This window comes from Pseudomonas veronii (assembly GCF_001439695.1).
Classification (GTDB): Bacteria; Pseudomonadota; Gammaproteobacteria; order Pseudomonadales; family Pseudomonadaceae; genus Aquipseudomonas; species Aquipseudomonas veronii.
On record NZ_JYLL01000022.1, the window covers coordinates 1 to 94,026 of the forward strand.

Genomic DNA, 94,026 nt, shown 5'->3' on the forward strand with positions numbered 1-94,026 from the left:
TATTGCATGACCTGCTCGCGCCTGGGGTAGTCGCGTTTCAGGCTGAACAGAAAGTCCTGGCCTTCAAAGTCGTGGCGGCTGCGCAGGATGCTTTCGACGATCTGCGGCACGGATTGATGCTGGTAGACGCGAAATTGTCTGCCTTGGCCGAGCAGGGCCAGGCGCGGCTGCAGAGTGAGTTCATAACGAGCCTGGTCGTTCGAGCCGGATTGGCGCTTGAAGCCGGTGACCACGCCGTGCAGGCTGCGCAGCGGTTTGACCGCGGGCGCGCTGAAGCCTGAGGTCGGTGGTTTTTGCGGGGCGGCGTGCAGGCTGAAACGGGCGTCCTGGCCAAGCAGAGTTTCGGCGGCGAGGTCACGTTCGGTGCTGGTGAATTCCACGCGATAGGTGAAGGGCTGGCTCAGGTGTTCGTGGCCTTCAAAGGCCAACACGTCGAGACGGGCTTCGATGTTGCGCACACTCAGGGTGTGCCGGCCATGATCGAAAAGAACCCTCGGCAGTACGCTGGAAGTCATTCCCTTTACTCCTGGACGCGAAAGCCCAGAGAGTAAAGATTTGTTATCGGTGATTAATGTCGGAAGATTCGACTTTACAAGAGCGACACTTCCCGATCTGGTTTTAGAGCCTAAAAACTATCGATATGTCGATAATCCAAGCACAGGCGCTGAGCCAGTTCTCGCGCCCTCCCCAACCGAATCGGCCCGCGCTCGATATCGACCAATAACCCCGGGCAATCCAGCGATGGCAACGCGGCAATCTCCTTGAGTCGTCCGTCAGTCAGCACCAGCAACCGCTGCTGTTCGGTGGGGAAACGCGTTCTGCGTGCCGCCAGCCATTGCGCCGCCTCGCCCAGCGCTGCCAACAGCGGCGTACCGCCACCCGCGCCGAGCTGATCGAGCCAGCCAGCCAGGCTTTTCGCGGCTTTCAGGCCCTGCACCTGCCACTTCGGCGACTGCCCGCTCGCCGTCAGCAATGCCATGCGCGCCCGCTGGCGGTAGGCGTCATCCAACAGTTGCGCCAATAACCCTTTGGCATCGGTCAATGCACGATGCCGCCGCGTCGACGCCGACGCGTCGACAATCACCAACCATAACTCCTGGGCCGAGCGGCTGCGCAGGTGGAAACGCAGGTCCTCACGAGACTGCGGCCGCCCGCCGAGCAAGGTGCCCGGCCAATTGATCGAGCCCTGCTGCGCGTCGCGCGACTTGCCGTGCCTGCCTTTATCCAGTCGCCCCGCCTTGGGCCGGGCATCCGCCCCCGCGTCAGGTCGGGGGCGGATGCCTAGGGCTTTTTTGGCCAGGCGGGCACGTCTCGGCGAGCGCCCGTGGGCAAGGCCGGTGCGGGCATATCACCCCACTGGCCTTGGCCGGGTGAAGTGTCGGACGCTTGAGGCGCCTGGCCCTCATGGTTGGGCGGGCTGGGCGGCGGGGACTGCGCCTGGCGACGATGGCGCAAGGCAAACTCGGCCACGGCTTCGATATCTTCCTCGGCGATGGCGGTCGCGCCGCGCCAGGCTGCATGCGCTCTTGCGCCACGCAACCAGACAAGGTCGGCGCGCAAACCATCCACGCCCGCGGCAAAGCAGCGTTGGGTGATCTGTGCCAGCGCCTCGTCATCCAATGCAATGGCCTCGAGGCAGGCCCGCGCCCGGGTGCAACGCTCGCGCAGGGCGGCCTGCGGTTCGGCCCACAACGCGCAGAAGGCCACGGGGTCGCTGTCGAAGTCGAGGCGCCGGCGGATGATCTGCCCACGCTCGGCCGGCACGGTTTGCCCGCTCAAGGCCACATTGAAGCCGAAGCGGTCGAGCAACTGCGGACGCAACTCACCCTCCTCCGGGTTCATCGTGCCGATCAGCACAAAACGCGCCGCATGCCGGTGGGAGATGCCGTCGCGCTCGATCAGGTTGGTGCCGCTGGCGGCCACGTCCAGCAGCAGGTCCACCAAATGATCGGGCAGTAAGTTGACCTCGTCGACATACAACACCCCACCATCCGCCTTGGCCAGCACGCCGGGTGAAAACTGCGCGCGGCCTTCGCCCAATGCTGCATCCAGATCCAAGGTGCCGACCAGGCGCTCTTCGGTGGCGCCCAACGGCAAGGTGACGAATTGACCGCTGGCCAACAGGTCCGCCAAGCCACGTGCCAGGGTGGACTTGGCCATGCCGCGCGGGCCTTCGATCAGCACGCCGCCGATCTTCGGGTCGATGGCGGTCAGGCACAGCGCGAGTTTCAGGTCGTCGGCACCGACCACGGCCGACAGCGGGAAATGGGGAATATCAGTCATCAGCTGTCTTCTTCTATATCCAGCAACAGGTTTTCCAACGCCTCGCGATACGCCCCCGGCGCTTGCCACATGCCACGCTGCTGGGCTTCGAGCAGGCGCTCGGTCATGTCCCGCAGGGCATCAGGGTTGTGCTGTTGCACAAAGGCGCGGGTGTCGGGGTCGAGTAGGTAGGCGTCGGCGAGCAAGGCGTATTGGTGATCGTCGATCAGCGCGGTGGTGGCGTCGAAGGCGAACAGATTGTCCACGGTTGCCGCCATCTCGAACGCACCTTTATAGCCATGACGCTTCACGCCTTCGATCCACTTGGGGTTGGCGGCGCGGGCACGGATCACCCGGTTCAGCTCTTCCTTCAAGGTGCGGATCTTCGGCACGTCCGGCTGGCTGTGGTCGCCATGGTAGCTGGCGGCCTTGTCGCCGCTCAGGGTTTCCACGGCGGCGAGCATGCCGCCCTGGAATTGGTAGTAATCGTTGGAATCGAGCAGGTCGTGCTCGCGATTGTCCTGGTTTTGCAGCACCGCCTGCACCTGGCTCAGGCGTTGGGCGAATTGCCCGCGGGCGGCGGTGCCCTCGTCGGCGCCACCATAGGCGTAGCCACCCCAATTCAGGTAGACCTCGGCCAAGTCCTCGCGGCTTTGCCACAAACGACCGTCGATCGCGCCCTGCACGCCCGCGCCATAGGCACCCGGCTTGGCCCCGAAAATACGCCAGCCCGCCTGTTTCGCCGCGGCGGCCTCGTCCAGGCCGGACTCAAGCAACGCCTGGCGCTCGCAACGGACCTTGGCGGCCAGCGGGTTCATATCGTCAGGCTCGTCCAGCGCCGCCACCGCTTGTACCGCCGCATCGAACAGGCGGATCAGGTTGGCGAAGGCATCCCGGAAGAACCCGGACACGCGCAAAGTCACGTCGACACGCGGGCGGTCCAGCAGGCTGATCGGCAGGATTTCGAAGTCGTCCACCCGCTGGCTGCCCGTGGCCCACACCGGGCGTACCCCCATCAGGGCCATGGCCTGGGCGATATCGTCGCCGCCGGTACGCATGGTCGCGGTGCCCCACACCGACAGGCCGAGCTGGCGCAGGTGGTCGCCGTGGTCTTGCAGGTGCCGCTCGAGAATCAGGTTGGCCGACTGGAAACCGATGCGCCAGGCAGTGGTGGTTGGCAGGTTGCGCACGTCGACGCTGAAAAAATTGCGCCCGGTGGGCAGCACATCCAGACGCCCCCGGCTCGGCGCGCCGCTCGGGCCCGCCGGCACGAAGCGGCCGCCCAGGGCATCGAGCAGGCCGCGCATTTCCGCCGGGCCGCACCCATCCAGGCGTGGCGCCACGACACTGCGCAGGCTTTCGATGACGGATTTGACGCCCTCCCAACCGGGCTCTTCCAGCTGTTCCAGCGGCCCCGCCAGCGCCTGTTCGATCAACCGTGCAGCGTACAGTTCCAGGCGCTCGCGGGTATCACCAGCGGTGCGCCATCGCTGTGGATCGATCCTTTGCAAAACCTCCGGGCGGCGTCCGGTCCAGGGTTCGGCCAGGGCGCAGTCCAGCGGGTCGAAACCCAGCTCGAAGGCCTTGGCCAACACCTGTAACAGGCTCGATTGCGCGCCTCGGCCGTCGCCACGCGGGATACGCAGCAACGCGAGCAAGGTGTCGATACGCAAGCGGCCCTGGGGCGACTCGCCGAAGATATGCAGGCCGTCGCGGATCTGCGATTCCTTCAGGTCACACAGGTAGGTATCCAGGCGCGGCAGCCAGATCGCCGCGTCGGCCTCGCTGTCCAGCTCAAGCTCCTGGTCGATACGGGTTTCGCGCACCAGCTTGAGGATGTCCTTTTGCAACTCGCGGGCGCGGCGCGGGTCGAGCAGTTGCGCTTCGTAGTATTCGTCCGCCAACAGCTCCAGGTCGCGCAGCGGCCCGTAGGTTTCGGCACGGGTCAGCGGCGGCATCAAGTGATCGATGATCACCGCCTGGGTGCGGCGCTTGGCCTGGGCGCCCTCACCCGGGTCGTTGACGATAAACGGATAGATATTCGGCAGCGGCCCGAGCAGCGCGTCGGGCCAGCAATTTTCCGACAGCCCGACGCCCTTGCCCGGCAGCCATTCCAGGTTGCCGTGCTTGCCGACGTGGATCACGCCGTGAGCGCCGTAGGTGTGGCGCAACCAGAAATAGAACGCCAGGTAAGCGTGAGGCGGCACTAGGTCCGGGTCGTGGTACACCGCGCTGGCGTCCACCTGATAACCGCGGGCCGGCTGGATGCCGATAAACGTCAAGCCCAGGCGCAGGCCGGCGATCATCAGGCGGCCATCGCGGCACATCGGGTCGTTGTGCGGCGTGCCCCAGCGTTCCAACACCGCCTGGCGGTTGGCTTCGGGCAGGCGCTTGAACATCGCCTCGTAGTCGTCCAGGCTCAGGCTTTGGTGGCACGGGCGCAGGTCGAGGTTGTCCAGGTCGTTGGTGACGCCACCGAGCAGTTCGTGGATCAGCGCGGTGCCGCTTTCCGGCAGGATTTCGGGCAGCGGATAACCCTCGGCCTGCAGGGCCCGCAGGATATTCAGCGCCGCCGCCGGCGTGTCCAGGCCGACGCCGTTGCCGATGCGGCCGTCGCGCGTCGGGTAATTGGCCAGGATCAGGGCGATGCGCTTGTCGGCATTCGGCACCCGCGCCAGTTCGACCCAACGGCGCGCCAGTTCAGCGACAAAGTCCATGCGTTCCGGCGCTGCGCGGTAGCACACCACGTCCGACTGGCTGCGCTCACTGCGCCAGGCCAGGTCCTTGAAGCTGATCGGTCGGCTGATGATGCGCCCGTCCAGTTCCGGCAAAGCGATGTGCATCGCCAGGTCGCGTGGGCCGAGGCCTTGTTCGCTGGCCTGCCAGGCGGGTTGGTTGTCCTGGGCGCAAATCGCCTGGATCACCGGGATATTGCGGCGAAACGGGCGCAAATGCGGCGCTTCGGGGCTGGACTGGGCAAAGCCGGTGGTGTTGAGAATCACCGCCGCCCCGACCTCATCCAGCCAGTCCTCGACCACCGCCAGGCAGCCGGGCTCCTTCAGACTGGCCACTGCCATCGGCAACGGACTCAGGCCCGCCGCCTGCAGACGCTGGCAGAACACATCGATAAAACCGGTATTGGCCGCTTGCAGATGGGAGCGGTAGAACAGCACCGCCGCCACCGGGAACTCAGGATTCCAATCCAACTGCCAGTCGTTGAGGCACGCATTGGCTTTACGCGGGTGATAAATCGCGCTGCGCGCCAGGGTTTGCGGCTCGGCCCAGGCATAGTCGCGGCCCAGGTAGGCGCTGGCCAGGCAGCGATAAAAATCCAGCGCATTACCCAGGCCGCCCTGGCGCAAGAACTGCCACAGGCGATCACGCGCTGCGGCATCCACGGTGCTGAGGCCGCTGAGTTCCGGGTCGGGGCGGTCATCCCCCGGCACCAGGATCAGCGTGACCCCGCGCTCGGCCAACGCCACCAGACGCTCGACGCCGTAACGCCAATAGCCGATGCCGCCGTGCAGGGAAATCAGGATGACCTTGGCGTGGCGCAGCACTTCATCGACGTACAGGTCCACCGATGCATGGTTCTGCACCTGCATCGGGTTGGCCAGGCGCAGGCTCGGGTAATCCTCGGGCAACTGCTGGGCCGCTTCGGCCAGCAGCGCCAGGCTGGAGTCGCCGCTGCACAGGATCACCAGCTCGGCGGGGGTTTGCCCAAGGTCGGCAATGTTGTCGTCCGCGACGAAACCGCCGGGCTGGGTCCTGAGCAGGTGCATGGGTTAAACGCTGAGGGCGGCGCGCAATTGCGCTTCGAGGCCCGCCGCGTCGAGGTCCTGGCCGATCAGCACTAGGCGCGTGATGCGCGCTTCATCGGCGCTCCAGGCGCGGTCGAAGTGTTTGTCGAAGCGTGTACCCACGCCCTGGATCAGCAGGCGCATCGGCTTGTTCGGGATCGCCGCGAAGCCTTTGACGCGCAGGATGCCGTGCTGCACCACCAATTGGCTCAGGGCGTCGAGCAGCAGGGCTTCGTCGGACTGGGGCAAGTCGATGGAAATGGAGTCGAACGCATCGTGATCATGATCATGATCGTCTTCACCTTCGTGATGATGATCGTGATGGCTATGGCGACCGTCGATGTGCTCTTCGGAGCCGGCGCCCAGGCCGATCAGCACGTCCAGCGGTACCCGACCGCTGCTGGCTTCGATGATCTTCACCGCCGGCGGCAACTCTTCGGCGACTTCCAGGCGCACGCGGGCCAGGTCGTCGGGGCTGATCAGGTCGCACTTGTTGAGGATCACCAGGTCGGCGCTGGCCAGTTGGTCGGCGAACAGTTCATGCAGCGGTGATTCGTGGTCCAGGTTCGGGTCGAGTTTGCGCTGGGCGTCGACCTGATCCGGGAAGGCGGCGAAGGTGCCGGCCGCCACGGCGGGGCTGTCGACCACGGTGATCACCGCATCGACCGTGCAGGCGTTGCGGATTTCCGGCCACTGGAACGCCTGGACCAAGGGTTTTGGCAGGGCCAGGCCGGAGGTTTCGATGAGGATATGGTCAAGGTCGCCGCGACGGGCAACCAGTTCGCGCATCACCGGGAAGAACTCTTCCTGCACGGTGCAGCACAGGCAGCCGTTGGCCAGTTCATACACGCGGCCGTTGGCTTCTTCCTCGGTGCAACCGATGGAGCACTGCTTGAGGATTTCACCGTCGATGCCCAGCTCGCCGAACTCGTTGACGATCACCGCGATGCGACGGCCCTGGGCGTTATCGAGCATATGGCGCAGCAAGGTGGTTTTGCCCGAGCCGAGAAAGCCGGTAACGATGGTGACGGGGAGTTTGGCCAGTGTTTTCATCGGATGCCCTTGGGGGCGGGCATACGGGACGATAGGCCCTGCGCGACGCGCAGCAGCAGATTTCGTCACCGGATCACCCCGCCCGGTTGAATTGAAAAATCAGTTGCGAGGCAGGTCTCCTGGCTTGGGGCTTGCGGGTCTTGCGACCGGCGCTGGCTGCGCCTTCCCGCCTTGATGGCAGTGGCGTGGCAGTCAGATAAACCCTTCACAGTTGCGGGGGCAGCCGCGGCTTGAACCGCGTTCCCTTCTTAGCTCCGGCCTGGGCCGAAGAACCTCGAGGGTGCAAGGCTACAGGGGCTCAGTCAATTTGACTACCGTCGCCCTGCATGCTTTCCTACACACCTTGTTTCGGGTGCCCTTCACAGGGTGAAACGGGAAACCGGTGCGTCATAGCGATATGACCAGTCCGGTGCTGCCCCCGCAACGGTAAGCGAGCGAAGCGTCACGGCCACTGTGCTTTGTGCATGGGAAGGCGATGCTTTCAGGACTCAGTTCAAGAGTCCCCTCGCAAGCCCGGAGACCGGCCCGAAAAAAATCATCTAACAAACCCGCGGTGGGCGGGCGCTGTTTGAACCCTGCGTGCCTGGCTCGCGGGTTTTGCATGCGCTCGTGTCACCCTGAACCCCTGAAGGGACGCGCCATGTCGATCATCAGCAGCACCTCGCCTAGCACCAGCAGCACCGCCACCCTGAGCCAACGTCTGGGCGCCGCCATCGGCGCGTCGATCCTCGGCGCGTGCCTGGTGTATTTCGCCGGGTTCTCGCATATCGAAGCGGTACACAACGCCGCCCACGATACCCGCCACAGCGCCGCGTTCCCGTGCCATTGAGACCTGCCGACATGATCAAGCGTATTGCGCAAACCGCAGGTTTCAGTGGGCTGCTGGCCGCCCTGTTGTTGACCCTGCTGCAAAGTTTCTGGGTCGCCCCGCTGATCATGCAGGCGGAAACCTTTGAAAAAGCCCCGGCGGCGACACAAGTGGCACACGAGCACGCTGCTGGCACCGCTGCACACACCCATGACGCCGAAGCCTGGGAGCCGGAAGACGGCTGGCAGCGCGTGCTGTCGACCACCGGCGGCAATCTGGTGGTGGCGGTCGGTTTCGCCTTGATGCTCGCCGGGCTCTACACCCTGCGCGCGCCGACTCGCACGGCTCAAGGCCTGCTGTGGGGCCTGGCCGGTTACGCGACCTTCGTGTTGGCGCCAACCCTGGGCCTGCCGCCGGAATTGCCGGGCACTGCCGCGGCCGACCTGGCACAACGGCAGATCTGGTGGATCGGCACGGCGGCCTCAACCGCGGCCGGTATCGCGCTGCTGGTATTCGGTGGCAACTGGCTGCTCAAAGCGCTGGGCGCGGCAATCCTCGTGGTGCCTCATGTGATTGGCGCTCCGCAACCTGAAGTGCATTCGATGCTGGCCCCTGAGGCTCTGGAAGCGCAGTTCAAAATCGCCTCGCAACTGACCAACGTCGCGTTCTGGCTGGCGTTGGGGCTGATCAGCGCCTGGTTGTTTCGCCGCAACCGCGACGATCGATACATCGCATGACCCTCGTGGTCGGCCTGGGCTGCCAGCGCGGCTGCGAGTTTCAAGCCCTGCTGGACCTGCTGAACGCCGCCCTCGCCGAGGGCGGTATCGAGCGCCATCGCATCACCGCCCTGGCCAGCCTTGATCGCAAGCAGGATGAACCGGGCTTGCTGGCCCTGGCCCAATGGCTGAACCTGCCGCTGCACTGCTTCAGCGCGGCGCACCTGGCGATGTATGACGACCGCCTGAGCCACAGGTCTGCCGTCGCCTTTGCCCATACCGGTTGTTACGGCATCGCCGAAAGCGCCGCCCTGGCCCTGGCCGAACAACTCGGCGGCGCCCCTGCGCGCCTGTTGGTCCCGCGCAAAAAATCCGCCCAGGCCACCTTGGCATTGGCCTGCGTCGACTGAAACCGCGATAATCTCCGCTTCCGATCATGAGCGTTCTTCATGCTCGCGCGTTTTTTCACAGGATTTGTCCATGACCGTCTACTTCATCGGCGCCGGCCCCGGCGACCCGGAATTGATCACCGTCAAAGGCCAGCGGCTGATCCGCAGTTGCCCGGTGATCATCTATGCAGGGTCGCTGGTGCCGGCGGCGGTACTGGAGGGGCATCAGGCCGAACAGGTGGTCAACAGCGCCGAACTGCACCTGGAACAGATCATCGAGCTGATCAAGGCCGCCGATGCCAAGGGCCAGGATGTGGCGCGGGTCCACTCCGGCGATCCAAGCCTATACGGCGCAATTGGCGAACAGATCCGCCTGTTGCGCGAGTTGGGCATTGCGTTCCAGATCATTCCCGGCGTCACCGCCGTGGCCGCCTGCGCGGCGCTGCTGGAGACTGAACTGACCCTGCCGGACATCGCCCAGAGCGTGATCCTCACCCGCTACGCCGATAAAACCCGCATGCCCGCCGGTGAAGACTTCGACAGCCTGGCCCGCCACGGCACGACCATGGCGATTCATCTGGGGGTCAATCACTTGGAGAAGATCGTCGCCGAATTGCTGCCGCACTATGGCGCGGATTGCCCGATTGCCGTGGTACACCGCGCGACCTGGCCGGATCAGGATTGGGCTGTCGGCACCTTGGCCGACATTGCCGAAAAAGTCGCGGCCAAAGGCTTCAGGCGCACGGCGCTGATTGTGGTGGGTCGGGTGCTGGCCAGTGACAGTTTCAGCGCGTCGTCGCTGTATCGGGCCGGGCATGCACACCTGTACCGCCCCTAATCAAAAACATCAAAAAACAAACATAAAACACTAATTTAACTAAACAAACACAAAATAAAATGTGGGAGGGAGCTTGCTCCCGATAGCGGCGGGTCAGTCGACTTATCAATCGACAGATACACCGCTATCGGGAGCAAGCTCCCTCCCACACTTAATTTTCAGCGTTAGGTAGGTCGCGTAAGCAGTTGAATTTTAAGCATAAAAAACGGCGCTCACGGGGCGCCGTTTTTTTGCTCGCAGCGAACACCTGACTCAGTAGTAGGCGTTTTCTTTCTGCGTATGGTCAGTCACATCGCGGACGCCCTTGAGCTCCGGAATGCGCTCCAGCAAGGTACGCTCGATGCCTTCACGCAGGGTCACATCCGCCTGGCCGCAGCCCTGGCAGCCGCCGCCGAACTTCAATACGGCGATACCGTCATCCACCACATCGATCAAGCTGACCTGCCCACCGTGGCTGGCCAGCCCAGGGTTGATCTCGGTTTGCAGGTAGTAATTGATGCGCTCGTTGACCGGGCTGTCGGCATTGACGTTCGGCACCTTGGCGTTCGGCGCCTTGATGGTCAATTGGCCGCCCATGCGGTCAGTGGCGTAGTCGACCACCGCGTCGTCGAGGAACGCTTCGCTGAAGGCATCGATATACGCGGTGAAGCTTTTCAGCCCCAGCGCGGTGTCTTCCGGCTTCTCTTCGCCCGGCTTGCAGTAGGCGATGCACGTCTCGGCGTACTGGGTGCCAGGCTGGGTGATAAAGACGCGGATGCCGATACCCGGGGTGTTCTGCTTGGACAGCAGGTCAGCCAGGTAATCGTGGGCGGCGTCGGTAATGGTTATGGCAGTCATGGAAACTCCTCACAGGCTTGCTGGCAGTTTACGCCAAAATATTACGCAGATACAAAGCCCCAGTAATTTTGTCGGAAAAGCCTCGCCATCGCCGTCAGAGGTTTTCATAGCGGTTCATATCCAGCACACCCTCTTCCAACGGCGTGGTTTCGCGGACGTAGGTCGACAGATCGTGGAAGTACTCCCAGAACTGCGGATGACTGCGACGCACACCCCAACGATCGACGATCTTCTCGAAGTGCTGGGCGTCGCGGGCACTTTCCATGGCCGCGACGAACGCCGGCACTTGCTCGGCCGGGATATTGAACATGAAGTTCGGATAACTGCTCAGCACGCCGGGGTAGACCGTCAACGTGTCCAGGCCCGGTTGATAGCGAGAAGCCTCACCCAGCATGAACGCGACATTACTGTGGGCACGGTTGCGCAGCAGGCTGTAGACCTCGCGATGACCGGTGCGGGTTTCGATGCGCAGCATGGTCGCTTCCGGCAATTGGTCGATGACCTTGAGCCCCGCCGCCGGGCGTGACGTCAGGCGACTCAGGGCCTGCTCGGCATCGCGCAGCACCGGTTCGAGGCCCGGCCGCGAGCAGTAGGCGCCGACACAGCGATTGATCGGGTCTGGGCTGGCATTGAGGTCGCCATAACGCGCCAGCAACTGGTTGACGAAATCGCGCTTCGGGTCTTTTTCATTCAGTTTCAGGCCGGTGGGTTTATCGTCGTCGATCGACTCATAGTCCATCCACAACTTGACCTTGCCGCCGTTCTGATACCAATCGTCGAGGAAATCGTCCCGCGAATTGGCCGGCATCAGGCGCAGGAAGTTCTGTTCGGCGCCATTGCGGATCAGGTCGAAGTACAAGCGGGTCTGGGCCTGATGGGAGACGTTGCCGAACACGTCGAAGTTGACCACCAATTGGTAGTAGGTGCGCTCCAGCAACGGATAATCGAACAACCACATTGTCTGCGGGACTTCACCGATCAGGCCTTTATTGACCGACGCGCTGTCGAAGTGACGGAAGATGCTCAACAACGCATTGTCGTTGCCGGCCCACAGCGTCGACCAACCGGGCGCCGGCAACTCGCCATAGCGGTAGCGACGCAGCGCTTCGTACTCGTTGCGCTTGTCACGGTACTTGAGCCACAGGCTGAGCACGCTGCCCACGTCGTCGTTCTGCCCGGGCATTGCCAGCAACGGCGTGGCCCGGCCGCGATAGAGCGGATCGGTGATGTACAGGTCGTGTTCGGGGGCCTGGAACAGCGCCCAGAAGTTGTCGCGGATCACGTCCGTGGCGATCTGGCCCCGGCACACCGGGCCGCGGATGAAGGTGCGGACAAAGTACTCGGCATTATCGAGCATGAACTGGTAGCGCGCCTGGGCCGGAATCGCCTCGAACGTCTCGAACGGGTTGGCACGACGGCCCGGACCGTAGCCTGGCAAGGCGCTGACCTGCCAGTCGCCGCTGTAGAACAAGGCTTTGACCCGTTCCATTTTCGCCGCGCTGAGCGGGTACGTGATGTGGGTCTTATGGACGATCACCCCTTGTATCGGCCACAGCCGGTAGTAGATCCGGGTACCGGGATCGTCGTTGGGGCGACGGGTATTGATCAGGTCGATCGGCTGCCCACTGGGGGTGCGCGAGCGGACCCACTGGAAGAAATGCCCCGGCTCACCGCCTTCGAAATACAGATGTGCGATAAACAGGTGTTCAAACAGCCAGCGGGCGACCAGGCTTTCGCGGGCGCCGGGGGCGTTGAGCAGGTTTTCCCACTGCAGCACTTGCGCGGCTTCCTGGGCACTTGGCGCCACGCCCTGCTGGTCAATCGGCGCACCGGAGGCCAGCCAGCGTCGCAGGGTCTGGTACTGCTGGTCGCTCAAGCCGGTCACGGCCAGCGGCATACCTTCATTGGGGTGCACGTCGGCGTAAGTGTCGAACTCCTCTGGCAGCGGGCACATGTTCTCGCGGTTCAGGCCCAGCACGATGTCGTCCGGCAGCTTGCCGTTGGGCTGCAACGGCGCGCGGCTGTGGCCCAGTTCGAGCATGCGCGCCATCAACGCAGCCTGGCTGCCTTGGGCGTCGAGCACGGAAGTGAAGCCTTCGTGCCGCCAGGCAGCCTTGCCGAACGCGTCGTAGAACAGACGCGTCGGCTTGGTCGCCTGACTGCGATCACCATCGTAGACCAGCACCTTGGTCGCCCCCCGCGCCGCGCCCTCGCCACTGCCCAGGTTCAACTGGCAGGCCGAGTCGTAGCAGGCATGGCACGCCACGCACTTCTCAGTGAAGATCGGTTGGATATCACGGGTGTAGGAAAGCGCCGGAGCGGGATCTTGGGCCTGTGTAGTGCTGCCAATCAGCAACAGAACGAAGCTGATGATGATGCGATACGGCATGAGCCTGGTCCCGATATGAAGCCAAAATGGAAAATCCCGCGGATTCTACCGATCTAACACGCGCACCAACATGAACGATATTCATGCAAAACCTGCACATGCTCCAAATCCACACAGGTTTGCTATGATCCACGCCCTCCGTAATGCCTGAACAGAGTAGTCCCATGTCCGATCGTAGCGCTCGTCTGCAAGCCCTTCACCAAGCCCTCAAGGAACGCATCCTGATCCTCGACGGCGGCATGGGCACGATGATCCAGAGCTATAAGCTGGAAGAACAGGACTACCGCGGCAAACGGTTTGCCGACTGGCCGAGCGACGTCAAGGGTAACAACGACCTGTTGCTGCTCAGCCGTCCGGACGTCATCGCCTCCATCGAGAAGGCGTACCTGGATGCCGGCGCCGACATCCTCGAAACCAACACCTTCAACGCCACCCAAGTGTCCCAGGCCGATTACGGCATGGAGTCGCTCGCCTACGAGTTGAACGTAGAAGGTGCCCGCGTCGCGCGCAAGGTGGCCGACGCCAAGACCCTGGAGACGCCGGACAAGCCACGCTTCGTCGCCGGCGTGCTCGGCCCGACCAGCCGTACCTGCTCGCTGTCGCCGGATGTGAACAACCCCGGCTACCGCAACGTGACCTTCGATGAACTGGTGGAGAACTACACCGAGGCCACCAAGGGCCTGATCGAAGGCGGCGCGGACCTGATCCTCATCGAAACCATTTTCGACACCCTCAACGCCAAGGCCGCGATCTTTGCCGTGCAGGGTGTATTCGAAGAGCTGGGCTTCGAATTGCCGATCATGATCTCCGGCACCATCACCGACGCCTCCGGCCGTACCCTGTCGGGCCAGACCACCGAAGCGTTCTGGAACTCGGTCAGCCACGCCAAGCCGATTTCCGTGGGCCTCAACTGCGCCCTGGGCGCCAGCGAGTTGCGTCCGTACCTCGAAGAGCTGTCGAACAAGGCCAACACTTATGTGTCCGCGCACCCTAACGCCGGCCTGCCCAACGAATTCGGCGAATACGACGAATTGCCGGCGCAAACCGCCAAAGTCATCGAGGAATTCGCCCAGAGCGGCTTCCTGAACATCGTCGGTGGCTGCTGCGGCACCACGCCGGGGCATATCGAAGCCATCGCCAAGGCCGTGGCCGGTTACGCGCCGCGCCAGATCCCGGACATCCCCAAGGCCTGCCGCCTGTCGGGCCTGGAGCCGTTCACCATTGATCGCCAGTCGTTGTTCGTCAACGTCGGCGAACGTACCAACATCACCGGCTCCGCCCGTTTCGCCCGGCTGATCCGCGAAGACAACTACACCGAAGCCCTCGAAGTCGCCCTGCAGCAGGTGGAAGCCGGCGCCCAGGTGATCGACATCAACATGGACGAAGGCATGCTCGATTCGAAGAAGGCCATGGTGACCTTCCTCAATCTGATTGCCGGCGAGCCGGACATCTCCCGCGTGCCGATCATGATCGACTCCTCCAAGTGGGAAGTGATCGAAGCCGGCCTCAAGTGCATCCAGGGCAAGGGCATCGTCAACTCCATCAGCATGAAGGAAGGCGTCGAGCAGTTCATCCATCACGCCAAGCTGTGCAAACGCTACGGCGCCGCCGTGGTGGTGATGGCCTTCGACGAAGCCGGCCAGGCCGACACCGAAGCGCGCAAGAAAGAGATCTGCAAACGCTCCTACGACATCCTGGTCAATGAAGTCGGCTTCCCGCCGGAAGACATCATCTTCGACCCGAACATCTTCGCGGTCGCCACCGGTATCGAAGAGCACAACAACTACGCCGTCGACTTCATCAACGCCTGCGCCTACATCCGCGACGAGCTGCCGTATGCGCTGACGTCCGGCGGCGTGTCCAACGTGTCGTTCTCGTTCCGTGGCAACAACCCGGTGCGCGAGGCGATCCACTCGGTGTTCCTGCTGTATGCGATCCGCAACGGCCTGACCATGGGCATCGTCAACGCCGGCCAGCTGGAGATCTACGACCAGATCCCCGCCGAACTGCGCGACGCGGTGGAAGACGTGGTGCTCAACCGCACCCCGGACGGCACCGACGCCCTGCTCGCCATCGCCGACAAGTACAAGGGCGACGGCAGCGTCAAGGAAGCCGAAACCGAGGAATGGCGCGGCTGGCCGGTCAACAAGCGCCTGGAACACGCACTGGTCAAGGGCATCACCACGCACATCGTCGAAGACACCGAAGAGTCCCGGCAGTCGTTCGCGCGCCCGATCGAAGTGATCGAAGGCCCGCTGATGTCCGGCATGAACATCGTCGGCGACCTGTTTGGCGCGGGCAAAATGTTCCTGCCGCAGGTGGTCAAGTCGGCGCGGGTGATGAAACAGGCCGTGGCCCATCTGATCCCGTTCATCGAACTGGAAAAAGGCGACAAGCCGGAAGCCAAGGGCAAGATCCTCATGGCCACGGTGAAAGGCGACGTGCATGACATCGGCAAGAACATCGTCGGCGTGGTGCTGGGATGCAACGGCTATGACATCGTCGACCTGGGCGTGATGGTGCCGGCGGAGAAGATCCTGCAGGTGGCCAAGGAACAGAAGTGCGACATCATCGGGCTGTCCGGCCTGATCACCCCGTCCCTCGATGAGATGGTCCACGTCGCCCGCGAAATGCAGCGCCAGGACTTCCACCTACCGCTGATGATCGGTGGCGCCACCACCTCCAAGGCGCACACGGCGGTGAAGATCGAACCCAAGTACAGCAATGATGCAGTGATCTACGTGACCGACGCCTCGCGCGCGGTGGGCGTAGCCACGCAGCTGCTGTCCAAGGAATTGAAGGCCGGCTTCGTCGAGAAGACCCGCCTGGAATACATCGAAGTGCGCGAGCGCACCTCGAACCGCAGCGCACGCACCGAACGCCTGAGCTACCCGGCGGCGATCGCCAAGAAGCCGCAGTTCGACTGGAGCACTTACACGCCGGTCACGCCGACCTTTACCGGCGCCAAGGTGCTGGACAACATCGACCTCAAGGTGCTCGCCGAATACATCGACTGGACCCCGTTCTTCATCTCCTGGGACCTCGCCGGCAAGTTCCCGCGCATCCTCACCGATGAAGTGGTGGGTGAAGCCGCCACGGCGCTGTATGCCGACGCCCAGGAAATGCTCGCCAAGCTGATCGACGAGAAGCTGATCAGCGCTCGCGCGGTGTTTGGCTTCTGGCCGGCCAACCAGGTGAACGATGACGACCTGGAAGTCTACGGCGACGACGGGCAGCCCCTGGCAACCTTGCACCACCTGCGCCAGCAGATCATCAAGACCGACGGCAAGCCGAACTTCTCCCTGGCCGACTTCGTCGCGCCCAAAGACAGCGGCATCACCGACTACGTGGGAGGGTTTATCACCACCGCGGGCATCGGCGCCGAGGAAGTGGCCAAGGCTTACCAGGACGCGGGCGACGACTACAACTCGATCATGGTCAAGGCCCTGGCCGACCGCCTGGCCGAAGCCTGCGCCGAATGGCTGCACCAACAGGTGCGCAAAGACTACTGGGGTTATGCCAAGGACGAGCAACTGGACAACGACGCGCTGATCAAGGAACAGTACAGCGGCATCCGCCCTGCCCCCGGCTACCCGGCGTGCCCCGACCACACCGAGAAAGGCACCCTGTTCCAACTGCTGGACCCCGAGGCCCGCGAGATGCATGCCGGCCGCAGCGGCGTGTTCCTTACCGAGCACTACGCGATGTTCCCGGCGGCTGCGGTCAGCGGCTGGTACTTCGCCCACCCGCAGGCGCAATACTTCGCCGTGGGCAAGGTCGACAAAGACCAGGTGGCGAGCTACACCGCGCGCAAAGGCCAGGACCTGGCCGTGACCGAGCGCTGGTTGGCACCGAACCTGGGTTACGACAACTAAGCACGCGCAGATTGTCTATGCTTGCCTCACACATCTTGTGTCGAGGCACGTATGGACGATCCAGCCAACAACAAACCGCCTACCCTGTGGCAGATGCTGCACAGCGTCGTCGCCGCCGCCTTTGGCGTGCAGAGCGGCAAGAACCGCGCCCGCGACTTTACCCATGGCAAGCCCAGCCACTTTGTGATCCTGGGCATTCTGTTCACAGTGGTGTTTGCCTTGACGCTGTTCGGCATCGTCAAGCTGGTGTTGCTGCTGGCCGGGGTCTAGTGCAGCAGCAGACGCATGCTGAAGGGGTAACCATAGGACGCAGGCTTGCCCAGGGCGGACAGTGCGCGGAAATTTACCGTCGGCATGGGCCCCAGCAAGCGCCGCGCCTGGGCGGAATCGATCAGTTGGAATAGCGCCTCCTGGCGATCGCGCCCGCCGTGAGCGCCGATGTCCACGCCCTTGGCATCATCATTGATCAGCACCATCGCCCACCCGCCCACGGTGAAATGCCCGGCGACCAGGGACGACAACTGCCCGTTCAGACGCGCCTGCAAGATCTCCGGCGAACTGTTGACCGCACTGAACAGCGCGTCCTTGCCAGGCACGCGCCCGCTGTCCCGAAACGCCTGCATGGCACCCAGCGCCATCTGATCGTTGGCCGACCACACCAGCGCCGTGTGCGGGTAACGCTTGAACAGCTGCGTCGCTTGCTCGAAGGCGCGCTCACGGCTCCACTCGCCATAAACCAACTGACGCAGGCGCACCTCGGGGTGTTCGGCCAGCGCCCGGCGCATGCCCTGCTCTCGCAACAGGGCAACGGGAGTAGTCTTGATGCCGGAGAAGGCCAGCAGGTCGAGGGATTCGCCGGGCGCAACACGGCCGTGCTGGCGCAACATGTCCTTGAGCATCAGGTAGCCGGCCTCTTCGTCGTCGGCGACCAGGCTGCCGATCAGATCGATGCCCGTGCGGGCGCCCAACAACTGCACCTGGTCGGCGGTCAGCGCGCTGTTCACCACCAGTAATTTGACCCCACTGCCCTGGGCCATGCGCAGAATCTGCGGGGCGACATACTGCTCATTGACCAGCACCAGATAATCCGGCCGCTCGCGGCCTTGCAGTTCCTCCCGGGCCTGGACCAATGTGGTGTGAAGATCGCGCTCGCCATAGCGCACGCGCAAATCCAGGCCGAGGTCCTTGGCCGCGGCCTGCATGAATTGCGCGTAACTGACCCAAAAGGTTTCCGTCGACATGCCCGGGTTGAGAAACACCACCGACGCCGCCTGAGCCACGCCACAAAATGCTGGCCCCAGCAACCACACACACGTAAACAGAACCTTCACCATGGTTATTCAAGCCTTGAACATTGACCGCCATGATACTGGCAATCGGACAGTCATTCGAGGCTCAGTCAACGCTGTTTACTGGTGGCCGACCCAGAACACCGCCGTCCCTACCACGAGAATGATCAGAAATAGAATGGCCCAGGCATCCACGGTACTGTCGGGTTTACGGGCTTTTGTCGGATGGCTCATCGCATCGCCTCTTGTCGGTTTTATAGGTGATTGCATTCAGACTCGCCCACAGTAAAGTCGATGATTGCCCGCATGACAAATGCGTGTATACCGACAATCGTTCCCATTAGTCGATTTGGTTCTTTGCATATATTCAAACATCACTTTTGCGCATAAACGCAAACTGGTATCGTGCCCCGGCTCCGTTGGGAGTGCGCGGCCGTGCGCGCAGATTTGCCGAGAACAGGACCTATATGTACGTATACGACGAATACGATCAGCGCATCATCGAGGACCGCGTCAAGCAGTTCCGTGATCAGACCCGACGCTACCTAGCAGGTGAACTGAGCGAAGAAGAGTTCCGCCCTCTGCGCCTGCAAAATGGCCTTTATGTTCAGCGCTTTGCGCCGATGCTGCGGGTGGCCGTGCCCTATGGCCAACTGACTTCGCGCCAGACGCGCATGATGGCCAAGATTGCCCGCGACTTCGACAAGGGCTACGCCCACATCAGTACCCGCCAGAACGTGCAGTTCAACTGGCCGGCGCTGGAAGACGTGCCGGACATCCTGGCTGAGCTGGCCACCGTGCAGATGCACGCCATTCAGACCAGCGGTAACTGCCTGCGCAACGTGACCACCGACCAATTCGCCGGGGTTGCCGCCGACGAACTGATCGACCCGCGCCCCTGGTGTGAAATCGTCCGCCAATGGACCACGTTCCACCCAGAATTCGCTTACCTGCCGCGCAAGTTCAAGATCGCCATCAATGGCTCGACATCGGACCGTGCGGCGATCGAAGTACACGACATCGGCCTGGAGCCGGTCTACAACGCCGCCGGCGAGTTGGGCTTCCGTGTACTGGTAGGCGGCGGCCTGGGGCGTACCCCGGTGGTCGGCGCGTTTATCAACGAGTTCCTGCCGTGGCAGGACCTGCTGAGCTACCTCGACGCGATCCTGCGGGTCTACAACCGCTATGGCCGTCGCGACAACAAATACAAGGCGCGGATCAAGATCCTGGTCAAGGCGCTGACCCCTGAGGTGTTCGCGCAGAAAGTCGACGCCGAGATGGAACACCTGCGCGGCGGCCAGACCACCCTGACCGACGCCGAAGTCCACCGCGTGGCCAAACACTTCGTCGACCCCGAGTACAAAGCCCTGGGCAATCAGGACGCCGAACTCGCCGCGCTCGACCAGCAGCACCCAGGTTTCGCCCGCTGGCGTGTGCGCAACACCCTGGCGCACAAAAAGCCGGGCTATGTCGCCGTGACCCTGTCGCTCAAGCCTACCGGCGTCGCCCCCGGCGATATCACCGACAAGCAGCTGGACGCCGTGGCCGACCTGGCCGAGCGCTACAGCTTCGGTCAACTGCGCACCTCCCACGAGCAGAACATCATTCTCGCGGACGTTGAGCAGAGCCAACTGTTCACCCTGTGGGGCGAACTGCGCGAAGGGGGTTTCGCCACGCCGAACATCGGCCTGCTGACCGACATCATCTGCTGCCCGGGCGGCGACTTCTGCTCCCTGGCCAACGCCAAGTCGATCCCGATTGCCGAATCGATCCAGCGCCGTTTCGACGACCTGGACTACCTGTTCGACATCGGCGAGCTGGACCTGAACATTTCCGGTTGCATGAACGCCTGTGGTCACCACCACGTCGGCCACATCGGCATCCTGGGCGTGGACAAGAAAGGCGAAGAATTCTACCAAGTGTCCCTGGGTGGCAGCGCCAGCCGCGATGCGAGCCTGGGCAAGATCCTCGGCCCATCCTTCGCCCAGGAAGCCATGCCCGAGGTGATCGGCAAACTGATCGATGTGTACATCGAGCAGCGCACCGAAGATGAGCGTTTCATCGACACCTACCAGCGCATCGGCATTGACCTGTTCAAGGAGCGCGTCTATGCAGCGAATCATTAAGAACAACGAAGTCGTCGACGAAACCTGGCACCTGCTGCCCAAGGACGCGACCTTCGACGGCATCTCCAACTGCGACGACCTGATCGTGCCGCTGGCGCTGTGGCGCGAGCACGGTCATGCGCTCAAGGCCCGTGACGGCGGCCTGGGCGTGTGGCTGGACGCCGATGAAGAAGCCGAAGAGATCGGTGACGACGTGGCTCACTTCCAGGTCATCGCCCTGAACTTCCCGGCCTTCACCGACGGGCGCAACTACTCCAATGCGCGCCTGCTGCGTGACCGCTACGGTTACAAAGGCGAATTGCGCGCGATTGGCGACGTGCTGCGCGACCAACTGTTCTACCTGCACCGCTGCGGGTTCGATGCCTTCGCCTTGCGCCCCGACAAAGACCCGTATGAAGCGCTGGAAAGCCTCAAGGACTTTTCCGTGACGTACCAGGCTGCAACGGACGAGCCGCTGCCGCTGTTCCGTCGCCGTTAAGCGTTAGCATCGTGAAAAGCCCTGGCATGCCAGGGCTTTTTTATACATCGATTTTGATCGACGCCAGCACCTGCTTCTGCTCCATGGAACACGGCACCCCCTCCGGCTGCGCGCGCACCGCCGCGATCACGCCCAGCAACTGCGCCTTGCTGTGCGCCAATTGCGCCTGCATCCCTTCGATCTGCTGCACCTTACGCTCCAACGCCTCAATCAGCGCCTCGCGCTTGTGCTCGCCCGGCGCCGGCATCAGCGCCTTGAGTTCCTGCAAGGTAAACCCGGCCTGTTGGGCGCTCTGGATCAGTTGCAGGGTTTGCAGGGCCTCAGGGGCATAACGCCGATAGCCGTTGGCCTGCCTGCCCACCTGGCTGATCAACCCTTCGGCCTCATAAAACCGAATACGCGACGCCGCCAGCCCGCTCTGTTTCGCCAGTTCACCAATATTCATCGCCATGCCCGCTTGACATTAAAGTTAACTTTAAGCTTAGCCTGAGGCCTCCCCCCTTCAGGAGTCAACCATGTCACCTTTCGAACCCTTGCAACTGCCCAACGGCCAAGTCCTTGTCAACCGTATCGCCAAGGCTGCGATGGAGGAGAACATGGCCGACGCCCAACAAGCGCCGTCCCGTGAATTGAAGCAGTTGTACCAGGCCTGGGCGGATGGCGAGCCCGGCTTGCTGCTGACCGGTAACGTGATGATCGACCGCCGCGCCATGACCGGCCCCGGCGGCGTTGCGCTGGAGGACGAGCGGTCACTGGACAGCTTTCGCGAATGGGCCGCCCTCGGACGCAACAACGGCGGGCACTTCTGGGTGCAGCTCAATCATCCGGGGCGCCAGACGCCGGCCAACCTGCGCCAGCAAGCCTTGGCGCCGTCCGCCGTGGCCCTCGACCTGGGTATTTTTTCGAAGATGTTCGCCAAGCCCAGGGCTATGTCCGAAGACGAGATCCAGAACGTGATCACGCGCTTTGCCACCAGCGCGCGCCTGGCCGAGAAAGCCGGGTTTACAGGCGTGCAGATCCACGCAGCGCATGGCTACTTGCTCAGCCAGTTTCTCTCGCCCTTGAGCAACCGGCGCACCGATCACTGGGGCGGCTCGCTGCAGAACCGCGCACGCTTGCTGATTGAAGTGATCAAGGCCGTTCGCGCCAGTGTCAGCCCCTCGTTTTGCGTGGGGGTGAAACTCAACTCGGCAGACTTCCAGCGCGGCGGCTTCGACGCGGACGATGCGCGTGCCGTGATTGAGCTGCTCAATGCCCTGCCCATCGACCTGCTGGAGCTGTCCGGCGGCAGCTACGAAGCACCGGCCATGCAGGGCGAAGCCCGGGACGGGCGGACCCTGGCCCGCGAAGCGTATTTCCTGGAAATGGCCCGCGAACTGGCGACCCTCGCAAACATGCCGGTGATGGTCACCGGTGGCATTCGCCGCTTGCCGGTGGTGCAGCAAGTCCTCGACAGCGGCATCGCCATGGCCGGTATCGCCACCGCCCTGACCCTGGAACCGCAACTGATCAAACACTGGCGCGAAGGTCGCGACCCCAACCCGCAACTCACATCGATCAGTTGGAAGCGCAAGCCCCTCGCCGCCCTCGCCGTGGTGCGTCACCAGATGCGTTGCCTGAGCCGCGGCCATCGCCCCAATCCCAAGGTTGCGCCGTGCATGGCACTGGTCCGCGATCAATGGTTTATCGCCCGGCGCACTCGCCAATACCGCGCAACCATGACGCAATCTTCACATTAAGCACGGAGCATTCGCCGTGATCGAACTGTCCTCTATTGATCAGCCACTTTTAACCTCACTGACGATTGGAGTTCTTCATGGCGAAAATCAACCTGGCCCAGCAATTGGCAACCACCCTTGAACAGGCGGGCATCAAGCGCATCTGGGGCCTGACCGGCGACAGCCTCAATGGCCTCACCGACGCACTGCGCACCATGGACAGCATCGAGTGGATGCATGTGCGCCACGAAGAGGTCGCCGCGTTCGCCGCCGGTGCCGAAGCCGCCGCCACCGGCGAGTTGGCGGTGTGCGCCGGCAGTTGCGGGCCGGGGAATCTGCATTTGATCAACGGCCTGTTCGACTGCCATCGCAACCATGTACCGGTGTTGGCCATCGCCGCACAAATCCCGTCTTCCGAAATCGGCTTGAACTACTTCCAGGAAACCCACCCCCAGGAACTGTTCAAAGAGTGCAGCCACTTCATCGAACTGGTGACCAACCCCGAGCAGATGCCCCAAGTGCTGCATCGCGCCATGCGCGCGGCAATCCTCAATCGCGGCGTGGCGGTGGTGGTGATCCCCGGGGATGTGTCGCTGCTGGAAGTGGAAGACACGCTCAAACCCTGGCCGGCCCTGCATGCGCCGCGCACCCTGCCGGCGGAACAGGACCTGCAACGCCTCAGCGAAATCCTCGACAGCAGCCAGAAAGTCACCTTGCTGTGCGGCAGCGGATGCGCTGGCGCCCATGCCCAAGTGGTGGCCCTGGCCGATGCCTTGGGCGCGCCGGTGGTACACGCCTTGCGCGGCAAAGAGCACGTGGAATGGGACAACCCGTTCGACGTGGGCATGACCGGCCTGATCGGTTTCAGCTCCGGTTACCACGCCATGCTCAATTGCGACACGCTGATCATGCTCGGCACCGACTTTCCGTACCGCCAGTTCTACCCCACCGACGCGAAGATCATCCAGATCGATCGCAACCCCCAGGCGCTGGGTCGACGTGCCACCCTGGACCTGGGCATCGCCGCTGACGTGAGCGAGACGATCGATGCACTGCTACCGCGCCTGACCCGCAAGGCCGACCGCAGCTTCCTCGAAACGTCCTTGAAACACTACGAGAAAGCCCGCCAGGGCCTCGATGACCTGGCGCAAGCGTCGAAGGCCAACCGGCCGATTCACCCGCAATACGTGGCGCGCCTGCTCAGCGAACTGGCCGACGACGATGCGATCTTCACCGCCGACGTCGGCTCGCCCACCGTGTGGGCGGCGCGCTACCTGAAAATGAACGGCAAACGGCGCCTGATCGGCTCGTTCAACCACGGCTCGATGGCCAACGCCCTGCCCCAGGCCATCGGTGCCCAGGCGGCTTTCCCCGGGCGACAGGTGATCTCAATGTCCGGCGACGGCGGTTTTACCATGTTGATGGGGGATTTCATTTCGTTGGCGCAGCTGAAACTGCCGGTGAAAGTCATCGTGTTCGATAACGCATCACTCGGTTTTGTCGCCATGGAAATGAAAGCCGCCGGCTACCTTGAGGCCGGCACCGAGCTGAAAAACCCGGACTTCGCCGCCATGTCCAACGCCATGGGCATCCTGGGCATTCGCGTGGAGCAATCCGAAGACCTCGAACCGGCCCTGCGCCGCGCCCTGGCCCATGACGGCCCGGTGCTGGTGGACGTGGTGACGGCGACCCAGGAGCTGGTGATGCCACCCAGTATCAAGCTGGAACAGGCCAAGGGTTTCAGTCTGTACATGCTCAAGGCAGTGATGAGCGGGCGCGGGGATGAAGTGATCGAGCTGGCGCGCACCAACTGGTTACGCTGATGTGAGCACAGGCTGACGGGCTTGCTCGCGATTGCGCGGCTTCAGTGCATGCATCTTCAACTGATACATCGCCATCGCGAGCCAGCCCGTTTCCACATCGGCGATCAGCCGTGCTGTTTTTCTACCCACTTGCCGTAGGCATCGATAAACGCCTGCAGGAACGGCTTGGTTTTCTCCGACAGCTTGCCCGCCTCGTCGAACACACTGCCCGCGCCGCCCAGGTAGGCTTCCGGCTGCTGCATGCACGGCACGTCGAGGAACACCAGGGACTGGCGCAGATGGTGGTTGGCGCCAAAGCCGCCGACAGCCCCCGGCGACACACTGATAATCGCCCCCGGCTTGCCGCTCCAGGCGCTTTGCCCGTAAGGGCGCGAGCCCACATCGATGGCATTCTTCAGCGGGGCGGGCACGGAGCGGTTGTATTCGGGGGTCACGAACAGCACTGCGTCGGATGAACGCACTTGTTGACGGAAAGTACTGTAGGCTGCGGGCGGTGATGCCCCGTCGATGTCCTCGTTGTAGAGCGGCAAATCGCCAATTTCGACAATGTTCAATGTGAGGTTGGCGGGGGCCAGTTCGGCCAATGCCAGGGCGACCTTGCGGTTGATCGACTCTTTTCTCAAGCTGCCCACCAGGACGGCAATCGTGTAGACCTTGCTCATTGAGGTTTCCCGACGTCTGACTAAAGGAGCTTGTAGTTATAGAGCCTTCGCGACGCGTTCACCAGAAGGTTTTGATAATTCCCCCGGCGTCTGCCTCGCGACCACCCGCGTAGGAAGCGTCTGAAAACATCAACGAATAGTATTTTTTTTCCATAGGTAAACTACCCCGCTCCATGACGGTCTACAGAACCGCAAATCGAGTGTTTATCTCCAGAGGTTCTAAACAGATGGCAGCAGTACTTGTCGGACAGTTCCATGCCAGAGACGCAGAAGGACGCGTGTATTCGGTGCATGAGTTCCAGGAATCCACCCCGCCGCTAGACGGCCTGGCTGGCTCGGCGCCCACCACAACCTACAAGCTGGCCATTGGCGACCGTGTAGAAAAACTGGAAGGCGATGAATTCAAATTGATTCAGTCCGGGACCATTATCGTCCGCGAATCGGAAACCGTCCGCGCGCAATAAGCTTGAGCCCCCGAGCGTACCTGCTCAGTCCTGGCCATTGACGGCATTGACTGGGCCGGGCGATCACGGGCGGCGAACCTCCGTCACTTCAATCCCCGGGTCTCCCTCAACCTGTTTGAGCGTGACCATCAGTCGCCCCTTCTCGCCCTCGACGTCATACATCAAGCGCTTGTAGCCCGGCGTACCATACGCGGGATACGCCACCACCTGCCTGACCAGCGTGATGCCCAACACCGCACCCACCTGCGCGCCCACCTGTTCCTGGGAACGGATGAACGCATCGAGTGCGAGGTTTTCGGACGTAGTGTCGTCGGGATTGCTCAAGAGATAAGCGGCCACGCCTCCCACGGTCACCAGGACCAGCAGTTGCCTGGCCGTTACCCCGAAGAAGTTCGCGGGCATCGGCATTTGAGACCAGACCTGTTTTTGTTGTAAGTACCGGGTAACCGGCATTGGTCGTTGATGATCAGACCAACCATTCTAAACAGGTCGATGGGTAATGCCAGATGAATCAGTTGTCGCCGTAGGTAATATCCTTGTTATCCCCGACACCGCCCAACGTCCGATCCTTGCCGAAGGAGAACAGGTCGAACGGAACCTGGGGTTGGCTCGGCGGAAAGTGATACTGATAAGCAACACCCCACGGATCGGTCAGCAGCTCCTCGTTGACATAGGGGCCTTTCCAATTCGCGTCGGCGGCAGGCGGCTTGATCAACCCCTCCAGGCCTTCCTCATCGGTCGGATAACGGCCAGTGTCTTGATGGAAGTGCTCGACGGCCTTGCCCAGCTCGGCGACCTGGGCCTTGGCCGTAGCGATTTCCGTCAGGGTCATCTCGCCAAACAGCCGCGGCCACAATGCCAGGGCCAACACGCCGATGACGACGAGTACCACCAGCACCGCCCACCGCGTAAAGCCGCCGTGGGTGCGCCGGTTGCCGACTATGACTGGTGCAGACATTCTGAGCTCCCTTGTCGCTCGGTTGATACGCTCGTTATATGCCCTGCTTGTTGCAGTTGCGCAAGGCTAACGTAAGTCGATGCGAATCAACGCTCCCGCTGTTTTTTTCCAGGCCATTGAATCCCGGCCCTGCTGACCCTAGACTCCGGCCATGCGTTTACGTCATATCGAAGTGATTCAGGCCATCTTGCAGACCGGACACCTCGGCACGGCCGCCGAATGGTTGCAGCTTTCTGTGGGCGATGTGGACGCGACGCTCAAGGACGCCGAGCAGCAATTGGGCTTTATGTTGTTCGCCAGCGTGCGCGGACGCCTGCAGCCAACACGGGAAACCCTGGAGTTACAGGCGCAAATCGCCCATGTGTATGAAGCGCTGGAGCCGGTACAACGCTTGGCCAGCCGCCTGAAGCACCATCACGCGCCAACCCTGCGTGCCCTGTGTACGCCGCCCCTGGCCAATCAACTGCTGCCGCAAAGCATCGCCGTGCTGCGCCGACGCTTCCAGGACACGCCGTGCAACCTGTCGAGCCAGCCGACCCGCGAGATTGTCAGGAGCCTGTTGCTGCACGAGGCCGACGTGGGCCTGAGCCTGCATGACCCAGAACATCCGCAAATCCAAAGCAGCGTATTGGCCCAGGGCAAACTGCAACTGCTCGCGCCCCATGGCTGGCTCAAACCCAAGCAGAAGTACATCGCCCTGCAGGACCTGGCCGGGCAGTCGATGATCGGGCTGGAGGGCCAGGACCCGCTCAGTCGCCTGCTCGACGCCAAACTGCAAGCCCTGCGCCCGCTGCCGGTGGTGCAGACGCGGGTGCAGACTTACCAGATGATGCGCAGCATGGTGGAGGCCGGTGAAGGCCTGGCGATCGTCGATCCGTTCACCGCGTTCGGCGCCCGGGAGGCCGGGCTGGACGCGTGCCCGGTATCGCCGCCGATCATGGTCAGCCTGTATGCGCTGACCCTCAGGGAGGGCGTGACCTCACCGGCACTGAATGCACTGCTGGAGATTGTCACGCAGAAAGCCGAAGGCCTGCTCGCGAGCTGAACGCGTCAGACCGCTTCGATTTCCGCCTTGAACAAGCGATACCAGAAAATCGCCACCTCACGGGTTTGCGGGTCGATCCCGCGATAGCGCAGGTGGTCGATCCCGCCCACCACATACCCACAACGCTCATACAGGCGGCAGGCGCCGAGGTTGTTGTTCTGGGTCTCCAACATCATGCCCGGCAGGTTTTTCTTGCGACTCCAGAACTGCGCCACGTCCAGCAGCGCCTTGGCCACGCCGTGACGGCGCGCGGGCAACGCCACGGCCAGCTCATCGACGTGCGCGAAGCCATTCCAATTGGTACTGACCACGACATGCCCGACCGGTCTGTCGTCCAGAAAGGCCATGAAGATCGCGCTGTCGGGCGCATCGCGAAAGCTGGCGAACTCCTCCGGGTCGATGCCGTAGCACTTGCGGTACGGCAGGATGCGCTCCACGAGCCACTGTTCGACCCGCTTGCCCAGCTCCGGCACGCCATAGGCGCTGACCTCAAAACTGAAATCATTGCCCCACACGTAGGCGTCGAAGCCCTCGTCGGCGACCCGCACACTGAGCCCTGGATACTTCGGGTTCATTACAGCTTGCATAAACATCCTTATCCCTTGATGCAATCGACGGTGTAACAACGACCACTGCCGTCGTCTTCGTGTTGCAACCCATGAACATCCGCGACAAAGCCGGGGAAACTGCTATCGAACGTGCGGGCAAAGGCCAGGTAGTCGATGATCGAACGCGTTGACTCGGTAAAGCGCTCACCCGGCATGATCAACGGAATGCCCGGCGGATAAGGCACCAGCATCACCGCGGCGATGCGCCCAGCCAAGGCATCGATGGACACCGCCTCGACGTCGCCCCTGACCAACTGGTCATAGGCGTCGGCCGGTTTCATCGCGATGTCGGGTAACACGGTGTACATCCGCTTGAGGTGTTTGGCGGTGGCGTTGCTACGGTAACAGCTATGTAATTGGTCGCACAGGTCGCGCAGCCCCAGGCCTTGATAACGCACCGGGCCCTGGGCAAATACCGAAGGCAGGCAACTGGCAAGGCTGACATTGGCGTCGTAGTTGCGTTTGAATTCCAGCAATTCGGTGAGCAAGGTACTCCATTTGCCCTTGGTGATGCCCATGGAAAACAGCACGAGGAACGAATACAGGCCGGTCTTCTCCACCACTAGACCACGCTCCCAGAGGAATTTGCTGACCACCGCAGCGGGAATCCCGCAGTCGCTCAACGCGCCGCCGGCAGTGAGCCCGGGCATCACCAACGTGACTTTGATGGGGTCCAGCAGCACGTAATCTTCGGCCACGTCGCCAAAGCCATGCCAGTCATCCTCGGGCTGCAACAGCCAATCCGCCGTGGCGACCCGGTCGATGCCGGCCACGGACGGCGGCTGCCAGATGGAAAACCACCAGTCTTCGGCGGCGATGTGCTGGCGCAGGTTGGCCAGGGCACGGCGGAAGCTCAAGGCTTCGTCGAACATTTCCTGCAGCAGCGAGCGCCCCGCCGGGCCTTCCATCATCGCCGACGCCACGTCCAGCGAGGCGATGATGCTGTATTGCGGCGAGGTGGAGATATGCATCATGAACGCTTCGTTGAACCGATCGCGGTCCAACTGCCGCGCGCCGCCGTCCTGCACATGGATCATCGAGGCCTGGCTGAATGCCGCCAGCAACTTGTGCGTGGAATGCGTGGTGAACACCAGCGGGCTGTCCGGCGTGCGCGACGTGCCCATGCCATAGCGCCCGGCAAAGAACTCGTGGAACGCCGCGTAGGCGTACCAGGCCTCGTCGAAGTGCAGCACCTCGACACTGTTGCCCAATTGCTGCTTGATCAGCTCGGCGTTGTAGCACAGGCCGTCGTAGGTGGAGTTGGTGACCACCGCCAGCTTCACTTTCGCCGGCCGCCCGCGGGTCAATGGGCTGGCCTCGATCTTGGCGCGGATCGACGCGGGGCTGAATTCACTGAGGGGAATCGGGCCGATAATGCCCAGTTCGTTGCGCTCCGGGCACAAGTACAGCGGGATCGCGCCGGTCATGATGATCGAGTGCAACACCGATTTGTGGCAGTTGCGGTCGACCAGCACCAGATCATCTCGAGCAACCATCGAGTGCCAGACGATCTTGTTGGCGGTCGAGGTGCCATTGATCACAAAGAAGGTGTGATCGGCACCGAAATTCCGCGCAGCACGCGCTTCGGCTTCGGCCAGCGGCCCGGTGTGATCGAGCAGCGAGCCCAGCTCCGGCACAGACACGGACAGGTCGGAGCGCAGCGTGTTTTCCCCGAAGAACTGATGAAACGCCTGCCCCACCGGGCTTTTGCGATAGGCCACGCCGCCACCGTGACCGGGGGTGTGCCAGGAATAATTGGAGTCGGCGGTGTGTTGCACCAGGGCTTTGAAGAAGGGCGGCAGCAGGCCATCGAGGTACGTGCGCGCGGCTCGGGCGACTTGCCTGGCGAGAAACGGCACGGTGTCTTCGAACAGGTAAAGAATGCCGCGCAGTTGGTTGAGTTCGCTCATCGCATCAGCCGGGGCGTTTTCCAGGGTGACTTGTTCACCCAGGGCGAAAATCGGCAGGTTGGGCGCCCTCAGTCGCGCCAGGCGGATCAGTTCGACCATGTTTTGCAGCAGATGGGTGTTTTCCCCAGCACCTTCGGCGGCGATCAGCATGCAGGCCAGGCCATGGTGGGTCGAGGCCACCAGCCGGCCTTCGGCGTAGTCCACCGCAGAAAAGATACTGAAGCCCTCTTGTTCCAACTCTTGAGCGATACCCCGAACCCGGTCGCCGGCAACGGTGTCGGCCTTGATGTCGCGATGCACGATAAGGATGGGGAACTTCAGGTCTTTGTACATGGGGGCTTTGAGTCCTGAGGATGATGCACTCAGGGTAGAAGCTGTGAGCGGATGTAGCGAATGAAGATTTTGAAAGCAGCGACTCACCAATGTGGGAGGGAGCAAGCTCCCTCCCACATTGTTGAATTGCGCTCAGCCAGATTATTGCTGGGTCAGTTGGGTCCACAACGCCGGCGCGCCCGCCGACTTGGCAATCGCTTCAAGCCGCGCCGCATGCTCGGCGAGGTCCTGCGCGCTGGCGCGGATGATCGGCGTCGGTTTGCGATCCGCCGGCAGGCGACGAATTTCCGAAGGGCGATTGCCCGAACCTTCCGCCGAACCGGCACCGTCGGAGGCATTGCCGGCCAGGGACAGGCTGGTCTGCCCGCCGGTCATGGTCAGGTAAACGTCGGCCAGGATCTCGGAGTCGAGCAACGCGCCGTGCAGCTCACGGCCGGAGTTGTCGACGCCATAGCGTTTGCACAAGGCATCCAGGCTGTTGCGCTGGCCCGGGTGACGCTCACGGGCCATCATCAGGGTGTCGAGGATCGAGCAGTGCCGGGAAATATCCGCGCGATCCGTCTGCCCCATCAGGGCAAATTCGTTATTGATGAAGCCGACGTCGAACGCCGCGTTATGGATGATCAACTGCGCGCCGTTGATGAACTCGAAGAACTCGTCGGCGACTTCCGCGAAGCGCGGCTTGCCTTTGAGGAATTCGTCGGTGATACCGTGGACGCCGATCGCGCCCTCGTCACTTTCGCGGTCCGGTTGCAGGTAGACGTGGAAGTGACGACCGGTGAGGCGACGGCCCATGAGTTCGACACAGCCGATTTCAATGATCCGGTGACCATCGGTCACCGGCATGCCGGTGGTTTCGGTATCGAGTACAACAGATCGGATGGCCATCAGGGTTCAGCTCTCAACGGTGTGGTGTATTTCAAGGGGCGCAATCTTAACACGTCAGCCGGCATCAGCCCTGCTTGTAGCCCCGCACTTCGTCGACGCCACGGTTGGCCAACTGGTCGGCACGCTCGTTGCCATGGTGGCCGATGTGCCCGCGCACCCATTTCCAGGTGATGTTATGGCGGTTGCATTGCTCATCGAGCAGTTGCCACAGGTCGGCGTTCTTGACCGGCTCTTTGGCCGCCGTCTTCCAGCCGCGCTTCTTCCAGTTGACCATCCACTCGTTGATGCCCTTCATCACATATTGCGAGTCGGTCACCAGCAGCACGTCGCAACGCCGCTTGAGCTCTTCGAGGCCGCGAATGGCGCCCATCAGCTCCATGCGGTTGTTGGTGGTGTTGGCTTCGCCGCCCCACAGTTCCTTCTCCACGCCCTTGCACACCAGCAAGGCGCCCCAGCCGCCGGGGCCAGGGTTGCCTTTACAGGCGCCATCGGTGAAGAGTTCAACGCTATCGGTCATCGGTTACATCCATCAAAACGGGTTGCCGGGCTTAGGCCGGCAGTATCCCGAGGCCGACTGATCCGGCCTGAAATCAAAAAGAGGGTTCTACGGTTGGCTTTGCTTGCGGTTGACCTTGGCCATCGGCATCGGCACCAGTTTGCCCATGGGTTGGCGTAGCACCTGACGCACCGGCCGCAGCCCGACCACGATCTTGCGTGCGACCAGTAAATAGAAGCCGCCACCCGACAGCTGCCAAGCCCCCGCCCGACGCTCCCAGCCGGCCAGACGGGCCTGCCACTTGGTCGACGCCAGCGGCGGACGATAGCACCCGAAGCGGCGTTTCTCCAGCGCGAAGCCCAGCAGGTTCAGCCAGTCCCCCACCCGCGACGGCGAAATGCAACGGGCCTGGCGCAGGCCGTCATGGGCGAACACATGGCGCAGGCCCCAGCTGCTCCAGGGGTTGATACCGACAATCAGCAAATGGCCACCTGGGCGCACGCTGCTGGCGGCTTCGCGCAACAAACCATGGGGTGACAGGCAGAAATCCAGGCCGTGCTGCAGCACCACCACATCGGCGGCGTGCTCGCTCAACGGCCAGGCCTGCTCTTCGCAGACGATCTCCACCCCCGGCAACGGCGCGCCCAGGCGCACATTGCGTTGCACCTGCGGCGCGGACGGCGGCGTCTGGGCCGACGGGCCGTAATGCACCAGGTAACCGCCAAAGAACCGGCCCAGCTCGTCTTCGAGCATGCGCCGTTCTTCATCCAGCAAAAATTGCCCGATCGGCCCGGACAGCCAGTCACGGGCCGCGCTGATCAGGGCCAGCCATTCAGGATCGGCCTGGGCGAACGCTTTATCAGTCATTGCATTCTCCAACTCGCCTAGACGTTCTAAGATGCACCAATGTGTTCAGCTTGGCGAATCGAAGAATGATACAGATCAGTGCCCTGCCCGCCTTCACCGATAACTACATCTGGTTGTTACAGGAACCCCAGTCCCGCCGTTGCGCCGTGGTCGACCCCGGCGATGCCGCCCCCGTGCTGGCCTGGCTCAAGCAGAACCCGGGGTGGACGCTCAGCGACATCCTCGTCACCCACCATCACCATGATCATGTGGGCGGCGTCGAAGCGCTGAAACGCGTGAGCGGCGCCACGGTCTACGGCCCGGCCCACGAAACGATCCCGGCGCGGGACGTTGCCCTGCAGGACAACCAGCGCATCAGCGTGCTGGGTTGGGACTTCGCTGTGTACGCCGTCCCCGGCCACACCCTCGGCCATATCGCCTTTTACCACCCAGGCGTGCTGTTTTGCGGCGACACGCTCTTCGCCGCCGGTTGCGGCCGCCTGTTCGAAGGCACGCCGGCGCAAATGCATGCCTCGCTGCAACGCCTGGCCGCCCTGCCCGCCGACACGCGGGTGTACTGCACCCATGAATATACACAGAGCAATCTCAGGTTTGCCCAGGCAGTGGAACCGGACAACGCCGATATCGCCGAACGGGTGGAAAACGTCAACCGACTGCGCGCCCGTGGCGAGATCACGCTGCCGTCCAACCTGGCCCTGGAAAAACGCACCAACCCGTTTCTGCGTACCGCTGAAACATCCGTTAAACAAAAAGCGGACGAACGGAACGGCCGCGACAACCGCTCTGGGGACGAGGTATTTGCTAGCTTGAGGGCTTGGAAAGATAAGTTCTAACGTGACGCAATCTGATACGTAATTTCTGAATGGTTGACCGGAACCAAAGCGCTTTCTAGAATCGCCCGACATTTTTGCCCGGAACTTACTTCCAGCCAATGTCGTCATCTACTCGTAAATCCAATCATTCAGACGCATTGACCCGCCTGGCTCAAGCCGTGGCGGTGGCTGTCTCCGCAACTCTGGCGGGCTGCCAATCGACAAATTTCGCTGCACAATCCACCGTGCAACCCAAACCGAATCTTGCTGCCAAGATCAAGCAAAAACCTATTTGGCTCTCAGAGAAGCCGAGCCCCGAAGCGCCCCAGGATGTCTGGGAACGCATGCGTCGGGGCTTTCAATTGCAGGACGGTCTCGGCGTCAACCCGCGTATCGAGCAACAACGCCTGTGGTTCGCCAGCAACCCGTCCTTCCTGGAGAACGCCGGCGAACGCGGCAGCCTCTACATTCATTACATCGTCGAACGCCTTGAAGAACGCAACATGCCCCTGGAGCTGGCGCTGCTGCCAGTGATTGAAAGTGCCTACAACCCAATGGCCTATTCGCGCAGCGATGCCGTCGGCTTGTGGCAGTTCATTCCCTCCACCGGGCGTTACTTCAACCTGCGCCAGACCCGCGCCTACGACGGTCGTCGTGATATCACCGCGTCCACCACCGCCGCCCTGGACTATCTGACACGTCTGCATGACATGTTCAACGGCGACTGGCTGCTGGCCCTGGCCGCGTATAACGCTGGCGAAGGCACGGTAAGCCGGGCGATCGAGCGCAACGAGAAGCTCGGCCTGCCGACCGACTACTGGAACCTGCCCCTGCCCCAGGAAACCAAGGACTACGTGCCCAAGTTCCTGGCGCTGTCCCAGGTGGTGCTGGCCCCGGATGCCTACGGCGTCAACCTGAACCCGATTGCCAACACGCCGTACTTCGAAGTGGTTGAAGTCAAGCAAAGCATGGACCTGTCACGGGTCGCCGCGCTGGCCGAGATCGACGAAGACGAACTGTTCCAGCTCAACCCGGCCCTGAAGCAACGCACCACCCTGGACGGCCCCCAGCATTTGCTGGTGCCCAGCTCCAAGGCGCAACTGCTGACCAGCAGCCTTTCGGCGATGAAGCCTGAAGAATTACTGGCATTACGCCCTAAAAAGCCGGTTTTCGACGAAGTCGAGAGCAAATCCGTGGCCGGCCGCAGCCGTAGCTACAAAGTGCGCAACGGCGACAACCTGACGCTGATCGCCAAGACCAACAAGGTCGACGTGCATGACCTGCAGCGCTGGAACAAGCTCAACGGCCAGGCACTCAAGGTCGGCCAGACCCTGGTGATGCAGGACACGCGCAAGCTGGTGGCCAAGGCCGACAGCAAGAAGCCAGTGCAGTACAAGGTCAAGAAAGGCGACTCGCTGTATATCGTCGCCAAGCGTTTCAACGTCGAGATGCAACATCTCAAGCGCTGGAACCCACGCACTGGCATGGCGCTCAAGCCTGGGCAGATGCTGGTGGTTTCCGGGCCAAGATAAACCGCAGGCAAGCGCGCTCCTGTGGGAGCTGGCTTGCCTGCGATGCAGACACCGAGGTGTATCAGTTACATCAGGGTGATGCCATCGCAGGCAAGCCAGCTCCCACATTTGATCTCTACGCCGCTCAATACCTCGCCAGCCTCCTGCCACCCTTCCCAACAGCCTTTTTCCAACCGGAACAAGCTGTTACTGTACCGATCATAAAGCCCAAGCTGCCTGGATCGGATCTCTGACTTGACGCGTCCCCTCCTTCTACTAATAAGTCTGGCCTTGAGCTTTGCTGCGCACGCGACGATTACCGAAAGCCACGGTTATGCGCAGTTCGGCACGCTCAAGTACCCGACCAAATTCACCCACTTCGATTGGGTAAACCCTGCAGCGCCGAAAGGCGGGACGTTGCGGGTCATGGCGTTTGGCACGTTCGACACCCTCAACCCTTATACCTTCAAGGGTTCGAGCCCGGTTTCCACACCGAACTTCCTGCAATACGGCGTCAATGAGCTGAACGAACCGTTGATGGTCGGTACCGGCCAGTACGCGCCGTCCGGCGATGAGCCGACCTCCAGCTACGGGCTGATTGCCCAATCGGTGGAGTACAGCGAGGACCGCAGCTGGGTGGTGTTCAACCTGCGCCCGGAAGCGCGCTTTCACGATGGCAAGCCGATCACCGCGTATGACGTGGCGTTTTCCTATCGCACCCTGCTGACCGAAGGTCATCCGCAGTACCGCACCAACCTGCAGGAAGTCGCGCGGGTCGACATCCTCAACCGCCACCGTATCCGTTTTGTGTTCAAGCGCGCCGGCAACCCGTTGCTGATCCTGCGCCTGGGCGAACTGCCAGTGCTGCCCCAGCATTACTGGAAAAACCGCGACTTCAAGGCCACCACCTTCGAACCACCGCTGGGCAGCGGGCCCTATCGCCTCAGCAAGGTCACCCCGGGCCGGCAACTGGTGTTCGAGCGGGTCAAGGATTATTGGGGCAAGGACCTGCCGGTCAACCAGGGTTTCTATAACTACGACAAGGTCGAAGTGGAGTTCTACCGCGACAGCGACGTCGCCTTCGAAGCCTTCAAGGCCGGCGAGTTCGATATCTATATCGAGCATCAGGCCAAAAACTGGGCGAATGGTTATGACTTCCCGGCGGTCAGCCGCGGCGACGTGATCAAGGCGCAGATCGCCCACCAGATCCCGACCCAAAGCCAGGGCCTGTTCATGAACACGCGGCGCCCGACGTTCAGCCAGGCCAAGGTGCGTGAAGCCCTGGGGCTGATGTTCGACTTTGAATGGACCAACCGCACCCTGTTCAGCAACGCCTATAAACGCACCTTGAGCTATTACCCCAACAGCGAATTCTCGGCGACCGGCGTCCCGGTCGGCCATGAATGGTTGATGCTCTCGCCCTACCGCGACCAACTGCCGGCCAATCTCTATACCCAACCGTTCAGCCTGCCCCAGACCGACGGGCACGGCATCCCCCGCGACACCTTGCGCCGTGCCCTGGCCCTGCTCGGCGAAGGCGGCTGGAAGCTGTCCGGGCAGCGCCTGCTCAACAAGGACGGGCAGCCGCTGCGCTTCGAGATCCTGCTGGTCAACCCGAACCTGGAGCGCATCTTGCAGCCCTACGTGGAAAACCTGAACAGTATCGGTATCGACGCGCACCTGCGCACGGTCGACCGGGCGCAGTACAAACAGCGCCTCGATCAGTTCGATTTCGACATGATCCTGATGACCCTCAACCAGACCCTCAGCCCCGGCCTTGAGCAGTGGCAGTACTTCCACTCCAGCCAGGCGGCGATCAAGGGCAGCAAGAACTACGCCGGCATCGCCAACCCGGTGGTCGACCGTCTGCTCGAACAACTGCTGGCGGCACAGACCCGCGACGAACAACTGGCCGCCGGCCGGGCCCTGGACCGGGTCCTGCTGTGGCAGCATTACAGCATTCCCAACTGGTACCTCAACTATCATCGCCTGGCCTACCGCAACCGGTTCGCCTTTGTCACCACGCCGCCCTACAGCCTGGGCCTGAGCGCGTGGTGGCTGAAAGCTTCGGAGAAAGCCCAATGATGTCTTTGCGTACAGCACTGCTCGGCAGTCTGTTGCTCTGCACGGCGGCCAACGCCGCCCCGCAACATGCGCTGACCCTCTACAACGAGCCGCCCAAGTACCCCGCCAGCTTCAAGCACTTCGACTACGTCAACCCCGACGCGCCCAAAGGCGGCACCTTTCGCGAGTCGAGCATGGGCGGTTTCGACAGCCTCAACCCCTACATCAGCAAGGGCGTGCCGGCGGACAATATCAGCCTGATCTACGACACCCTGGCCATGCAGAGCCTGGACGAACCCATCACCGAATACGGCCTGGTGGCCGGCAAGATCGAAAAAGCCCCGGACAACAGCTGGGTGCGCTTCTACCTGCGCCCCGAAGCACGCTTCCACGATGGCCACCCGATCCACGCCGAAGACGTGGTGTTCACCTTCCAGATGCTGATGAAGGAAGGCTCGCCGCTCTACCGCACTTACTACGCCGACGTCGACGAAGTGGTCGCCGAAGACCCGCTGCGGGTGCTGTTCAAGTTCAAGCGCACCAACAACCGCGAATTGCCGCTGATCCTCGGGCAACTGCCGGTATTGCCCAAGCATTGGTGGGCTACCCGCGACTTCACCAAGGGCAACCTGGAAATCCCGCTGGGCAGCGGGCCGTACAAGGTCGCCGAGGTCAAGGCCGGGCGCATGATCCGCTACGAGCGGGTCAAGGACTACTGGGCCAAGGACCTGCCGATCACCCAAGGTTTCTACAACTTCGATCAGCGCATCACCGACTATTACCGTGACAACACGGTAGCCCTGGAAGCCTTGAAGGCCGGGCAGTTCGACTACTGGCTGGAGTTCAGCGCGAAGAACTGGGCCAACGCCTACAACATTCCGGCGGTGGCCGAGGGGCGCCTGGTCAAGGAAGAGATCCCCAACGGCAACCCCACCGGCATGCAGGGTTTCGTGTTCAACACACGCAAGCCGATGTTCCAGGACGTGCGCGTGCGCAAGGCCATCAGCCTGTTGCTGGATTTCGAATGGAGCAACAAGCAGCTGTTCAACGGCGCCTACACCCGCACCCGCAGCTACTTCGAGAACTCGGAGATGGCCGCCACCGGCCTGCCCGGCCCGGACGAACTGGCGATCCTCGAACCGCTGCGCGATAAGATCCCCGCCGAAGTCTTCACCCAGGCCTTCGAACCGTCCAAGACCGACGGCAGCGGCATGATCCGCACCCAGCAGCGCGAGGCCTACCAGCTGTTGCAGGAAGCCGGCTGGCGCATCGTCGACGACAGGATGGTCGACGCCACCGGCAAACCGGTGAGCATTGAATTTTTGCTGGCGCAGACCGAGTTCGAACGCATCCTGCTGCCCTTCAAGCGCAACCTGGCAGACCTGGGCATCGACTTGGTGATTCGCCGGGTCGACGTCTCGCAATTCGTCAACCGCCTGCGCTCGCGGGATTTCGACATGCTGGTGGGCAGCTTCCCGCAGTCCACCTCGCCGGGTAATGAACAACGCGAGTTCTGGAAATCCTCCAGCGCCGACAAGCCCGGCAGCCGCAACTACATGGGCCTCAAGGACCCGGCCGTCGACCAACTGGTCGAAGAACTGATCGACGCCGACTCGCGCAAAAGCCTGATCGCCCATGCCAAGGCCCTGGATCGCGTGTTGCAATTTGGCTACTACGTGATCCCCAACTGGCACATCAAGACCTTCCGCGTGGCGTACTGGGACCATCTCGGTCATCCCAAAGTGCCACCGCGTTATGACGTCGGCACCGCCACCTGGTGGGCCAAACCCGACGTCAAACCTGCCATCACCCTGGACACGAGCGCCGACCCGGCGAGCGGAGGCGATTAAATGCTGGCCTATATCATTCGCCGCCTGTTGCTGATCATCCCCACGCTGTTCGGGATTCTGCTGATCAACTTCGTCATCATCCAGGCCGCCCCGGGTGGCCCGGTGGAGCAGATGATCGCCAAGCTCGAAGGCTTCGAAGGCGCCACCAGCCGCATTGCCGGCGGCGGCGCCGAAGTCGCGGTGGCCGGCTCCAGCTACCGTGGCGCCCAAGGCCTGGACCCGGCACTGATCAAGGAAATCGAAACCATGTACGGTTTCGACAAGTCGGCACCGGAACGCTTGTGGATCATGGTCAAGAACTACGCCCGGCTGGATTTCGGCGACAGCTTCTTTCGCGACGCCAAGGTCATCGACCTGATCAAGGAAAAGATGCCGGTGTCGATCTCCCTCGGGCTGTGGAGCACGCTGATCATGTACCTGGTCTCGATCCCGCTGGGGATCGCCAAGGCCACGCGACACGGCAGCCACTTCGACGTATGGACCAGCTCGGCGATCATCGTCGGCTACGCGATCCCGGCGTTCCTGTTCGCGATCCTGCTGATCGTGGTGTTTGCCGGTGGCAGTTACTTCGACTGGTTCCCCTTGCGCGGGCTGACTTCCAACAATTTCGATGAGCTGAGCTGGGGCGGCAAGATCCTCGACTACTTCTGGCACCTGGCCTTGCCCATCACCGCGCTGGTGATCGGCAACTTCGCGACCATGACGCTGCTGACCAAAAACAGCTTTCTCGACGAGATCAACAAACAGTACGTGGTTACCGCCAAGGCCAAGGGCCTGACCAACCACCGCGTGCTCTACGGCCATGTGTTCCGCAACGCCATGCTGCTGGTGATCGCCGGTTTCCCCTCGGCGTTCATCGGGATCTTCTTCACCGGCTCGCTGCTGGTGGAAGTGATCTTCTCCCTCGACGGCCTCGGCCTGATGAGCTTTGAAGCCGCGATCAATCGCGATTACCCGGTGGTGTTCGGCACGCTGTTTATCTTCACCCTGCTCGGGCTGGTGGTGAAACTGATCGGTGACCTCACCTACACCCTGGTCGATCCGCGTATCGACTTCGCCAGCCGGGAGCATTGAGATGAATCTGTCCCCCCTCAATCGCCGCCGGTTCGAGCGGTTCAAGGCAAACAAACGTGGCTGGTGGTCGCTGTGGCTGTTCCTGATCCTGTTCGGCCTGAGCCTGGGCGCCGAGCTGATCGCCAACGACAAACCGCTGGTGGTGCATTACGACGGCGACTGGTATTTCCCGGCGCTCAAACGCTACCCGGAAACCACCTTCGGCGGCGAGTTCCCCCTGGAGGCCAACTACAAGAGCCCGTATATCCAGGAGCTGCTCAAGGCCAAGGGCGCGTGGACGCTGTGGGCGCCGATCCCGTTCAGCTATCAGAGCATCAACTACGACCTGAAGGTGCCGGCCCCCGCGCCGCCGTCTTCGGTCAACCTGCTGGGCACCGACGACCAGGGCCGCGACGTCTTGGCGCGGGTGATCTATGGCTTTCGCGTGTCGGTGCTGTTTGCCCTGACCCTGACCGTGCTCAGCTCGATCATCGGCGTGATCGCCGGGGCCCTGCAGGGCTTCTATGGCGGCTGGGTCGACCTGGCCGGGCAACGCTTCCTGGAGATCTGGTCGGGCTTGCCGGTGCTGTACCTGCTGATCATCCTCGCCAGTTTCGTGCAGCCCAACTTCTGGTGGCTGCTGGGGATCATGCTGCTGTTCTCGTGGATGAGCCTGGTGGACGTGGTCCGCGCCGAGTTCCTGCGCGGGCGCAACTTGGAATACGTGCGCGCGGCCAGGGCGCTGGGCATGCAGAACGGCGCGATCATGTTCCGCCATATCCTGCCCAATGCCATGGTCTCGACCATGACCTTCATGCCGTTCATCCTCACCGGCGCCATCGGCACCCTGACCGCCCTGGACTTCCTCGGCTTCGGCCTGCCGGCGGGTTCGCCGTCGCTGGGGGAACTGGTGGCCCAGGGCAAATCCAACCTGCAAGCGCCGTGGCTGGGCATGAGTGCCTTTGCCGTGCTGGCGATCATGTTGAGTTTGCTGGTGTTTATCGGCGAGTCCGCTCGCGATGCCTTCGACCCGAGGAAATGAGATGAATCAGGACAATCTGATCGAAGTCCGCGACCTCTGCGTCGAGTTCGTCACCGGCGAGCATCACCACCGCGTGGTGAACCACGTCAGCTTCGACATCAAGCGCGGCGAAACCCTGGCGCTGGTCGGCGAAAGCGGCTCCGGCAAATCGGTGACCGCCCACTCGATCCTGCGCCTGCTGCCCTACCCCTTGGCGCGGCACCCCGCCGGCACCATCGAATACGTCGGCCAGGACCTGCTGACCCTCAACGAAAAAACCATCCGGCATATTCGCGGCAACCGCATTGCGATGATCTTCCAGGAGCCGATGACCTCGTTGAACCCGCTGCACTGCATCGAGAAGCAGATCAACGAAGTGCTCGGCCTGCACAAAGGGCTGACCGGCAAAGTCGCGACCCGGCGCACCCTCGAGTTGCTCGGACTGGTGGGCATTCCCGAGCCGCATAAACGCCTCAAGGCGCTGCCCCACGAACTGTCCGGCGGCCAGCGCCAACGGGTGATGATCGCCATGGCCCTGGCCAACGAGCCGGAGCTGTTGATTGCCGACGAACCGACCACCGCCCTCGACGTGACGGTGCAGTTGAAGATCCTCGAGCTGCTCAAGGAACTGCAGGCGCGCCTGGGCATGGCGTTGCTGCTGATCAGCCACGACTTGAACCTGGTGCGGCGCATTGCCCACCGTGTGTGCGTGATGCAACAGGGTTGCATCGTCGAGCAAGCCGATTGCGAAACCTTGTTCCAGTCGCCGCAGCACCCTTACACCCAGGAGCTGCTCGCCGCCGAACCCAGCGGCGGGCCGGCCGCCACCGCCGTCGGGCCACCGTTGCTGGAAGTGGACGACTTGAAAGTCTGGTTTGCGATCAAGAAAGGCTTTTTGCGCAACACCGTCGATTACGTCAAGGCGGTGGACGGCATCAACTTCAGCCTGCCCCAGGGGCAAACCCTGGGCATCGTCGGCGAAAGCGGCTCGGGCAAGTCCACCCTCGGCCTGGCGATCCTGCGCCTGATCGCGAGCAAAGGCGGGATTCGCTTCGAAGGCCAGCAACTCGACCGCCTGACCCAGCAACAGGTGCGCCCGTTGCGCCGGGAAATGCAGGTGGTGTTCCAGGACCCGTTCGGCAGCCTCAGCCCGCGCATGTGCGTCAGCGAGATCGTCGGCGAAGGCCTGCGCATTCACAAGATGGGCAGCCCGGCGGAGCAGGAAGCGGCGATTATCGCAGCGCTCAAGGAAGTCGGCCTCGACCCGCAGTCGCGGCATCGCTACCCCCACGAGTTCTCCGGCGGCCAGCGCCAACGCATCGCCATTGCCCGCGCTCTGGTGCTCAAGCCGCGCCTGATCCTGCTCGACGAACCGACCTCGGCGCTCGACCGCACGGTGCAGCGCCAAGTGGTGGAATTACTGCGCGGTTTGCAGGCCAAGTACAACCTGACCTATCTGTTCATCAGCCATGACCTGGCGGTGGTCAAAGCGTTGAGTCACCAGTTGATGGTGGTCAAGCATGGGCAGGTGGTGGAACAGGGCGACGCGCCGGCGATTTTCGCCAACCCACAGCATGCCTATACCCGGCAGTTGCTGGAGGCGGCGTTTCTGGTGCCGACGCCTTAGCCCAGGGCCGTGACCTATCCGTTCAGCGCGAAAGGATAGGTCGTTCGCCTCAGGCCGCCAGCCCGCGCCCGGCCCGCTCCAGGTTGCGCCACAACCAGCCCGGCAATACGTCCGGGTCCAGGCTGTCGATCAGGTTCTTTAAGCCCAGCCCCAACTCCGTGTCGCCTTCAATCACCAAGCGACGCCGGAAGAACAAGGTGTCCGGATCTTCCTGGCGACTGGCCAGCAACAAGAACTCGCGCCAGTTACCACTGATGGTTACCTGGGCCTCGGCTTTTTCAGCGATGCGCAAGCCATCCCGCGCCAGCGTCAGGTACCAGCACAGCCCAAGGTCGGGGATGCGCAGGCACATCCAGCGCCCGCGCAGCAGGTCGAAGCCACCGTCGCGCAACGGCTCGGCCAGGCAGCGGTTGAGGCCTTGCTGCAAGGCCAGGCGCTGCACCCGGAACGGCACGTGGCGCACCAGCGGCAACAAGCGATCGGCGCCCTTGAGCAGCCATTGTTTGCGACTCAACACAGGCCCACCTCCTCGACCCGCAGCATGCCGGCCTGGCCATGCCAGTAACCGTTGCAACCGTCGACGCACAACGGCGGCATCGCGCCCTGGCGCACCTGGTCAAACGCCTGGACCACGCCGACCATCCCTTCGGCGCGTGGGCTCAGGCGCAACAGGTCAGCGCCACACGCGACCAGGCCGGGGTAATCGGCGAGCAGGTTGGTGACATCGGCCGACATCGTCTGAATCCCGTTCAAGGTGAACAACGGTTGCCCTTCCTGGCTGGTCAGGGCCATGCCGTCGGGGTAGTTGATGCAACAGAACTGGCAATCGTCCTTGGGCCGGTTTTCCGCGCGGGCGGTGAAGCAACGGGCCGAGTACGCCAGGGGCAAATGCCCATAGGCGAAGATCTCCACTTCGGGCAGCGGCCGGCCGAGTTCGCGCACCTGTTCCAGCACATCGGCGATCAGGCTTTGCGAGCACTCCACCGGCGGCACCCAGCGCTGCATGCCCGCATCGAGCAATTGCGCCAGGGCGTGGCCGTTGTACAGGTTGAGCGCCGGGCCGCCGACAAAAGGCAACTTGCGCTCGATCAGCAACTGCACCGCGCCCATGTCGTTGGCCTCGACCAGCACCTCGCCGTTGTCGCACAGGCGGCGCAGGCTCGACAGTTCAGAGGCGGCTTCGATCAAGGTCAGGCTCGACAGCACGATCTGCGCCGAGCTGCACGACTGCAACTCGCGGCCCAGGCCCAACCATTGATCCAGGGAAAACGCGCGGCGTTTGGAGCACACGGTTTCCCCCAGGTAAATCACGTCCAGGGGCAAGCCGGCCATGTCTGAATAGAAGCGCCCCAAGTGTTCCTTATCCCAATAAAACAGCACCGGTCCCAGGCTGAGCTTCATCTGTGTTTCCTCATTGCCATGCGCGATGGTAAGCACCCAGGGTGGTCTGGCTGCCTTCGGAAAGTCCGGCCAGCACCTGGCGCCACTGGTCCTTGACCACAAAATTGGCCGGGGCGCTGCGGTGGGCGTCGAGGGCGGCGCGCCAGACTCGGGTGACTTGTTCCACATAGGCCGGGCTGCGTTGCCGGCCTTCGATCTTCACCGCCTCCACGCCGATGGCGCTGAGTTCGGGCAACAGGTCCAGGGTGTCGAGGCTGGTCGGTTCTTCGAGGGCATGGAAGCGCTTGCCGCCGACCAGGAAGCGGCCTTTGCACAAGGTCGGGTAGCCGGCCGGTTCCTCCGGGGTGTAGCGGTCGATCAGCACTTCACTGAGGCGCGCGCTGAGGCCATCGGCGTCGTCGCTCCAGCGCACCGCCTTGGCCGGCGAGCACACGCCGCACAGGTTGGGCGACTCACCGGTGATATACGACGACAAGTGGCAACGCCCTTCGGCCATGATGCACAGGCTGCCGAAGCCGAACACTTCGATCGGCACCACGCTGCTCGCCGCCACCTGTTTGACCTGGGCCAGCGACAGCACCCGCGGCAGCACCGCGCGGCGGATGCCATAACGTTCGACGTAGAACTTCAGCGCCGCCGCATGGGTGGCCGAGCCCTGCACCGACAAGTGCAACGCCATCTGCGGATGGTGCGCGGCAGCATAGCCGAGCACACCCGGGTCGCCGGCGATCAGCGCATCCACGCCATGATCGGCCGCACGGTCGACGGCGCGTTGCCAGCGTGACCAGATCTTCGGTTGCGGGTAGGTATTGACCGCCACATACAGCTTGCGCTGGTGCTGGCGGATATGGGCGACGGCGGCGTCGAACTGCTTGTCGTCCATGTTCAGCCCGGCGAAATGCCGGGCATTGGTGTCATCGCGAAAACCGACATACACCGCATCGGCGCCTTGGCGCACCGCGGCTTTCAGCGCAGGCAGGTTGCCTGCCGGGCAGACCAGTTGCATGGAGACTCCTCATTGAAACTCGGCGAAAGACAAGAAAGGCACCGGTGCATCCTTGAGCAGCAGTTGCTCGCGCTCGACAATCACCAGGCCATCGGCCCAGCAGGCGGCGGTGAGCATCGCCGAGCTTTGCTGGGGGTGCAGGACGGCGCGCAATTGCCCATCCGCGCCGGGGCTCAAGCGCGCGCGCAGGTACTGGCGGCGCTTGTTGGGGGTAGGCCATTCAAAACCGGCCGGCACCTGGACCGGCACCGGCAACACGCGCTCGACGCCCTGGGCGCGCAACAGGAACGGGCGCACCACCACCAACGCAGTGATCAGCGCGGCAGACGGGTTGCCGGGCAGGCCGATCCACGGTTTGCCCGCCACTTCGCCAAACGCCAGGGGCTTGCCGGGCTGGATCGCCAGGCGCCAGAAATCCACGCGACCGAGTTCCTGGATGGCTTGTTTGAGATGATCCTCCTCGCCCACCGACACGCCGCCGGTGGTCAGCAGCAGGTCGCATTCGGACGACGCGAGGATCAACGCGTCGCGGCTGGCGGCCAACGCGTCGGCCATCACCCCGTAGTCGAGCACCTCCACGCCCCAACCGCGCAATAACGCGGTCACCAGGTGGCGGTTGCTGTTGTAGATCTGCCCCGGCGCCAGCGACTCGCCCGGCTCGCGCAGTTCATCGCCGCTGCTCAGCAGGCACACGCGCAGGGGTCGATAGACCTTGACCCACGGAATGCCGGCCGACGCCAGCAGGCCGACTTCCTGGGCGCGCAGGCGCTGGCCGACACGCAACAGGCGTTGCCCGCGCTGCATTTCTTCACCGCGCTTGCGCACGTGTTCGCCCAGGCGCAGCGGCGGGCACCAGATACGCTGGCCGTAGACGCGGCAACGCTCCTGGGGCACCACGCTGTCGGCGCCGGGCGGCAGCGGCGCACCGGTGAAAATCCGTACTGTCTGCCCGGCCTGTAAAAGCTCATCGCTGCTGTGCCCGGCAGCAATCCGCCCGGCCAGCACCAAGTAGCCGCCCTGCTCCGGCACATCGGCGGCGCGCAGGGCGTAGCCGTCCATGGCGCTGTTGTCCCAGCACGGCAGGTCGAGAGGTGAAAACAGTTCTTCGGCGATCACCCGACCTGCGGCCTGGCCGAGGGGGATGACTTCGGTGGGCGGCGCAGGTGGCGCCTGCGCCAGCAGTTGCTCGATCGCCTCGTCCACCGGCATCAATTGCCCGCTGTCGCACACGCGGGTGTTCATGACCGCGCCTCGCAGGCGCTGAGCGCTTGTTCGAACTGAGGCTTGAGGTGCGCAACGAAGTTGCACGGGCCGGTGCGGCTGTCCAATTGACTGAGCAGAATCTGGTCCCAGGCGGTACGGCACGCGCCGGGCGAACCGGGCATGCAGCACACCAGCACGCCATTGCTCATGCCCGCCAGGGCGCGGGACTGCAAGGTGGACATGCCGATTTCCGCCAGGGACACCTGGCGGAACAGCTCGCCGAACCCGTCCACTTGTTTATCCAGCAGCGGCAACACCGCTTGCGGCGTGTTGTCGCGAGCGGTGAAGCCGGTGCCGCCGGTCATCAGGATCACTTGCACCTGAGGGTCGGCGATCCACTGCGAAACGCGGGCGCGGATCTGGTAGATATCGTCCATCACCAGGCCACGGTCGATCAGCACATGGCCGGCACCTTCTAGGCGCTCTACCAGGGTCTGCCCGGAGGTATCGGTGTCAAAGGTGCGGGTGTCGCTGATGGTCAGTACGGCAATGTTCAGGGAGACAAAACTGCGTTGGGTCAAATGGGCCATGATCAAGGCTCCAGGCAGGTAAAAAGATGCGCTCAGCCTGCGCCGCAACGGGCGCAGGGCCTATTCCTCGAAGGAGGTACCTCGTCAGGGCGCCAGCCGTGTGCGCTGCCAGGCGCCGTCTCGCAGGCGGTAGTCGAGGCGGTCATGCAGGCGGTCGGGGCGGCCTTGCCAGAACTCGATGCGGCGCGGTTGCAGGCAGTACCCGCCCCAGTGCTCGGGCCGTGGCGGTTGCTGGCCGGCGAACCGCTCGGTGACCTCACGCAGCAAACCTTCCAGCTCGCTGCGGTGGGTCAGCGGCTGACTCTGCGGTGAGGCCCAGGCACCGAGTTGGCTGGCGGCCGGGCGGTCGAGGAAATAGGCGTCCGACAGCGCCGGATCGAGGCGCTCGACCGCGCCTTCAATACGCACCTGGCGCTCCAGGCCGGGCCAGAAAAACGTCATCGCTGCATGGGGGTTGCTCGCCAGTTCCTCGCCCTTGGCGCTCTGGTAATTGCCAAAAAACACAAAACCTTCGGCGCTGAAGCCCTTGAGCAGCAGGATGCGGCAATGGGCGTATCCTTCGCTGTCGACCGTGGCCAGGGCCATGCTGTTGGCCTCGGCGGGAGGCGCTTCGGTCTTGCGCGCCTGGCTCAGCCACTGGCCGAACAACACCAGCGGATCGTCTTGCTCGCCGTCGTCCCGCAGGCCGTAGAGGGTGTAGTTGCGGCGCAGTTGCGCGAGGGACAGGGGCATGGGACGAACCTCCAGAGAATTCGCCACAGTGTGGGAACTGCGCAGGTTTTAGCCCTTGACCGCGATCAACAATCCGCCGCGTCATGGCGCCGCAGGCGGCTCACCACAATGACTTCGCCAGCACCACAATCACCACCATGTGCGCGAGAATGCTGCGCCGTATCCACAGCGCACGCTTGGGGCTCAGGCGCTCGCGGGTCAGCCAGTAGGCCAGCAGCAGGTAGTGCCCGATGATGCTCAGGGCGAGGAAGATTTTCAGGCTCAGGAACAGTCCGAAATGACTGTTCCATGGCAGGCCGCGGTAATGCCAGGCCAGGCCGATACCCGCGCCATACAGCAGCACCACCACGCCATGCAGCACCCGCCGCGAACGCCGGGCGATCGCGTGTTCCGCGGTGAAACGCGCCGACCAGGCCAGTTCCTCGCGGGCGCTGTGCCAGATCACCACTTCAAAGAACAGCGTGCCGATAAAGGCGATCGCCGCCAGCAGATGCACGATCAACAACCACGAATACAGCATGCAATGCTCCTAACCGGGGTGCCCGTCGACCCGCGCCCGCCACAACATCGGGCCATACCGCCACAGGTACAAGCCCAGGCCGACCGACCAGCACAGCCCCGCCAGCCACAAGGCCGCCACGGGCCAGATCAACACCAGTGCCACCCGGCACACAGCCGCCAGGTTCAACAGGGCGAACGCCAGGGTCATCCCGCCCGGCGGCTGCAACGGCCGACCGGTATGGCCCAGGCTGACCCGCGCCACCATCGCCAGGATCAGCCCGGCCATGGCGCCGATCGTCAGCGCATGCACGGCCAGGCTCGGGTTGAGCGGCGCACCGAAATGCCACAGCGCCATGCCCAGGCAGGCCACGGCCAACCATGCGTAGGCCAGGTGCAGCGACCACAGCAGCGGCACGCGCCACAGGCCACGGTCATGCCAGCGCGCCAGGCGCAGCAAGTGGCCCAGGCCGAGCACAGCGAACAGTGCGCCGCTCCACCGGCTGGGGAACACCGCCAGCCCGCTGGCGTAAAGCAACGCCACCAGGATCGAACCGCCCAGCAACACACGGTCCAGCCACGGCCACGGCTTGACCGCATCGACCCGGCCCAGGCCACGTTGGGTGAAAAATGGAATCACCCGACCGCCGATCAGCCCCATCATCGCCGCCACCAGCCATAACCCCGTGAGCACCGCCTGGCGCTCCACGCCCTCGTCATGGCGCAGCAACCCATACAACGCCAACGCGTCTGCCACGGCGAGCAAGCCCAGCACCAGTACAATCGGGTAGTTACGGGTTTGCCTGACCTTCCACAGCGTCCAGCCCATCACCCCGGCCACCGCCAGCGGAAAACTCAGTTCCAGCACCGCCAGCAGCGGCCACGGCAGGTTCAGCAACCAACCCAGGCGCGCCGCCAGCCATAACCCGGCGAGCAACGCCAGGGGCGCGCCGCTGAGGCCGGGGCGGCCGGTCCAGGTCTGCACCGCGGTCAGCAAAAAACCGGCGATGATCGCCACGCCAAAGCCGAACAGCAGCTCATGCCGGTGCCAGGCCAGCCAGCCGCCGGCCGGTTGCCAAGTACCGGTGGCGCCGCCCAGGGCGAACAACCACAGAGGAATGACCAGTACCGCCAACAGGCAGGCACCGAGGAAAAACGGGCGGAATGCCAGGCGAAACAATGGGGGAATGGCCATGGCCTTGCGTCGATCGAGCACTTGCATAGCACGGCTCCTAAACAGATGAATGCGACAATCTTGCGCTGCAGCCTGCGCTTTGCCCTTGTCGTAGATCAAGCACGCCCGCCACGGACAGGGGAACTTTGCCAGGAAATAACCGCCCGAATCCGGTACGCTCAGCGTTTTTACTCAAGGAGTTAATTCCCATGGCCAAAGCCACCGCCCGTCACATCCTCGTTGCCACCGAAGACAAGTGCAACGAACTCAAGGCCCAGATCGAAGGCGGCGCCGATTTCGCAGAAGTCGCCAAAGCCAATTCCAGCTGCCCATCCAGCCGTCAAGGCGGCGACCTGGGCTCGTTCGGTCCAGGCCAGATGGTTAAAGAATTCGACACCGTCGTGTTCAGCGCCCCGGTCAACACCGTGCAAGGCCCGGTGAAAACCCAGTTCGGTTATCACCTGCTGGAAGTCACCAGCCGTCAGGACTGATTCAGTCCACGCTGATGCTTGAAACAACGGCCCGCCTTTTGGTGGGCCGTTGTGCATGGGATGACTGGCGATGCTCAGGCCGTTAGCGTACAAATCCCTATTCTCCTTCACCCGGCGCTCAAGGCAGATAATGCGACTGGCTTTTTCGACTCTATTCAGCTCCACCCTGGCTCTGCTGCTGGCCAGCACCGCTGTGATCGCGGCCCCGCAAACCTACCTGACCGTGTATGGCGAACCGGCCAAATATGGCACCGGCTTCAGCCATTTCGACTATGCCAACCCCAACGCGCCCAAGGGCGGCAGCCTGCGGCGTTCGGCCATCGAGATCGGGCGCTTCGACCATGTGCTGCCCTATATCGACAAAGGCATCGGCGTGTCCCAGATCGACGGCTGGCTCTACTCGCCCCTGGCCCTGCGCTCCCTGGACGAGCCGTACACGGTCTACGGCCTGGTCGCCGAGAAGATGGAACGCGCGGACGACGGCCTGTCGCTGCGCTTCTACCTCAACCCCAAGGCCCGTTTTGCCGATGGCACACCGATCACCGCCGAAGACGTGCGCTACAGCTTCGATTTGCTGATGACCCAGGGCAGCCTGCGCTTTCGCACGCTGTTCGCCGACGTCAAACACGTCGAAGTCGAAGGCGAACGCCAGGTGCGCTTCGATTTTTCCAGCGATGAAAACCGCACCCTGGCGCTGGATATCGCCACCCTGCCGGTGTTCCCCGAGCACTGGTGGAAAACCCGCGACTTCGCCAACGGCGGCGGCTACGAAGCGCCGCTGGGCAGCGGCCCGTACAAAATCAGCAAGATCGACGCGGGCAGCACCATCACCTTTACCCGCAACCCTGATTGGTGGGGCAAGGACTTGCCGGTCAGCCGCGGTCTGTACAACTTCAATCACCTGAGCCTGGAATATTTCGGCGACACCGAAGTGGCGCGCCAGGTGCTGCGTGGCGGCGCGTATGACTTCAACCGCGAGTTCTCCGCCACCGGTTATTCCATCGGCTACAACGGCCCGGCGCTGGACGACGGGCGCCTGCAACGCGCGCACCTGGCCAAAGAGATGCCGCAACCGGCCCAAGGCTATGTGTTCAACGTGCAGAAACCGATGTTCCAGGACCGCCGCGTGCGCCAGGCCCTGGCGATGCTGTGGGATTTCGAATGGGCCAACCGGCAGATGATGCGCAACCTGTACATCCGCCAGCAGAGCTACTTCTCCAATAGCCCGCTGGCCGCGAGCGAATTGCCGACCCCGGAAGAGCTGGCGATCCTCGAACCCCTGCGCGGCCAGGTGCCCGACGAGGTGTTCAGCCAGGTCTTCAAAGCCCCCGTCACCGACGGCAGCGGCATGATCCGCGACAAGCAACTGCAAGCCTTGGCCCTGCTGGAAGAAGCCGGCTGGAACCCCGACGGCGACAAGCTGGTCAACGCCGAGGGCGAGCCGCTGGAGTTCACCTTCCTCTATGCCCAACCCGGCCTCGAGCGTCTGTTGCTGCCGTACAAGCGCAACCTGGCGCAGATCGGCATCACCCTGATCATCCGCCGCATCGACTCCTCGCAGTACGTCAACCGGCTGATGACGCGGGACTACGACATGATCGTCACCGGCTTCCCGGTCACCACCTCGCCGGGGATGGAGTTGTACAACTACTTCGGCTCCAGCGCCGCGTTCGACCCGGGCGCCAACAACTACATGGTGCTCAAGGACCCGGCCGTCGACAGCCTGATCAAGGGCCTGGTGAAAGCCAACACCCAGGCGCAGATGCTCACCTACGCCCACGCCCTGGACCGGGTGCTGCAATGGAACTACCTGTGGATCCCCAATTACTACCCGCCCGGCACGTCCGCCGCGTGGTGGAACCGCTTCGGCCGCCCGGCGATCGAGGCGAAGAATGACGAAGCCCTGGAAACCTGGTGGGAAATCAGCCCCACGCCACTGACGAACGCACAAATGAGCGCGGAGCTTAAAAAACGCGGAGGGATGCGCTGATGTTTGCCTATATCGTGCGACGCCTGCTGTTGATCATCCCGACGCTGGTGATCATCCTGCTGGTCAATTTCGTGATCGTGCAGGCCGCGCCCGGCGGGCCGGTGGAACAGGCGATCGCCCACCTGCAAGGGATCGGCGGCGGCGGCATCGGCGGTTCCGCCGGCGAAGGCCTCGGCAGCGGCTCGCGGGCCAGCCGTGGCCTGGACCCGAAACTGATCAAGGACATCGAAAAACAATACGGCTTCGACAAGCCGGCGCCGGAGCGCCTGTGGCTGATGCTCAAGAGCTACGCCCGGCTGGACTTCGGCAACAGCTTCTTTCGCGGCGCGACCGTCACCGACCTGATCCTGGAAAAGATGCCGGTGACCATCTCCCTCGGCCTGTGGGCCACGCTGATCACCTACCTGGTGTCCATCCCCCTGGGGATCCGCAAGGCGGTGCGCCATGGCAGCAACTTCGATGTGTGGAGCAGCACCGCCATCGTGATCGGCTATGCGATGCCGGCGTTCCTGTTTGCGATGTTCCTGATCGTGGTGTTCGCCGGCGGCACCTCGCTGAACTGGTTCCCGGTGCGCGGCCTGGTCTCGGAAAACTTCGACGAACTGAGCACGGTGGGCAAGGTCGCCGACTATTTCTGGCACCTGGTCTTGCCGGTCACGGCGCTGGTGATCGGCGGGTTCGCCACCCTGACCATCCTGACGAAAAACTCGTTCCTCAATGAGATCACGCGCCAATACGTGGTTACCGCCCGCGCCAAAGGCTTGAGCGAACGGCAGGTGCTGTACGGGCATGTGTTCCGCAATGCGATGCTGCTGGTGATCTCGGGGATTCCCCAGGCGTTTATCAGCGTGTTCTTTGCCGGCTCGTTGCTGATCGAGGTGATCTTTTCCCTCGACGGCCTCGGGCGCATGAGCTACGAAGCCGCGGTGTCCCGCGACTACCCGGTGGTGTTCGGTTCGCTGTTTATCTTCACCCTGTTCGGCCTCTTGATAAAACTGATCGGCGACCTCTGCTACACCCTGGTGGACCCGCGTATCGACTTCGCCGCGAGGAACGCCTGATGTTCAATCTATCTCCCGTGGCCCGTCGGCGTTTCGAGCGGTTCAAGAAGAACCGCCGCGGCTGGTGGTCACTGTGGCTGTTTATCGGCCTGTTCATCCTGACCCTGGGTGGCGAGTTGATCGCCAATGACAAGCCCTTGGTGTTGAGCTTCAAGAACGAGCTGTATTTTCCGGTGTTCAAGCGCTACACCGAGCAGCAGTTTGGCGGGCAATTACCGTTCCAGGCCGACTATCGCAGCGACTACGTACAGAAGCTGATCAAGCAGGACGGCGGCTGGATGCTGTTCCCGCCAGTGCCGTTCAACGACGACACGCCCAACTACGAACTGACCCGCCCTGCCCCCAGCCCGCCCTCGGCGGTGAACTGGCTGGGCACCGACGACCAGTCGCGCGACGTGGTGGCGCGGGTGATCTTCGGCGCGCGGGTGTCGATCCTGTTTGCCCTGGCGCTCACCGCGATCAGTGCGAGCATCGGCATCGCCGCGGGCGCGTTGCAGGGTTACTACGGCGGCTGGGTCGACCTGATCGGTCAGCGGGTGCTGGAAGTGTGGTCCGGGTTGCCGGTGCTGTACCTGCTGATCATCCTGTCCGGCTTTGTCGAACCGAACTTCTGGTGGCTGCTGGGGATCATGGCGCTGTTTTCCTGGCTGGCCCTGGTGGACGTGGTGCGCGCCGAGTTCCTGCGCGGGCGCAACCTGGAGTACGTCAAGGCGGCGCGGGCCCTGGGTTTGAGCGACGCCAAGATCATGCGCCGACACATCCTGCCCAATGCCATGACGGCCACCCTGAGCTACCTGCCGTTTATTTTGACCGGGGCGATTTCCACCTTGAGCGCCCTGGATTTCCTCGGTTTCGGCATGCCGGCGGGCAGCGCGTCGCTGGGTGAGTTGATCGCCCAGGGCAAGCAGAACCTGCAAGCGCCATGGCTGGGCCTGACGGCGTTTTTCACCTTGGCGCTGATTCTGTCGCTGCTGGTATTTATCGGCGAGGCGTTGCGCGATGCCTTCGACCCCCGTGCATGAGTGAGTCTGTATGAGCGACAACCTGATCGAGATCCGCGACCTCTGCGTCGCCTTCAGCGGCCAGACCGTGGTGCGCAACCTTAGCCTGGATGTGCGCCCCGGCGAGTGCCTGGCGCTGGTCGGCGAGTCGGGCTCGGGCAAGTCGGTGACGGCCCTTTCGATTCTGCAACTGCTGCCCGAAGCCGGCACGCAAACCAGCGGCTCCGTGCGCTATCGCGGCCAAGAGTTGATCGGCGCATCGGCGGCCACCCTGCAAAAGCTGCGTGGCGACCGCATCGCCATGATCTTCCAGGAGCCGATGACCTCCCTCAACCCGCTGCACAGCATCGAAAAGCAGATCGGCGAAACCCTGCTGTTGCACAAAGGTGTGGGCGGCAAAGCAGCACAGGCGCGCATCATTGAACTGCTCGAACTGGTCGGCCTCCAGAACCCCCAGGAACGGCTCAAGGCCTATCCGCACCAACTCTCCGGCGGCCAGCGCCAACGCGTGATGATCGCCATGGCCCTGGCCTGCGAGCCGGAACTGCTGATCGCCGACGAGCCCACCACCGCGTTGGATGTGACCGTGCAGCGCAAGATCCTGCTGCTGCTCAAGTCCTTGCAGCAACGCCTGGGCATGTCGCTGCTGCTGATCAGCCACGACCTCAACCTGGTGCGCAGCATGGCGCAGCGCGTGTGTGTGATGCATACCGGCGAGATCGTCGAACAGGCCGACTGCGAAACCTTGTTCAACGCGCCACAACACCCCTACAGCCGCTTGCTGCTCGACGCTGAACCGGCGGGCGAGGTGCTGTGCGGCGAAACGCGCGAAACGGTGTTGCAGGTCGACGACCTGAGCGTGCAATTCCCCCTCGGCGGCGGCCTGTTTCAGCGCAAGACCTACCTGCGCGCGGTGGACGGCATCAGCCTCAGCGTGCAGCGCGGCAAGACGCTGGGCATCGTCGGCGAGTCGGGCTCGGGCAAATCCACCCTGGGCCAGGCGATCCTGCGCCTGCTGGACTCCACCGGCAGCATCCGCTTCCAGGGCGTCGCCCTCGACGCGCTCAACCACAAACAGATGCGCCCGTGGCGCAAGCAGATGCAGGTGGTGTTCCAGGACCCCTACGGCAGCCTCAGCCCGCGCATGTCGGTGCAGCAGATCATCAGCGAAGGCCTGGAAGTCCACGCACCGTGCAGCCTCGCCGAGTGTGACGCGCAGGTGATCCAGGTGCTCAAGGACGTCGGCCTCGACCCGGCCAGCCGGTATCGTTACCCCCACGAGTTTTCCGGTGGCCAGCGCCAGCGCATCGCCATCGCCCGCGCGCTGGTGCTCAAGCCGGCGCTGATGCTGCTCGACGAACCCACCTCGGCCCTCGACCGCACAGTGCAGAAGCAAGTGGTGGCGTTGCTGCGCGAGCTGCAGGACAAGTACGGCCTGACCTACCTGTTCATCAGCCATGACCTGGCCGTGGTGCGCGCCATGGCCCACGACATGATCGTGATCAAGGACGGCAAGGTGGTGGAGCGCGGCGCCAGCCATGATGTGTTTGAATCGCCGCAACACCCGTACACCCAGGAACTGCTGGCCGCCGCACACATCCCCTTGTAGGAGCGAGCTTGCTCGCGAAAAGCGCAAGGACACCGCGTTCAACCAGCAGGCCGCGTCATCGTTAACGTTTTTCGCGAGCAAGCTCGCTCCTACAGGATTCTGCACGCATGAGTACCAGCCTCAAGGACTACCAACAGGTTCGCGGCCTGGCCATCCAGTCGCTGTTCGAGATCATCGAGCAGTCCAGCGAAGGCACGGTGATTGTCGACCGCGACGCGAACATCGTGTGGATGAACGAGCGCTACGCCAAGCGCTTCGGCCTCAAGAGCGCCGACGAAGCCATCGGCCAACCCTGCGAACAGGTCATCGCCAACAGCCTGTTGCGCCAGGTGGTGCGCAACGACCAGCCGATCCTGCTGGATATCCAGGACACGCCCAAAGGCCCGTTGGTGGTGATGCGCCTGCCGATCCACAACGACGCCGGCGCGGTGATCGGCGCCATCGGCTTTGCGCTGTTCGATGAGCTGCGCAACCTGTCGCCGCTGATCGAGCGTTACCTGAGCATGCAGCAAGAACTGGCGTCCACCCGCTCGCTGCTGCGTTCACGCCAGAGCAAGTACACCTTTGCGCACTTTATCGGCACCAGCGCCACCAGCCTCGAAGTCAAACGCCGCGCACGGCGCAGTGCGAGTGCCGAGTCGCCGGTGTTGCTGCTCGGCGAGACCGGCACCGGCAAGGAGTTGCTGGCCCAGGCGATCCACGGCGCCTCGACGCGGGCGCACAAGGCATTTGTCAGCATCAACAGCGCGGCCATTCCCCATGACCTGCTCGAAGCCGAGTTCTTCGGCACCGCGCCCGGCGCGTTTACCGGCGCCGACCGCAAAGGCCGCCCCGGCAAGTTGCAGATCGCCCAGGGCGGCACGCTGTTTCTCGATGAAATCGGCGACATGCCCCTGCCGCTGCAAAGCAAGCTGTTACGGGTGTTGCAGGAGAAGGAATACGAACCGGTCGGCTCCAACGAGATGCGGCACAGCGACGTGCGGGTGATCGCCGCCACGTCCATGGACCTGGAAGCGGCGATCAAACGCGGCGAGTTTCGCGCCGACCTGTATTACCGGCTGAATGTGCTGCCGATCCAGGTGCCGCCGTTGCGCGAACGCCTGGAAGATATTCCGGCGCTGAGCGAAGCGATCCTCGAAGACCTGCGCAGCCACCACGAACTGGACCGCGAGGCCCTGGCGTTGTTGGCGCGGCATGCATGGCCGGGGAATATCCGCGAACTGCGCAACGTGCTGGAACGCGCGGCGTTGTTGAGCGATGACCGGGTGTTGGGCGCGGCTGAGATTCGCGCCGCGATCGGCACGTTCAGCCCGGTGGCGCGCGAGGCGATGGAAACGCTCGAAGGCGAGACGTTCGAAGGCGAGACGTTCGCAGCGGCGCGGGAGCGCTTCGATCGGCAGTTGATCACTGCGGCGCTCAAGGCCTGCGGCGGGAACGTGGTGGCCGCGGCCCAGCGCTTGGGGCTGGGCCGGTCGACCTTGTACAAGAAAATGGTCGCGCTGGGCCTGGCCATATCTCAATAAAGAGACAAAATTCTCAAAACAAAGACAATCCTTGTGGGAGGGGGCTTGCCCCCGATGGCAGTGCCTCAGTCAGCCTATTCTTTACAGACCCACCGCTATCGGGGGCAAGCCCCCTCCCACCTTTGATGTGTTTTTGTCTCTGAATTGAGACCAGATCTGAAAAGCTTGTTCGTGGATACAATAATATCCATGTATTTCAATAGGTTATGAACATGGCACGCATCTCGCTATAGCCCTCCTCCAACGCATCACCCCACAAAAATAACAATCTGATGGAGACACACCATGAGTGTGATCATTGCCTTGGCAGCCCTCGCGCTGCTGATGCTGGCTGCCTACCGTGGCTACAGCGTCATCTTGTTTGCCCCCATCGCCGCCCTCGGCGCTGTCCTGCTCACCGACCCGTCCGCGGTCGCCCCGGCGTTTACCGGGGTGTTCATGGAGAAAATGGTCGGTTTCATCAAACTGTATTTTCCGGTGTTCCTGCTCGGTGCCGTGTTCGGCAAGCTGATCGAGCTGTCGGGTTTCTCGCGCTCGATCGTGGCGGCCGCAATCCGCTTGCTCGGCACGCGCCAGGCGATGCTGGTGATCGTGCTGGTCTGCGCCCTGCTCACCTACGGCGGCGTGTCGCTGTTCGTGGTGGTGTTTGCGGTGTACCCGTTCGCGGCGGAGATGTTCCGCCAGAGCGACATCCCCAAGCGCCTGATCCCGGCGACCATCGCCCTCGGCGCGTTCTCGTTCACCATGGACGCGCTGCCCGGCACGCCGCAGATCCAGAACATCATCCCCAGCACGTTCTTCAACACCACCGCCTGGGCTGCGCCGTGGCTGGGGCTGATCGGCACGATCTTCGTGTTCTGCAGCGGCATGCTCTACCTGGCGCGCCAGCGCAACAAGGCGCAACGGGCCGGTGAAGGCTACGGCACCGAACTGCGCAACGAGCCGGAAACCGCCGAGAACCTGAGCCTGCCCAACCCCTGGATCGCGCTGTCGCCGCTGCTCCTGGTGGGCGTGATGAACCTGCTGTTCACCCACTGGATCCCGCAGTGGTACGGCAAGACCCACAGCCTCAGCCTGCCGGGCATGAGCGCGCCGGTGACCACCGAAATCGCCAAACTCACCGCGATCTGGGCGGTGCAGGCGGCGTTGCTGGTGGGCATCGTCATGGTGCTGGTGTTCGGCTGGTCGGCGATCAAAAGCAAGCTCGCCGAAGGCAGTAAGAGCGCGGTCAGCGGTGCGCTGCTGGCGGCGATGAACACCGCCTCGGAATACGGCTTCGGTGCGGTGATCGCCTCGCTGCCGGGCTTTCTGGTGCTGGCGGACTGGCTCAAGGGCATCCCCAACCCGCTGGTCAACGAAGCGATTACCGTGACGCTGCTGGCCGGTATCACCGGCTCGGCGTCCGGCGGCATGAGCATCGCCCTGGCGGCGATGTCCGAGAGTTTCATTGCGGCGGCCCATGCGGCGAATATTCCCCTTGAAGTGCTGCACCGGGTCGCGGCCATGGCCAGCGGCGGCATGGACACCCTGCCCCACAACGGCGCGGTGATCACCTTGCTGGCGGTCACCGGGCTGACCCACCGCGAAGCCTACAAGGACATCTTCGGCATCACGATCATCAAGACCCTCGCGGTGTTCGTGGTGATCGGTACTTTCTACGCCACCGGCATTGTGTGAGGTTTTCATGACGAATTTGAACGGCAAGACAGCCCTGGTCACCGGCTCCACCAGCGGTATCGGCCTGGGCATAGCGCTGAGCCTGGCCGAGGCCGGCGCCAACCTGATCCTCAACGGCTTCGGCGACGCCAGCGCGGTGATCGCCCAGGTACAGGCGTTCGGCGGCAAGGTCGGGCATCACCCGGCGGACGTCAGCGACCCGGCGCAGATCGCCGACATGCTCGCCTACGCCGAGCGCGAATTCGGCGGCGTGGATATTCTGGTCAACAACGCCGGCATCCAGCATGTGGCGGCGGTGGACGAGTTTCCGGTGGAGCGCTGGGATGCGATCATCGCGATCAACCTGTCGTCGGTGTTCCACAGCACGCGCCTGAGCCTGCCGGGCATGAAGGCCAAGGGCTGGGGGCGCATCGTCAATATCGCCTCGGTGCATGGCCTGGTGGGTTCGGTGGGCAAGGCCGCCTACGTCGCGGCCAAGCATGGCGTGATCGGCCTGACCAAGGTAGTCGGCCTGGAAACCGCCACCAGCAACGTGACCTGCAACGCGATCTGCCCCGGCTGGGTGCTGACGCCGCTGGTGCAGAAGCAGATCGATGATCGCGCGGCCAACGGCGTCGACCCGCAGCAGGCGCAACATGATTTACTGGCAGAGAAGCAGCCGTCGCTGGAGTTCGTCACCCCGCCGCAACTGGGTGAGCTGGTATTGTTTTTGTGCAGCGAGGCCGGTGCCCAAGTGCGCGGCGCGGCATGGAACATCGATGGTGGTTGGCTGGCTCAATAGACCAAACACAGAAAATCCAATGTGGGAGGGGCGGTGCGACGATTCGACTTGCCCCCGATGGCAGTGGGTCAGTACCGCATGTGCTAGCTGATACTCCGCCATCGGGGGCAAGAGAGACGTGCTTATGTCCGAGATCCTCTGGCAACCCTCCGCCGAACGCATCCGCCACACCCGGATGGACCAGTTCCGGCGCTTTATCAATCAGCGCTACAGCGTGCAGCTCGACGACTACCCGGCGTTGCACCAGTGGAGCATCGACCAGCGCGCCGACTTCTGGCAGGCGATCGTGGCGTTTTTCGACGTGCAGTTTCGCAGCCCGCCCAGCGCGGTATTGATCGAAGGCGCCGCGATGCCCAGCGCCGAGTGGTTCCCCGACGCAACCCTGAACTTTGCCGAGCACCTGCTGCGCCGTCGCGACGCTCACCCCGCCGTGGTCGCCATCAGCGAAGACGGCCAGCGCGAGCAACTGAGCTACGCCGAACTGGCCGCCCACGTCGCCGGCCTGCAACGCAGCCTGCGGGCGGCCGGGGTCGGGCTGGGCGATCGGGTTGCCGCGTGCATGCCCAACACCTGGCAAACCCTGGTCGGCATGCTGGCCACCACCAGCCTGGGCGCGATCTGGTCGTGCTCATCGCCGGACTTCGGCACCCAAGGCGTGATCGACCGTTTCGGCCAGATCGAGCCCAAGGTGCTGATCGCCTGCGCCGGTTACCGCTACGCCGGCAAAACCATCGATCAGAGCGCCAAGCTCAACGAGATCCTCGAACGCCTGCCCTCCCTGCAGCACCTGATCGTCGTGCCGTATGCCCGGCCCCAGGCGCGGGTCGAGGACTATCGGAGCGACGCCAATGTCGCGCTGTGGAGTGACTTCTACCAACCCGGCGGCACGCCTGAGTTCGTCGCGGTGCCGTTCGACCATCCGCTGTATATCCTCTATTCCAGCGGCACCACCGGCGTGCCCAAATGCATCATCCACGGCACCGGCGGCGTGCTGCTCACCCACCTCAAGGAGCACGGCCTGCATGCGGACCTGTCCCGCGAGGATTGCCTGTTCTACTACACCACCTGCGGCTGGATGATGTGGAACTGGCTGGTTTCGGTACTCGCGCTCGGCGCCACCGCCGTGCTGTACGACGGTTCGCCGTTTCACCCTGGCCCCGAGCGCTTGATCGACCTGATCGACGCGGAACGGATCAGCGTGTTCGGCACCAGCCCCAAGTTCCTCGCCACCCTGGAAAAAGCCGGCCTGCAGCCGCGCCTGAGCCATGACCTGAGCAGCCTCAAGGGCCTGATTTCGACTGGCTCGCCGCTGTCGCCGCAGAGCTACGACTACGTGTACCGCGAGATCAAGGCCGAGGTGTGCCTGTCATCGATGTCTGGCGGCACCGATATCGTCTCCTGCTTCGTCATCGGCAACCCGGTGCTGCCGGTACGCCGCGGCGAAATGCAATGCAAGAGCCTGGCGATGGCCATCGAGGTGTGGGACGACCAGGGGCGGCCGTTGCTCGGTGAAAAAGGCGAACTGGTGTGTACCCGGCACTTCCCCGCCATGCCCATCGGCCTGTGGAACGACCCGCAGCAGAAAAAGCTGCGCGCCTCCTATTTCAGCCAATTCCCCGGCGTGTGGGCCCAGGGCGACTACGCCGAACAGCGGCCCAACGGCAGCCTGCTGATTCACGGGCGCTCCGACGCGGTGCTCAACCCTGGCGGCGTGCGGATCGGCACCGCCGAGATCTATCGGCAGGTGGAAAAAGTCCCGCAAGTGCTGGAAAGCCTGGCCATTGGCCAACGCTGGCAAGACGATGTGCGAGTCGTGCTGTTCGTGCGACTCGACGACGGCGTCGAACTGGATGACGCCCTCGAACAGCAGATCCGCCAGGTGATCCGCGCCAATACCACACCACGCCATGTACCGGCGAAGATCCTCGCTGTCAGCGATATCCCGCGCACCATCAGCGGTAAGATCGTCGAACTGGCGGTGCGCAATGTGGTACACGGCGAACCGGTGAAAAACACCGACGCGCTGGCCAACCCGGAGGCCCTGGCACAGTTTCGCGACCGACCTGAGCTGGCGCTTTAAGATGAAAGGTTTCAGCGCCAACGCACTCATTTGCAGAAAAAAGCCCAATGCATGCTATTTTTCGGGGGTAGTCACCCACCGTTATCCCACCGGATAATCGCTGTTGTCATTTTTCAAAGCGTTACGCTCAGGGCTTTTTATGAAGGAAACATCCACCGGTAGCGAAGCCGCCGCATTGATTGCGCGGCTGGACTGGGCCAAAAACCCCCTCGGTGAGGCCAATGATTGGCCGCAAAGCCTGCGTACCGCCGTGGATATCGTCGTCCACTCGCCGATGCCGATGCAGCTGTTGTGGGGCCGCGAACTCATCCAACTCTACAACGACGCCTTCGCCCTGCTGGCGGGCAACAAGCACCCCGACGCGATGGGCCAGCCGGCGCACCAGACCTGGCCGGAATTGCACAGTTTCACCGCGCCGATCTATGACGCGGTCTTCAGCGGCCAGGTGCGCGCCTTCAGCGAGCAGCGCTTTGTGCTGCAACGCAACCAGCGCGACACCGAGATCTGGCTCGACCTGACCTACAGCCCGATCCGCGATGAACGCGGCAGCGTCGCCGGCATCCTCGTCACCGCCATCGAAACCAACGAACGCCGCCAGTTCACCCAGGAACTGCAACAGCGCTCCGAAGCCAGCCTCAAAGCCCAGCAAAGCACCGAGCAACGCCTGCGCCACCTCAACGAAAACCTCGAAGAGCGTGTGGCCCAGCGCACCCTGGCACTGGCCGAGGCCAACCAGCGCCTGCAAAACGAGATGGTCGAACGCGAACGCGCCGAAGACGCCCTGCGCCACGCGCAGAAGATGGAAGCGGTGGGCCAACTCACCGGCGGCATCGCCCATGACTTCAACAATATGCTCACCGGCATCATCGGCAGCCTGGACCTGATGCAACGCTACATCGCCGCCGGGCGCAGCGACGACATCGGCCGCTTTGCCGACGCCGCCGTGGCCTCCGCCCATCGCGCCGCCGCCCTCACCCACCGCCTGCTGGCGTTCTCGCGGCGCCAGTCACTGGACCGCCGCCCGCTCGACCCGAACCAGTTGGTGGCCTCGCTGGAAGACTTGTTCCAGCGCACCAAGGGCGCGCACATCACGCTCAAGGTGCAACTGGGCCACGATATCTGGCCGGTGAACAGCGACGCCAGCCAGTTGGAGAACGCCCTGCTCAACCTGGTGATCAACGCGCGGGATGCGATGCCCGATGGCGGCGAACTGCTGATCGAAACCGCCAACAGCTACCTCGACGGCACCGACATCACCACCCCGGAACCGGTCAAGGCCGGTGATTACGTGATGCTCGGCGTGCGCGACAACGGCACCGGCATGGCGCCGAAAATCCTGGCCAAAGCCTTCGATCCGTTTTTCACCACCAAGCCCATCGGCCAGGGCACCGGCCTGGGGCTGTCGATGATCTATGGCTTCGCCCAGCAATCCGGCGGCCATGTGACCCTCCACAGCGAACCGGGCCAGGGCACCTGCGTGCGCTTGTATCTGCCGCGCCTGCACGGCACTTCCCTGGCAAGCAGCTTGCCGGCCAGCCTCAGTGAGGCCGCGCCCGTGGCCCTGGCCGGAGAGGCTGTGGTGGTGGTCGAGGACGACCCGGCGGTACGCATGCTGGTGGTCAATGTCCTCGATGAACTGGGCTACACCGCGCACCAGGCCGCGGATGCACGCACGGCCTTGCCGCTGCTGGAGTCGGACTTGCGCGTGGATTTGCTGGTGACCGACGTCGGTCTGCCGGGCATGAACGGCCGGCAACTGGCGGAAATCGCCCGTCAGCACCGCCCGGGCCTGCGCATCCTGTTCATGACCGGTTATGCGGAAAAAGCCGCCGAACGCCAGGGCTTTCTGGAAGACGGCATGGACATGGTGGCCAAGCCGTTTTCCATCGACGTGCTCGCCACCAAAATCCGCAGCATGATCAGCGTCGACGATCCAGTTCAGGCATAATCGCGCGCCGTCGCACACCCCGGTAGAGAACCATGAAAGCCCAAGCCCGCCATATCCTGGTGAAAACCAGTGAAGAAGCCGAACAGCTCAAGCAGCGCATCGCCAAGGGCGAAGCGTTCGACGTGCTGGCCAAGAAGTACTCCACCTGCCCGTCCGGCAAGCGCGGCGGCGATCTGGGCGAGATCCGGCCGGGGCAGATGGTCGGCGCGATTGATGCGGTGATCTTCAAGAAGCCGCTGCGGGTGGTGCATGGGCCGGTCAAGAGCAAGTTTGGGTATCACTTGGTGCAGGTGTTTTATCGGGATTGAGGGGTTGGCTTTAGGGCGCTATCGGGGGCAAGCCCCCTCCCACAGTTGACCGCATTGCGCGCACTGTGGGAGGGGGCTTGCCCCCGATCCGCCGCAGGCGGCCATTCACCGACTATCTAGGAATCAACGCCCCCGGCACTTGGATCACCCGGCTCGCCAACCGATGCCCGGCCAAGGCCGCCTCTTGCGGCGAGCCGCCCTTGAGCCGACTGGCCAGGTACGCCGCGCTGAACGAGTCCCCCGCCGCCGTGGTGTCCACCACCGTCTCGACCGGCAACGCCGGCACCGCAAAACGCTGGCCTGCGCAACGGAGCAAACAGTCCTCGGCGCCGCGCTTGAGCACGACTTCCGCGACTGCCGGATACGCTGCGAACACCTGCTCGCTGTCGGCATGACCAAACAACGCGCGCTCGTCATCCTCGGTCAGCAAGGCCATATCCACCTCGGCCAACACTTTGTGATAGGCCGCACGCGCCGCCTCGACACTCGCCCACAAACGCGGCCGGTAGTTGTTGTCGAACACCACCCGGCCGCCGCGCCGACGGGTTTCGATCAAGGCCTGCAACAAGCGCTCGCGCCCGACTTCACCGAGCACCGCCAGGGTGATGCCGCTGAAATACACCACGTCATAGCCCGGCAACGCTGCCAGGATCGGTGCGGCGGCGGGCGTGGTGAAGCAGTCGCGCACGGCCGCTTCGTTGCGCCAGTAGAGGAATTTGCGCTCGCCGTTGGCGTCGGTCTGGATGCAGTACAACCCCGGCAACCGCCCGGGCAGGCGCTGGACCATGCTCAGGCCCAGGCCTTCGTCGGTCCACTGTTGGCACATGGCGTCGCTGAAGCTGTCATCGCCCAGGGCGGTGACGTAGTCGACGTGGCCGAGCGCCCCCAACTCGCGGCGCAGGTACACCGCGGCGTTCAGGGTGTCGCCGCCGAAGCTCTGGTGCAGGCTGCCGTCGGCGCGGTGTTGCAGTTCGATCATGCATTCGCCGATGAGGGCGATGCGGGGTGTGGTGTTCATGCCTGTTGTCTCCGGTGCGGCTGATGGCCCCTTCGCGGGCGAGCCCGCTCCTACCTTTGAATGTGTTCACACATCCAAAGGGCGCAGCGGGTTTGCCCGCGATGGAGGCGACTCGGTCTAGAAGCAGGTATGCAGTGACTCGATCACCTGCAGTTGCTCATCCACCAGGCAACCGACCTGCCACTTGTCGAACGTCAGGCATGGGTGGGAAGTGCCGAAGGAAATAATGTCGCCGATGCGCAGCTCAACCCCCGGCGCGACGCTCATGAACGCATGTTGGTCCATCACCGCCGTGACCTTGCACGCGCTCACATCATCGCCTTGCGCCGGCACGATCCCAGCCTTGTAGCGCTTGAGCGGCACCGGCAAACCGGCGTCGTAGGCCACATCGCGCTTGCCCAGGGCGACCACCGCGAAGCCAGGCTCAGGCAACGATTGCACGTGGGCCCAGACTTCCAACGCCGGGCGCAGGCCTTCGCTGAGGTCGCTGCGCCGGTCGAGCACGCAGCATTGCGCGTCTTTGTAGATGCCATGGTCATGGGCCACGTAGCTGCCGGGACGCAGCACGCTGAGGAAACGCCCGGCGGCGTTTTGCGCTTCGAAGGACTCGGCGATCAGGTCATACCAGGCCGATCCCGACGCGGTGACGATGGGCTTGGCCAGGTCGAACGAGCCGTTGTTCTGCAGGTCCACCGCCAGGCGCACCAGGCTCGCGGCGAAGTCGCGGATGCCAGTGATGGCGTGTTCGCCGTGGATCACGCCTTCGTAGCCTTCGATACCGGTCAGGGCCAGCGCCGGCTGGGCCTTGATCGCCGTGGCCAGGTCGCGCACCTCTTGCTCGCTGCGGCAACCGCAACGGCCGCCGACCACGCCGTACTCGATCATCACGTTCAGGCGCAGGCCACGGGCGGCGAAGAACAGGCCCAGGTCGGCGACGTTGTCCGGGTGGTCGACCAGGCAGTGGAAGTCGAAGTCTGCGTCGGCCAGCAAGTCGGCGATCAACGCCATGTTCGGCGCGCCCACCAGTTGGTTGGCCATCAACACACGGCGCACACCGCCGGCATAGGCGGCGCGGGTCTGTACCGCGCTGGCCAGGGTGATGCCCCAGGCACCAGCGGCGATCTGGCGCTGGAACAGGGCCGGCATCATGCTGGTTTTGCCATGGGGCGCAAGCTCGGCGCCGCTGTTGCTGACAAAGGCCTGCATCCAGCGGATGTTGTGTTCGAGGGCGTCGCGGTGCAGCACCAGGGCCGGCAGGCTGACGTCACGGACCAGATGGGCGCCGACAGCGGCGGCGCCCTTTGCAACGGCGTTGATGGCAGGCATGAACTGCTCCTATTCGTTGATGCGACGGGCCAGGTTGTTGGCGCTTTCGATCAACACCCGGCGGTAGTCGTTGTAGTTTTTACTGGCATCGGCGCGGGGCGCGACGATGCACAGGGTCGCAATGCTGACGCCCTGCGCGTCCCGGACCGGGGCGGCAAAGCAATGGGTAAAGGTGTCGGCCACGCTGTCGAAGGAAAAGAAGCCATCGACGCTGGCCTGACGGATCTGTGCGAGGAAGGTCTCCAGCGGCAAGCGCTGGCCGTCCGGCAGGATGAAATCGTCGGGGTCGATCAGCTCGACGATCTGCTGGTCGCTCAAATGCCCCAGCAACAGACGCCCGGACGCGGTCCACGGGATCGGTGCGTTTTCGCCGATGTCCGAGGAAATCCGGAAATGCCGCTCGCCTTCACGCATCAGCGCCACCGTGTATTTGCGCCCGTTGAGCAGGCACATCTGCGCGGTTTCGTGGGTCTGGCTGACGATTGCCTGCAAGGCGTGGTCGGCCTCGCGGGTCAGGTCGAAATGGCGCAGGTGCGCCTGGCCGAGGAAGTACAGCTGACGGCCGAGGTAGACGTGCCCGTCCTTGCCCACGGTTTCCAGGATGCGGCGTTCCAGTAAGGAGGCGACCAACTCGTAGACCGTGGACTTGGGGCTGCCGATGCCGCTGGCGATATCATTCGGGCGCAGGGGCTGGCCGACTTCCTTGAGGAAATCGAGGATATCGAATGCACGGTCCAGGCCTTTGGCGCGGCGTTTGATGGTGTCTTCGGTCATGGAAGTTTCGGTCCGCTGAAAGGTATGTGCTGCACAGTGATCCCTTGTGGGAGGGGGCTTGCCCCCGATTGCAGTGTGTCAGTCAACACATCTGTTACTGGAGTACCGCTATCGGGGGCAAGCCCCCTCCCACATTGGATCTACTGTGGTTTCAAGAGTGGGGCATTTAGCCCTTTTTCTTGTAGGCCACGCAATCGATCTCGACCTTGCAATCCACCATCATGTTGGCCTGCACGCAGGCGCGTGCCGGGGCGTGTTCGGGGCTGAAGTATTCGCCGAAGACCTTGTTGAAGCTCCAGAAATCCCGTGGGTCTTCCAGCCACACGCCGACGCGCACCACGTCGTTCAAGGCGTAGCCAGCCTCTTCGAGAATCGCCACCACGTTGCGCATCGTCTGGCGGGTTTGCTCGACGATACCGCCGCTGATGATTTCACCGTCCACCGCTGGCACCTGGCCCGAGACGTAGAGCCAGCCGTCCGCTTCCACCGCGCGGGCGAAAGGCCGAGGCTGGCCGCCGCCGGCGGTGCTGCCGGTGCCGTAACGAGTAATGCTCATAAATAGTGCTCCTTGACTGACAGTTAAAAACGAATGTTCTTCAGGAATTCCGCCAGGCGCGGCGACTGCGGGCGTTCGAAGATGTCCTTCGCCGAGCCCTGTTCTTCAATGCGCCCCTGGTTCATGAAGACGATTTTGTCCGAGACTTCGTAGGCAAAGCGCATCTCATGGGTCACCAGCAACATGGTCATGCCCTCTTCCGCCAGGCCCTTGATCACACTGAGTACTTCGCCCACCAGTTCCGGGTCGAGGGCCGAGGTGACTTCGTCGAACAGCATCAGGCTGGGGTTCATCGCAATCGCACGGGCGATGGCCACGCGCTGTTGCTGGCCGCCGGACAACTGGCCGGGGAAGTGATTGCGGCGTTCCAGGAGCCCTACACGGTCCAACCATTTTTCCGCCAAGGCCACGGCTTCGTCCTTAGGCATTTTCTTAACTTTCAACAAGCCCAGGGTGACGTTCTGCAGCGCCGTCAGGTGCGGGAACAGGTTGAACTGCTGGAAGGCCATGCCGGTCATGGCGCGGTGCTGGGCGATCACCCGCTCCGGGTGGCGCACGCGCTTGCCGGCGATGTCGCTGTAGCCGATGGACTCGCCATCCAGGCTGATCTGCCCGCCCTGGAACTCTTCGAGCAGGTTGACGCAGCGCAGCAGCGTGGTCTTGCCCGAGCCGCTGGAGCCGATCAACGTCACCACGTTGCCGCGCTGCATGGACAGGTCGACGCCCTTGAGCACTTCCACCGTGCCGTATTGTTTGCGCAGGCCGCGAATGTCCAGCAGCGGTTGGGTCGTTTGAGGTTGGTTCATGGCAAGGCCACCCGCTTTTCAATGTAGCGCCCGAATAACTCGATGGCGTAGTTGATGACAAAAAACAGAACACCCGCGAACAGGTAGAACTCCAGGGTCATGAAGGTGCGCGCGATCACCTGCTGGGTGCTGAGCAGCAACTCGGCGACACCGATCACCGACAGCAGGGTCGAGGCCTTGACGATTTCCGTGGAGGAATTGACCCAGGTCGGCAAAATCTGCCGCAGCGCCTGGGGCAACAGCACGTAGCCCAGGGACTGGTGGAACGTCAGGCCAATCGCCTTGCCCGCTTCCATTTGCCCGCGGGGAATGGCCTGCAGCGCACCGCGCACGATCTCGGCGACATGGGAGCCGCAGAACAGTGTGAGCCCGACCGCACCGGCCTGGAACGCGCTGATCTGCCAACCGAGCGCCGGCAGCATGTAGAAACACGCCAGCACCAGCACAAACACCGGCGTGCCACGGATCAGGTCGACATACAGACGAAACGGCAGGCGCATCCAGAATCTGCCGTAGGTCAGGATCAACCCGGCGACGATGCCGATCAGGGTGCCGAAGATAATCGCCAGCGCCGAGACATAGACGCTGGCCTGGAACCCGGCCCAGAGGGTGTCCCGGGCGATCCACAACTCATGCAGCCAGCTGGGGGATTGGTACATGCGAGCCTCTTCTAACGACGGATTGCCAGACGCTGCTCCAGGTAACGCAGCAGCATGGCGATCAGGTAACAGGCGGCCACGTAGAGCGCGGTCGTAACCAGCCAGGTTTCAATCACCCGGTAGCTTTCGACGTTGATCTTGCGGGCGTAATAGGTCAGCTCCGGCACCGCGATCGCGGCGGCCAGCGAGGTGTCCTTGAACAGCGAAATGAAGTTGTTCGACAGCGCCGGCAGCACGTTGCGCAGCATCACCGGCACGGTGATATAGGCGCGGATCCGCCACTCGCCCAGGCCGATGGCCAACCCGGCTTCGCGCAAGCCCTTGGGAATATTCAGCAGCCCGGCGCGGAACACTTCGGTCAGGTAGGCACCGGCGTACAGCGACAGGGTGATGATGAACGACGGGATCTTGTCCAGGCGGATACCCAGGCTGGGCAAGGCGAAGTAGATCAACAGGATCAGCACCAGGATCGGCGTATTGCGCACCACCGTCACATACACCGAGGCCAACAGGCGCAGCGCGCGGTGCTTGGACAGCATGGCAAACGCCATCAGCAGGCCGATCACGCAACCGATGGCGATCGACAGCAGCGCCAGTTCGAGGCCCAGCCACAGCCCCGCCAGCAAGGTGTCGAAGTCGCGCCACACGGCGGCAAAGTTCAACTGATAGTTCATGGTCGACAGTACCTGATGGGGGCGCCGTTCGCGGCGCCCCGGTTTTCACGAATCACTTGAACTCGACGGGGAAACCAATCGCCGGCTCCGGCAGGTCGACGCCGAACCATTGCTTGAACGAGGCCTTGTAGGTGGGGAATTCCACACCGGTCATGGCTTCGTGCAGTGCGGTGTTGACGAAGTTCAGCCAGTCCTGGTCGCCACGCTTGACCGCGCACGCGTAGGTTTGCGGGCTCCAGGCATACGCCGGGCTGCGGTAGCGCCCAGGGTTCTGCACCATCAGGTACTTGACCGAAGACTGATCGGTGGCGGCGGCATCGGCGCGGCCGGAGTTCACCGCCTGGTACATCAGGTCGACGCTGTCGTACTGGTCGACCTTGGCCTTGGGCAGCGCCTGGTGGACCAGTTCTTCGGCGTAGACGTTTTGCAGCACGGCCACGGTGACGCCGTCGCCAGCAGCCTGCAGGTCCTCGATTTCCTTGTATTTGCTGTTGTTCGGCAGCAGCAGGCCGACGCCTTCGCGGTAGTACGGCAAGGTAAACGCCACCTGCTGCGCACGGCTGGCGGTGACGGTAATGAACTGGCAACTCATGTCGACTTTGTCGGTCAGCAGGTTGGGAATCCGCGCGTCGGAGGACTGCACCACAAACTCGACCTTGCTCGGGTCATTGAACAAGCCCTTGGCCACGATGCGGCCGATGTCGATATCAAACCCCTGCAACTTGCCATCCGCTCCCTGGAAGTGCCACGGCGCATTGGTACTGCCTGTACCCACGATCAGATGCCCACGCTTGAGCACATCATCGAGCTTGCTACCCGCCGCCTGCACAGTGCTTGCGAGGGAAGCCGATGCGGCGAAGAGAAAAACACACGCTTTGAACACGGAAGGTCGGTGATGCATGACAAGCACTCCAGGAATTGTGTATTCCGCTATACCGGAACTTAGTATGTAACAACGGAATAGACAGCAGAAAGTGTGCCATACGCACGAGTGGGAAAATAGGTTGTGAATAAACTCGTTTTAAATCAGCGATATAAACATTCATGCGGCACAAGGCGTATCGCCAGCAGGTGCAATCCCTCTGCTACCCAAGGCCCCACACTGTGGTGACAGGCTTACCTGGGTGCACCAGCCTGGCGTTACCGCGCACCGTGGCAGTGCGCGCACTTGAACGGGTTCTGACGGGCGTGCGAGCGACCTGTGAAGTTTGACAGTAGACGCAGGCGTTCTTCCCACCTAGCGTAAGCGCAGGTGCAACAGGGAGAAGCCCTCGTGAACTACGTCAACGCGGTGGTTGAGGACAAGGCTGCGTTTGAACGGGAACTGAATACCCCGCAGCCTGTGTTTATCGTGTTCATGTCACATGACTGCACCGCGTGCAGTGACGCGATGCCGCGCTTCATGCGAATCAGCGAGCGTTACAAGGACCAGGCCAAAGTCTTGATCCTTGACTGCGTCAACACGCCCAAGCATCCGCGTGTCGACCGCATTCCGATGCTGCTGATCTACCGCGACCAGGTACTGCTCGACGCCCTCCCCGGCCTTGCCGAAGACGCGCTGGAAAGCGCCTTCAAGCGGTACACCCAAGCCTATCCGGCCACGCCTGTGGCACCGCCCCCCGGAAAACCTGCATGAACCGTGGCGTCCGGCAACTCGCCGGCAATGGACTCAAGAATATCGGTCATGCTCAACACGCCGATGAACTCACCGCACTCGTTGATCACGAAGGCGATGTGGGTCGAGGCCTGGCGCATCTGTTCCAGGGCGTTGAGGATCGAGCAACTCGCCAGCAAGTTGATCGCCCGGCGCGCCAGTTGCTCAAGGTCCGGTTCGTTGCCGGCCAGGTAATCCTTGAGCAATTCCTTCTTATGCACAAAACCTAATGGCTCATCGACAGCACCGTTGCGGATCAACGGCAGGCGCGAGTAGGACGAACGCATCAGTTTCAGGCGGATAGTATCGCGATCGTCCGCCAAATCGATAAAGTCGACCTTGGCCCGTGGCGTCATCAAGCTGCGGATCGGCCGCGCGGCCAGTTGCAGCACGCCGCTGATCATTACGCGCTCACGTCGGTCGAACAGCGGGCCCTGAGTCACATCCGGCTCACCCAGCAGGTCAGCCACCTCTTCGCCCAGCTCTTCCTGCGCCAGACTGCGACCGCCGAGCAAGCGCATCACCGCATGGGCGGTGCGCTCACGCACGGGCAACACGCCTTGCGCCGACTTCTTGCGCCGGGCCCGGGCAATCTGGTTGAACACCTCGATCAGAATCGAGAAACCAATCGCCGCATACAGGTAGCCTTTCGGAATGTGGAAGCCCAGGCCTTCGGCGGTCAGGGCAAAACCGATCATCATCAAGAAGCCCAGGCACAGCATGATCACCGTCGGGTGCGCGTTGACGAAGCGGGTCAGCGGCTTGCTCGCGACGATCATCAGGCCGATGGAAATAATCACCGCGATCATCATCACCGCCAACTCATCGACCATGCCCACGGCGGTAATCACCGCGTCGAGGGAGAACACCGCGTCGAGCACCACGATCTGCGCGACGATCGGCCAGAACATCGCATAAGCCACATTGCCCGAGCGTTGCGCCACATGGCCTTCAAGGCGTTCATGCAATTCCATGGTGGCCTTGAACAACAGGAACACACCGCCGAACAGCATGATCAGGTCACGCCCGGAGAAGCTCTTGTCGAACACCTCGAACAACGGCTGGGTGAGGGTCACCAACCAGGAAATACTCGCCAGCAAGCCCAGGCGCATCAGCAAGGCCAGGGACAAGCCGATCAACCGCGCACGGTCGCGCTGCTCCGGCGGCAACTTGTCCGCCAGGATCGCGATAAACACCAGGTTGTCGATGCCCAGCACCAGTTCCAACACAATCAACGTCAACAGGCCAAGCCAGGCCGTAGGGTCCGCTAACCATTCCATTTATAGAGTCTCTTTATCGGTGTTCAGAATGCCGGGCACGGCAAAGCGCGGTCAGGGGACCGGGAAAGGGTTAACCATTGGAATACGAGGTGCTTCAGCGGGAACAGCGACAGCGGTTGTCTTGGAGAAAGACGACTGGGGGGCTCCGAAAGGGCGTTCATGCAAGTCCTGAAATAACAAAAGGACCTCAATCCTACATTCGAAATACAAATTCCCTACAACACAAAACCATTACAAAACCTGTCCCCCCCCCCCCCCCTAACACCCCATGTGGGAGGGGGCTTGCCCCCGATGACGGTGTATCAGCCAGCATATGAGTAACTGAAAAACCACTATCGGAAGCAAGTCAAATCGTCGCACCGCCCTCCCACACCTTGACCTGTGGCGTGTCAGGCTTTACGGGTCGCTTCATCCAGCGCCAATATGGTATGAGCATTCGTGACCGTGGTCGCAAGGGTGTTGATCACCCCCGACCGCAACGCCCCCAACGTGGCCGCCGCCTTGGTGTTCTCGCTGGCAATCGCCACCACATCCGGAATCCGGAACAACTCCTGCACCGTCAGCCCGATCACCCGCCCCTGGATGGCGTTGACCGCCGGCTGCCCGTGGATATCGATAAAGTCATACCCCATCATGTCGCCCACCGTGCCGGACAACCGCGCCTGGGCAATCTCCTGGGGCGAGAACCAGCCCATGCGTACCATGTTGCTGTTCTCGCTCATGTCGCCGATGCCGATCAGCGCAATGTCGGCACGCCGCGCCCGATCGAGGGTCGAGCGCACCGTGTCGTTATTGATCAGCACGCCGCGCAGTTCCGGGTTGGCCACCAGGGCCGGCGCGTACAGGCTTTCACTCTCGCCGCCAAAGCGCAGGGCCAGGCGCCGGCAGATATGGTCGGGGTTCATGTATTCGCCAGCCTTGAGCGAACCGCCGATGGCGCAGACAAATGTGCAATTGCGCGTCACCGGCAGGAACACGTTATCGGCCACCGCGCCAACGTTACGGCCCATGCCCACGGCGACGATCATGCCGTCGCTCAAAGTCTTGTTCAGGTAATTGGCCACCAGGCTGGCGACGGCCGAGCGCTGGGTGTCGGGGTCGCTGTGGTCGACGGCGATCAGGGCACGGTCGAGCTTGAAGCGCTCCACCAAGGCGCGTTCCAGCTCATTGTTCATCGCCGGGTGCTGCAACACGCGCACTTCGACAATGCCTTCATCGCGCGCACGTTTGAGCAGGCGGCTGACTTTTGCCCGCGACAGGTCAAAGCGCTTGGCAATGGCTTCCTGAGTGACGTTTTCGAGGTAATAGAGCATCGCCACTTCGGTCATCTGATCGATATCGCTGGCAATGCGCTGGCTACTGTCACTCATGGGGACGGGCTTCCGTTTCGGCGTCAAAGGCACATTCTCCCGACTCTTGCCCCGCCACGTCCACTACTGATGCCCATCGCGCTCGATCGCATTGATGCGCGCGACCTTGGCCCCGGAACGCGCCGCCTCGAACTCCGAGGCCAGGAACGCAGTGACGATGCTCTTGGCCAGCTCGGCGCCGATCACCCGTGCGCCGATGGACAGGATCTGCGCATCGTTGCTCTTGCGCGCGCGCTCCGCCGAGTACGTGTCATGGGCCTGTGCCGCGCGAATCCCCAACACCTTGTTCGCCGAGATGGCCATGCCGATCCCGGTGCCGCATACCAGCACGCCCAGGCGCTGCTGCCCGGCATTGATGGCATTGGCCACGGCCAGCGCGATGTCCGGATAGAGCACCGGCGCGGTGGAATGGGTGCCGAAGTCGGTCACCGGGTAGCCCAGCGTCTCGATATGGCGCTTTAACAGCTCTTTGAGCTCAAAACCCGCTTCATCGCATCCGATAGCCACCGGGAAAGGTGTGTTCATGGCGTCTGGCTCCGCTGCCGAGGTCGTACTTATGACTGATCAGATGATCACTCAGTGAAATATCGTTCAGTCATTTCGCGGGCATCACCCCCTCTCTGTCAAGCATGATTTAACTGACCCGGCAGTCAAAGCGGTCTAGAAAGGCGTTATTGGCGAAAAACATCAGAATCCCAGCTTTTACATGAAAGAGATTGACTGATCAGAATTTCATTTGATACACATATGCTCACAGCGAAACATGACTGTGCGACCTAATAAGAATTCACAGCACGAGGACACGCCGATGGCCACGCCATTACTGCTCCAGGCTGAACACGTCGCCAAGGCTTACGCCGGTATCCCTGCCCTGCGTGACGGGCGCCTCTCTCTGCGTGCCGGCAGCGTCCACGCCCTGTGCGGCGGTAATGGCGCGGGCAAGTCGACGTTCCTGAGCATCCTGATGGGCATCACCCCGCGCGACGCCGGCACCATCCTGCTCAACGGCACAGCGGTGCAGTTCAACCGCCCGAGTGAAGCCCTGGCATCGGGGATCGCAATGATCACTCAAGAGCTGGAACCCATCCCCTACATGACCGTCGCCGAAAATATCTGGCTGGGCCGAGAACCACGCCGCGCCGGCTGCATCGTCGACAACAAGGCCCTGAACCGGCGCACCCGCGAGCTGCTCGAAAGCCTGGAGTTCGACGTCGACGCCAGCAGCCCGATGCACCGCCTCAGCGTGGCGCAGATCCAACTGGTGGAAATCGCCAAGGCGTTCAGCCATGACTGCCAGGTGATGATCATGGACGAACCCACCTCAGCCATCGGCGAGCACGAAGCGCAGACCCTGTTCAAGGCGATCCGCCGCCTCACCGCCCGTGGCGCCGGCATCGTGTATGTGTCGCACCGCTTGAGCGAACTGGCGCAGATTGCCGATGACTACAGCATCTTCCGCGACGGCGCCTTCGTGGAAAGCGGGCGCATGGCAGATATCGACCGCGACCATTTGGTGCGCGGCATCGTCGGCCAGGAACTGACGCGCATCGACCACAAGGTCGGCCGCGAATGCGCCGCCGCCACCTGCCTGCAGGTCGACAATCTGAGCCGTAAAGGCGAGTTCCACGACATCAGCCTGCAACTGCGCCAGGGTGAGATCCTTGGCATCTATGGCCTGATGGGTTCGGGGCGCAGCGAGTTCCTCAATTGCATCTACGGGCTGACGGTGGCCGATTCCGGCAACGTCACCCTGCAAGGCAAGCCCATGCCGATCGGGCAGCCCAAGGCAACCATCGACGCCGGCATGTCGCTGGTCACCGAAGACCGCAAAGACAGTGGCCTGGTGCTGACCGGCAGCATTCTGTCGAACATCGCCCTGTCGGCCTACAAACGCCTGTCGAGTTGGTCGCTGATCAACGCGCGCAAGGAAACCCGCTTGGCCCAGGACATGGTCAAGCGCCTGCAGATCAAGACCGCCTCCCTGGAACTGCCGGTGGCCTCAATGAGCGGCGGCAATCAGCAGAAAGTCGTGCTCGCCAAATGCCTGTCGACCGAACCGGTGTGCCTGCTGTGCGACGAGCCCACTCGCGGCATCGACGAAGGCGCCAAGCAGGAGATCTACCACCTGCTCGACCAGTTCGTGCGTGCCGGCGGCGCCGCCATCGTGGTGTCGTCGGAAGCCCCGGAACTGCTGCACTTGAGCGATCGCATCGCCGTATTCAAAGGCGGCCGGCTGGTGACCATCAGCACCGACACCGCCCTTTCCCAGGAAGCCTTGTTGAGTCTTGCCTCATGAATGCCAAAACCCTGTCCACCCCAGCCACCTCCATCACCGCCGCGCCGCGCAATCGCCTGCGCCTGTCCCTCGACCGCTTCGGCCTGCCGCTGGTGTTTATCCTGCTGTGCGTGGTGATGGCGTTTTCCAGCGAATACTTCATGACCTGGCGCAACTGGATGGACATCCTGCGCCAGACCTCCATCAACGGCATCCTCGCCGTGGGCATGACCTACGTGATCCTGACCAAGGGCATCGACCTGTCCGTGGGTTCGATCCTCGCGTTTGCCGGGCTGTGCAGCGCGATGGTCGCGACCCAGGGTTACGGCCTGCTGGCGGCGGTGAGCGCCGGGATGTTCGCCGGGGCGATGCTCGGCGTGGTGAACGGCTTCATGGTCGCCAACCTGTCGATCCCGCCGTTCGTGGCAACCCTCGGCATGCTCAGCATTGCGCGCGGCATGACCTTCATCCTCAACGACGGCAGCCCGATCACCGACCTGCCGGATGCCTACCTGGCGCTGGGCATTGGCAAGATCGGTCCGATCGGCATCCCCATCATCATCTTTGCCGTGGTCGCGCTGATCTTCTGGATGGTGCTGCGCTACACCACTTACGGCCGCTATGTGTACGCGGTGGGCGGCAATGAAAAGAGCGCGCGCACCTCCGGCATCGGCGTGCGCAAGGTGATGTTTTCGGTGTACGTGGTCTCGGGCCTGCTCGCCGGGCTGGCCGGCGTGGTGTTGTCGGCGCGCACCACTTCCGCCCTGCCCCAGGCTGGGGTGTCCTATGAGCTGGACGCGATTGCCGCCGTGGTGATCGGCGGCACCAGCTTGTCGGGCGGCACCGGCAGCATTGTCGGCACGCTGTTCGGCGCGCTGTTGATCGGCGTGATCAACAACGGGCTGAACCTGCTCGGTGTGTCGTCCTATTACCAGCAGGTCGCCAAGGGCCTGATCATCGTGTTCGCAGTACTGATCGACGTGTGGCGCAAGAAAAAACGCTAGAGAACGACCCAACTACAACAATAACGGAGTTCCCCTCATGAAACTTGGTACCACCTTGGCCGCCGTGGCGGCCCTCTCCCTGCTCGCCAGCAGTATCGCCGTGGCCGCCGACGGCAAGACCTACAAGGTCGGCGCAGCCGTCTACGGCCTCAAGGGCCAGTTCATGCAGAACTGGGTCCGCGAGCTCAAGGAACACCCGGCGGTCAAGGACGGCACCGTGCAATTGACCGTGTTCGACGGCAATTACGACGCCCTGACGCAGAACAACCAGATCGAAAACATGGTGACCCAACACTACGACGCGATCCTGTTCGTGCCCATCGACACCAAGGCCGGCGTCGGCAGCGTGAAGCAGGCCATGAGCAACGACGTGGTGGTGATCGCCTCCAACACCAAAGTGGCCGACGCCGCCGTGCCGTATGTGGGCAACGACGACGTCGAAGGCGGCCGCCTGCAGGCCCAGGCCATGGTCGACAAGCTCAACGGCAAGGGTAACGTGGTGATCATCCAGGGCCCGATTGGCCAGTCGGCGCAGATCGACCGGGAAAAAGGCGAGCTGGAAGTGCTGGGCAAACACCCCGGCATCAAGATCATCGAGAAAAAAACCGCCAACTGGGACCGCGCCCAGGCCCTGGCGCTGACTGAAGACTGGCTCAACGCCCACCCCAAAGGCATCAACGGCGTGATCGCGCAGAACGACGACATGGCCCTGGGCGCTGTGCAGGCCCTGAAGTCCCACGGACTGACCTCCAAGGACGTGCCCGTCACCTCGATCGACGGCATGCCGGATGCGATCCAGGCGGCGAAGAAAGACGAAGTCACCACCTTCCTCCAGGACGCCCAGGCCCAGTCCCAAGGCGCATTGGACGTGGCATTGCGCGCCCTCGCCGGCAAGGACTACACACCGCAATCGGTGATCTGGGAACGTTATGCCAAGGACGTGAAATGGGCCGACGGCACCGCCAAGACCTACATCCTGCCGTGGGTGCCGGTGACCAACGCCAATGCCGACGCGCTGTACCAACAAGTCAGCGGCGGCAAGTAACTACTGGCTTAAAACACACTCAAGTGTGGGAGCAAGTGTGGGAGCAAATGTGGGAGGGGGCTTGCCCCCGATAGCGGTGCACCAGTGATAGATCAGGTGACTGACACACCGCCATCGGGGGCAAGCCCCCTCCCACATTGAATCTCCAGTGCTATTAAAAGAGGAGTCATTCATGTCTGGATTCTGGAACCAAGCCTTCGACCTCACCGGCCGTTGCGCGGTGATCACCGGCGGTGCCGCCGGCATCGGCCTGGCCTGCGCCAGCCTGCTGGTCGAACGCGGCGCGCGGGTGGCGCTGCTGGACCGCGACCCGGCGGTGGTGGCCGTGGCCGCCAGCCTCGGCGCCGAGCATCTGGGCATTGCCGTCGACCTCAGCCAGATCGACCAGGTGCAACACAGCGTCGACCGGGTTTTCGCCCACTTCCAACGCCTCGATTACCTGATCAACAGCGCCGGCGTGGCCTTGCTGGACAAGGCCATCGACGTCAGCGAAAGCGCCTGGGACACCACCCTCGACATCAACCTCAAGGCCAGCTTCTTTGTCGCCCAGGCCTGCGCCCGGCACATGCTCGCCCAGGGCGGCGGGCGCATCGTCAACCTGGCCTCCCAGGCCGCGGTGATCGGCCTGGACCGGCATGTCGCGTATTGCGCGAGCAAAGCGGCCATCGTCGGCATGACCAAGGTATTGGCCATGGAATGGGCGCCACAGATCAACGTCAACGCCATCTCCCCCACCATCGTCGAGACCGCGCTGGGCAAGCAGGCCTGGGCCGGCGAAGTCGGCGAACGGGCCAAATTGCAGATCCCGGCGGGCCGCTTTGCCCAGCCGGAAGAAATCGCCGGGCTGGCGTTGTACCTGCTCAGCGACGCGGCACAAATGATCACCGGCGCCAACATGGTGATCGACGGCGGCTACAGCATTCAATAATTCATCTATTTGTCGTGAGGTTTTGTCATGTCCACCGTTACCGAACGCACGCCCGAGCAACTCACCCCGATCATCCCGAAAACCATGCAGGCCGTGGTCTGCCATGGCCCGGAAGACTACCGCCTGGAAACCGTCGACGTGCCCACCCCCGGCCCCGATGAAATCCTCACCAAGGTCGAGCTGTGCGGCATTTGCATGGGCGACATCAAGACCTATCGCGGCGCCCCGTCGTTCTGGGGCGACGCCGAGCAACCGCGCTACGTCAAGCCGCCGATGATCCCCGGCCACGAATTCGTCTGCCGCGTGGTAGCCCTCGGCCCCGGCGCGGAAAAGCGCGGGGTGAAGGTCGGCGACCGGGTGATCTCGGAACAGATCGTGCCGTGCTGGGGTTGCCGCTTCTGCAACCACGGCCAGTACTGGATGTGCCAGAAACACGACCTGTATGGCTTCCAGAACAATGTGCAGGGCGCCATGGCGCAGTACATGATCTTCACCAAGGAAGGCATCATCCATAAGGTGCCGGACTCGATTGCGCCGGACGAGGCGATCCTGATCGAACCGCTGGCCTGCTCGCTGCACGCGGCGGAGCGCGCCAATGTAGATTTCGACGACGTGGTGGTGGTCGCCGGCGCCGGTACGCTGGGCCTGGGGATCATCGGCGCGGTACGCATGCGCAATCCGAAAAAACTGATCGTGCTCGACATGAAACCCGAACGCGCCGCCCTCGCCCTGCGCATGGGCGCCGACGAAGTGTGGAACCCGGCCGAGGTGGACGTGCTGGCGAAGATCCGCGCAATCACCGACGGCTACGGCTGCGACATCTATATCGAAGCCACCGGTCATCACAAGGCCGTCAACCAGGGCCTGGCGATGCTGCGCAAACTCGGGCGATTCGTTGAGTTCAGCGTGTTCAACGACGAGGCTACGGTGGATTGGTCGATCATCGGCGACCGCAAGGAACTGGACATCCTCGGCTCGCACCTGGGGCCGTACATGTACCCGCGCGCCATCGACTTTATCGGCAACCGCAAGATCGACATGCGTGACGTCGTGACCCACAAGTTCGCCCTGGCGGACTTCAAGGAAGCGTTTGCGGTGATGGAGCGAGGCGACAAATCACTCAAGGTCGTCCTCGAACCCTAAGCACACCACACTGAACAGCTGTGAACCCATAAAACAAGAACACAGGAACCCGCGTTATGAATCGAGTCATCAACGATCCGGACCACGTGGTCGAGGACATGCTGCGCGGCATCCTGGTCGCGCATCCGCAATTGCGCCAGTACGAAACCAATCCACGGGTCATCGTCAAAGCCAAACCGTCGGGCCAAGGCCGCGTCGGCATCGTCACCGGCGGCGGCTCGGGCCATGAGCCGGCCTTCCTCGGCTACGTCGGCCCCGGCCTGGTCGACGCCGTGGCCGTCGGCGAGATCTTTTCCTCGCCCACCGCCAAGAGCTTCTTCGATGCGTTCCGCGCCGCCGACCACGGCGCTGGCGTGGCCTGCCTGTACGGCAACTATGCCGGCGACAACATGAACGTGAAGCTGGCAATGAAAATGGCCGCCAGCAAAGACATGCGTATCCGCACCGTGGTCGCCAACGACGACGTGGCGTCCGCGCCCAAGGCCGAGATCGCCAAGCGGCGCGGCGTGGCCGGGGAAATCTTCATGTGGAAGATCGGCGGTGCCGCCGCTGCCCAGCACTACGACCTGGACGGTGTGATCCGCGTCGCCCAGAAAGCCGTCGACCACTGCCGCTCGATCGGCATCGGCCTCACCCCCTGCACCATTGCCGCCGTGGGCAAGCCGAACTTCGAGATTGCGGACGGCCAGATGGAACTGGGCATCGGCCATCACGGCGAACCGGGCATCGAAGTCATCCCGATCGAACCCGCCGCCGCCATGGCCGAGCGCATGCTCGCGCCGATCCTCGCCGACCGCGACTTCAGCCAGGACGACAGCGTGGTGGTGCTGGTCTCCGGCCTCGGCGCCACGCCGGTGATGGAGTTGTATATTTTCTACGCCGAGGTGGAACGCCAACTCACCGCCAAGGGTTTGAAAATCCACCGTTGCTACGTGGGCAACTACTTCACGTCCCTGGAAATGATGGGCGTGACCCTGACCCTGCTCGGCCTCGACACCGAGCTGAAAACCCTGATCGACCAACCCTGCCGTTCCATCGGCATGACCCAGGCGGAGTGAACCATGAGCGAGCATTTTTCCACCCGCGACGGCAGCGCCATCGTCGCCGACCTGGTCAGCGTGATCGTGGCCAACCGTGAGTACCTCAGCGAAATCGACGGCGCGATTGGCGACGGCGACCACGGCATCAACATGGCCAAGGGCTTCGCCCATTGCGGGCGTGCGATCGAAGGCCGCCAACTGAGCCTGGCCGAAGCCCTGGACGAACTGACCCTGAGCCTGATGGAAGGCATCGGCGGCTCCATGGGGCCGTTGTACGGCAGCCTGTTTATCGGCATGGCCGATGAAGTGCGCGGCTGCGAAGACATCGACGCGGCCACCTTCACTCACCTGCTGCGCGGCGGCCTGACCTCGTTGCAGGACATCACCGAGGCCGGCGTGGGTGACAAGTGCCTGATGGACACCTTGATCCCGGCGGTCGAAGCATTCGAGCGGGCCCATGCGCAGGGGGCGTCCTTCGGCGATGCGCTCGACGCGATGAAAACCGCCGCCTCACAGGGGCGCGACTCGACCAAGGACCTGGTGGCCAAGATCGGCCGCGCCAGCCGCCTGGGCGAACGCTCACTGGGCGTGCTGGATGCCGGCGCGGTGTCGTGCTGCCTGATCCTCACCCGCCTGGCCGATTCCGTGCAGCCGCGGCTGGTGTAACGCCTCAGGCTGGCGCTTGCTTGACCTGCTGGATATACCGCGCCACCGCCGGCGCTTGCTCGAAGCGCCGGTGAATCAACGACAGCCACGACGCCGCCTCACTGCCCTGGATACTGCGATAGACCACGCCCGGCAGACTCACATGCCCGACCACCGACGCCGGCACCACGGCCACGCCCTGCCCCAACGACACCAATGCCACCACCGCGACCAACCCGCCCGGCTGCGGCCCCAGGCGCGGCGCATAACCGCCTTGGGCGGCGACGTGCAACGTGCCGCTGATCTGCTCCGGCAGGATAAACGTCTCGTTTTGCAGATGCTCGCAACCGATGCCCTTCAAGCCCAGTAACCAGGAATCCTGGGGCAGCGCCAGCACGAAACCTTCGCGGTGCAGGCGTACCGCCTCCACGCCGTCGGGCAACGTCATCGGCGAACGGATGTAGCCTATGTCGTAGCGCCCATCCGCCACCGCGCCGGGCAAGGTCGCCATCGCACATTCGCGCACGTTCACGCTGACGTCGGGAAACGCCTGGCTGAACCCGTGCATTTGTCGCTGCAACACCCCGGAATACACCGCCGAAGCCACGTAGCCCAATTCGATGTGGCCGGTCTCGCCACGCCCGGCACGCTGGGCACTGCGCTGGGCAAATTCGAATTGACGCACGGTGGCTTCGGCCTCGACCAGCAGCGCCGCGCCGGCTTCGGTCAGGCTGACTTCGCGCTGCTGACGGATAAACAAGCGCGTGCCCAGGCTGGTTTCCATGTCCTGGATCTGCCGGCTCAAGGTCGGCGGGGCGATGCCCAACTGCTCGGCGGCGCGAGTGAAGTTGCGCTGTCGGGCCACGGCCAGGAAGTAGCGAAAATGGCGGATGTCCATACGAAGATTAGCTCAAAGGTAATGAAGTGCTTCGCCGTGGCTAACAAAGGCAGCAGCGTGCGGGGATAAGCTCAAGGTACTTCAACAGTAGAGAGCCCTTGCGATGTCCGTCAACTGCCTTTTCCATATTGCCTGTAGGGTAATTACAGCATGAGCCGGGTCAGTCCACGCCTGACACTGCTGACCGCTTCCGGCGTCTGCTCGCTGATCGTGCTCGACACCAATATCGTCGCCGTCACCCTGCCGAGTATCGCCCGCGACCTGGGGGCCAACTTCGCGGATATCGAGTGGGTGGTCAGCGCCTATATGCTCGCCTTCGCCGCGCTGTTGTTGCCCGCCGGCAGCGTCGCCGACCGCTTCGGCCGCAAGAGGAGCCTGATCTGGGGCCTGGGTATTTTCATCCTCGCCTCCCTCGGCTGCGGCGCCGCGCCCAGCGCGCTGTGGCTGGATATCGCGCGCGCCGTCAAAGGCGTCGGCGCCGCGCTGCTGCTCACCTCGGCGCTCGCCTCCATTGGCCACACCTTCCACGACGAAGTGGAGCGGGCCAAGGCCTGGGCGTTCTGGGGCGCGTGCATGGGCGTGGCAATGACCGCCGCACCGACCCTCGGCGGCTTGATCACCGAGTACCTGGGCTGGCGCTGGATTTTCTACCTCAACCTGCCGGTGGGCCTGGGGTTGATGGCGCTGGTGCTGCACGCCATCCCCGAGTCCCGCGATACCCTGGCTGCGCGGCTCGACCCGTGGGGCAGCCTGGCATTCAGCGCCAGCCTGCTGTGTTTGATCTGGGGGTTGATCGAGGCCAACCGCATCGGCTGGGACAACCCGCTGACCTACGCGCGCCTGCTCGGTGGCGGGTTGCTCCTGGGCGTTTTCGTGCTGGTCGAGCGGCTGCAGCAGCGGCCGATGGTCGACCTGCAACTGTTCCGTCACCCGCGCTTTATCGGCGCCCTGCTGGGCATGTTCGCCTACGCCGGCTGCGCCCAGGTGATGATGACGTTGCTGCCGTTTTACCTGCAGAACGGCCTGGGCTTTTCGGCGATTGCCTCGGGCCTGGGCATGCTGCCGTTCGCGCTGACAATGCTGATTGGCCCACGGATCGGCGCACGCCTGGCGCAACGCTTGGCGCCGGCGACCATGATGGCCAGCGGTTTGACCCTCGTCGGCTGCGGCAACCTGTTGAGCGCCTGGGCGCTGAATGTCGGCGGCTACCTGCCCTTCGCCCTGGCGATTGCAGTCACCGGGGCCGGTGCCGGTTTGCTCAACGGTGATACGCAGAAAAACATCATGGCCTGCGTGCCACGGGAGCGTGCGGGGATGGCCTCGGGCATGAGCACCACCATGCGTTTCAGCGCGATCATGTTGGCGATTGGCGTGTATGGGGCACTGCTGAGCAGCCACAGCGAACAGTTGTTGCGCGAAAGTATCGACCCGCAATGGCAGGCGCAGGTGGCGGGAATCGCTTCGCGGGTGGTGGCGGGTGATATGCCGGCGGCGCTGAACCTGGTGCCCGAGGCGGCGCGGGTGAGGCTGCAACCGCTGGCGCGGCAGGCGTTTGTGGACGGGTTCAGCGGGGTGTTGTGGGTGGCAGGGTTATTGGGATTGCTCGGAGCGCTGGTGGTGGGGAGGCTGATGCGCAAGCCGATACCCACACCGAACTAAATGTGGGAGGGAGCAAGCTCCCTCCCACAGGTATTAGCTATACCCCAAAAAGGCTTACCAGAACCGCTGCTGGGTCAACCGGCTCCACCAGGTCAGCAGCACGCGGTCCACCGAACCGCTGGCCGCCAGGCCCACGCGCTCTTGCAGGCTCTTGCGCTCAGAGTAATGCAGGTGGAATACCTCGGCGGTCTTGGCCTTGGTGGCCAGGTATTCGTCGCTGGTTTGCAGCTCGTCGACCAGTTGCTTGTCAAGGGCTGCAACACCCAGCCACACTTCCCCGGTCGCCACTTCGTCGATCGCCAGCTGCGGGCGATAGCGCGACACGAAGTTCTTGAACAACTGGTGAGTGATGTCCAGGTCTTCCTGGAACTTCTCCCGGCCCTTATCGGTGTTTTCGCCAAACACGGTGAGGGTGCGTTTGTATTCGCCGGCGGTCAGCACTTCAAAGTCGATATCGTGCTTTTTCAACAGGCGGTTGACGTTGGGCAACTGCGCCACCACCCCGATGGAACCGAGGATCGCGAACGGTGCGCTGATGATCTTCTCGCCAATGCACGCCATCATGTAGCCGCCGCTGGCCGCGACCTTGTCGATGCACACGGTCAACGGCACGCCCGCCTGGCGAATCCGCGCCAGTTGCGACGACGCCAACCCGTAGCTGTGAACCATGCCGCCGCCGCTTTCCAGGCGCAGCACCACTTCGTCCTTGGGCGTGGCCAGGCTCAGCAAGCCAGTGATTTCATGACGCAGGCTCTCGGTGGCCGAGGCCTTGATGTCGCCGTCGAAGTCGAGCACGAACACCCGTGGCTTGGCCTCGGGTTTCTTTTTGCTGTTCTTCTTTTCGGCTTTGCTTTCAGACTTGCGCAGGGCCTTGAGCTGATCCTTGTCGAGCACGGTCGATTCAAGGCGCTCGCGCAGGCCTTTGTAGAAATCATTCAGCTTGCTGACCTGCAACTGGCCAGCCGATTTGCGACGACCTTTGCTGCGCAGTGCCGCGAAGCTGATCAGTACCACCAGAATCGCGACCACCAGGGTGACGGTCTTCGCCAGAAAGCTCGCGTATTCAGCCAAAAAATCCATGTGTCTCCTTAACAATGCACGGCGCCAGGCGCGGATCGCCCAAGCATACCGACGGGACCGCCGGGGAGCCAGTGCTCAAACCGCCAGCAGGCAGGCGCTCTAACACGCTTTTAAAACAAGCGTATGTTTTTTCATTGACAGCTCGCAGGCATCCTCATAACCTCGCCAGACTTTCAACGTACCGGGAAAACGGACGTGGGCAGCATCTATCTGATTCGACATGGCCAGGCCTCCTTCGGTGCAGACGACTATGACGTCCTGTCGCCCGTCGGCGTGGAACAAGCGCAAATCCTCGGTCGCCACCTGGCAGACATGGGCATGACGTTCGACCGCTGCGTCGCCGGCGACCTGCGCCGCCAGCAGCACACCGCCACGGCCGCATTCGATCAATACAGCGCCCTCGGCCTGGCGGTTCCAGCCCTGGAAGTCGACAGCGCCTTCAACGAATTCGACGCCGACGCGATCATCCGCGCCCTGCTCCCCGACCTGCTCACCCGCGAACCCGACGCCCTGGACATCCTGCGCAACGCCGCGCAGAACCGCAGCGAGTTCCAGCGCATCTTCGCCCTGATCATCGAGCGCTGGGTGGCCGGCACTTACGATACGCCGGGGCTGGAAAGCTGGCTGGGGTTTGTCGAGCGCGTCCAGGGTGGCCTGCAGCGTCTGCTGGAAGCGGCCGACAACACGCACAAGATCGCCGTGTTTACCTCCGGCGGCACTATTACTGCCCTGCTCCACCTGATTACCCGGATGCCGGCCGCCCAGGCCTTCGAACTGAACTGGCAAATTGTTAACACCTCGCTCAACCAGCTGAAATTCCGCGGTCGCGAGGTGGCACTGGCTTCCTTCAACAGTCATACCCACTTGCAACTGTTGAAGGCGCCGCAGCTCATCACTTTCCGATGAAGTGCGGCCAACCGTGACCCCAAGGTCGCTGGACTCTACCCTAAAGGATCGAAACCATGACTGACGTAGCTAAAGCCGTAGAAGCAATGAAAGCCAAATTCAACCCAGCCGCTGCTGCCGGCCTGGACCTGGTATTCGGTTTCTGTATCGATGACAGCGAACACTTCTCGCTGATCGTCAAAGACGGCACCTGTGAACTGCAGAAAGGCGAAAACCCAGACGCCCTGGTGACCCTGGTCATGAACGGCGAAACACTGAAAGGCATCGTCAGCGGCGAAACCGACGGCATGCAGGCCTTCATGAGCGGCAACCTGCGCACCGAAGGCGACATGATGCTGGCGATGAAGCTGAGCGATCTGTTCCCTTCCTGAGAACGCTGGCTGTAACGCACGCATTGAAATGACAAATCCCGCCAATGGCGGGATTTGTCGTTTCTCGGCCGGCGATCAGCGATCAGCGGCGTCGACTTTCTTGAACTGCTCCAAATCTGGTGGGGGATGGCAGCGTTCGCCATGATCTACATCCTTGTAAAACTCGGGGCGGCGAATTTACCCGATTCAAGGCATGGACGGTACATGCAACAGCAACGCCACCAACGCACTCCACCCCGTCTGGTGTGACGCCCCCAACCCGCGCCCAGTCTCCCCATGGAAATACTCATGGAACAACACCAGATCACGGCTGGCCGGGTCCGCCTCCAACTGCGCATACCCGGCCATCGACGGACGCAGGCCATTGTCATCCCTGAGGACCAATCGGCTCAGACGCTGGCTGAGGCTGTCGGCGACTTCCTCCAGGGACGACAGATAACCACTGCCCGTCGGATACTCCACCGAGAAGTTATCCGCGTAGTACCGATGAAACTCGCGCAACGATTCGATCAGCATGTAATTCACCGGCATCCACAACGGCCCGCGCCAGTTGGAATTGCCGCCGTACAGACGCGAATCGGACTCACCGGGTTGGTAACGCGCGCACAACGTGTCGCCGTTCATCTTCAGCGCCAGGGGCTGCTCGGCAAAGGCCTTGGACATTGAGCGCACGCCAAACGCCGAAAGAAACTCATCGTCATCCAGCATGCGCCGCAGCAAGTCCTTGGTGCGCTCGCCGCGCAATAACGCCAGCAACAGGCGATTGCCCTGCCCCGGTTCGTTCCAGCGCGAGACCAGCTTGGCCAGGTCCGGCCGGTGGTGCATGAAGCCCAACAGCCGCTCACGCAAGCCTTCGAGGCCCTCATGCTCGCGCTGTTCCAGCACCAGCACGGCGAACAGCGGCATCAGGCCGACGATGGAACGCAGGCGCACCGGTTCGTTCTGACCGTCGGGACGGTGCAGTACGTCGTAGAAGAACAGGTCCTGTTCGTCCCACAGGCCCTCGGCGCTGTCGTCGACACGGTTGATCGCGCCAGCGATATACAGGAAGTGCTCGAAAAACTTCACCGCGATATCGACGTACACAACATTGCGCTTGGCCAGTTCCAGCGCGATACGCATCAGGTCCAGCGCATACGCCGCCACCCACGCCGTGCCGTCGGCCTGATCCAGTTGGTAGCCCGGCGGCAGTGCGGCCGAGCGGTCGAACAAGGCGATATTGTCCAGGCCGAGGAACCCACCCTGGAACAGGTTGCGCCCTTCGGCATCCTTGCGGTTGACCCACCAGGAGAAATTCAGCAGCAACTTGTGGAAGATCCGCTCCAGGAAATCCATGTCGCCGACGCCGGTCAACGCCTTGTCCTGCTGATACACCCGCCAACAGGCCCAGGCATGCACCGGCGGGTTGGCGTCGTCGAAGCGCCATTCATAGGCCGGCAACTGGCCGTTGGGGTGCATGAAGCGGTCCTTCACCAGCAGCAACAGTTGTTGCTTGGCATACCCCGGATCGATCAGCGCCATGGCCACCGCCTGAAAGCCCTGGTCCCAGGAGGCGTACCACGGGTATTCCCAGGTGTCGGGCATGGAGAGGATGTCGAAGTTGGACAGGTGCCGCCAATGGCTATTGCGCCGTTGCAGGCGTTCGGGCGGCGGCGCGGGTTGGGTCGGGTCGCCGTCGAGCCATTGGTTCACGTCGAAATAATAGAGCTGCTTGGACCACAGCAAACCGGCCAGGGCCTGGCGCTGCACATTGCGCGCGTCGGCGTCGGCGATGCCCTGCTGCAACGCGGCGTAGAAGTCATCGGCTTCCTGGCGGCGCTGTTCAAACAGCTTGCGCGCATTGACCTCGGGCGCGTCCTTGGGCGCAAAGCGCAGATACACGACTTTGCGCTCCAGACCCGCCAACTCCAGGACGAAACGCGCGGCCGCCTTGGTGCCGCTGTCGCGGCGAATCGCGGTTTCCTGCCCCGCCACCACGTAATCGTTGATCCCATCCTTGAACGGCCCCGGCGCCGGTTGCCCGTCCAGCTTGGGGGCGTTGCTTTCGTTTTCGCAGAACAGCCATTCGACGCCGTCCTGACCCCAGGCGCTGAGGTGGCGGTCCGGCAATTCATGATGCCGCGCCAGCACGCGCTCGCCGTCCAGCCGCAACTGCGGTTTCGGCGCGCCGACGGTCCAGCTCCAATCATTGCGCGCCCACACCTGCGGCAGCACTTGCAGGCGTGTCGGCTGGTCGGAGCGGTTGTGGACGCTGACGCGCATGAAGATATCGTCGGGCTGGTGCTTGGCGTATTCGACGCTGACATCGCAATACCGGTTGTCTTCAAACACGCCGGTATCGAGGATTTCGTACTCGGCGTCCGCCAGCCCGCGCTGGGCGTTTTCGGCGATCAGGTCGGCGTAGGGAAACGCCGCGTGGGGATATTTGTAGAGCATACGCATGTAGGCATGACTCGGCACACCGTCGACGAAAAAGTACAGTTCCTTGACGTCCTCACCGTGGTTGCCCTCGGCGTTGTTCAGGCCGAACAGGCGCTCCTTGATGATCGCGTCACGCTCGTTCCACAGCGCCAGGCCCAGGCACCAGCGTTGCGCCTTGTCACTGAACCCGGCCAGGCCATCCTCGCCCCAGCGGTAAGCGCGGCTGCGCGCATGTTCGTGCGGGAAGTAACGCCAGGCATCGCCGTCGGCGCTGTAGTCCTCGCGCACCGTGCCCCATTGGCGTTCGCTCAGGTACGGGCCCCACTCGCGCCAGCACTCGGCGGAATCGGCGGCCAGGCGCTGGCCTTCAGTGGTTTGCACAATAGTGGCGCTCATCCAATCCTCCCTCAGCCATCGCGTAAGGCCAGTGTAGAACCCATTCCCGGCGGGATGCACATGAAGACGGTTTTACCCCACTCATTCGTTTGCAGAATGAAGTCCAGAGGAATCTTCGTTTGCGCGGGCCTGCGGCGCCCAACAGAATCGGGGGTAACGGCATTCATTACTCTTACCGCAGCCAGGAATTTTTCTATGCCCAGCACCGCGTTTATCAGCCCCGACGACATCCGCAAAGGCTTTTCCAAGGCCATGTCCGACATGTACCGCGATGAAGTGCCCCTGTACGGCGCGCTGATGGAGCTAGTGGCCGACATCAACCGCCGCGTGCTCGACGCCGACCCGAGCCTGGCGCAACAACTGCAACGGACCGGCGAAATCCAGCGCCTGGACATGGAACGCCACGGCGCCATTCGCCTGGGTACCGCCGCCGAACTGGCGACCATCCGCCGCCTGTTCGCGGTGATGGGCATGCAACCGGTGGGCTACTACGACCTGACCCCGGCCGGCGTGCCGGTGCATTCCACCGCATTTCGCGCCGTGCATGAATGCGCGCTGCAAACCAGCCCGTTTCGCGTATTCACCTCGTTGCTGCGCCTGGAGCTGATCGAGAACCCCGAACTGCGCGCCTTCGCCGAAGCCGCCCTGGCCAAGCGTTCGATCTTCACCCCCGGCGCCCTCGCCCTGATCGAACAAGCGGAACGCGATGGCGGCCTCAACGCTGACGACGCCGAGGCATTCATCCGCCAGGCCCTGGAAACCTTCCGCTGGCACCACACCGCCACCGTCACCGCCGCGCAGTACCGGCAACTGAGCGACCAGCATCGCCTGATCGCCGACGTGGTGGCCTTCAAGGGCCCGCACATCAACCACCTGACCCCGCGCACCCTGGATATCGACCAGGTCCAGGCCGCCATGCCCGGCAAAGGCATCACCCCCAAAGCCGTGATCGAAGGCCCGCCGCGCCGCCACTGCCCGATCCTGCTGCGCCAGACCAGCTTCAAGGCCCTCGACGAAACCATCGCCTTCACCGACGCCCAAGGCAGCCACAGCGCGCGTTTCGGCGAAATCGAACAACGCGGCGTCGCCCTCACACCCAAAGGCCGCACGCTGTACGACCAACTGCTGAATGCCGCCCGCGACGCACTCGGCGCCTTCCCCAACGAAGCCAACGCCGCGCATTACATGCACTTGATGGAACAGCACTTCCAGGCCTTTCCGGACGACCACACACAAATGCGCGAACAAGGCCTGGCCTACTTCCGCTACTTCGCCACCGACAAAGGCCTCGCGGCACGCGGCCAAGCCGACCAACCGCGCACGCTGGACGCGCTGATCGCCGCCGGTCACGTCGATGTAGAACCGCTGGTGTATGAGGATTTTCTGCCGGTGAGTGCCGCGGGGATTTTCCAGTCGAACCTGGGGGATGCAGCGCAAAGTCACTACGCAGCCAATTCGAACCAGGCCGAATTCGAACAGGCACTGGGGCGCAAGACCCTTGATGAGTTGGCGCTGTATGCCGAGACGCAACAACGCTCGATGGATGAATGCACTCACACGCTACTGGCCTGAAACAAACTGCCCGCCCGGCTCAGCAGCGCAATCCTCGCGCCCTATAACCCCCCAGAGCCGGGTGGACGGCGGGCATCATAAGTATCGGAGGGAAGGATGTCGTTCAGCCAAATCTGAAAAAATGTGCAAGGGAGCGACTGACGCGCTCCCTGCGGGGTGAATGGATCGCGCGCTTTACTCCAGCAAACCCTTGATCTCATCTTTAACCAACAAGCGTTTTTCCTTTAACTTCTTCAGCTCCTCATCGCTGCCGGCCGCCTTTTCAGCGCTCACCACCAGTTCGTCGACGGCGTTGTATTTATCAAACAGCGCGTTCAGACGCGGATTTTTCGCCCGGTGTCCATCGACTTCGTCCTTGCTCAAACCCAAGTCCTGATACAGGTCGTGTTTCACTGGCATGGCCTACCTCCGCAAGTTGATCAATGATTACGCCCTTGAAGCTAGCCCATTCCAGGGGGTCTTGTCATGTTTGCGGGCAAACCAGTTCCGTTCGTCGCTACACCGGCGATGGAATCAAACCTTTGCCGCGCCCTGCCCTCCACTGTAGATCGCCACCCGAGGGAGACCGGTTTCATGAATCACGCCGCCACCGCTGTCGACACCCAATGCATCAACACCCTGCGCACCCTGGCCATGGATGCCGTGCAGAAGGCCAATTCCGGCCACCCCGGCACGCCCATGGGCCTGGCGCCGGTGGGGTATACGCTGTGGAGTCGCTTCCTGCGTTATCACCCGGAGCATCCCGACTGGCCCAACCGCGACCGTTTTGTGTTGTCGGTGGGGCATGCATCGATGCTGCTGTATTCGTTGCTGCACCTGGCCGGCGTGGTCGAGATCGACGCCCAGGGCCAGCGCTCGGGGCTGCCGGCGATCAGCCTGGACGATATCCAGCAGTTCCGGCAGATGGGTTCCAAGACCCCAGGCCACCCCGAGTACCGCATGACCACCGGCGTAGAAACCACCACCGGCCCCCTCGGCCAGGGGTGCGCCAACAGCGTCGGCATGGCCATGGCCGGGCGCTGGTTGGGCGAGCGCTTCAACCGCGACGGCCAAGTGCTGTTCGACTACAACGTCTACACCCTGTGCGGCGACGGCGACATGATGGAAGGCATCAGCAGCGAAGCCGCCTCCCTGGCCGGGCATTTGCGGTTGGACAACCTGTGCTGGATCTATGACAACAACACCATCAGCATCGAAGGCCACACCGAACTGGCCTTCAGCGAGGACGTGATCCAGCGCTTCCAGGCCTATGGCTGGCACACCTTGCACGTGACCGATGCCAACGATCTGAGTGCTCTGAGCACGGCGCTGGAAACCTTCCAGCGCAATACCGGTGCGCCGACCCTGATCGTGGTCGACAGCGTGATCGGCTACGGCTCGCCGCACAAACACAACACCGCCGCCGCCCATGGCGAGCCGCTGGGCGAGGCGGAGATCCGCCTGACCAAGGCCGCGTATGGCTGGCCGGAAGACGCCAGCTTCCTGGTGCCCGAGGAGGCGCGCACGGTGTTGCGTGATGCATTGCACGCGCGGGCCGAGCCGTTGTACCGACAGTGGCAGCAAACCCTGGCGTCCCTCGACCCGCAACTGGCCGACGAACTGCAACGCATGCGCGCCGGGAACATGCCCGAGCAATGGCAAGCTGAACTGCCCAGCTTCGACCCCGACGCCAAGGGCGTGGCCAGCCGTGCCGCCGGCGGCGCGGTGCTGAATGCCTTCGCCCGGCAGATTCCCTGGCTGCTGGGCGGTTCGGCGGATTTGTCGCCGTCGACCAAAACCAACCTGACCTTCGACGGCGCCGGACGCTTCAGTGCCGACGACTACAGCGGACGCAACCTGCACTTCGGCATCCGTGAACATGCCATGGGGGCGATCGCCAATGGCATGGCGCTGTCCTACCTGCGCCCGTACACCTCGACGTTCCTGGTGTTCAGCGACTACATGAAGCCGCCGATCCGCCTCGCGGCAATCATGGAATTGCCGGTGGTGTTCGTGTTTACCCATGACTCGATCGGCGTCGGCGAAGACGGCCCGACGCACCAGCCGATCGAACACCTGAGCCAACTGCGCGCCACGCCGGGGTTGCTGACCCTGCGTCCCGGCGACGCGAATGAAACCCTGGAACTGTGGAAGATCGCGCTGGCCCAGACCCACCGGCCGAGCTGCATGGTGTTGTCGCGCCAACCGCTGCCGACCCTGGACCGCACGCAGTACGCAGCCGCGTCCGGTGCCGCCCAGGGAGCCTATGTGCTGGCCGGCGCCGCACACCCCGAGGTCATCCTGCTGGCAACCGGCAGCGAAGTCAGCCTGGCGGTGGCGGCGTATGAACAGCTCAAAGGCGAAGGCATTGCCGCGCAGGTGGTCTCGATGCCCAGCTGGGAGCTGTTCGAAGAGCAGCCCACCGCCTACCGCGACAGCGTACTGCCGCCAGCGGTGACCGCGCGGGTGGTGGTGGAACAGGCCGGTCCGTTGGGCTGGGACCGCTATGTCGGACAGACCGGCGCCAAAGTGGTGATGAACAGCTTTGGCGCATCGGCGCCCCTGGCCAAGTTGCAGGAGAAGTTCGGGTTTACCGTGGAGAATGTGGTGAAGCTGGCCAAGCAACAGATCCAACGGCAGGAACATTGATCACAACGGTGACTGACACTCCGCTATCGGGGGCAAGCCCCCTCCCACATTGACCGCATTCCCTTGGTTGATCGGCGGGGTTAGTGGCATTTGCTCATGCTCGGGTGCCGGCGGTGAGCCCCCACTCTCCCATGTGGGAGGGGGCTTGCCCCGGTACAGACCGGAGACATCCTTTACGTTTGAAACCGGAGACATCGTTTACATGTATTAATCATGGCCAGGAGGTAACTGGCCATGTCATGGAATCGAGAGTCC

Annotated in this window: 82 protein-coding genes, 1 pseudogene and 2 riboswitches; of the genes and pseudogenes, 43 read left to right on the forward strand and 40 right to left on the reverse strand. The window is 63.0% G+C overall.

Annotation, left to right across the window (positions count from 1 at the left end; all coding sequences use genetic code 11):
* The 5 genes from TU80_RS22075 to cobW form a co-directional block, all read right to left on the reverse strand.
* Positions 1 to 515 (reverse strand): contractile injection system protein, VgrG/Pvc8 family (locus TU80_RS22075; RefSeq protein WP_248843152.1); only part of this gene is annotated, 515 nt, incomplete at its 3' end.
* Between the two features lie 110 nt (positions 516 to 625).
* Positions 626 to 1,228, reverse strand: a complete 603-nt coding sequence (locus tag TU80_RS22080; protein ID WP_057005414.1) for a vWA domain-containing protein — start codon at positions 1,226 to 1,228, stop codon at positions 626 to 628.
* Positions 1,229 to 1,281: 53 nt separating this feature from the next.
* Positions 1,282 to 2,283, reverse strand: coding sequence for a magnesium chelatase ATPase subunit I (locus TU80_RS22085; protein ID WP_057005415.1), 1,002 nt, complete (start codon positions 2,281 to 2,283; stop codon positions 1,282 to 1,284).
* Complete coding sequence (gene cobN, locus TU80_RS22090; protein WP_057005416.1) at positions 2,283 to 6,044, reverse strand: cobaltochelatase subunit CobN; 3,762 nt, start codon at positions 6,042 to 6,044, stop codon at positions 2,283 to 2,285. The genes TU80_RS22085 and cobN overlap by 1 nt, the downstream gene beginning before the upstream one ends.
* Positions 6,045 to 6,047: 3 nt before the next feature.
* Positions 6,048 to 7,115 (reverse strand): cobalamin biosynthesis protein CobW, encoded by a 1,068-nt coding sequence (gene cobW / locus TU80_RS22095; RefSeq protein WP_046383143.1) that lies wholly within the window; start codon positions 7,113 to 7,115, stop codon positions 6,048 to 6,050.
* Between the two features lie 92 nt (positions 7,116 to 7,207).
* A riboswitch (cobalamin riboswitch) is annotated at positions 7,208 to 7,407 on the reverse strand.
* 41 nt (positions 7,408 to 7,448) lie between these two features.
* Positions 7,449 to 7,658, forward strand: a riboswitch (cobalamin riboswitch).
* A 97-nt stretch (positions 7,659 to 7,755) separates the two neighbouring features.
* On the opposite strand from cobW, the gene TU80_RS22100 reads away from it, so the two are divergent.
* The 4 genes from TU80_RS22100 to cobM all read left to right on the forward strand — a co-directional run bounded on the left by TU80_RS22100 (position 7,756) and on the right by cobM (position 9,866).
* Positions 7,756 to 7,944, forward strand: coding sequence for a CbtB domain-containing protein (locus tag TU80_RS22100; protein ID WP_017846597.1), 189 nt, complete (start codon positions 7,756 to 7,758; stop codon positions 7,942 to 7,944).
* An 11-nt stretch (positions 7,945 to 7,955) separates the two neighbouring features.
* Positions 7,956 to 8,660 (forward strand): CbtA family protein, encoded by a 705-nt coding sequence (locus TU80_RS22105; RefSeq protein ID WP_057005417.1) that lies wholly within the window; start codon positions 7,956 to 7,958, stop codon positions 8,658 to 8,660.
* Positions 8,657 to 9,049 (forward strand): cobalamin biosynthesis protein, encoded by a 393-nt coding sequence (locus tag TU80_RS22110; protein ID WP_057005418.1) that lies wholly within the window; start codon positions 8,657 to 8,659, stop codon positions 9,047 to 9,049. The genes TU80_RS22105 and TU80_RS22110 overlap by 4 nt, the downstream gene beginning before the upstream one ends.
* A gap of 70 nt (positions 9,050 to 9,119) precedes the next feature.
* A complete protein-coding gene (gene cobM, locus TU80_RS22115) occupies positions 9,120 to 9,866 on the forward strand; it encodes a precorrin-4 C(11)-methyltransferase (RefSeq protein WP_046383141.1) in 747 nt (248 codons plus the stop codon).
* Positions 9,867 to 10,118: 252 nt separating this feature from the next.
* On the opposite strand, the gene nfuA is transcribed toward cobM, so the two are convergent.
* Complete coding sequence (gene nfuA, locus TU80_RS22120; protein ID WP_003190728.1) at positions 10,119 to 10,703, reverse strand: Fe-S biogenesis protein NfuA; 585 nt, start codon at positions 10,701 to 10,703, stop codon at positions 10,119 to 10,121.
* Between the two features lie 94 nt (positions 10,704 to 10,797).
* Positions 10,798 to 13,092: a fatty acid cis/trans isomerase gene (locus TU80_RS22125; RefSeq protein ID WP_057005419.1), complete on the reverse strand. Its 2,295-nt coding sequence runs from the start codon at positions 13,090 to 13,092 to the stop codon at positions 10,798 to 10,800.
* A 164-nt stretch (positions 13,093 to 13,256) separates the two neighbouring features.
* Here TU80_RS22125 and metH point away from each other — a divergent pair, with 164 nt between their 5' ends.
* Both metH and TU80_RS22135 read left to right on the forward strand, forming a co-directional pair.
* Positions 13,257 to 16,967 (forward strand): methionine synthase, encoded by a 3,711-nt coding sequence (gene metH / locus TU80_RS22130; protein WP_017846602.1) that lies wholly within the window; start codon positions 13,257 to 13,259, stop codon positions 16,965 to 16,967.
* Between the two features lie 51 nt (positions 16,968 to 17,018).
* The gene (locus TU80_RS22135) at positions 17,019 to 17,237 is read left to right on the forward strand and encodes a DUF2970 domain-containing protein (RefSeq protein ID WP_046383139.1); all 219 of its coding nucleotides are present in this window, start codon (positions 17,019 to 17,021) and stop codon (positions 17,235 to 17,237) included.
* Here TU80_RS22135 and TU80_RS22140 read toward each other — a convergent pair.
* A complete protein-coding gene (locus TU80_RS22140) occupies positions 17,234 to 18,301 on the reverse strand; it encodes an ABC transporter substrate-binding protein (protein WP_057005420.1) in 1,068 nt (355 codons plus the stop codon). The two genes, TU80_RS22135 and TU80_RS22140, sit on opposite strands and share 4 nt — an antisense overlap.
* A 422-nt stretch (positions 18,302 to 18,723) precedes the next feature.
* On the opposite strand from TU80_RS22140, the gene TU80_RS22145 reads away from it, so the two are divergent.
* The gene (locus TU80_RS22145) at positions 18,724 to 20,382 is read left to right on the forward strand and encodes a nitrite/sulfite reductase (protein ID WP_046383137.1); all 1,659 of its coding nucleotides are present in this window, start codon (positions 18,724 to 18,726) and stop codon (positions 20,380 to 20,382) included.
* Positions 20,366 to 20,860, forward strand: coding sequence for a DUF934 domain-containing protein (locus tag TU80_RS22150; RefSeq protein ID WP_017846607.1), 495 nt, complete (start codon positions 20,366 to 20,368; stop codon positions 20,858 to 20,860). Before TU80_RS22145 ends, TU80_RS22150 begins: the two co-directional genes overlap by 17 nt.
* 40 nt (positions 20,861 to 20,900) lie before the next feature.
* Here the strand turns inward: TU80_RS22150 and TU80_RS22155 are convergent, their stop codons facing one another.
* On the reverse strand, positions 20,901 to 21,305 hold the full coding sequence (locus TU80_RS22155) for a MerR family transcriptional regulator (RefSeq protein WP_057005451.1): 405 nt from the start codon (positions 21,303 to 21,305) through the stop codon (positions 20,901 to 20,903).
* 70 nt (positions 21,306 to 21,375) lie between these two features.
* Between TU80_RS22155 and TU80_RS22160 the strand changes: the two genes are divergently transcribed.
* Together TU80_RS22160 and poxB are read left to right on the forward strand one after the other, a co-directional pair.
* The gene (locus TU80_RS22160; protein ID WP_057005421.1) at positions 21,376 to 22,599 is read left to right on the forward strand and encodes an NADH:flavin oxidoreductase/NADH oxidase family protein; all 1,224 of its coding nucleotides are present in this window, start codon (positions 21,376 to 21,378) and stop codon (positions 22,597 to 22,599) included.
* Positions 22,600 to 22,676: 77 nt separating this feature from the next.
* On the forward strand, positions 22,677 to 24,401 hold the full coding sequence (gene poxB / locus TU80_RS22165) for a ubiquinone-dependent pyruvate dehydrogenase (RefSeq protein ID WP_057005422.1): 1,725 nt from the start codon (positions 22,677 to 22,679) through the stop codon (positions 24,399 to 24,401).
* A 104-nt stretch (positions 24,402 to 24,505) separates the two neighbouring features.
* On the opposite strand, the gene TU80_RS22170 is transcribed toward poxB, so the two are convergent.
* The gene (locus TU80_RS22170; RefSeq protein WP_017846611.1) at positions 24,506 to 25,063 is read right to left on the reverse strand and encodes an NADPH-dependent FMN reductase; all 558 of its coding nucleotides are present in this window, start codon (positions 25,061 to 25,063) and stop codon (positions 24,506 to 24,508) included.
* A gap of 227 nt (positions 25,064 to 25,290) precedes the next feature.
* On the opposite strand from TU80_RS22170, the gene TU80_RS22175 reads away from it, so the two are divergent.
* Positions 25,291 to 25,527, forward strand: coding sequence for a hypothetical protein (locus TU80_RS22175; RefSeq protein WP_046383133.1), 237 nt, complete (start codon positions 25,291 to 25,293; stop codon positions 25,525 to 25,527).
* A 63-nt stretch (positions 25,528 to 25,590) separates the two neighbouring features.
* On the opposite strand, the gene TU80_RS22180 is transcribed toward TU80_RS22175, so the two are convergent.
* Both TU80_RS22180 and gspG read right to left on the reverse strand, forming a co-directional pair.
* A complete protein-coding gene (locus TU80_RS22180) occupies positions 25,591 to 25,935 on the reverse strand; it encodes a hypothetical protein (protein ID WP_017846613.1) in 345 nt (114 codons plus the stop codon).
* Between the two features lie 103 nt (positions 25,936 to 26,038).
* Positions 26,039 to 26,485, reverse strand: a complete 447-nt coding sequence (gspG, locus tag TU80_RS22185) for a type II secretion system major pseudopilin GspG (protein WP_057005423.1) — start codon at positions 26,483 to 26,485, stop codon at positions 26,039 to 26,041.
* A 151-nt stretch (positions 26,486 to 26,636) separates the two neighbouring features.
* Here gspG and TU80_RS22190 point away from each other — a divergent pair, with 151 nt between their 5' ends.
* Positions 26,637 to 27,530, forward strand: coding sequence for a LysR substrate-binding domain-containing protein (locus tag TU80_RS22190; RefSeq protein WP_017846615.1), 894 nt, complete (start codon positions 26,637 to 26,639; stop codon positions 27,528 to 27,530).
* A 5-nt stretch (positions 27,531 to 27,535) separates the two neighbouring features.
* On the opposite strand, the gene TU80_RS22195 is transcribed toward TU80_RS22190, so the two are convergent.
* The 5 genes from TU80_RS22195 to TU80_RS22215 form a co-directional block, all read right to left on the reverse strand.
* Positions 27,536 to 28,105, reverse strand: coding sequence for a GNAT family N-acetyltransferase (locus TU80_RS22195; protein WP_057005424.1), 570 nt, complete (start codon positions 28,103 to 28,105; stop codon positions 27,536 to 27,538).
* 20 nt (positions 28,106 to 28,125) lie between these two features.
* The gene (locus TU80_RS22200) at positions 28,126 to 30,381 is read right to left on the reverse strand and encodes an Orn/Lys/Arg family decarboxylase (RefSeq protein WP_046383130.1); all 2,256 of its coding nucleotides are present in this window, start codon (positions 30,379 to 30,381) and stop codon (positions 28,126 to 28,128) included.
* A 141-nt stretch (positions 30,382 to 30,522) separates the two neighbouring features.
* Entirely contained in the window at positions 30,523 to 31,263 is a 741-nt protein-coding gene (gene dnaQ, locus TU80_RS22205; RefSeq protein ID WP_164887049.1) for a DNA polymerase III subunit epsilon, read from the reverse strand.
* Between the two features lie 70 nt (positions 31,264 to 31,333).
* Positions 31,334 to 31,786 (reverse strand): ribonuclease HI, encoded by a 453-nt coding sequence (rnhA, locus tag TU80_RS22210; RefSeq protein WP_017846619.1) that lies wholly within the window; start codon positions 31,784 to 31,786, stop codon positions 31,334 to 31,336.
* An 87-nt stretch (positions 31,787 to 31,873) separates the two neighbouring features.
* Entirely contained in the window at positions 31,874 to 32,632 is a 759-nt protein-coding gene (locus TU80_RS22215; protein ID WP_017846620.1) for a class I SAM-dependent methyltransferase, read from the reverse strand.
* Positions 32,633 to 32,697: 65 nt separating this feature from the next.
* Here TU80_RS22215 and gloB point away from each other — a divergent pair, with 65 nt between their 5' ends.
* The 7 genes from gloB to TU80_RS22250 all read left to right on the forward strand — a co-directional run bounded on the left by gloB (position 32,698) and on the right by TU80_RS22250 (position 42,570).
* Positions 32,698 to 33,465 (forward strand): hydroxyacylglutathione hydrolase, encoded by a 768-nt coding sequence (gene gloB / locus TU80_RS22220; RefSeq protein WP_057005425.1) that lies wholly within the window; start codon positions 32,698 to 32,700, stop codon positions 33,463 to 33,465.
* 98 nt (positions 33,466 to 33,563) lie between these two features.
* Complete coding sequence (locus TU80_RS22225) at positions 33,564 to 34,976, forward strand: lytic transglycosylase domain-containing protein (RefSeq protein ID WP_057005426.1); 1,413 nt, start codon at positions 33,564 to 33,566, stop codon at positions 34,974 to 34,976.
* A 234-nt stretch (positions 34,977 to 35,210) separates the two neighbouring features.
* Complete coding sequence (locus TU80_RS22230) at positions 35,211 to 37,040, forward strand: extracellular solute-binding protein (protein ID WP_046383127.1); 1,830 nt, start codon at positions 35,211 to 35,213, stop codon at positions 37,038 to 37,040.
* On the forward strand, positions 37,037 to 38,869 hold the full coding sequence (locus tag TU80_RS22235) for an extracellular solute-binding protein (RefSeq protein ID WP_057005427.1): 1,833 nt from the start codon (positions 37,037 to 37,039) through the stop codon (positions 38,867 to 38,869). The genes TU80_RS22230 and TU80_RS22235 overlap by 4 nt, the downstream gene beginning before the upstream one ends.
* Positions 38,870 to 39,943, forward strand: coding sequence for a microcin C ABC transporter permease YejB (locus TU80_RS22240; RefSeq protein ID WP_017846625.1), 1,074 nt, complete (start codon positions 38,870 to 38,872; stop codon positions 39,941 to 39,943). It abuts the gene before it with no gap.
* 1 nt (position 39,944) lies between these two features.
* Positions 39,945 to 40,964 (forward strand): ABC transporter permease, encoded by a 1,020-nt coding sequence (locus TU80_RS22245; RefSeq protein WP_017846626.1) that lies wholly within the window; start codon positions 39,945 to 39,947, stop codon positions 40,962 to 40,964.
* Position 40,965: 1 nt separating this feature from the next.
* On the forward strand, positions 40,966 to 42,570 hold the full coding sequence (locus TU80_RS22250) for an ABC transporter ATP-binding protein (RefSeq protein WP_057005428.1): 1,605 nt from the start codon (positions 40,966 to 40,968) through the stop codon (positions 42,568 to 42,570).
* Positions 42,571 to 42,619: 49 nt separating this feature from the next.
* On the opposite strand, the gene ubiT is transcribed toward TU80_RS22250, so the two are convergent.
* From ubiT to TU80_RS22290, 8 genes are all read right to left on the reverse strand, one after another.
* Positions 42,620 to 43,087 (reverse strand): ubiquinone anaerobic biosynthesis accessory factor UbiT, encoded by a 468-nt coding sequence (ubiT, locus tag TU80_RS22255; protein ID WP_017846628.1) that lies wholly within the window; start codon positions 43,085 to 43,087, stop codon positions 42,620 to 42,622.
* Positions 43,081 to 43,971, reverse strand: coding sequence for a U32 family peptidase (locus TU80_RS22260; protein ID WP_046383125.1), 891 nt, complete (start codon positions 43,969 to 43,971; stop codon positions 43,081 to 43,083). The genes ubiT and TU80_RS22260 overlap by 7 nt, the downstream gene beginning before the upstream one ends.
* 10 nt (positions 43,972 to 43,981) lie before the next feature.
* Complete coding sequence (gene ubiU / locus TU80_RS22265; RefSeq protein ID WP_017846630.1) at positions 43,982 to 44,977, reverse strand: ubiquinone anaerobic biosynthesis protein UbiU; 996 nt, start codon at positions 44,975 to 44,977, stop codon at positions 43,982 to 43,984.
* A gap of 9 nt (positions 44,978 to 44,986) precedes the next feature.
* Positions 44,987 to 46,219: a molybdopterin molybdotransferase MoeA gene (locus TU80_RS22270; protein WP_046383124.1), complete on the reverse strand. Its 1,233-nt coding sequence runs from the start codon at positions 46,217 to 46,219 to the stop codon at positions 44,987 to 44,989.
* Positions 46,216 to 46,770, reverse strand: coding sequence for a molybdenum cofactor biosynthesis protein B (moaB, locus tag TU80_RS22275; protein WP_046383123.1), 555 nt, complete (start codon positions 46,768 to 46,770; stop codon positions 46,216 to 46,218). Before moaB ends, TU80_RS22270 begins: the two co-directional genes overlap by 4 nt.
* Positions 46,771 to 46,854: 84 nt before the next feature.
* A complete protein-coding gene (gene pdxH / locus TU80_RS22280) occupies positions 46,855 to 47,502 on the reverse strand; it encodes a pyridoxamine 5'-phosphate oxidase (protein WP_017846633.1) in 648 nt (215 codons plus the stop codon).
* Between the two features lie 100 nt (positions 47,503 to 47,602).
* Entirely contained in the window at positions 47,603 to 48,022 is a 420-nt protein-coding gene (locus tag TU80_RS22285) for a hypothetical protein (protein WP_057005429.1), read from the reverse strand.
* Positions 48,023 to 48,031: 9 nt separating this feature from the next.
* Complete coding sequence (locus TU80_RS22290) at positions 48,032 to 49,222, reverse strand: NnrS family protein (protein WP_057005430.1); 1,191 nt, start codon at positions 49,220 to 49,222, stop codon at positions 48,032 to 48,034.
* Positions 49,223 to 49,383: 161 nt separating this feature from the next.
* Between TU80_RS22290 and TU80_RS22295 the strand changes: the two genes are divergently transcribed.
* The 11 genes from TU80_RS22295 (at position 49,384) to TU80_RS22345 (ending at position 63,643) form a co-directional block, all read left to right on the forward strand.
* Entirely contained in the window at positions 49,384 to 49,665 is a 282-nt protein-coding gene (locus TU80_RS22295; protein WP_003208024.1) for a peptidylprolyl isomerase, read from the forward strand.
* 130 nt (positions 49,666 to 49,795) lie between these two features.
* Complete coding sequence (locus TU80_RS22300) at positions 49,796 to 51,655, forward strand: extracellular solute-binding protein (protein ID WP_057005431.1); 1,860 nt, start codon at positions 49,796 to 49,798, stop codon at positions 51,653 to 51,655.
* The gene (locus tag TU80_RS22305; RefSeq protein WP_057005432.1) at positions 51,655 to 52,716 is read left to right on the forward strand and encodes a microcin C ABC transporter permease YejB; all 1,062 of its coding nucleotides are present in this window, start codon (positions 51,655 to 51,657) and stop codon (positions 52,714 to 52,716) included. The genes TU80_RS22300 and TU80_RS22305 overlap by 1 nt, the downstream gene beginning before the upstream one ends.
* Positions 52,716 to 53,738 carry an ABC transporter permease gene (locus TU80_RS22310; protein ID WP_057005433.1) on the forward strand — a complete coding sequence of 341 codons (1,023 nt, stop codon included), beginning with the start codon at positions 52,716 to 52,718 and terminating at the stop codon, positions 53,736 to 53,738. Before TU80_RS22305 ends, TU80_RS22310 begins: the two co-directional genes overlap by 1 nt.
* Positions 53,739 to 53,748: 10 nt before the next feature.
* Positions 53,749 to 55,326, forward strand: coding sequence for an ABC transporter ATP-binding protein (locus TU80_RS22315; RefSeq protein WP_057005434.1), 1,578 nt, complete (start codon positions 53,749 to 53,751; stop codon positions 55,324 to 55,326).
* A 107-nt stretch (positions 55,327 to 55,433) separates the two neighbouring features.
* Positions 55,434 to 56,849 (forward strand): sigma-54 interaction domain-containing protein, encoded by a 1,416-nt coding sequence (locus tag TU80_RS22320; RefSeq protein ID WP_057005435.1) that lies wholly within the window; start codon positions 55,434 to 55,436, stop codon positions 56,847 to 56,849.
* A gap of 285 nt (positions 56,850 to 57,134) precedes the next feature.
* Entirely contained in the window at positions 57,135 to 58,526 is a 1,392-nt protein-coding gene (locus tag TU80_RS22325; RefSeq protein WP_046383116.1) for a GntP family permease, read from the forward strand.
* A gap of 7 nt (positions 58,527 to 58,533) precedes the next feature.
* Positions 58,534 to 59,307, forward strand: coding sequence for a 3-hydroxybutyrate dehydrogenase (locus TU80_RS22330; protein ID WP_017846642.1), 774 nt, complete (start codon positions 58,534 to 58,536; stop codon positions 59,305 to 59,307).
* A gap of 124 nt (positions 59,308 to 59,431) precedes the next feature.
* Positions 59,432 to 61,387, forward strand: coding sequence for an acetoacetate--CoA ligase (locus TU80_RS22335; protein WP_057005436.1), 1,956 nt, complete (start codon positions 59,432 to 59,434; stop codon positions 61,385 to 61,387).
* Positions 61,388 to 61,526: 139 nt separating this feature from the next.
* Entirely contained in the window at positions 61,527 to 63,335 is a 1,809-nt protein-coding gene (locus tag TU80_RS22340) for an ATP-binding protein (protein ID WP_057005437.1), read from the forward strand.
* 32 nt (positions 63,336 to 63,367) lie between these two features.
* On the forward strand, positions 63,368 to 63,643 hold the full coding sequence (locus TU80_RS22345) for a peptidylprolyl isomerase (RefSeq protein ID WP_046383114.1): 276 nt from the start codon (positions 63,368 to 63,370) through the stop codon (positions 63,641 to 63,643).
* A gap of 112 nt (positions 63,644 to 63,755) precedes the next feature.
* Here TU80_RS22345 and TU80_RS22350 read toward each other — a convergent pair whose 3' ends face one another.
* The 8 genes from TU80_RS22350 to TU80_RS22385 form a co-directional block, all read right to left on the reverse strand.
* Positions 63,756 to 64,661: a sugar kinase gene (locus TU80_RS22350; RefSeq protein ID WP_057005438.1), complete on the reverse strand. Its 906-nt coding sequence runs from the start codon at positions 64,659 to 64,661 to the stop codon at positions 63,756 to 63,758.
* A gap of 117 nt (positions 64,662 to 64,778) precedes the next feature.
* Positions 64,779 to 65,987: an amino acid deaminase gene (locus TU80_RS22355; protein WP_017846647.1), complete on the reverse strand. Its 1,209-nt coding sequence runs from the start codon at positions 65,985 to 65,987 to the stop codon at positions 64,779 to 64,781.
* Between the two features lie 9 nt (positions 65,988 to 65,996).
* A complete protein-coding gene (locus tag TU80_RS22360; RefSeq protein WP_057005439.1) occupies positions 65,997 to 66,761 on the reverse strand; it encodes an IclR family transcriptional regulator in 765 nt (254 codons plus the stop codon).
* 166 nt (positions 66,762 to 66,927) lie between these two features.
* Positions 66,928 to 67,317 (reverse strand): RidA family protein, encoded by a 390-nt coding sequence (locus TU80_RS22365; protein WP_017846649.1) that lies wholly within the window; start codon positions 67,315 to 67,317, stop codon positions 66,928 to 66,930.
* 23 nt (positions 67,318 to 67,340) lie between these two features.
* Positions 67,341 to 68,123 carry an amino acid ABC transporter ATP-binding protein gene (locus TU80_RS22370; RefSeq protein WP_017846650.1) on the reverse strand — a complete coding sequence of 261 codons (783 nt, stop codon included), beginning with the start codon at positions 68,121 to 68,123 and terminating at the stop codon, positions 67,341 to 67,343.
* On the reverse strand, positions 68,120 to 68,782 hold the full coding sequence (locus TU80_RS22375; protein WP_046383112.1) for an amino acid ABC transporter permease: 663 nt from the start codon (positions 68,780 to 68,782) through the stop codon (positions 68,120 to 68,122). The genes TU80_RS22370 and TU80_RS22375 overlap by 4 nt, the downstream gene beginning before the upstream one ends.
* An 11-nt stretch (positions 68,783 to 68,793) precedes the next feature.
* The gene (locus TU80_RS22380; protein WP_046383111.1) at positions 68,794 to 69,456 is read right to left on the reverse strand and encodes an amino acid ABC transporter permease; all 663 of its coding nucleotides are present in this window, start codon (positions 69,454 to 69,456) and stop codon (positions 68,794 to 68,796) included.
* Positions 69,457 to 69,508: 52 nt separating this feature from the next.
* On the reverse strand, positions 69,509 to 70,357 hold the full coding sequence (locus TU80_RS22385; protein ID WP_017846653.1) for a transporter substrate-binding protein: 849 nt from the start codon (positions 70,355 to 70,357) through the stop codon (positions 69,509 to 69,511).
* Between the two features lie 372 nt (positions 70,358 to 70,729).
* Here TU80_RS22385 and TU80_RS22390 point away from each other — a divergent pair, with 372 nt between their 5' ends.
* A complete protein-coding gene (locus TU80_RS22390; RefSeq protein ID WP_057005440.1) occupies positions 70,730 to 71,092 on the forward strand; it encodes a thioredoxin family protein in 363 nt (120 codons plus the stop codon).
* Between the two features lie 2 nt (positions 71,093 to 71,094).
* On the opposite strand, the pseudogene TU80_RS22395 reads toward TU80_RS22390, so the two are convergent.
* The 3 genes and pseudogenes from TU80_RS22395 to rpiB all read right to left on the reverse strand — a co-directional run.
* Positions 71,095 to 72,390: pseudogene (locus TU80_RS22395) on the reverse strand (TerC family protein); the annotation flags it as partial.
* Positions 72,391 to 72,779: 389 nt separating this feature from the next.
* A complete protein-coding gene (locus TU80_RS22400) occupies positions 72,780 to 73,760 on the reverse strand; it encodes a sugar-binding transcriptional regulator (RefSeq protein WP_017846656.1) in 981 nt (326 codons plus the stop codon).
* A gap of 63 nt (positions 73,761 to 73,823) precedes the next feature.
* A complete protein-coding gene (gene rpiB, locus TU80_RS22405) occupies positions 73,824 to 74,285 on the reverse strand; it encodes a ribose 5-phosphate isomerase B (protein ID WP_017846657.1) in 462 nt (153 codons plus the stop codon).
* 283 nt (positions 74,286 to 74,568) lie between these two features.
* Between rpiB and TU80_RS22410 the strand changes: the two genes are divergently transcribed.
* The 7 genes from TU80_RS22410 (at position 74,569) to dhaL (ending at position 81,861) form a co-directional block, all read left to right on the forward strand.
* A complete protein-coding gene (locus TU80_RS22410; RefSeq protein WP_046383108.1) occupies positions 74,569 to 76,056 on the forward strand; it encodes a sugar ABC transporter ATP-binding protein in 1,488 nt (495 codons plus the stop codon).
* Positions 76,053 to 77,039, forward strand: a complete 987-nt coding sequence (locus TU80_RS22415) for an ABC transporter permease (protein ID WP_017846659.1) — start codon at positions 76,053 to 76,055, stop codon at positions 77,037 to 77,039. Before TU80_RS22410 ends, TU80_RS22415 begins: the two co-directional genes overlap by 4 nt.
* A gap of 37 nt (positions 77,040 to 77,076) precedes the next feature.
* The gene (locus TU80_RS22420; RefSeq protein ID WP_057005442.1) at positions 77,077 to 78,084 is read left to right on the forward strand and encodes a substrate-binding domain-containing protein; all 1,008 of its coding nucleotides are present in this window, start codon (positions 77,077 to 77,079) and stop codon (positions 78,082 to 78,084) included.
* Positions 78,085 to 78,256: 172 nt separating this feature from the next.
* A complete protein-coding gene (locus tag TU80_RS22425) occupies positions 78,257 to 79,012 on the forward strand; it encodes an SDR family oxidoreductase (protein ID WP_057005443.1) in 756 nt (251 codons plus the stop codon).
* Positions 79,013 to 79,039: 27 nt separating this feature from the next.
* Positions 79,040 to 80,155 carry an MDR/zinc-dependent alcohol dehydrogenase-like family protein gene (locus TU80_RS22430; protein ID WP_046383106.1) on the forward strand — a complete coding sequence of 372 codons (1,116 nt, stop codon included), beginning with the start codon at positions 79,040 to 79,042 and terminating at the stop codon, positions 80,153 to 80,155.
* A gap of 56 nt (positions 80,156 to 80,211) precedes the next feature.
* On the forward strand, positions 80,212 to 81,213 hold the full coding sequence (locus TU80_RS22435) for a dihydroxyacetone kinase subunit DhaK (RefSeq protein ID WP_046383105.1): 1,002 nt from the start codon (positions 80,212 to 80,214) through the stop codon (positions 81,211 to 81,213).
* A gap of 3 nt (positions 81,214 to 81,216) precedes the next feature.
* Positions 81,217 to 81,861, forward strand: coding sequence for a dihydroxyacetone kinase subunit DhaL (gene dhaL, locus TU80_RS22440; protein WP_057005444.1), 645 nt, complete (start codon positions 81,217 to 81,219; stop codon positions 81,859 to 81,861).
* Between the two features lie 4 nt (positions 81,862 to 81,865).
* On the opposite strand, the gene TU80_RS22445 is transcribed toward dhaL, so the two are convergent.
* Positions 81,866 to 82,738 carry a LysR family transcriptional regulator gene (locus tag TU80_RS22445; protein WP_057005445.1) on the reverse strand — a complete coding sequence of 291 codons (873 nt, stop codon included), beginning with the start codon at positions 82,736 to 82,738 and terminating at the stop codon, positions 81,866 to 81,868.
* 150 nt (positions 82,739 to 82,888) lie between these two features.
* Here TU80_RS22445 and TU80_RS22450 point away from each other — a divergent pair, with 150 nt between their 5' ends.
* Positions 82,889 to 84,397, forward strand: a complete 1,509-nt coding sequence (locus TU80_RS22450) for an MFS transporter (RefSeq protein ID WP_057005446.1) — start codon at positions 82,889 to 82,891, stop codon at positions 84,395 to 84,397.
* Positions 84,398 to 84,451: 54 nt separating this feature from the next.
* Here the strand turns inward: TU80_RS22450 and sohB are convergent, their stop codons facing one another.
* On the reverse strand, positions 84,452 to 85,477 hold the full coding sequence (gene sohB, locus TU80_RS22455) for a protease SohB (RefSeq protein WP_057005447.1): 1,026 nt from the start codon (positions 85,475 to 85,477) through the stop codon (positions 84,452 to 84,454).
* A gap of 195 nt (positions 85,478 to 85,672) precedes the next feature.
* Between sohB and TU80_RS22460 the strand changes: the two genes are divergently transcribed.
* Together TU80_RS22460 and TU80_RS22465 are read left to right on the forward strand one after the other, a co-directional pair.
* A complete protein-coding gene (locus tag TU80_RS22460; protein ID WP_046383101.1) occupies positions 85,673 to 86,383 on the forward strand; it encodes a histidine phosphatase family protein in 711 nt (236 codons plus the stop codon).
* Positions 86,384 to 86,439: 56 nt separating this feature from the next.
* A complete protein-coding gene (locus TU80_RS22465; RefSeq protein ID WP_046383100.1) occupies positions 86,440 to 86,754 on the forward strand; it encodes an SCP2 sterol-binding domain-containing protein in 315 nt (104 codons plus the stop codon).
* 186 nt (positions 86,755 to 86,940) lie between these two features.
* Here TU80_RS22465 and TU80_RS22470 read toward each other — a convergent pair whose 3' ends face one another.
* Positions 86,941 to 89,571 (reverse strand): MGH1-like glycoside hydrolase domain-containing protein, encoded by a 2,631-nt coding sequence (locus TU80_RS22470; RefSeq protein ID WP_057005448.1) that lies wholly within the window; start codon positions 89,569 to 89,571, stop codon positions 86,941 to 86,943.
* Positions 89,572 to 89,766: 195 nt separating this feature from the next.
* Between TU80_RS22470 and hglS the strand changes: the two genes are divergently transcribed.
* Positions 89,767 to 91,143 carry a 2-oxoadipate dioxygenase/decarboxylase HglS gene (gene hglS, locus TU80_RS22475; RefSeq protein WP_057005449.1) on the forward strand — a complete coding sequence of 459 codons (1,377 nt, stop codon included), beginning with the start codon at positions 89,767 to 89,769 and terminating at the stop codon, positions 91,141 to 91,143.
* Between the two features lie 174 nt (positions 91,144 to 91,317).
* On the opposite strand, the gene TU80_RS22480 is transcribed toward hglS, so the two are convergent.
* Positions 91,318 to 91,542 (reverse strand): DUF465 domain-containing protein, encoded by a 225-nt coding sequence (locus TU80_RS22480; RefSeq protein WP_046383097.1) that lies wholly within the window; start codon positions 91,540 to 91,542, stop codon positions 91,318 to 91,320.
* 174 nt (positions 91,543 to 91,716) lie between these two features.
* Between TU80_RS22480 and tkt the strand changes: the two genes are divergently transcribed.
* Positions 91,717 to 93,771: a transketolase gene (tkt, locus tag TU80_RS22485; protein WP_057005450.1), complete on the forward strand. Its 2,055-nt coding sequence runs from the start codon at positions 91,717 to 91,719 to the stop codon at positions 93,769 to 93,771.
* The last annotated feature ends 255 nt before the right edge of the window (positions 93,772 to 94,026 follow it).

Excerpts from the sequence above, each read along its gene's own strand:
- TU80_RS22415 (WP_017846659.1), top strand. The coding sequence starts at position 76,053 with ATGAATGCCAAAACCCTGTCCACCCCAGCCACCTCCATCACCGCCGCG.
- poxB (WP_057005422.1), top strand. The coding sequence starts at position 22,677 with ATGGCGAAAATCAACCTGGCCCAGCAATTGGCAACCACCCTTGAACAG.
- cobM (WP_046383141.1), top strand. The coding sequence starts at position 9,120 with ATGACCGTCTACTTCATCGGCGCCGGCCCCGGCGACCCGGAATTGATC.
- TU80_RS22350 (WP_057005438.1), bottom strand. The coding sequence starts at position 64,661 with ATGAACACCACACCCCGCATCGCCCTCATCGGCGAATGCATGATCGAA.
- TU80_RS22435 (WP_046383105.1), top strand. The coding sequence starts at position 80,212 with ATGAATCGAGTCATCAACGATCCGGACCACGTGGTCGAGGACATGCTG.
- TU80_RS22335 (WP_057005436.1), top strand. The coding sequence starts at position 59,432 with ATGTCCGAGATCCTCTGGCAACCCTCCGCCGAACGCATCCGCCACACC.
- TU80_RS22290 (WP_057005430.1), bottom strand. The coding sequence starts at position 49,222 with ATGCAAGTGCTCGATCGACGCAAGGCCATGGCCATTCCCCCATTGTTT.
- cobN (WP_057005416.1), bottom strand. The coding sequence starts at position 6,044 with ATGCACCTGCTCAGGACCCAGCCCGGCGGTTTCGTCGCGGACGACAAC.
- hglS (WP_057005449.1), top strand. The coding sequence starts at position 89,767 with ATGCCCAGCACCGCGTTTATCAGCCCCGACGACATCCGCAAAGGCTTT.
- TU80_RS22470 (WP_057005448.1), bottom strand. The coding sequence starts at position 89,571 with ATGAGCGCCACTATTGTGCAAACCACTGAAGGCCAGCGCCTGGCCGCC.
- gspG (WP_057005423.1), bottom strand. The coding sequence starts at position 26,485 with ATGTCTGCACCAGTCATAGTCGGCAACCGGCGCACCCACGGCGGCTTT.
- TU80_RS22340 (WP_057005437.1), top strand. The coding sequence starts at position 61,527 with ATGAAGGAAACATCCACCGGTAGCGAAGCCGCCGCATTGATTGCGCGG.
- TU80_RS22320 (WP_057005435.1), top strand. The coding sequence starts at position 55,434 with ATGAGTACCAGCCTCAAGGACTACCAACAGGTTCGCGGCCTGGCCATC.
- TU80_RS22400 (WP_017846656.1), bottom strand. The coding sequence starts at position 73,760 with ATGAGTGACAGTAGCCAGCGCATTGCCAGCGATATCGATCAGATGACC.
- TU80_RS22465 (WP_046383100.1), top strand. The coding sequence starts at position 86,440 with ATGACTGACGTAGCTAAAGCCGTAGAAGCAATGAAAGCCAAATTCAAC.
- TU80_RS22160 (WP_057005421.1), top strand. The coding sequence starts at position 21,376 with ATGTCACCTTTCGAACCCTTGCAACTGCCCAACGGCCAAGTCCTTGTC.
- TU80_RS22310 (WP_057005433.1), top strand. The coding sequence starts at position 52,716 with ATGTTCAATCTATCTCCCGTGGCCCGTCGGCGTTTCGAGCGGTTCAAG.
- nfuA (WP_003190728.1), bottom strand. The coding sequence starts at position 10,703 with ATGACTGCCATAACCATTACCGACGCCGCCCACGATTACCTGGCTGAC.
- TU80_RS22245 (WP_017846626.1), top strand. The coding sequence starts at position 39,945 with ATGAATCTGTCCCCCCTCAATCGCCGCCGGTTCGAGCGGTTCAAGGCA.
- TU80_RS22195 (WP_057005424.1), bottom strand. The coding sequence starts at position 28,105 with ATGAACCCGAAGTATCCAGGGCTCAGTGTGCGGGTCGCCGACGAGGGC.
- TU80_RS22450 (WP_057005446.1), top strand. The coding sequence starts at position 82,889 with ATGAGCCGGGTCAGTCCACGCCTGACACTGCTGACCGCTTCCGGCGTC.
- TU80_RS22100 (WP_017846597.1), top strand. The coding sequence starts at position 7,756 with ATGTCGATCATCAGCAGCACCTCGCCTAGCACCAGCAGCACCGCCACC.
- TU80_RS22190 (WP_017846615.1), top strand. The coding sequence starts at position 26,637 with ATGCGTTTACGTCATATCGAAGTGATTCAGGCCATCTTGCAGACCGGA.
- ubiU (WP_017846630.1), bottom strand. The coding sequence starts at position 44,977 with ATGCAACTGGTCTGCCCGGCAGGCAACCTGCCTGCGCTGAAAGCCGCG.
- TU80_RS22180 (WP_017846613.1), bottom strand. The coding sequence starts at position 25,935 with ATGCCGATGCCCGCGAACTTCTTCGGGGTAACGGCCAGGCAACTGCTG.
- TU80_RS22385 (WP_017846653.1), bottom strand. The coding sequence starts at position 70,357 with ATGCATCACCGACCTTCCGTGTTCAAAGCGTGTGTTTTTCTCTTCGCC.
- TU80_RS22330 (WP_017846642.1), top strand. The coding sequence starts at position 58,534 with ATGACGAATTTGAACGGCAAGACAGCCCTGGTCACCGGCTCCACCAGC.
- metH (WP_017846602.1), top strand. The coding sequence starts at position 13,257 with ATGTCCGATCGTAGCGCTCGTCTGCAAGCCCTTCACCAAGCCCTCAAG.
- TU80_RS22105 (WP_057005417.1), top strand. The coding sequence starts at position 7,956 with ATGATCAAGCGTATTGCGCAAACCGCAGGTTTCAGTGGGCTGCTGGCC.
- TU80_RS22425 (WP_057005443.1), top strand. The coding sequence starts at position 78,257 with ATGTCTGGATTCTGGAACCAAGCCTTCGACCTCACCGGCCGTTGCGCG.
- TU80_RS22325 (WP_046383116.1), top strand. The coding sequence starts at position 57,135 with ATGAGTGTGATCATTGCCTTGGCAGCCCTCGCGCTGCTGATGCTGGCT.
- moaB (WP_046383123.1), bottom strand. The coding sequence starts at position 46,770 with ATGGCCCATTTGACCCAACGCAGTTTTGTCTCCCTGAACATTGCCGTA.
- dhaL (WP_057005444.1), top strand. The coding sequence starts at position 81,217 with ATGAGCGAGCATTTTTCCACCCGCGACGGCAGCGCCATCGTCGCCGAC.
- TU80_RS22175 (WP_046383133.1), top strand. The coding sequence starts at position 25,291 with ATGGCAGCAGTACTTGTCGGACAGTTCCATGCCAGAGACGCAGAAGGA.
- TU80_RS22085 (WP_057005415.1), bottom strand. The coding sequence starts at position 2,283 with ATGACTGATATTCCCCATTTCCCGCTGTCGGCCGTGGTCGGTGCCGAC.
- TU80_RS22315 (WP_057005434.1), top strand. The coding sequence starts at position 53,749 with ATGAGCGACAACCTGATCGAGATCCGCGACCTCTGCGTCGCCTTCAGC.
- TU80_RS22380 (WP_046383111.1), bottom strand. The coding sequence starts at position 69,456 with ATGAACTATCAGTTGAACTTTGCCGCCGTGTGGCGCGACTTCGACACC.
- rnhA (WP_017846619.1), bottom strand. The coding sequence starts at position 31,786 with ATGACCGATAGCGTTGAACTCTTCACCGATGGCGCCTGTAAAGGCAAC.
- TU80_RS22135 (WP_046383139.1), top strand. The coding sequence starts at position 17,019 with ATGGACGATCCAGCCAACAACAAACCGCCTACCCTGTGGCAGATGCTG.
- rpiB (WP_017846657.1), bottom strand. The coding sequence starts at position 74,285 with ATGAACACACCTTTCCCGGTGGCTATCGGATGCGATGAAGCGGGTTTT.
- TU80_RS22270 (WP_046383124.1), bottom strand. The coding sequence starts at position 46,219 with ATGAACACCCGCGTGTGCGACAGCGGGCAATTGATGCCGGTGGACGAG.
- TU80_RS22240 (WP_017846625.1), top strand. The coding sequence starts at position 38,870 with ATGCTGGCCTATATCATTCGCCGCCTGTTGCTGATCATCCCCACGCTG.
- TU80_RS22200 (WP_046383130.1), bottom strand. The coding sequence starts at position 30,381 with ATGTACAAAGACCTGAAGTTCCCCATCCTTATCGTGCATCGCGACATC.
- TU80_RS22170 (WP_017846611.1), bottom strand. The coding sequence starts at position 25,063 with ATGAGCAAGGTCTACACGATTGCCGTCCTGGTGGGCAGCTTGAGAAAA.
- TU80_RS22480 (WP_046383097.1), bottom strand. The coding sequence starts at position 91,542 with ATGCCAGTGAAACACGACCTGTATCAGGACTTGGGTTTGAGCAAGGAC.
- gloB (WP_057005425.1), top strand. The coding sequence starts at position 32,698 with ATGATACAGATCAGTGCCCTGCCCGCCTTCACCGATAACTACATCTGG.
- TU80_RS22375 (WP_046383112.1), bottom strand. The coding sequence starts at position 68,782 with ATGTACCAATCCCCCAGCTGGCTGCATGAGTTGTGGATCGCCCGGGAC.
- TU80_RS22225 (WP_057005426.1), top strand. The coding sequence starts at position 33,564 with ATGTCGTCATCTACTCGTAAATCCAATCATTCAGACGCATTGACCCGC.
- TU80_RS22445 (WP_057005445.1), bottom strand. The coding sequence starts at position 82,738 with ATGGACATCCGCCATTTTCGCTACTTCCTGGCCGTGGCCCGACAGCGC.
- TU80_RS22140 (WP_057005420.1), bottom strand. The coding sequence starts at position 18,301 with ATGGTGAAGGTTCTGTTTACGTGTGTGTGGTTGCTGGGGCCAGCATTT.
- TU80_RS22110 (WP_057005418.1), top strand. The coding sequence starts at position 8,657 with ATGACCCTCGTGGTCGGCCTGGGCTGCCAGCGCGGCTGCGAGTTTCAA.
- cobW (WP_046383143.1), bottom strand. The coding sequence starts at position 7,115 with ATGAAAACACTGGCCAAACTCCCCGTCACCATCGTTACCGGCTTTCTC.
- TU80_RS22235 (WP_057005427.1), top strand. The coding sequence starts at position 37,037 with ATGATGTCTTTGCGTACAGCACTGCTCGGCAGTCTGTTGCTCTGCACG.
- TU80_RS22295 (WP_003208024.1), top strand. The coding sequence starts at position 49,384 with ATGGCCAAAGCCACCGCCCGTCACATCCTCGTTGCCACCGAAGACAAG.
- TU80_RS22155 (WP_057005451.1), bottom strand. The coding sequence starts at position 21,305 with ATGAATATTGGTGAACTGGCGAAACAGAGCGGGCTGGCGGCGTCGCGT.
- TU80_RS22345 (WP_046383114.1), top strand. The coding sequence starts at position 63,368 with ATGAAAGCCCAAGCCCGCCATATCCTGGTGAAAACCAGTGAAGAAGCC.
- sohB (WP_057005447.1), bottom strand. The coding sequence starts at position 85,477 with ATGGATTTTTTGGCTGAATACGCGAGCTTTCTGGCGAAGACCGTCACC.
- TU80_RS22360 (WP_057005439.1), bottom strand. The coding sequence starts at position 66,761 with ATGACCGAAGACACCATCAAACGCCGCGCCAAAGGCCTGGACCGTGCA.
- TU80_RS22355 (WP_017846647.1), bottom strand. The coding sequence starts at position 65,987 with ATGCCTGCCATCAACGCCGTTGCAAAGGGCGCCGCCGCTGTCGGCGCC.
- TU80_RS22250 (WP_057005428.1), top strand. The coding sequence starts at position 40,966 with ATGAATCAGGACAATCTGATCGAAGTCCGCGACCTCTGCGTCGAGTTC.
- TU80_RS22410 (WP_046383108.1), top strand. The coding sequence starts at position 74,569 with ATGGCCACGCCATTACTGCTCCAGGCTGAACACGTCGCCAAGGCTTAC.
- TU80_RS22305 (WP_057005432.1), top strand. The coding sequence starts at position 51,655 with ATGTTTGCCTATATCGTGCGACGCCTGCTGTTGATCATCCCGACGCTG.
- TU80_RS22365 (WP_017846649.1), bottom strand. The coding sequence starts at position 67,317 with ATGAGCATTACTCGTTACGGCACCGGCAGCACCGCCGGCGGCGGCCAG.
- TU80_RS22430 (WP_046383106.1), top strand. The coding sequence starts at position 79,040 with ATGTCCACCGTTACCGAACGCACGCCCGAGCAACTCACCCCGATCATC.
- TU80_RS22300 (WP_057005431.1), top strand. The coding sequence starts at position 49,796 with ATGCGACTGGCTTTTTCGACTCTATTCAGCTCCACCCTGGCTCTGCTG.
- TU80_RS22125 (WP_057005419.1), bottom strand. The coding sequence starts at position 13,092 with ATGCCGTATCGCATCATCATCAGCTTCGTTCTGTTGCTGATTGGCAGC.
- pdxH (WP_017846633.1), bottom strand. The coding sequence starts at position 47,502 with ATGCCCCTGTCCCTCGCGCAACTGCGCCGCAACTACACCCTCTACGGC.
- TU80_RS22370 (WP_017846650.1), bottom strand. The coding sequence starts at position 68,123 with ATGAACCAACCTCAAACGACCCAACCGCTGCTGGACATTCGCGGCCTG.
- TU80_RS22260 (WP_046383125.1), bottom strand. The coding sequence starts at position 43,971 with ATGAAGCTCAGCCTGGGACCGGTGCTGTTTTATTGGGATAAGGAACAC.
- TU80_RS22150 (WP_017846607.1), top strand. The coding sequence starts at position 20,366 with ATGCAGCGAATCATTAAGAACAACGAAGTCGTCGACGAAACCTGGCAC.
- TU80_RS22285 (WP_057005429.1), bottom strand. The coding sequence starts at position 48,022 with ATGCTGTATTCGTGGTTGTTGATCGTGCATCTGCTGGCGGCGATCGCC.
- tkt (WP_057005450.1), top strand. The coding sequence starts at position 91,717 with ATGAATCACGCCGCCACCGCTGTCGACACCCAATGCATCAACACCCTG.
- TU80_RS22215 (WP_017846620.1), bottom strand. The coding sequence starts at position 32,632 with ATGACTGATAAAGCGTTCGCCCAGGCCGATCCTGAATGGCTGGCCCTG.
- TU80_RS22420 (WP_057005442.1), top strand. The coding sequence starts at position 77,077 with ATGAAACTTGGTACCACCTTGGCCGCCGTGGCGGCCCTCTCCCTGCTC.
- TU80_RS22145 (WP_046383137.1), top strand. The coding sequence starts at position 18,724 with ATGTACGTATACGACGAATACGATCAGCGCATCATCGAGGACCGCGTC.